The sequence below is a fragment of the Staphylococcus sp. EG-SA-18 genome, assembly GCF_017151825.1.
In the GTDB taxonomy this organism is placed as follows: domain Bacteria; phylum Bacillota; class Bacilli; order Staphylococcales; family Staphylococcaceae; genus Staphylococcus; species Staphylococcus aureus.
In genome coordinates this window covers 1-114,263 of record NZ_JACYVY010000064.1, presented here as the reverse complement: position 1 = coordinate 114,263, position 114,263 = coordinate 1, and the positions used below count along the sequence as shown (strand labels likewise).

Here is a 114,263-nt window from a genome sequence, read left to right as displayed (position 1 = left end):
TTCAGTGTAAAATGTACTTGGGTCATGTAAAAGTCCTCCTGGGTATGTTTTTGTCGTTAAAAACATTGTACCGTAAAAGGACTGTTATATGGCCTTTTTACTTTTACACAATTATACGGACTTTATCCCAACTTGCATTGTCTGTTGAAATTGGTGACCCAATTTCTCTCTGTTGTGGCCCCGCCAACTTGCATTGTTTGTTGGAATTGGTGATCCTATTTCTCTCTGTTGTGGCCCCGCCAACTTGCACATTTTTGTATGCTGACTTTTCGCCAGCTTCTGTGTTGGGCCCCACCCCAACTTGCATTGTCTGTTGAAATTGGTGATCCAATTTCTCTATGTTGGGGCCCCGCCAACTTGCATTGTCTGTTGGAATTGGTGATCCTATTTCTCTCTGTTGTGGCCCCACGAGTATTGAAAAAACTTGTTATAAGCTTATTTTCATTTAGTCAACTACTACCAATATAGCACTAGAACTGGAAATGATAATTTAATATTGTACACTTTTGATTGTTTAAACATGTACATATTTTAAAAAATAGGAGAGCAAAGTAAATAATTGATATAGTTATTTTGAGAGTAATCCTAGGAACTATTGTATTTATATTTGTCTCCCCTACTTTTAAATGTCATTCATTATACATAAGCATTTTGATATAGAATTTATCACATATGCAAATTGAAAACAGGTTAAGACCATTTTTTGTCTCAACCTGTTTTATTTATTATCTATTTATAATTTCATCAATTTCTTTGTATATTTTTTCTAATGCAACTTTAGCATCAGCCATTGATACGAAATCATTTTTCTTAAGTGCCGCTTTAGCTCTATATTCATTCATCATAATCGTACGTTTATAATATGGATTTAAGCTTCCTGCAGCTAATGCATATACATTCGATTTGTTAAGTAAAGTTCTTAATTCTTCTGCTATGCGTTTATCATGAAACTGACTTTCAGTTAAATATTTGTCCAGACTACTTGCATCTGCTTTATTCCCTTCTATAGTTGCTATCCCAGTTGATGATAAAAGTAATGCTAATGTTCCTGTTAATATATATTTTTTAAATTTCATTATAAGCTCTCCTTAAAATTGATACTTACTGAGTATATAGTCAATTTCAGGACAATTACATTAACCTGTCATTAAATAGATTACTTTTTTCATTAACAAAAATTAACATAACATTTAATTAATTATTTCCAGATAACAGCAACGATTGAAGTTTTATTTAACTAATCCTTGTTTTAATACATTATCAATTCGCTCTTGTAAGACCATTTTCTTAACTTTGTATTCAAACGAAACTAAGTTGACTGCCTTTTGTGCTTTTCTGTGTGCACTGACAGTATGTGTTTTTTCAAATTCTCTCACAAGATTTTGAGCTTGAATCAATTTTTGTTCTTTTTTAATAGTTGCATCAGTTTTTGCTGCTGGTTTATTAAATTGTGGACGTGCACCATATTCGAATGTACCATCGTTAAATTCTAAAATATTATAGTCATGTTTGAATTTAATATATTTAGGTGTTGAGTTAAATTTTGGTCTAGATTGATATTTAAAAGTACCATCATTGTACTCTACGATATTGTGATTAATACTCACTGGTTTCTTTTCTCTTGGACCGTATCCTTCGCTCGCATCTGCTGTTGACGCAATTGTAGTTGTAGTAATACCTATTGCCGCTATTGTTAATAAAGATTTTGCTATCAATTTATTTTTCATGTTAATTATCCTCCAAATTATTATCTTACATTTATTAAGTTATCCTATTTATACAACTTTTGAAATTAACTAATTATTAATTAACTATAAACACTTTATAATATAGACAAAATATAGTTATCTATCTTGTGTCTCATCAGCACTTATACACTAGTCAAAAAATTCATGCCTCTACTTTTTCGAATTTCAAAAATAAAACCACACAACAAAAAAGACACCATTTGAATGTTGGTGTCTGATGGTATAATTTCATTGATTTTATTTGTAACTTCTCATTCTATAGTTAAATATTGTGACCCAGCTAATGATTAACGTTGGTAGAATTACTAAATTCAAATTAGACACGTCAAAAAAGACAGATTGAAAATTGTCGATATTAATATCATTAATGTCCATTTTTTCATTTACTGCTTGATAGATCGCAAAGTAAACTAAGAACCATTGAATTAAATGTTCTAAAACGACAACCTCTGTCAAATCGACATTCTTTTTTCTAAAAAGTAATCTAACTATAAATAATTGGAATATACTTGAAATCAAGATTAATATAATACCCATTAAGAAAAAACTACCAAAATCAATTGTGATAAATTGAATAATGCCATAAATAATTACGGCAGATATTGCCAGTGAAATATATCCTATAAAGATAAATACCACACCCATAAAGAGTGTTTTTAAGAACAGAAAAGGCTTCTTTCTATTTGTAACCAAATAGCTCAATATACAAAGTAGTAATAGAATTGTTAAAATTTTAATTATCATCGTTTGACCTCAATATATTTATTTATATCTTTATTATTGACCACGAAAAAATAACAATCACTTAAGTGATTGCCAATAATACTCATTGCCTACTCTATAGTAATCTTGGCACGTGATTTTACACTATTTTATCTATTTAAAAATGTAAGTGTTGAATTATGCTTACTTCGAAAATGCATAATTCAACTAAATAGTATAATTTTTAACTTATATATTAATCATAACATATCAACCATAATTAGAATATATCTCTTATTTCTTTATAAGTAAAATTATACATATTAATTACTTCTCTACTATGTGTCATTTCTTTGTTTTATAAACATTAATTATCAAAAAAGCTATATGTATAACAATTTGGAGTGTTTGTCTACCCAACATTGCAAACAAAATGCAAAGAAATATATATCGTTTTAACAATAAAAATTATCCAATCATAGTTGAGTGACGTTTACTACTATTATTATACTATCAACAAATTCAATAATACCTCAAATAAAAATAATACCATCAAATTCATCATTATTCTTTTTCGATTGCATTAAACCTTATTAATTTGCACTTAATTTTAATTAATGAAGTGTTAACTGGTAAATGCATGAAACCGTTTGTAAAATAGCAGTGTACTCGCATTAGTAAGTACAAATTTATTTTACAGGGAGAACTTATTATGAAAAAAAATATCACAAAAGTAATTATTGCATCTACAGTCATCGCTACAGGTCTTCTAACTCAAACTAATGATGCTAAGGCGTTCTTTAGTTATGAATGGAAAGGTTTAGAAATCGCTAAAAATTTAGCAGACCAAGCTAAAAAGGACGATGAACGTGCTGATAAATTAATAAAAGAAGCCGATGAAAAAAACGAACACTATAAAGGTAAAACTGTTGAAGACTTATATGTAATAGCTAAAAAGATGGGTAAAGGCAATACAATAGCTGTAGTAAAAATCAAAGACGGTGGTAAAAATGGTTATTATACCTTCGATATCACTCGCCCATTAGAAGAACATAGAAAAAATATTCCAGTGGTTAAAAACGGCGAAATCGATTCGATTACTTGGTATTAAAAAACATACTGAATTAAATAGTTGTACGCCAAACGTTAGAAAACAATGCTAACGTTTTGGCGTGCTTTTTTTATTTTAAGTAACTTCTAATTTATTTAGCATCTTTACGACTGTTTAATAAAGCACGTATGATTAACACGGTTGCCACTATATCCGTTACAATTTTTATGATTGTTAATACATTCGATTTCCTTTTCACAATAGCCACCTCGCTTGTTCAAAACATAAACAACTATTGCATTCACTTTTAAGTAATTATTTATATTATTTATCCCAATAAGCTCACCATTCAAATAAACACAATATTATAAAATAATTATACCTTTGGATATAGCAAAAAGCCACACTCTATAGCATGGCTTCTATCAATTATTTTAAAGTATTATATTTTAAAACTAGATCGATTTGTCTTTGTAATTTTTTCTTTTCATAGCTGTGTTGGAAATGAATTAAGTTAACAGCTCTTTGTGCTTTACGGTGTGTTGCAACAGTTCTTGTACGTTTGAACAAGTTTACAGCTTTTTGTGCGTCCACAACTTTTTTATTTACTTGTTTTTTAAAGTTTGTTTGATACTCGTTATATTTTTCAACCTTAGTTTGTGCATGAGATTCACCGGCAAACGTTGATACCGTTAAACTAATAGCAGCTATGCTTAAAATTGATTTCCCAATAAAATTCTTTTTCATAATTAATAACACCTATCCTCAAATATTTATTTTGTATATATTTATAATAATAGACAGATACAAAAAACTACATTAACTATTTATTAACTAAACATTAATATTTGTGTCACTACATTTCTGAATTTCAAGAATTTTGCTACTCCATATTTTAACCATCAAATTATTGATATAATTTATGACTTTAGAAATCCTTTTAAATATGTATACGATTCATGATTTTAACTAAAATTTCAAATTTCCTGACTTCTTGGAATCTTAATTTTATACTTTTTAATAATACACTTTTAACCAAATAATCAACATGATTCAACCTTATAGGGTCATCAACAATCACATTCTCCAAAATTACAATTCTTTTCATAACATAAATGTGTTATTCATTCCAATTATCTTATAAAATTGTCAGAAATACTTTTAAACAAACATTCATGACACGACCTCCTAGTTAAATCAGTCTATAAACTAAAAAAAGCCATAGCTACTTCTATTTAAAAAGTAGTATGACTGATTGTTTCGTGATGTCGATTTTTGAAATTGATGGTGCCATGTAAAGTTTGATCATCAATAATAACTTCAGCATATGTTTCTTCCATTGAACTTCTAGATTGAGATATACTTCCAGGATTAATAACATGAACACCATTAATATACTCATATTTTGCCACATGTGTATGTCCATAAAATGCAAACAAACAACCTAATTCAAGTCCTTTTTCAGCTAATAAATCTCTTGTTCGATTGACTTGATATAAATGTCCATGAGTATAAAATGCTTTCACGTCATTATATTTTGCGACCGCTTCATTTTCAAATTCTGGATAAAAATCACAATTGCCCTTTACTCTATTAAATAAGCTAAGTTCCGTATCATCATACGCGAATTCTGAATCTCCTAAATGTAAATATACATCTGCATCTGGGTGCATTTCATAAATTTGATATAAAACGCCTGATTCAGTATGGTTATCACTCACAATAATCCATTTAGACATTTTTATCACCTTCAAGAAAAGCTTGAAGTAAATTAATCGCATTTCGTCTATGACTAATTTGCCCTTTTTGTTCTTTTGAAAGTTGAGCCATGGTTTTATCTAATTTCGGTACATAAAATATCGGATCATATCCGAAACCATTTTCGCCATATTTTCCATCTGCAATTTCACCTGAAACAGTACCTTTAAATACTTTTGTTTCCATATCAGGGCCACTCATACTTATGACACAAACAAATTGCGCACGACGATCAGTTGTATTACCAAGCTTATTTAATAATTTTTCAATATTTGCTTCATCGCTTTTATTTTCACCAGCATAACGTGCAGAGTATATACCTGGCTCACCATTTAATGCAAAAACTTCTAGTCCACTGTCATCAGCTATGACTGTTTTATTCAATGCTTTTGCAGCAGCTTCTGATTTTAATATAGCATTTTCTTCAAATGTTGATCCTGTTTCTTCCACATCAAAATCTGGTATTAGTTCTGAAATACCTATTACGTGGTAATCTGGAAATATTACTTTAAAGTCATTTATTTTCCCTTGATTATTCGATGCAATAACAATCTCTTTCATTAAAAATCCTCCTAGTCATTCACTGATATACGTTCCACATTGACAGATAAATTTAACCACTCTTTGATAATGTTAGTAATGTGAGTAGGATCACCTGTTGCAAAAAATCGATGATCTGGATGTTCAGTATAACTTGCATGTTCATTACTAAATGTTAGCAATGCACTAACTTCACGAGCCGTTTCTAATCCAGACGAAATCACTGTCTTTTTACCACCAAAATAATCATAGATAGGTTTATAGAGCAATGGATAGTGGGTACATCCTAAAATGACAGTATCAGACTCACTATTACGCCAACGTTTCAGTGTTTGATGAATGACAATGCTTGTAATTGTTGGATCACTATATCTCATTTGTTCTACAAGTGGCACAAAACCTGGACAGGCAACGCCATGTACCTCTACATGTGGATTGATACGTTTAATATGCGTACGATATGCTTCAGATTTAATTGTGCCTTCCGTTCCTAGTACTAATACATTTTGATTTCTAGTAGTCATTATTGCTGTTCTAGCACCTGGTTCAATTACGCCAATCACTGGGATTGATAAGGTCTTTTGTAAATATTCTAAAGCTACAGCAGTTGCTGTATTACAAGCAATCACGAGCATTTTTATATCAAATTCCATTAATTTACGAGCGATTTCAACTGTATATTGTTTTACTTGTTCTCCTGGTCTTGGCCCATATGGACATCGTCCAATATCACCTAAGTAATAAATCGTCTCATTTGGCAACTGACGCATAATTTCTTTAGCTACTGTCAAACCTCCGACACCAGAGTCTATTACACCTATTGGTTTATTCATATTCGGTCATCCTTACTTTTAATTTAATTTTTAGTTTATCATAACTAAGCATTGGATTTTAGTATTATGCACTGTGTTTACCATTTTTGTCATTATAATATTTATTTTAAATCAGCCCACTATCATATTGTCATGTAATCTGCTTATTAAAAAAATCCCTTCCAAGTTATTGTGTATCTCCATTCAATTTAATTTTGAAAGGAACATAACATTTTAACTCAAAAGGGATTAATTTTTATTCTACTTCATGGTCTGAACCAAAGAATGATTTAAACATGTGGAATGTTGTTTCTCTGTTCATTGCTGCAATGGATGTTGTTAATGGAATACCTTTAGGGCAAGCATTAACACAGTTTTGTGAATTACCACACTGCTGTAAGCCACCAGTACCCATTAATGCATTTAAACGTTCATCTTTAGTCATAGATCCTGTTGGGTGCAAATTAAACAAACGAACTTGCGAGATTGCTTGCGCACCAACGAATTTATTATTTTCAGTAACATTAGGACAAACCTCTAAACATACACCACATGTCATACATTTAGATAATTCATAAGCTGTTTGACGTTTTTTCTCTGGCATACGTGGTCCCGGACCTAAATCATACGTTCCATCAATTGGGATCCATGCTTTCATACGTTTTAAGTTATCGAACATTCTAGAACGATCAACTTGTAAGTCACGGATAACTGGGAAAGTATTCATTGGCTCTAAACGAATAGGTTGTTCTAATTGATCAACAATCGCAGAACAAGATTGTCTTGCACGACCATTGATAACCATAGAACATGCTCCACATACTTCTTCTAAGCAGTTCATATCCCAGACAACAGGTGTTGTTTTTTCACCTTTAATATTAACTGGGTTACGTCTAATTTCCATTAAACAAGCAATGACGTTTAAATTTTCACGATATGGAATTTCAAATGTTTCTTCATAAGGCTTAGAATCACTTGTATCTTGTCGTTTAATAATTAATTTTACTGTTTTTTGTTTCGGTTTAGATTGTGTTTCATGTTGTGGAGTGTTTTTCACTGATTGTTCAGTCATTATTTTTTACCCCCTTTAGACTTACTTGTGTAATCACGTTTACGAGGTGGTATTAAACTCACATCGACGTCATCATAAGTAAACTGTGGTTTTTCAAATGCGCCTTGGAATGAGGCCATTGTCGTTTTTAACCACTCTTCATCATTACGCTCTGGGAATTCTGGTTTATAATGGGCACCGCGTGATTCGTTACGGTTATATGCACCAATCGTAATAACACGTGCAAGTACTAACATGTTCCATAGTTGACGGGTAAAGAATACCGCTTGGTTACTCCAAGTTTGAGTATCTTCCATATCAATATCTTCATAACGTTTCATCAATTCAACAATCTTTTTATCTGTTTCTAACAGTTTTTCATTTTCACGAACAACAGTTACATTTGCTGTCATAATTTCACCAAGTTCACGGTGTAATTTATAGGCATTTTCTGTACCGCGCATAGCTAATAATTTATCAAAACGTTCTTGCTCTTCAGCTTTACGTTTTTCAAAAATACTTTCGTCCATATCAGTATATGATCGATCAATATTTGAAATATAATCAATCGCGTTTGGACCTGCTACTGTACCACCATAAATCGCTGATAACAATGAATTGGCACCTAAGCGGTTACCACCATGTTGAGAGAAGTCACATTCTCCAGCTGCAAATAACCCTTTAATATTTGTCATTTGATCATAATCTACATATAGACCACCCATTGAATAGTGAACAGCTGGGAAAATCTTCATTGGTACTTTGCGTGGGTCATCACCAGTGAATTTTTCATAAATCTCAATGATACCACCTAGTTTTACATCTAACTCATGTGGATCTTTATGTGACAAATCAAGATATACCATGTTTTCGCCATTTATACCTAATTTTTGGTTAATACATACATCGAAAATTTCACGCGTTGCGATATCACGAGGTACTAAGTTACCATAATCAGGATATTTCTCTTCTAAGAAGTACCAAGGCTTACCATCTTTATATGTCCAAATTCGTCCACCTTCACCACGTGCTGATTCACTCATTAGTCGCAGTTTATCATCACCAGGGATTGCAGTAGGATGAATTTGAATGAACTCACCATTAGCATAAATAGCGCCTTGTTGGTAAACAATGGAAGCCGCTGATCCTGTATTAATCATTGAGTTTGTTGTTTTACCGAAAATAATACCAGGGCCACCCGTTGCCATAATAACTGCATCTGAACCAAATGTTTCAATCTCAGCAGTTGTCATATTTTGTGCAACGATACCTCTTGCACTATCATCGTCACCTTTAACTATGCCAAGGAATTCCCATCCTTCATACTTCGTAACTAATCCATCTACTTCATATGCACGAACTTGTTCATCCAATGCATATAATAATTGTTGTCCAGTTGTTGCCCCTGCATATGCTGTTCTGTGATGTAATGTACCACCGAAACGTCTAAAATCTAATAGACCTTCATTTGTTCTATTGAACATTACGCCCATACGGTCTAATAAATGAATAATTTTAGGTGCTGCCTCTGTCATCGCTTTAACAGGTGGTTGGTTTGCAAGGAAGTCGCCACCATACACTGTATCATCAAAGTGAATCCAAGGAGAATCGCCTTCCCCTTTAGTATTGACCGCACCATTAATGCCACCTTGGGCACAAACAGAGTGCGAACGCTTTACTGGTACAACTGAGAACAAATCTACATGTGCACCTTTTTCTGCCGCTTTAATTGTTGACATTAAGCCCGCTAGGCCACCTCCGACAACAATAAGATGTTTCTCTGCCATAAAAATTTCACTCCCCTAAATTTTCAATCTATATTTGTTAAATGCGATGTATTACATAAAGGCAATAATTGCAGTAACACCAATATACGAAATAACTAAAAATACGATTAATGAAACCCATGTAAATACTCGTTGTGATTTTGGAGATTGAAGTCCACCCCAAGTAACTAAGAATGACCATAAGCCATTTGCAAAGTGGAACACAACAGCAATAATACAAATAATATAAAATATTGCCCATCCAGGATGTTGCAATGTTTCGTGCATTAAATCGTAATTCACTTCTTTGCCGTAAAATGCTTTTTGTAAACGTGTTTGCCATAAATGGATACCAATAAAGATAAATGTTAAGATACCACTCACTCTTTGGAAGAAGAACATCCAGTTTCTAAAAATCGAGTAATGTCCAACATTTTCTTTTGCTGTAAATGCAATGTGTATACCAAACAAACCGTGATATAACAACGGAATGTATATAAATAAAAATTCTACAATAATTAGAAATGGTAATGATTCCATAAAGTTAGATGCCTTATTAAACGCTTCAGCACCTTGTGTTGCTTGGTGATTCACTAATAAATGAACGACCAAAAATGCACCTATTGGGATAATACCTAATAACGAGTGAATACGTCTTAGATAAAATTCATTTTTTGATTGAGCCAAAAGGAGTCCCCCCTGTGAACGAATATTTAATTTATTGAGCTATTTATATTAAACGTACGCTTAACCCCCTAAAGTGATATCGTTTCTAGCGTTGTCATTATCATTAAGCGAAACATTTTAAAGACAAATACACACTGCACGATCACCAAACTGCATGTCGAACAATGTAACATTTGGATTCGATATCTAAAATTGCTTGTGATGATAAACTTTCTCATTTAGAAAACGCTTCCACGTACATTCAAAAAAATAACTTTGTTAACCATATTGTAACATTATTTCATATATTTTGGGGCATGAGAATGATTCTCACGCCCAGTAATTTATTTATGCAATTGTTCATGTAGGTTCTTTGCGACGTTTTCAGGAATACCTATATTTTTAAAATCTTCAAGTGTAGCTTCCTTCATTTTCTTGATTGAACCGAATGAACGCAATAATAATGTTTTACGTTTGTTACCGATACCATCTATATCATCAAGTATTGATTTCAAGCCTGTCTTTTGACGTGTTTGTCTATGAAATGTGATTGCGAATCTGTGAACCTCATCTTGGATACGGTGCAACAAATAAAATGCCTGGCTATTTTTCTTCAGTGGTACAATTTCTGCACTAGCGCCATATAATAATTCAGATGTTTGGTGTTTATCATTTTTCTGCAAACCTGCAACAGGGATATCAAGACCTAATTCGTTTTGTAGCACATCAATAACCCCGTTCATATGTCCTTTACCACCATCTACTATTATTAAATCAGGTAATGGTAATCCTTCGTTTAAAACGCGAGAATATCGTCGTCTTACTACTTCTCTCATTGATTTGTAATCATCTGGACCTTTAACCGTTTTGATTTTATACTTTCTATAATTTTTCTTATCTGGTTTACCGTCGATAAATGTAACCATTGCTGACACTGGATCCACACCTTGAATATTAGAATTATCGAATGCTTCAATTCTAATTGGTGTTTGAATTCCCATTTGTGTTCCAAGTTCTTCAATAGCTTTAATCGTTCTTGACTCATCACGTGATATTAATTCAAATTTATTATTTAAGGATACTTTAGCGTTATGTGCAGCTAGGTCAACCATATCTTTTTTGGGACCTCGCGCGGGTTGAACGATTTTAGTGTCCACAACAGATTGAATCATTTCTTTATCCAAATTACGTGGTACATGAACTTCCTTAGGTAAAATATGTTGGTTTAAGCTATAAAATTGTCCAATAAATGTATAAAATTCTTCTTCTTCTGTTTGCTGTAATGGAATCATCGTTGTATCTCGCTTTATCATATTACCTTGTCGTATAAAGAAAACTTGGATACACATCCATCCTTTATCAACACTATAACCAAAGACATCACGAATCGTTTTATCTGATGACATAATTTTTTGTTTGTTTGTCAGATTTTGAATATGTTGAATTAAATCTCTATATTCTTTAGCCCGTTCAAAATCAAGTGATTCACTTGCAGTTAACATTCGCTCTTCTAAACTTTTTAAAATTGTTTTGTCTTCCCCATTCAGAAAATCAGTAATTTCCTTCGTCATTTGTGCGTATTTACTCAAATCAACGTCATATACACATGGTCCTAAACATTGTCCAATATGGTAATAAAGACATAATTTATCTGGCATCTTATCACATTTGCGATATGGATATATTCTGTCTAATAACTTTTTAGTTTCTTGAGCAGAATATGCATTCGGATACGGTCCGAAATATTTGCCAGTACCTTGTTTTACAGTTCTCGTCACTAGTAGTCTAGGATATTTCTCCTTCGTAATTTTAATAAATGGATAACTTTTATCATCCTTTAATAATATATTATATCTTGGTTGATATTGTTTAATCAGATTCAATTCAAGTAAAAGTGACTCTGTTTCACTAGACGTGACAATAAACTCAAAGCGACGTATTTCACCAACCAGTCTCGTTGTTTTAGCATCATGAGCACCCGTAAAATATGATCTCAATCGATTTCTTAGCTTTTTAGCTTTGCCAACATATATCACTTGATCATTACGATCTTTCATTAAATAGCAGCCTGGTTCCATAGGTACGACATTTAATTTATTTTTAATTCGTTGCTTATAGTCTTCCAAAAATATCCCCCCTTCTAATTTTAAAATGAATGATGCTACAAAAGTGCTTCAAATTTATCACCACTAATTCTAGTTAATAATCAACATCTTCGAGTATGACTTTTCATGCACATCATGTAATATTGAACATTGTTTTATCAAACCAACTGCTACAAATCTATCTGCATGCTAGATTATCATTTAACGTTCATAGATTTATTAATCCCACCATTCTCAAGTCGTAAACAATATGATGACTTATCATTCAACTTTTTATATTAAAAACACAAACAAAAACTGGAGCAATTCATTAAAGAAATGCCCCAGTCGTCATTGGTTGTAACTTATAAATGTTTATCTAAAACTTCAGCTAAGTTTTCTTTTGGTTGGAAACCAACAACTTTATCAACTGGTTGACCGTCTTTAAAGACGATTAATGTTGGAATACTCATCACTTCATATTTAGCTGCAGTTGATGGATTTTCATCAACATCTAATTTTAAAATGTCAGCTTTACCTTCATAGTCAGCTGCTAATTCTTCTAATACCGGAGCGATCATTTTACATGGACCACACCATGTTGCCCAAAAATCTACTAGTTGTACACCAGATTCTACTTTTGAATCAAAATCTGCATCTGTTACTTTTACGATTGCCATAAATGCCAATCCTCCTTAATTATTATTATGATGTTCAAATTATATCAGATAACATGCTTCATGTATTTCTATTTGCTCAATTTTTATGCTTATTTCAAATAACATGTTTGAAATGTATTCTTGTTGCTTTACATTATTTTAACTGCAGCTATTTAATTTATCAAATTATAATTTATTTTAGTGTTGCAACGGTAACGCCAAATCCACCTTCGCTTGGCATACCACCTCTAAAGTCACTAACACTTCTATGCTTTTTCAAATGTTGTTGTACACCTTTTTGAAGTGCACCTGTACCTTTACCATGAATGATATAAACTTGTTCGTAATTACTTAAAACGGCTTGATCTAAATATTGATCTAGTTCAATTAAAGCATCCTCATAACGATAGCCTCGTAAGTCAAGTTCAGTTTTAATTGTTTGACGATTTTGACGTGTAACCATTTTCGTTGGCTTAACTTTTTCTTTTTGTTTTTTCTCTAAATCTTCAATAGGTAACTTCATTTTAATAATTCCCATTTGAACAATTGCTTCTTCATCATTGACAATTTCTAAAACTTCACCCTTTTGACCGTAAGATAATACTTTTACTTCATCACCAGCAACAATTTTATCGTATTTTTGCTTTTGTACATTTTGCTTTATAGATTTCGCTTCATAATGATCATCTAATCGTTTCTTCTTATCAATCAATTCATGTTCTTTAACATCTGCACCTTTTTGTTCACGCAATTGTCTTAAGTCTTTAATAATATCGTCAGCTTCTTTTGTTGCAGCCTTAATCTTCTGATTTGCTTTTTCTTTCGCTTCCTCTATTAGAGACTTTTCATAATTTTGGAATTGTTGATACTGCTTAGATAAATCATCATGCACTTGCTCCGCTTCTTTTACAAGACGGTCCAGTTCTAACCTCTGTGTCTCTACACGTTTGTAATTACGCTCTAATGATTCAATCATTTCATTTATTTCTTTTTCATCAGTACCAATCATCGTCTTAGCCTTATTAATAATATTCAAACTAAGACCTAACTTTTTAGAAATGTCAAAAGCATTTGAACGACCCGGCACACCCATTAATAACTTATACGTTGGACTCAAAGTATCTACATCAAATTCTACACTCGCATTCATAACGCCTTCTCGATTATAACTATATGCTTTAAGTTCAGGATAGTGCGTCGTTGCCATTACTAGAGAACCAATTTTTCTAACATGATCTAAAATGCTCATTGCTAATGCAGCACCTTCACTCGGATCTGTACCTGCACCTAATTCATCAAATAAAACTAAACTATGTTTGTCTGCATGCTTTAAAATTTCAACTATATTCGTCATATGAGATGAAAAAGTTGATAATGATTGTTCTATTGATTGTTCATCTCCGATATCGCAATATACATTTTTAAATACACTTAACTGACTACCATCAAGTGTGGGAATCAACAATCCTGATTGAGCCATAACAATAATTAAACCTAATGTTTTTAATGTTACAGTTTTACCACCTGTATTCGGTCCTGTAATAATTACCGTTTCAATATCTTCCATAAATTCGATGGTATTAGCTACAACAGTCTCACGATTTAATAATGGATGGTATGCTTTAGGTAAATATACAGTACGGTCCTCTTTAAATATCGGCTTTGTTCCTTTAACACTTCTACTATATCTCGCTTTTGCGATTAAAAAATCTAACTGACCCATGACTTGTTCTGCCACAAGTAGTGCATCTTTGTCCGCAGCCACATAACCAGTTAGTTGCGTTAAAATGCGTTCTTTTTCAATTGCTTCGTCATGACGTAATCGACTAATTTGATTATTCATTTCAACAACTGATGATGGCTCAATATACAATGTTTGTCCTGAAGCAGATTGATCATGTACAATCCCATTAAAATCTTGTCGATATTCAGCTTTGACAGGTATAACGTTTCTTTCATTCCTAACTGTTACAATAGCATCTGATAATTTTTTCTGATTTGCTTGGCTTTTAACAATACGGTCCAAATTTTGTCTAATACGTTGATTCGTGCTAGAAATTTTACTTCTAATCCCTTGCAATTCATAACTCGCATTATCATATAAATCATACGTATCGCATGTTTCATTTATTTGATGAAAAAGATCAGTTAACACAGGTAATTGATTCATCTTGTCATCTAATATTGGGTATTTAACACCTTCATCTTCTTCAACCAATTGATTATAAAATGTCTTGAATTGATTTTGTACTTGAATTAATCTTTTTATCAAGTTAAGCTCTGATACATTTAAAACGCCGCCAATATCAGCGCGATGAATGAATGCTGATACTTTAGATAAGCCACTCAAGCTTGGTAAACGATGCTTATTATAAATTTGAGCAATCTCATCCGTTTCTTCCATTTGAAAAACAACCGTTTCAAAATTAGTAGCTGGCATCATTTGATTGACCTTTTCCAAGCCTAAGTCACTAATAGTTTCATTGGCAACGAGTGATTTTATTTTTTCAAATTCTAAGACGTCTAATGTTTTTTGTCTCATAAAATCCCTCTATTTCTTAAGTTTTGTATTATTTTCAATAAAGTCTTTAAAAGCTTCACGCGATAATGCGTTAATCACTCTATCTTTTGTTACAAATCCTTTTTGCGCAGTTGCTACGCCATAATTCATAAAATCTAAATGATTTGTATGATGCGCATCAGTGTTAATAGTTAATTTCACATTTGGATATTTACGAACGATATCAGCGCTCAGATCCAGTCGATGTGGATTGGCATTAATTTCTAATACTGTATTCGTTTCTTCAGCTAATGCCATTAATTGTTCAATATTCGGTTTATAACCATCTCTTCTACCTATAATACGCCCTGTTGGATGCGCTATATGTCGCACGTATGGATTGCGACATGCATTAGCTAATCGTTCCATAATTTGTTCTTCTGATTGGTTAAAGCTTTGATGAATAGCTCCAATTACATAATCAAGTTGTGCTAAAATTTCATCATCATAATCCAGCGAGCCATCAGGTAATATATCCATTTCTGTACCTGAATAAATATCAATTTCACTATATTCTTTATCTAAAGCCTTAATTTCTTCGTTTTGTCTTAAAAGTCTTTCTACTTGTAAGCCATTAGCAACACGTAAACTTTGTGAATGATCAGTAATTACCATGAATTTATAACCTTTTGCGATATTTGCTTCTACCATGTCTCGAATAGAAAACGCACCATCACTATACGTTGTATGCATATGAATATCACCATTAATATCATCTATTGTAATGATATTACTTAGATCTTTATCAAATTCGCTACCATCTTCTCGCATAGCAGGTGGTATAAAATTCACATTAAAATGTTCATATATCTTGGCTTCACTATCATATTGAATTAATGTACCATCAGCTTGTTCAATTCCATATTCACTTACTTTTTCATCACGTGCTTTAGCAAGTTGTCGAATTCTTATATTATGTTCTTTTGACCCAGTAAAATGCTGCAATGTATGATAAAAAGCACTTGGTTCAATTAATCGAAAATCGACACCAATCGTTTCATCATCATACGCTAATTCTAATGAAACTTTTGTGTTCCCCACTGCAACTTCTTTTACTTTATTGGGAATATTTAATAATTGCTGCTGCACTGCTTTTGGGTTATCGGTACTTATTATGAAATCTAAATCTTTGCTCATTTCTTTAAAACGACGGAAGCTTCCTGCAGATGAATATTGATCGATATAATTTAATGTATCTATATAATCAATGATTTCTTGATTAAGTCTTCTCATTTGATCAATTGGATATCTATCTTTCTTAGCACCAAGTTGTTTCACAGCTTCTAATATGTTTTGTTCCGTTTTCTTAGCAAATCCGCTTAATTCACTAACTTTTCCATTTTCACAAGCAACTTGAAGTGACGCTTTATCAACAATATTCAACTCTTTATATAGCTTAGCAATTTTCTTGCTTCCAAGTCCTTGAATTTTCAAAAGTGGAATAAGACCTTCCGGAACTTCTTCCTGTAATTGCTGTAAATACTGAGATTCACCGGTCTCACGGTAATCATTGATTACTTCTGCAACACCTTTACCAATGCCTTTTAACTCCGTTACATCAGATATTTCATCTAATGGTCGTTCATCTAATTCAAGACTTTGAGCTGCTTTTCGATACGCTGATATTTTAAAAGTATTTTCCCCTTTTAATTCCATATAAGTAGCAATTTGTTCTAATAGTTTGATAACATCTTTTTTTGTCATAATAACACTCCATAAAAAGAAGACCAGGACGTATCATTAATATATACCTTTGTCCTGACCTCTTATGATAATTTATAAATTAATGGTGAAAGCCGATAAATATGGGATGTGAAAAATCAATGAATGACTCACAATAGATATTTTAAGCTGATGTTGTAATGCTTCGTTAGGATATAATGCCAATAGATATAACGTAAAGTGTAAGACAATTATCGTCATAAACACACCAACTATCATTCCCATTGCACGACTGAAAATATGAATGTTTTGATACGCTATTATTTTATCAAAAGTTACGATAATTAGATATAAAATGAACTTACAAAACAATGTAATCATTAAAAAAGCTACAATCGCTTCAAATCGATTTTGTAGATGATTAAAATGAAACGCAAAAGTTGTATTAAATGCTGTTGTTTTAGGATATGGAATAAATACAATTAATCTTTCTACAATAGATTTGTAAAATTGACTGGCAATCCACAATGATACAATCGTTGCACTCAAATGTATCATAGATAACCAAAAACCTCGTCTGAATCCAACCATGACAAAATACACAAAGAAAATGATTATGATAAAATCAATGACCATTTATTGCTCACGCTGCTGCAATTTGTGAATTTGTTGTTTCAAACGTCGATTTTCTTCTTCTAGTAGTACTTTTTCATGCATAATATTCACAGCAGTTAGTATTGCTTTTCTTGAAGTATCTAAACCTGCTGCTTTATACCCTAATTCTTTTATTTTATCATCAACTAAATGTGCTACATATCGTATGTGCTCTGGGTTATCTTCCCCAACAATTGTAAAAAGCTGATCATTAATTGATACATTTACCTTGTTTTTAAACTGTGCCATTTATAATTTCTCCTGATCCTTTTTTTAAAATCTAAATTCACGTTATAAAATATGACTGGATAGTTTGTCTGAATTTGATACTAATATTGTTATATTGCAATTATGATAAAACAACAACACAATCTCTATAGATGACTTAATGTTCTTTTTATAATGAAATAATGTAAAGAATTTTCTATTCAATACTTTATCATGTTTAAATTGTGTCACTATAACATTTTCATAAACATTATACATGACCACTATGTATTTTGTAAGTATCCGCAATTAATTCTTTACAACATACATAAATGTTTCTGACGTTATTATCATTTATGATATGATTATTTTTGCTAAAGATAATGAAATTTTATGAAAGGATTTACACAAATGGCGAATATCGTTTTTAAATTGTCGGATAAAGACATAACGACATTAATGTCACGCATTACTTTTGATACTGAGAATTTACCTCAAGGTATGAAAGCACGTGCAAAGTATCAAAATACAACTGTAAATATTTACCAATCAGGTAAAGTCATGTTTCAAGGTAATCATGCAGAAGCTGTGTCTAAAGAACTTCTACCGCAGCATTCTCAATTGAATACTAATAAAACTAAAAAGAAAAATATGGCTAATTCTTTTCTTGAACAAACTTTAATGTATGATCAATTTAACTGTATTGGTAGTGATGAAGCTGGAAGTGGCGATTACTTTGGTCCATTGACTGTATGTGCTGCTTTCGTTACCAAAGAGCATGTCCCTATTTTAAAAACTTTGGGTGTAGATGATTCAAAAAAATTAACCGATACCAAAATTGTAGAACTTGCTGAGCAATTGGTTACTTTCATCCCACATTCATTATTAACACTACACAATGAAAAATATAATATTCAGCAAGCAAAAGGCTGGACTCAAGTAAAAATGAAAGCTGTTCTTCATAATGAAGCCATCAAAAATGTACTTGAAAAAATTGATTCGTCTCAATTAGACTATATCGTCATTGATCAGTTCGCAAAACGCGAAGTGTATAACCATTACGCATTATCCGATATACCACTTCCAAAGAAAACAAAATTTGAAACAAAAGGAGAATCGAAGTCATTAGCCATTGCAGTGGCAAGCATAATCTCTCGATACGCATTTGTTACATATATGGATCAAATATCAAAAAATATTAATATGACGATTCCTAAAGGTGCCGGTGCTAAAGTCGATGTAATCGCCGCCAAAATTATAAAAAAATACGGTCTTTCACATTTAGATACCATTTCAAAAAAGCATTTTAAAAATCGTGAAAAAGCCCAAAAAATTTTAAAGCCTCTTTGATTTTTAATCATTATAAATTGGATCCTAATAGGAAATCCTATTAGGTAAGTCATACTAATTTGCTTTGCTCATAAGTATGACTTTATATGCAGTTGTGCGAAGCATCATCTGTATTCCACTGTTCCTCTTTGACTTTTTAAACCAATCGAATCCTAATTGGTGAATCCAAAAATAAAACCCCATGTTAGGGATATCAATCTACTTCAGATATCCTTATACATGGGGTTTAAATCATTATCTAATAACAGCACCTTGTTCAATTAATGCTGCTTCAATTTCCGCTTGTACTTTTGAAACGCGCTCATCTGTCAATGTTTCTTCTGTGTCTAAATAATTTAAACGTATTGCAATTGATTTTTTACCTTTTTCTAAATGTTCGCCCTGATATACATCAAAGACAAGTGTATCTTTTAATATATTGCCACCGTGTGCATGAATCGTTGATAATAAATCAGCTGCTGGAATATTTTGATCTACTTCTAATGCAATGTCACGAGACATGCCTGGGAATCTCGGAATTGGCTGGTAATTAATGTAACCTACCGACACAGACATTAATGCATCAAAATTCAACTCAAAAACATACGTACGTTTTAAATCTTTATCAGCTGCTAATGTTGGATGTAATTCACCAATAAAACCAACAACTTTATTTTCTAATAAGATTTCAGCTGTACGACCTGGATGTAATCCATCAATATCGGCACGACGATAACTAAATTCAAGGTTTAACTTTTCAGATACTCGATCCACGACACCTTTTGCTAAATAGAAATCAACCGTTTCTTTCTTACCTTGCCATTGATTGACTACATAATCTCCAGTTAAAATACCACTTAAATATTCAACTTGATCTGGTAGTTCACCTTCTCCATTAGCAAAGAAGACATTGCCGATTTCAAATAATTTTACATCTTTATTTTTGCGTGCCACATTATATGATGCTGCTTCGATTAAATGTGGTAATAAACTTTGACGTAATGACGCATGCGCTTCACTCATTGGCATCAATAAATCAATTGTTTGACGCTGTTGCATCGAAAATGCAGTAGCATCCTCTTTAGAAACTAACGAATACGTAATAGCTTGATCTAATCCAGCACCTTCTAACACTTCTTTAACCATTCTCGTTTTATATTGGCGATCAGTTAGCTGACCACTAGTAACTTTATCGAAGACAGGTAACGTTGATGGAATATCGTCGTATCCATATATACGTGCAACTTCTTCAATTAAATCTTCTTTAATTGTAATATCTTTACGACGTGATGGTACTAGCACTGTAATAACATCATCATTTATTTCTGTATCAAACCCTAGTTGATTAAAAATAGTAACAATATCATTTTGTGACAAATCAAATCCAATAGTGCGATTAATTTTATCAGCAGTGATGTCGATTGGTGTAATAAATGCACCAAGTTCTCCTGAAGACACTCTATCTTTTAGCACTTTTCCGTTTGCATAAGTTTGTAATAAATAACATGCACGGTCGACTGCTTCATCTACAAATTCAGTAGCTATTCCTTTTTCAAAACGACTAGATGATTCACTGCGTAAATTTAAACGTCTTGATGTATGACGAATTGAAACTGGATCAAAAATAGCACCTTCAATCACTATATTTGATGTTTGTTCTTTAACTTCTGAAAAATCGCCACCCATAACACCAGCTAATGCAATTGGAGTTTGTCCATTAGTAATGACAATATCGCTCGTTAATAATTCACGTTCTGTATCATCTAATGTTGTCATTTTTTCGCCTTCATTAGCTTGACGAACAACAATTTGTTGTGAACCAATCGCATCTTGATCAAACATGTGCAATGGTTGACCGTATTCTAATAACACATAATTTGAAATGTCAACAACATTATTAATAGGACGTATACCCGCTTTTATTAAGCGTGCTTGCATCCAAATTGGCGAGGGTTCAATTGTCACGTCGTGAACAACACGTGCACTATAATATGGTACTTTATCTTCATTTTCTATTGTCACAGTCAGTTCATCATTTGCAGATAACTCAAGCTCATTTGATGTTGTGTCTGGCTTAGTCATTTTTGTATTATACAATGCTGCAACTTCATAAGCAGTACCTATCATACTTAAAGCATCTGCACGATTCGGCGTTAAATCAAATTCCATTACTTGATCATCTAAATATAAAGCTTGTAAGGCATCTGTTCCTGGAACTTGGGATTCACTAAATACATAAATGCCTGATTCAAAACTTTTCGGTATATAATTACTTGAAATACCAATTTCTTGTAACGAACAAATCATACCTTCTGAACGTTCACCGCGTAATTTGGCACGCTTAATTTTAATACCACCAGGCAATCTTCCACCTACTTTAGCAACAATGACATATTGTCCTGCATCAACGTTCGGTGCACCACATACTATTTGTACAGGTTCGTCTTCTCCGATATCAACTTGGCAAACATTTAATTTATCTGCATCAGGATGTTTATCTTTTGACTTAACGAAGCCGACAACTAAATTTTTGATATCTTTTGTGTAGTCAATTAAATCATCCACTTCAATACCTGTGCGCGTAATACGTTCTGCCAAATTACTTACAGAATCATCGATTGTTACATATTCTTTCAACCATTCATTTGATATCAACATTACATGTCACCTCTATCTTCTACCGCTTTAAATTGATCTAAAAATCTCACATCATTAGTATAGAAATGACGAATATCTTCTATACCATATTTCAACATTGCAATACGGTCTGGTCCCATACCAAATGCAAATCCAGAGTACTCTGAAGAATCAAAACCAGCCATTTCTAATACATTAGGATGTACCATTCCAGCACCTAAAATTTCAATCCATCCTGTGTGTTTACACACATTACAACCTTTTCCTTTACATTTAAAACATGACACATCAACTTCTACAGAAGGTTCAGTGAATGGGAAGTAACTTGGACGTAAACGAATTTCACGATCAGCACCAAATAATTTCTTAGCTAACAATTCTAAAGTACCTTTCAAATCACTCATTTTAACGTTTTTATCAACAACTAATCCTTCGATTTGTGTAAATTGATGACTATGTGTCGCATCATCAGAGTCACGACGATACACTTTACCAGGGCAAATAATTTTAACTGGACCTTGACCATGACGTGATTCCATCGTACGTGCCTGCACTGGTGATGTATGCGTACGTAATAAAATTTCATCCGTAATATAGAAACTATCTTGCATATCACGTGCAGGGTGTGATTTAGGTAAATTCAGCATTTCGAAGTTATAATGATCTTGTTCAACTTCATATCCATTCACAATTTCATAACCTAAACCTAAGAATAAGTCTTCAATTTCTTCTATTGTACGTGTTAATGGATGCTTTGAACCGATTTCAATATGACGACCTGGTAATGATACATCAATTGTTTCTTCAGCCAATTGCTTATTTAATTTTTCTTTAACTAACATCTGTTGTCTTTCATCTAATTCATTTTGAATTGTTTGACGCAATTCATTCACTTTTTGACCAAATGCAGGTTTCTCTTCATTCGGCAAATCCTTCATCAATTTCATTAGTCCGCTAACTGACCCTTTTTTACCTAAGTATTTCACTTTAACTTCTTGCAGTGCACGTTCATCATTTGCTTCATTAATATCTACAAGCGCTTGTTGTTTTAACTCTGACATTGTTTGTTGTTCAGACATATGTCACTGACCTCCCTATTCGAACTATTCATTTTATATTTATCATATTTGTTGTTTAACTAAAAAAAGACTTTCATCCTCTTAAAAAATAAGGGACGAAAGTCATTTCCGTGGTACCACCCAAATTTATGCCTAAGCATACACTTGTTTAATATTGATAACGGATTGTCTTTCCGACTTAAATCTCTTTAAGTAACCAAAAAGGTGAAAAGACTTTAAATAATTGGAATAACTTGCAGTCACGATTATTCTCCCTAAAACAATTATTTATATAAATGTCCATGCCTTTTTATTGGTTTATATTCAATTGTGTATGCAATCACGTAGAAATGTTCTGTTAAACAATTAATTATAATTATATCGGAAAACTTTCAACACGGTCAACCTTTCAAATGATAAAGTAAAATACTACCTGCAATCGCTACATTTAAACTTTCAGCTTTACCATAAATAGGTATGATTAAATTTTGTGTAGTATGTGCTAATAATTCAGGATTAACACCTTCTCCCTCATTACCTAATAGTAATGCAAAAGAATCACTTGAAGTAACTTCTTTGTATGCCACTGCGTTTTCAAGTGCTGTACCATAAACAGGACCATTAAATTGAGTAATAAACGTATCGAGATCTTGTGTCATAACTGGCAAATGGAAAACACTACCTTGACTCGCTCGCAACACTTTATCTTGATAAGGATCTGTCGTACCCTTCTCCATTATTACAGCATCCATTCCAGCAGCATCCGCAGTTCTAATTAATGTGCCTAAATTTCCAGGATCTTGAACACGATCGATGAGCAATACTTGTTGTGCTTTAGAAATATCATAGTGCGGCTTCTCAATGATTGCGAAAAACCCTTGTGGTGTCACTGTACCTGATAAAGATTCAGCAACTTTCATGTTTATTTCAAAAACTTCTTGCGCGTATGCGATAATTTGCTGATCTAATCTTGCCGGTTCAATTGCAAATAATTGTGTAATTACAATTCCACTTTGATAAGCTTCTTCAATTAAATGCACACCTTCAATTAAAGCTAATCCAGTTTTATCCCTCTCACGTTTCTTTTTTAGCTTGTTCGCTTGTTTAATTCTATTATTTTGTGCAGAAGTAATTTGTTCCATAGATAGCTCCTCGCTTTATTTTTAAAAATAAAAATATTAATCATTAATAAGATGAAAACATTTGATTGTATAGTTAATATTAATTAATCGATTTTATCACTCATATTATTTCAAATTGTATAAATTTCTTTTATCGATACTACTACTATAAATCATACGCCCCAAAATATCATTATTAATTCTTTTCTTCTTCAAAATAAATCAAAATGATATAATTGATGATTATTTTCAAAGCACATTCAAATCAAACTATGTTTTAGCAATTTGTTGTTAGCATGTTTGTGTTCATTAAAAAAACGACCATCATCGGTATCATGTATGGTCGTTACAAAAGTTAACAATACCAATTGTCATAACAAGTACTGCAACCTCTTTAAATTCAATTATTTCATGTAACTATAGCCTATATCATATGTAATTACTTTGTTATTGATAATCGGGCTACTTTCATCTTCATTTTTACTTCTAACATGTTTATGTGCTGCTTTAAAGACATCAGATTTTAACCAATCCGTAAAAGCTTGCTTTGATTTCCAAACTGTTAAAATTTTCACTTCATCAAAATCTTCCTGTTCTAAAGTTTGTGTAACAAACATGCCATCAAAGCCTTCTAATGTTTCAATCCCATGTCTCGTGTAAAATCGTTCTATAATATCTTTTGCTGTTCCTTTTGTTAACGTCAGCCTATTTTCTGCCATAAATTTCATAATTATCCTCTTTTCTGTTTAACTTACCTTAATTATTTTTGCGACAACAACAATTCTTTTCGTTGTTTCACTATATGCATCTTCGCACGTTGATAAAGTCATTATTCTATCTTTTACCGTTACATTAACATCTGAATTAATTACAGATTTACGTTTTGTTTCATCTAAAAATTGTTGATAATCTTGATCATTTTCAAAATCTGTACGTATGTAATTATCTTTAGTAGTAGTTTTATATGCACTAAATACTTGCAATTGATATTTACCATATTTATTGTCAAATTCAATTATCTTGTGTTTTTCATAAAACGATTGCTTTAAATAATCTTCTAACACATCAAACATCGTATTATCACCGACATGGTGCCCGTATAAAATAGTATTATGATTTAAATTCTTCAATTCATTTCTAAAATCCATAAAAATACTACCTTTACGTCGATGTTCTCGCTCAAAATCTAAATTTAAATAATCGTGATTTGTCTTACCTTGTAGTACTGGATAATTTAATGATGTTCCTGATAATTTTATCCATCCAACAATGTCTTTATTTATTTTTTCAAGTGATTCAAATTGTGGTCTCACATGTGCTTGATGTTTGCTCATCAGCATTTGAAATTTTTGTTGTAATTTCTCATAATTTGCGCGTTCTTGCTTGTCTTCAATATATGTTTGAACAATTTTGTAACCAAAAATGATAATAATTACAACCAATAAAATTTGTACAATAGTTAAAAATCGCTTCATTCTCATAAAAATCCTCTTTTATTAACGACGTTTCTTCAGTCATCACTAAACCAGTTGTTGTACCGTTTTAGATTCGATTTCGTTGACTTTGACAAATTAAGTAAATTAGCATTGGACCACCGACAATCATTAAAATAGCATTGGCTGGAATTTCTAGAGGAGGCTGTATCACTCGTCCTAATAAATCAGCCACTAACAATAGCCATGCACCAATAACTGTAGAAAACGGAATAAGTACTCTGTAATTGCCCCCAACTAGCTTTCTAACCACATGTGGCACAATAATACCTAAAAAGGCTAGTTGTCCAACAATCGCAACAGTTGCACTTGCTAAAAATACTGCTAATAAACCTGTTAACCATCTGTAACGATCAATATTAAAACCGATACTTCGCGCTTGTATGTCGTCTAAATTTAGTAAATTCAATTTAGGGGACAATAGTAATGTTAATATTAATCCCAATAATGCTGATACTGCTAATATGTATACGTCGCTCCATATTTTCATTGTTAAGCCTTGAGGAATTTTCATTAAAGGGTTTTGAGTTAAAATTTCTAAAACACCATTTAATAATACGAATAACGCAACACCTACTAATATCATACTTACAGCATTGAATCTAAATTTAGAATGCAACAATATAATTATTAAAAATGGTATTAAACCTCCAATAAAACTTAATAATGGTAAGTAAAAGTACAATTGTGGAATAAACAACATACAAAGTGCTCTTATTATAAGTGCACCTGAGGAAACGCCAATGATATTCGCCTCTGCCAAAGGATTTTGTAGTGCTGCTTGTAATAATGCTCCAGAAACTGCTAACATTGCGCCAACCATCAATGCAATTAATATACGTGGCAATCGCAAATCAATGATTGAATCCACTGCTTCATTGTTACCAGTTGTAAATTTTGTAATTAGGTCATTAAATGACAATTTAATTGTACCGGTTACAAACGAAATATAAGCAGTTGCGATTAAAATGACTAACAAACATAAAAATAGTAGTTTCTTTTTATTTTTTATCATCATATCAACTCACTATTTTTTATCCTTATAAAATAAATCATATAATTGAGTCATTGCCTTATCAGCATCAACATTTGCTGTAATACCGAATGGCACTTCCTCTAAGTCATAAACATGATTATTTTTCACAGCTTTAAAATGTTTCCAAATATCATTCTGTTTAAATTCTTTTTGAAACATTTTCTTAACTTCTTCAGGCATTCCGTGTGGTAATCTTAAAATAATATCTGGATTGATATTCAACAAATTTTCAGTATTAGACGAAATATATTGACGATCTTTCACTTTAATAACATTTTCTCCACCTGCTATTTTAACTAAATCACCAATATATGATTTATCAGTTGCTACTAAATAGCTACCCGGTACACCCATTAATATTAATACTTTGGGATGTTTCTTTTGTTTAGCTGCTTTATTTTCAATTTTTTGCTTTACAGAATTTAAATGGTCATTTAATTCTTTTGCTTGTGCTTTACGATTAAATTGATCACCTAATTGTGTAATCGACTTTTGCATCCCTTTTAAACTATCAAAATCATAAAAGTAGCCTTTCATATTTAATTGTTTGTAAAATGGTTGCATTTCATCTTTAATCGTTGACACACTCAAAACATGTGTTGGTTTTAATTTTTTAACAGCTTCAACATTCGGCTCCATTGGTTGACCAATTTCCGGTACATCTTTATAACGATTAGGCAATGTCTTATATGACGTGGGTTTGCCGACAATTGGTAAATCCAATTTGTCCAATGTCATTGTCAATGCAACAGTTGTTGGTACGATTCTGAATTCGCCGGATTTAGTTGATTCTTGAGAACTGGAAGATTGACAGCTGGTTAAGATAACGACGCTTATCACTAAAATGGTTAAATACTTTATGATTCTCAAACTTGGTTACCTCTCTTTCTGCTGTATAAATGTGCCGAAATAAGTAAAATAGTTGCTAACACAATGCCAGCTGCAAATAAAATATATTGCTTTTTATGATTTGGTTCATCAAGTTCTTTAATATCACTAGATAATTGACTACTATTCTTGCTATCATCATCTCTATTAAAAGCTGGTAACGCTTTTTCTTTTTCAACTACTTTTTTCTTTTCCTTTTTTGATTTTTCATCTTTATGTTTCGGTTGCTCTTTGTGATTATTTTCAACCTTTTTTACTGTTGGAGGGCTATTTTCAACTTTTAATGTACCTGATGCTTTAGGTCGCTCATTTTCAATCTTTTTATTACTGTCTTGTTGCACTTTATCTTTTTGTACAGGAATATCATTTAATCCTTTTTCAGTAAAAAGGCTAGTACGTCTTTCCTTAGTATCTGATTTTTGACTATCTTTTTTGTCATCAATATCTTTTTTAAGCTGATCTTGATTATTTTCTTGATTTTGATGTTTTGAAGGCACTTCTTTTGCATCATCATGTTGTACTTTTTTCTCTTTAAAATGAATAGAATACACCATTTCTTTGTTATCTAGATTTTTCTTTTCAGCCAACGTTTTAACATGCATATTGATTTTATCCATATGCTGTTCAATTAAAATTCTTACTATTGTGTCATCCTTTTCATCTTTTATAACAAAAGGAAATTCTTCATTTTTGTCATTTTGAAAAACAAGTTGTTCTTTATCTATTTGACCTTTTAGCTTTACTTGCAAGTAAATTTTACCAGTCATATCTGAAATCAATTGCGCCTTTTCGTCAACTAGTTGTTGTTCCTCAGTTACATTTTTATTTTCTTGATTAAAAATTAGTAACTCTAACGCTTTATTCTCTTTTATCTTTTCATCAAAAATTGATGTAGTTAATTCTGTTTTATCTTTTGCTTCAGGTTGATTAAATTTGGCTGATGGATATTTTATCTCATCAGCCAACACGCTACCAATCATTGTTGTATATGTAAGTATACCTAAGCTAATAATAGCTATAATAGATTTTGTAGCAATTTGTTTAACATTTCTCATTATTCCACATTGCCTTTAGATTTTTTTCTAACAAACAATGTGATTGCGATTAATAATGCTAAGGATGCAACTGGTATTGCATATATATATGCAGGTGTACCAGCATTTGTTTGTGGATTTTCTACTTTGTCTTTATTCGAACTATTAGATTCACTTTGACCAGTAGTCGTTCCATCAGATCCTTTGTCACTACCTGAAGCAGAATTTTTATCATCTTTACCTGGTGCATTAGCACCTGCTACATCAGTTGGTCCATTAAATTTATATGTAATGTTGTAATGATGGTCATATTTGAATGGCTTTCCATTTACTTTTTCATCGATATAAACGTCAATTTTTCCATCTATTTTACCGTTCAACTTACTTACTTCAAATTCAGAAGTGCGTTCATCTTTGGCAGTGTTTTTACTAATAATATTTTCTTTATGTCCTTCGATACTCATTCCAGTAATCCAATGACTGTGGTTGACAGTTATTTGAACATACAATTTACCATTTTTCTTAATGTACTTTGCCGGTTTATTAAAATAGTCATTAGCAATTGACGTGTCATTGGTATTGTATTTGTAAACCTCATAATTCAAAGTACCGCTATCTGCGGCATTTGCAGAATTACTGAATGTCGCGATGATGATAATTAACGCTAAAATCGTTGTATTAAAAACTTTTAAAATATTTTTCAAAACATAATCCTCCTTTTTATGATTGCTTTTAAGTCTTTAGTAAAATCATAAATAATAATGATTATCATTGTCAATATTTATTTTATAATCAATTTATTATTGTTATACGAAAATAGATGTGCTAGTATAATTGATAACCATTATCAATTGCAATGGTTAATCATCTCATATAACAACACATAATTTGTATCCTTAGGAGGAAAACAACATGACAAAACATTATTTAAACAGTAAGTATCAATCAGAACAACGTTCATCAGCTATGAAAAAGATTACAATGGGTACAGCATCTATCATTTTAGGTTCCCTTGTATACATAGGCGCAGACAGCCAACAAGTCAATGCGGCAACAGAAGCTACGAACGCAACTAATAATCAAAGCACACAAGTTTCTCAAGCAACATCACAACCAATTAATTTCCAAGTGCAAAAAGATGGCTCTTCAGAGAAGTCACACATGGATGACTATATGCAACACCCTGGTAAAGTAATTAAACAAAATAATAAATATTATTTCCAAACCGTGTTAAACAATGCATCATTCTGGAAAGAATACAAATTTTACAATGCAAACAATCAAGAATTAGCAACAACTGTTGTTAACGATAATAAAAAAGCGGATACTAGAACAATCAATGTTGCAGTTGAACCTGGATATAAGAGCTTAACTACTAAAGTACATATTGTCGTGCCACAAATTAATTACAATCATAGATATACTACGCATTTGGAATTTGAAAAGGCAATTCCTACATTAGCTGACGCAGCAAAACCAAACAATGTTAAACCGGTTCAACCAAAACCAGCTCAACCTAAAACACCTACTGAGCAAACTAAACCAGTTCAACCTAAAGTTGAAAAAGTTAAACCTACTGTAACTACAACAAGCAAAGTTGAAGACAATCACTCTACTAAAGTTGTAAGTACTGACACAACAAAAGATCAAACTAAAACACAAACTGCTCATACAGTTAAAACAGCACAAACTGCTCAAGAACAAAATAAAGTTCAAACACCTGTTAAAGATGTTGCAACAGCGAAATCTGAAAGCAACAATCAAGCTGTAAGTGATAATAAATCACAACAAACTAACAAAGTTACAAAACATAACGAAACGCCTAAACAAGCATCTAAAGCTAAAGAATTACCAAAAACTGGTTTAACTTCAGTTGATAACTTTATTAGCACAGTTGCCTTCGCAACACTTGCCCTTTTAGGTTCATTATCTTTATTACTTTTCAAAAGAAAAGAATCTAAATAAATCATCGTCACACTCATAACTTAATATATTTTTTATTTTAAATTTTATTTAACCTATGTCATAGATATTTCATAATCTATAACATAGGTTATTTTTTTATAAAATAACGTTGCAATTAACTACCATTTCAATGTACAATACAAGTAATCAATTGATAATGATTATCAGTTGATAATATACAATTAGGAGTTGTTTTTACAACATGAACAAACAGCAAAAAGAATTTAAATCATTTTATTCAATTAGAAAGTCATCACTAGGCGTTGCATCTGTAGCAATTAGTACACTTTTATTATTAATGTCAAATGGCGAAGCACAAGCAGCAGCTGAAGAAACAGGTGGTACAAATACAGAAGCACAACCAAAAACTGAAGCAGTTGCAAGTCCAACAACAACATCTGAAAAAGCTCCAGAAACTAAACCAGTAGCTAATGCTGTCTCAGTATCTAATAAAGAAGTTGAGGCTCCTACTTCTGAAACAAAAGAAGCTAAAGAAGTTAAAGAAGTTAAAGCCCCTAAGGAAACAAAAGAAGTTAAACCAGCAGCAAAAGCCACTAACAATACATATCCTATTTTGAATCAGGAACTTAGAGAAGCGATTAAAAACCCTGCAATAAAAGACAAAGATCATAGCGCACCAAACTCTCGTCCAATTGATTTTGAAATGAAAAAGAAAGATGGAACTCAACAGTTTTATCATTATGCAAGTTCTGTTAAACCTGCTAGAGTTATTTTCACTGATTCAAAACCAGAAATTGAATTAGGATTACAATCAGGTCAATTTTGGAGAAAATTTGAAGTTTATGAAGGTGACAAAAAGTTGCCAATTAAATTAGTATCATACGATACTGTTAAAGATTATGCTTACATTCGCTTCTCTGTATCAAACGGAACAAAAGCTGTTAAAATTGTTAGTTCAACACACTTCAATAACAAAGAAGAAAAATACGATTACACATTAATGGAATTCGCACAACCAATTTATAACAGTGCAGATAAATTCAAAACTGAAGAAGATTATAAAGCTGAAAAATTATTAGCGCCATATAAAAAAGCGAAAACACTAGAAAGACAAGTTTATGAATTAAATAAAATTCAAGATAAACTTCCTGAAAAATTAAAGGCTGAGTACAAGAAGAAATTAGAGGATACAAAGAAAGCTTTAGATGAGCAAGTGAAATCAGCTATTACTGAATTCCAAAAAGTACAACCAACAAATGAAAAAATGACTGATTTACAAGATACAAAATATGTTGTTTATGAAAGTGTTGAGAATAACGAATCTATGATGGATACTTTTGTTAAACACCCTATTAAAACAGGTATGCTTAACGGCAAAAAATATATGGTCATGGAAACTACTAATGACGATTACTGGAAAGATTTCATGGTTGAAGGTCAACGTGTTAGAACTATAAGCAAAGATGCTAAAAATAATACTAGAACAATTATTTTCCCATATGTTGAAGGTAAAACTCTATATGATGCTATCGTTAAAGTTCACGTAAAAACGATTGATTATGATGGACAATACCATGTCAGAATCGTTGATAAAGAAGCATTTACAAAAGCCAATACCGATAAATCTAACAAAAAAGAACAACAAGATAACTCAGCTAAGAAGGAAGCTACTCCAGCTACGCCTAGCAAACCAACACCATCACCTGTTGAAAAAGAATCACAAAAACAAGACAGCCAAAAAGATGACAATAAACAATTACCAAGTGTTGAAAAAGAAAATGACGCATCTAGTGAGTCAGGTAAAGACAAAACGCCTGCTACAAAACCAACTAAAGGTGAAGTAGAATCAAGTAGTACAACTCCAACTAAGGTAGTATCTACGACTCAAAATGTTGCAAAACCAACAACTGCTTCATCAAAAACAACAAAAGATGTTGTTCAAACTTCAGCAGGTTCTAGCGAAGCAAAAGATAGTGCTCCATTACAAAAAGCAAACATTAAAAACACAAATGATGGACACACTCAAAGCCAAAACAATAAAAATACACAAGAAAATAAAGCAAAATCATTACCACAAACTGGTGAAGAATCAAATAAAGATATGACATTACCATTAATGGCATTATTAGCTTTAAGTAGCATCGTTGCATTCGTATTACCTAGAAAACGTAAAAACTAATAAATCGTCTTTATATTTAATTATTAAATTAACAAATTTTAATTGGCGGATGAGGTATCCAGTTACCTCGTTCGCCAATTATTTTTCGCAATATAAAAAGTCCCACTTAAAACAATCATTTTAAGCGGGACTTTTTATATTGAGTAACTAAAATTATTTAGCTGCTACTTCTTCGCCATTGTAAGAACCACAGTTTTTACATACACGGTGTGATAATTTGTATTCGCCACAGTTTGGGCATTCAGTCATACCTGGTACTGAAATTTTGAAATGCGTACGACGTTTGTTTTTTCTAGTTTTAGAAGTTCTTCTTTTTGGTACTGCCATGATATATCCTCCTTAGATTATAAACGAAAAATACTAAATGTTAGTTTAATTAACAACATTATATCATTAATTAAACTACTTATTGCTCTTTATCATATAATTGTTGTAATTTTTGAAGCCTTGGATCAACTTGTCGTGATTCTGAATCATCTTGTTCTTGCTGTTTAGCAAGCTCATCTAATTGATCCTCATCGATTACTTCCCAACCATTACCTACTGTCAACATTTGGTCACTTTGCTCTGAATAAGCTCTCATTGGTTTCTCAATAATAACTATATCCTCGACAATATCCTGAAGATTAACCATACCATCTTTAATAATGTGATAGTGTTCATCTACATCATCTTGATCATCGTTATACTGATTGTACCCTTCTAAATCAAATACTTCTGTAGTAGTTACATCTAGTGGGACTTTTACTGGTACAAGAGTACGTGCACAAGGCATTGTATACGTTCCAGTAATGTGAATATCCGCAACGACTTCTGTTGACTTAATGGTTAACTGACCTTGGATTGTAATTGGAGATAAATCAATTAAATCTAATGATTCTTTTAAATTGTCAAAACTCACCGTTTGATCAAATTCAAATGGCTTACCTTGATATTTCCTTAATTGCGTAATTGACCATTTCATATGGCTTCACCTCTAACAAGCACAAAATTTATTTTAACTTTCTAAGAACAAGTTGTCAAGATTTTTTCTTAACATATCATGTTCTGTTACAATATTAATAATGAATACCGAAAGGACGAATTGCAAATGAAAAGCGTTGGCTTAATCACAGAATATAATCCCTTTCATAATGGGCATCAATATCATATTAATCAATCTAAAAAACTTACAAATGCTGACGTTACTATTGCAATAATGAGTGGTAACTTTGTCATGCGTGGCGAACCAGCAATCTATAATAAGTTTACTCGTGCAAAAATGGCGTTATCAACAGCTGATTTAGTTATCGAACTACCAGCAACTGCCAGTTTATCATCTGGCGATCATTTTGCCGAACTAGCAGTTAAAGTCGCAGATTATATGAGTGTCGATACAATTGCATTTGGTAGTGAAAATAATGATATCAAAACATTAAAGCAATTAGCACACAGCATTAATGAAATTGAACAATCTGAATCCTTTTCACAAAAAGTAAAAGAAGGTAAAAGCTACCCTCGTATCATTAGCGAATTATTAGAGCATCATGAAGCACTAGCAAGTCCTAACAACATACTTGGTATTAGTTACCTGAAAGCAATTGCTAAAAATGCTAAAAACATCAATGCAATTTCTATCAAACGAGAAAATGCTCAACATCATGATTCATTAATTCAACACCATCAGTTTGCAAGTGGTACATCTATTAGAACATCAATCATTAGTCAAGATGATCATTGGCATCATGTGGTACCTAAAGATATTCAACACTTGTACGTAACACCTCATATAACATTAAATCAAATATTTCCATATTTGAAATATCAAATCATAGCTATGACTACAGATTCATTAAAAAATATTTATACTGTTACTGAAGGTTTTGAAAATCGTTTGAAATCTAACATTTATGAAGCAACTGATTTTCATCATTTTGTAAAATTACTAAAAACAAAGCGTTATACATATACGCATATCCAAAGACTGTTAATGAATGTATTATTAAACATTAAACCTACAGATGTTACGAGTAACATTCACGCAGTTAAAGTATTAGCGATGAACGACCGTGGCAGACAATATTTAAAGCATTTAAAAACAGCGTTCCCAGAAAGACAATATATAACCAATATTAACAAAAGCAATGCACATTACTTCACAAATGAAATCAAAGCAACACACATATACAATGCAATAAGCGGGCAACAACAAACAGATTTCAACACGCCTGTCATACAGCAATATCGTTAACAAATGAAAACAGTATTTTAGGATTGTAAACCATGATAAACCTAAAATACTGTTATTTTTATTACTTAAATTTCTTCTTCAATGCCTTTTCAACATAAGGTGGAACGAATTCAGAAATATCTGCTCGATAAGCTGCAACTTCTTTAACAATACTTGAACTTATAAATGAATAATTAGTACTAGACATCATATATAACGTTTCAATTTCATTGTTCAACTTTTTATTCATTGAAGTTAAGCGTAATTCATATTCAAAATCACTGACTGCTCTTAAACCACGTATGATTGTTTTAGCTCCTACTTGTTCACAATAATCGACTAGTAAACCACTAAATTGATGAACCTTGACATTAGGTAAATGTTTAACAGATTGTTCAATTAAATCCATACGCTCTTCTAAACTAAACGTACCTTCTTTTTTACTATTTTTAAGAACACAGACATGAATTTCATCAAATCTATCTGTACTTCTCTCAATAATGTCTAAATGACCATAAGTAATGGGGTCAAAACTACCCGGAATGACCGCTATTGTATGTTCCATGCTATTCTCCCTTTTCTAATAACAATGTGTCTGTCAACCCATAATGGTAACGTTTAATCATATTAAACGGTTGATAGTCTATTTCTTCATGATTGCTAAATTCACAAACGATGATACCATTTTCTTTCAATAAATTAAACTCTGAAATTAGTTTTAAAGCTTTATCAATGAGACCTTTATTATAAGGTGGATCTAAGAAAATGACATCAAATTGAATATCCCGTTTTGACAATGCTTTTAAAGCTCTATCTGCATTATTTTTATAAACTTCAGATTGTGCCTCTAAATCCAAATTCGCAAGATTTGATTTAATAACTTTTACAGCTTTAAAATTTTGATCAACAAAGATTACCTTATCCATACCTCGAGAGAGTGCTTCTATTCCAAGCGCCCCACTTCCTGCAAATAAATCTAAACCTATACCTGACACATCATATAAACTATTAAAGATACCTTCTTTAACTTTATCCATAGTTGGTCTCGTATTACGGCCTTCCATACTTTCTAAAGCTTTACTTTTATGTTTACCTGCAATGACGCGCATGTTGTTCACACTTCCAATTCATTTAGTTATTTAATATAATTTATTGAGAAAAAGGAGAATGATAAACCAATGAAACAAACATTTATTACACTTGGTGAAGGTCTAACAGATTTGTTCGAATTCATGACGATGATTGAATATAACCATCAACGTATTGATAAAATTATCTATTTTCATTCACCACAAGCTGAAAATAAAAAGTCATCTGTAGCAATCATTATGAACCCTACAACTGGCAATCATTTCCAAGCATTTTATATCATGATTAACGCTATTAAATATCCATATCCAGATTCAAATAAAAAGTTTCAAATGATTAATGATTGTGCTGAAAAATTCGACATACCAATTTTAGGTATCGATGTACAGCCCCCTCAAGCATTTCATGATTTATCGTTATATTATAATTATTTAATTAGTGTGTTAAGGCTCCAAAAATGGATACCAGAACTTCAATAATATTAATTATATATTTCGTGTTTCTCTTTTTCGTAAGTTTTCTTTAAGTATTTATATGGTGAGCCATCAATGTGTCTAACGTATTTAAGTTGCATTAGTTTATGTACAATTTGATCAACATCTTGCTCATTCACATACATAATTACAAATTTACGATCTCTATTTGAATGAACGATATGTCCATATTTTCGGATTTGTCGTTCATGTTTCATATGTTTTAAATAAACTACAATACTAGTTCTTGGGATTAAATTCATTTAAACCTCACTCCATTTATTTTCAGCATTAATCATATCATGTCTTTATTAATTTTAAAATATTAAGCTACCTTAAATATGTCTTGTGTAATTGCTCGATAAATGTATTTAGATTATATTAAACATCATTATATTAATTCAATTCTCAAGAGCATCACTATTTGATTAACCACACATTTCACTGTAGTCAGAACTATGATTTTGTTAAGCTATAAAAGTAAACGAGGAGGAATTTTCTATGAAAAAAGTAAACAGAAACATTTTAAATGCGGTACTAGTCGGTGCTGGATTTGTAAGTAGTCTATTAATGATCAATAAAAATAAAGTGAGTACTAAAAAGCAAACCATCCCTGCTTTTTTCAAAGGCAATGCACCATATATATTTGCGCATCGCGGTGGTATGGCTTTAAGACCAGAGCAAACGCAACTTGCATTTGACTATGCTAAACAATTAGGCGTTGATGGCTTTGAAACGGATGTGAGACTCACAAAAGATCAACAGCTTATCGTTTTTCATGACGCAACTGTTGATAGAACGACGAACGGCTCTGGAAAAGTTAGTGCCCATACATTAGCAGAATTAAAGAAATTAGACGCAGCTTATCACTTCAAAGATATCAATGGACTAACACCATATCGTGGTCATGCACACACAGCTATACTAACCTTCGATGAGTTGCTGAAGCAATATCCTGATATGTATATAAACGTAGACTTAAAAGATGCTCCTGAATCCTATGAAGGCTCAATCGCACCACAAATTATGTTTGATACAATTGCAGAAAATCAAGCATTTGACCGCGTTCTTGTGACAAGTTTTTATAAAGAACAAATCGTTCGTTTTAATAAAATTGCACAAGGATCCGTCGCAATTGGTGCTAGCCAACAGGAAGTTACAGAAGCATTTTTAAAATATCATTTATTAGGTGGTAGATACTACCAACCATTAGCACAAACGTTCCAAATGCCTACTCATTTTAAAGGCATTGATTTGACTTCATCTCGTTTTATCAAATGGTTAAATGATATGAATATCATTCCAGGCTATTATGGCGTAAATAGTATAGATCTGATGAATGATTTATACCAAAAAGGTGCACACACGATTGTGACAGATCGACCAGATTTAGCACAACAATTCAAACAAACAATCCCGAATAAATAAAAACATCGAGTCAGATGCTAGTTAGTGGTTTCAATAACCACCTTTTTCTGACTCGATGTTTTTTATAATGAACAATTACAGGATCCGCCCGTCGCACAACCACTATGTGATGTTTGAAAGAATGGATTACCTGTTTCTATTTTGACATGCTCTGAAACAGCGTACGCAATTTTCGTAACAACTTCATCAATTAAATGTTGAAGTGCCATTTCCCTAGCTTTGTAATGCATCACAACGTCAAGCATCTCATATGCTCTTTTGCGTTGTCTTGTCTCTAACATGACTTTCTTATAATCAGGATGATATTTCCCGAAACGCATTACTTCATCATATTTCTCTTTTGATTTTAAAAATGATTGATAAAGTAAATGTGCTTCGTCATTGTTTTCGAGCGCCTGTTTAGCTTGCTCAAATGATGCATAAATATCTGATGCAACTATCATATCAGCTAGTTCATCAATATCATCTAATATCGCTAGTGAAGCTTCATTAATCATAAATACCCCTCATTGTTATTTTTCTAAGAAAATTAGTGAATAATAATCTCTCATTACATCTCCACCCATCTCATCGTATTTTGAATTTAATAGACGAGATCGATGTATATCTGAATTCATCCAACTATGGATTAATGTTGGTACATCATTAAACGCATAACCAACATTTTGAGCAGTTGTTTTATAAGTAACGTGATTTTTATCTAATTGCCCTCTTAATGCGTCCTCTGTAAATTCAACACTATCAGAACCATTAGAGGTCGCTTCATATAAGTTATTAGATGCAATATGTGCTAAATCGCTATTGATTTTCAATGGTTTTAATCCTTTTAATTTTCTCATTTCATTCGTTACTTCATAAAGAGAAATTAATTGATTTGGATTTTGCTCAACTGGACGCTTATTATGCTCTTCTGACGTAGAATTAGAATTTAATTGATAAGGTTCAATATCTGCTAACATTTCTTTTGTTAAAAATCGTACACTTAGCACCTTTTTCGATTGTTGATCAGAATACACTTGTGCATATATGTCGCCATATTTAATCAGTGTTTGTGTTTTTAAATCTTCATCTGAAAGTTCAAATTCATATTTTTTACCATCAACTTTAAAGGACGGTTCTGGATTAATACTTGTATGATTAAAAATTTCTGCAGAATGTTGTCCTATTTTTAACGGACTAACATTGACTTTCTCACCTGTAGCATACACTGAAACGATTTCTTCACGTTTAGTTGAAACAATGTAATAACTGTTTTTGTCTTTAAACACATAATTTTTGTAACCATCTCTAAAAGGGTAGACACGATCTGCTTGTCCAAATTTAGAAGTAAGCACTTTAATATCTTTACCTACCCATGTACCAACACCTTCTTTAGGCTTTGGATTTTCAGCATGGTTATTTGATTTATTCACCTGTTCAGATCTATTTACTTTATTACCTTTATTCGGGTTCTCTAATACATCAAATTTTAATCTCGGTGAATAAAAAAGATATATTAAAAATCCAACTAAAAATAATACACCGACGACTCTTATAATTAACTTTTTCATCAATCAACCACCTAAAAAGTATTAATACTATTGTAAAAAACAACACATTAATTAGCAAATTTTCAACACTGACATAACTGTGTCGTTTCGATGAAACAAAATCATCTTCAGGCATAATTTTAACGTCATAAAGATTTTCCCTACACTCTATATCATAACCTATCTTTATGTTTTCAGGTTGAATTTCATTATTAGGATTAAAATATGTATAAAAAAATGGACAGTTAAGGTATCAAATGAATACCATCAACTGTCCGACTATTCTTCATCAAAAAACCTGATAAAACAAATTGCCTTATCAGATTAGTATCATTTGTATAAGCATATTAATGACCAAATGTTGCTTTAATCAGTGATGTCGTTTCTCCACCTGGATATAATACATATAATAATAAGTAAACTGCTACACCTGTAATTGCAGTACAGAACCATATAACTGAAGCGAATGGCCCGAATTTGCGGTGTACATTATATTTATCTTTAAATGCAGTAATAATTTGAACTAGGCCTAGAATACCACCAATTGTTGCTAAATTAATGTGGAAAAATAAGAAAATCGTATAATATTTCTTAATTGATGCTGGTCCGCCAAATGCTGTATTACCGATGAAAATCGTTCTACTTGCATAGATTAAGAAAAAAGTTAAAGCAAAAACAGCTGCAGCTAACATAACATTTTTGTGTTTATTTATTTCCCTTTTCCAAATAAGTCTCCAACCAATGGCAATTAAAATTGCACTAATGACAATACATGTCGTACTAATCGTTGGTAAAATTGGAACGCCCATATTTTTCATCCTAACTTAATTAATCTAGATCAAAGTAAGTAATGAAACAATCACAGCTAACACGAAAAAGATCACTAAATAATTTAGTGAATATATAAACATTTGTGTTGCCCATTTTGTTTGATCTGAATTTTTCTTAAATGTTGTTAAACCTAATGCAATCCATCCTAAATTTAATAATGTAGCTAACACTACGAATACGACACCTAAATTTATTAGTAATAAAGGTACTGGCAATAAAATAATCAACCAGATAAACATACTGACACGTGTACGTTTAAAGCCTTTAACTGATGGTAACATTGGAATATTTGCAAGTGCATATTCATCTTTACGTTTAATAGCTAAGGCATAAAAATGAATTGGTTGCCAACAAAATACAACTAAAAACAGCGCAATCGCTGTTAAACTAATTTGTCCTTCAATTGCAACCCATCCAATTAGTGGTGGTACTGCTCCAGGAAAACTCCCAATCACTGTGTTCCATGTTGTATGTCTTTTAGACCATATTGAGTAATAAGACACATAACCTACAATCCCCATAAGACCAAGTACGCCTGATGGTATATTCAATAAAAACAAACAAATTTCTCCAACTAACATCATACCAAAACTTAATAATAATAAATTTTGATCTGTAATTCTATTATTTACAGTTGGTCTATTTTGTTTACTAGGCATAATACGATCAATATCTTGGTCGTAATAATTATTTAACGCACATGCGCCACCCATAATTAAAGTAGATCCTAATAGCATTAATAAAATTTGAGGTATTGATGATAAGAAGGAATGATTTGTCATTACAACTGCTAGCCATGCGCCCGCAAAAGCCGGAATTAAGTTACCTTGAACAAGTCCCATTTTAATTATCTGTTGCAATTCTTTGAAGTTAACTCTGCTAATATTTTGTGACAAAGTATGCTCTTTGCTCATAATCCCCCTCCTTAAATTTGTTCATATAAGATTATGATATCTTAGATTGCATAAAAAGACTAGGTTTAATAAAATTAAATTGTGACAAATTAACGACAAGAGAAAATGTCAATTTTGTGACACAAATAACATTTAATTTATTGCTATAATGTATATGTTAGAAAATTTTAATAAGTAGAATCATGCATCTAAAAGAGATTAATATTTAAGCTTCAAATTTGAGTAAACGTGGATTACATAATTATCCCAATAAAAAAATCATTACGATTAAGTTCTTTTTATGTCGTCCACATACAATACTTGTAAAATTAAATCATATTTCCTGCGTTGGATCCCATCTTTTCATATCCTACAATCAGGTCAATTTATAGTATCATCTCAAATCCGGCTATTAATTCTAATTCTCAGTGATGCGTTTTTTTATGATGGGGTGTATAAATTGTTTGGCAAAAAGAATTTAAAATGGTTAGGTGTCGTAGCAACGTTAATGATGACATTTGTACAACTTGGTGGAGCCTTAGTTACCAAAACCGGATCAGCTGATGGTTGTGGTTCTTCTTGGCCACTATGTCATGGTGCGTTGATTCCAGAATTCTTTCCTATTGATACGATTATTGAGTTAAGTCATAGAGCCGTTTCAGCTTTGTCTTTATTAATGGTCTTATGGTTAGTTATCACTGCATGGAAACATATAGGCTATATTAAAGAAATTAAACCTTTATCAATCATTAGTGTTGGATTCTTATTATTGCAAGCATTAATCGGAGCTGCTGCTGTTATTTGGCAACAAAACGATTACGTTTTAGCATTGCACTTTGGTATATCATTAATCAGTTTCTCATCTGTATTTTTAATAACATTGATTATTTTCTCTATAGATCAAAAATATGAAGCTGACGAATTATATATCAAAAAGCCATTAAGACGTTTAACATGGTTAATGGCAATCATCATTTATTGTGGTGTTTATACTGGTGCACTAGTGAGACATGCGGATGCAAGTTTAGCATATGGTGGTTGGCCATTGCCATTCCACGATCTTGTACCACATTCAGAACAAGATTGGGTTCAACTCACGCATCGTATCATGGCTTTTATAGTGTTTACGATTATTATGATTACTTATATTCACGCTGTTAAAAATTATCCAAATAACCGTACTGTTCATTATGGTTATACAGCTGCATTTATACTTGTTATATTACAAGTTATCACAGGTGCATTATCTATTATGACAAATGTTAACCTGCTAATCGCACTTTTCCATGCATTATTTATCACTTATTTATTTGGTATGACAACATACTTTATCATGCTAATGTTACGATCAGTAAGAAGTGACAAGCAATAACAAAAAAGCAAACCGTAATTTTAATGGCACGCCCATTAAAATTACGGTTTTTTATATCAATATTTAAAATTAAACCTAAGCCATGTAAAAACGAGATTACACGTCAATTGTTGTGTAATCTCGTTTTATTTTAATCATTTTAGTCAGTTGCTTTTTCAATTTCGATTAATAAATCGCCTGTCGCTATTGTGTCACCATTATTTACAGTTACTTGTTTAATCACACCGTCAAATGGTGCTTGAATTGTTGTTTCCATTTTCATAGCTTCAGTAATTAGCAACGGCTGGTTAGCTTTCACAGATTCACCTACACTAACCTTGACTTCAGTTACTGAACCTGGCATTTGCGCACCGATATGACTTGGATTACTCTTATCTGCTTTTGGCTTAACGTTCGCATTTGTATGCACATTCTCATCTTTAATGTAAATACGTCTCGCTTGACCATTCATCGCATAGTAAATCGTTCTATTACCATTTTCATCTGGTTCACTAATCGTTTCTAGTTTAATAATTAATCGTTTACCCTTATCGATTTCGATTTCTACTGTTTCACCATTACGCATTCCAAAGAAGAATGTAGGCGTATCAAGTAACGATAAGTTTCCGTATTGATTTCTAGTTTGAATATATTGTTCATATACTTTTGGATATAATACATAACTAATAATATCTTGCTCCGTAACAGGACCTTGTTGCTCTTCTTCAAGCAACTCACGGACTTTTTCAAAATCAACTGGCTCTAGATATTCACCTGGACGAGCTGTTAGTGCTTCTTGGCCTTTTAAAATAACCGCTTGTAAATCTTTATTAAAACCATTTACAGGTTGTCCTATTTCGCCTTTGAAGAACGACACTACTGATTCTGGGAAATCTAATTTATAGCCATCTGTAATCACGGATTGTTCATCAAGATCATTTTGTACCATATAAAGTGCCATATCACCAACTACTTTAGACGATGGAGTTACTTTTACGATATCACCAAATAAGAAATTCACTCTGCGATACATATCTTTGACTTCATCAAATCTTTCGCCTAAACCTAAACTTTTAGCTTGTTGACTTAAATTCGAATACTGTCCACCAGGCATTTCATGTTGATAAATTTCAGTATTCGGTGATTTGATATCACTTTCAAAGTCTGAATAATAAGTACGTACAGTTGACCAATAATGACTAAGTGACTCCATACCTTCAATATCAGTTCTAAGGTGGCGTGGGAAGCCATTTAATGCATAATATAACGAATTGGCGCTTGGCTGACTTGTTAAACCACTCATTGAAGCAACAGCAGTATCAATGATATCGACACCAGCATCTATTGCTTGTTTGTATGTTAATAAACCATTACCACTTGTATCATGAGTGTGAAGATGAATTGGTAAATCTACAGCTGATTTTAACTCACCAATCAATTCGTAAGCGGCTTTAGGTTTTAATAAGCCTGCCATATCTTTAATCGCTAAAATATGGAAACCTTCACGTTCTAACTCTTTAGCTAGTTTGACATAATACTCTAAAGTATAAATGTTTGATCGCTCAGGATTTAAAATGTCACCTGTATAACAAATAGTACCTTCAGAGATTTTGCCCGCTTCTTGTACTGCTTCATTGGCAACTTTCATTTGATCTACCCAGTTTAAAGAATCGAAAATTCTAAAGACATCTATGCCTGCTTTAGCACTTTCTTGTACGAATTTATGAATAACATTATCAGGATAGTTTTTATAACCAACTGCGTTTGAAGCACGTAACAACATTTGGAATAATACATTTGGAATAGCTTTACGTAGACGTTCAAGTCGTTCCCATGGGTTTTCCTTCAAGAAATTATATGCCACATCAAATGTAGCACCGCCCCACATTTCAAGTGAGAAACCATCTTTAAATACGTCCGCTGTTTTGGATGCGATATTAATCATATCCTTAGTTCTAACTCGTGTAGCTAATAATGATTGGTGTGCATCTCTAAAGGTTGTATCTGTTAGTAAAACATCATCCTGCTTTTTAACCCATTCAGCTACACCTTTTGGACCTACTTCATCAAGCAATTGTTTCGTACCACTAAATGAAGCGATTTTACTTGAAGATACAGTTGGAATTGATGCTAATTCATAGTCTGGTTTCGGACGTTTCTCAACATTTGGGAAACCATTAATTGTTACATTACCTATATATTCTAATGTTTTAGTACCTCTATCTAGAGACGGCTGAATGTCGAAAAGTTCTGGTGTTTCTTCAATAAATTTAGTTGTGTAATCACCACTTGTGAACTTTTTATTCTTCATTACATTAATTAAGAATGGAATATTAGTTTTAACACCACGAATACGCATTTCTCGTAATGAACGTACCATTTTTTCTTCTGCTTGTTTAAATGATATCGCGTGTGTAGATAATTTTACGAGTAATGAATCATAATAAGGTGATATCTCAGCACCTTGGAAACCATCTCCAGCATCGAGACGTACACCAAAGCCACCGCTTGAACGATAAGCAATGATTGTTCCAGTATCCGGCATGAAATCATTTAACGGATCTTCTGTTGTAATACGACATTGGATGGCATAGCCCAATGTTGTAATATCTTTTTGTTGCGGCATATTAATTTCTTCACCAAATAAATCGGCACCTGCTGCAACTAAAATTTGTGTCTTAACAATATCAATTCCTGTTACCATCTCTGTAATTGTATGCTCAACTTGTACACGAGGGTTAACTTCTATAAAGAAGAATTCGTCACCAGATACTAGAAATTCAACAGTACCTGCATTGACATATTTAATATTTTCCATCAATTGAATTGCAGCATCACAAATACGTTGACGTAATGTTGGTGATAATCCAACTGATGGTGCAACTTCTACAACTTTTTGATGACGACGTTGTACTGAACAATCACGTTCAAATAAGTGTACGATATTTCCATATTCGTCACCTATAACTTGTACTTCAATATGCTTTGGATTATCAATGTATCTCTCTATGTAAACTTCACTATTACCAAATGATTTTTCAGCTTCTGATTTTGCTCTATGGAAAGCATCTTCTAATTCACTTTCTTCACGAACGATTCTCATACCTTTACCGCCGCCACCACTTGTGGCCTTAATCATTAGCGGGAAACCAGCTTCTTCTGCAAATTCTTTTGCTAATTCATATGATTTAATTGGACCGTCTGTACCAGGAATAACTGGTAAATCTGCCTTGATAGCCGTTGTACGAGCTTTAACTTTATCTCCAAACATATCTAAATGTTCTAAATGAGGACCAATAAATTTAATTCCTTCTTCTGCACAACGACGCGCAAATTGTTCATTTTCACTTAAAAATCCATAGCCAGGATGAATCGCATCCACATTCGCTTGTTTTGCTACATCAATGATACGCTCAATATTTAAATAACTTTCAGCAGGACCTAAATCACTTCCAACTAAATAGGATTCATCTGCTTTATATCTATGTAATGAACTTTTGTCTTCATTCGAATAAATTGCAACTGTGCTGATGTCTAATTCTGCCGCCGCTCTGAATATACGAATTGCAATTTCTCCACGGTTAGCAACAAGTAACTTTTTTATTTGTTTCAATAGCGATACACTCCTCAAACTATTAGAATTTTCTAACTAATTAGATAATAAAATTTTATCTTAAAGCGCTCTGTTTTGCTATAGTTATGTTTCAAATTTTCAAAATTTAACATTCTTGAGACAATTAAAACCTCCGCTTCAGAAATAATAATTTCAAAAATGACTATGCAACAACAGGTAGTTCACGTTTTTGTTGTGAAACATTTTCGATTTCTACAACTCTAAAAAATTAAAAATAAAATTGCAAAACATCAACATTTATTATCAATAGCGATAACTTTATCTTATCATCATGATTCTAATTTCGCCACCACATTTAGTAATTTTTAGTCATAAAATTTAGTTATAATTATACGTTGTTTTGTTTATAAAATTTGATAATCATGAGTAATCTCGTAATATCAAAACAAAAAGGAAGTTAAGCGTTGTTTGGTTGCCTAACTTCCGTTATTGAACTCATCAGTCCAATTTGACAAAGAGTATATAAATAGCCAATGTTTAGCATTGCTTAATGACAGAAGTCATCTCGTACTAAATATTGGCTAGTATTTTTTTAATTAAATTGTCTTCTTATATCAACTTTTTGTTGTTGTTTCTTTCGTTGCTGGTCTACTTTGATTTGTTTACCTACAATCAGAAGTAATCCCATAGCAATACTTAAACTAATCATTGATGATCCACCAAAGCTGATAAATGGCAATGGCACACCAGTTAATGGAATTGTTGCCGAAATACCGCCAATGTTTACAAACGTTTGACTTCCAAAGTATGTGGCAATCCCAACACACACAAGTTTATAAAAATATGATGATGTTTTATTTGCAAACTGGAAGGCACGATATACAATAAAGAACTCTAAAGTAATAACTAGCAATCCTCCGATTAAACCTAATTCTTCGCAAATAATTGCAAAAATAAAATCTGTATGTGGTTCTGGTAAATAGCCCAATTTCATTGCACTATTTCCTAATCCTTTTCCAAATACGCCACCGTTACCTATCGCAAGCAATGAATTGGAAATATGGTATCCAGTTCCTGATTCGAATTGGAATGGATCTGTTAGCGTACTAAATCTGGCAGTTAAATAACTTGGTAACCAACCAGCCATTAATGCAATGACAAATACTACTAAGAATCCTAGTACTGCTGGTATACCAAATCTTAGGACTTTGTTTACCCCAATTCCTGAATAAAAAATGATCGCAACTAAAATAATTAATATTAGTAATGTTTGCCCTACGTCTTTTTGTAGGAAAACTAAAAACGTACAACCTAATGCTAATACAATAGGACTTAAAATTAATTTTGGTTTACTTAATACTCTAGGCATTTTTTTACTGATCATAAATGGGATATATAATATGATTGCAATTTTTAATAACTCAGATGCCTGTAAGTTCATAAATCCTAAGTTTATCCAACTTTTAGAACCATTAATATCTTTACCTATTACTAACGTCAGTAATAATAGTGAGACGATAGTTATAATCATACCTTTTTGCACTTTAATATTACTCAGTAATTTAACATTCATTAAAAATGCAATAAAAAATACAATTATAAAACTCATTATGACATATGCTAATTGTCGGTTGTAAAAATACGTTCCTGGAACATCGATACCACCAGTCAATGTGCCTTTAGTTGCTGGAACCATACTTGCACTATATACCATCACTAATCCAATTAAACTCAATACAATATATGTAACTAATAACGGATAATCAATAAACTTTGAGGTTTTACCAATATACCGTAAAATACTTCTAAAATTCTTCATATATTCAGTCATCCAATTCTACAATTTATACTTCAAATGATTTCGTTTTATACTTTAATTTTAAAAATCCATGTTACTTATTATATACATGACACAGTCATAATCACAAATATTAACAGGTCTCTTGAGGTAATTTATAGAATATTTGTTTACTTAATATCGTGAATTGCTAAAACCCAATAAAAGTGACTGACATGTCATCAAGAAGACAACATAACAGCCACTTTAATCAGTAATTAAACTATAAATATAAAATCGGCGCAGCTCAATTGTCGATATCTCACGCCATTTTAATATGCTTATATATTAAACCTTAAACAAGTGTAAAAGCTTCATGTAATTTTGAAAGTTCTTTCTCAAGACGTAACATAATTTGTTTGCCATCTTCGCGGTCAACTAAACCTAATTTAACAGCAAAATCAACTTCTTTTTGAAGTCCAAACATTTGTGTATCTAGTACTTCTTCATATAATGGGCATGAAGGTAATGTTAAATTATCTAGTTGAACTTTAATCAGATGCAAGATTTCATCAGCATCTTTAGTCAATTGTTTCAAAGCTGCATTTTTCATTGTTGCTTGTTTCGCCATGACACGCTCCCCCTCTATATAAATTCTCAAGTCTTACTAAAAGTTTATCTTACTAAATATTAAAAAGCAAGTAGATTTAAAATGTGTCGTTAGCAATTTGTGTTAAAATAATGCTATATACATTGATAGGGAGTGGGAAAATGATACAAATTAAAGGAGCCATAAAGTTTCCTATAACATTAGATAGTACGACTTGGATTTTCGATGATAGAAAAGTTAGCATCGAAGATTTAGAAAAAGGTGTATTTGATGGTTCAAAACCAATCGACTTTGAAGATAATCATGAATGGAATCGTGCTATCCTAGAAGGACAAACTAATCCGCCTACTTTAAATTCAGAAATAAAATATAAAAAACGTGCCATGTTAGAAGGTTCATTTGTCATTAATATGACACCTTTTTTCAAACATTCCGAACCACATGACTCTGCAACTACTATTCGATTATCAAATGAGCATGATCATTTAGATATACCGATAGATCTATTACCCTATTTATTTTTCCAATTTGCAAAAGACGGTAAACGACTTTACAGCGATAATGGTGTAGATAGTTTTATTTACAATCAAGAAGATGGTTATTCATATCGAATCAACCATGTAACTCATATTGAGGTGATTTAATTTGAGACAAGTGCAATGCATTATCTGTGATGCAAAAGTATTTATAGATGAGCGCACAACTGAGTCTAAACGACTTAAAAACAATCCTATTCGAACATTTATGTGTGATGATTGTAAAAGTCGATTAGACACACCTAAACAACGTGCGCAACACTATCCGCTCGATTAATATCTGAATAAACAAGTTAGAAATTTGAAAATGTGAAAGTAACAGGAAATAATAGCATTTAAACACTTTTTCAAATATTATATGCCAAAAGAGAAGCTAAGCAACTTTCATCGCTCAGCTTCTCTTTTATTATGTTAAATTATTCGTTTTCTTGCATCATTTGTTTGATACGCTTTGCTTCTTTTTCACGAACATTTTTGTTTAAAATTTTCTTTCTTAAACGTATGCTTTCTGGTGTAACCTCAACAAGTTCATCATCATTAATGAATTGTAACGCTTCTTCCAATGTTAGAATACGCGGTCTATTCATTGTTTGTGTTTGGTCTTTCGTTGCAGAACGTACGTTAGTTTGATGTTTTGTTTTAGTGATGTTAACAGTTAAATCATTTTCACGATTATGTTCACCAACAATCATACCTTCATAAACTTCAGTACCAGGTTCCATGAAGTTTACACCTCTATCTTCAAGTCCCAAAATGGCATAAGTACTTGCAGAACCTTGATCCATTGAAATTAATGCACCATTACGACGACCGCCAATTTGTGCTTTAATACGTGGTCTAAATTCTTCAAATGTATGGTTAATAATACCGTAACCTCTTGTCATTGACATAAATTCAGTCGTATAACCAATCATACCACGAGCCGGTACATTAAAGATTAAACGTGTAAGTCCATTATCAGTTGTAGTCATATCAACCATTTCACCTTTACGTGCACCTAATGATTCAATAACAGCACCTGCATTTTCTTGTGGCACTTCACATTGCACACGTTCAAATGGTTCACACATTACACCATCTATTTCTTTAATAATTACTTGTGGTTTTGAAACTTGTAATTCATAACCTTCACGACGCATATTTTCAATAAGGATTGATAAATGCAATTCACCGCGACCAGCAACTACCCATGTATCTGGAGAATCTGTGTTAGAAACTTTCAAAGATACATCTGTTTCTAATTGTTGATTTAAACGTTCTTGAATTTGACGCGCTGTTACAAAGTCACCTTCACGGCCAGCAAATGGAGAATTGTTAACTTTAAATGTCATTTCAAGAGTAGGCTCATCAATACGTAGAACTGGCAATGCTTCTTGATGGTCATGTGGTGTTACAGTTTCACCAACATTAATGTCTTCCATACCTGAAACAGCAATTAAATCTCCAGCTTGTGCTTCTTCAATTTCTAAACGTTTTAATCCAAAGTAACCAAAGATTTTAGTTACACGGAAGTTTTTCACTGTACCGTCTAATTTAATTAGTGATACATTATCTCCGACACGCATTTTACCTCTGAATACACGACCAATACCAATACGTCCAACATAATCATTGTAGTCCAACAATGCTACTTGGAATTGTAATGGCTCATCACTGTTATCAATTGGAGCTGGTACATAATCAATAATTGTTTCATATAATGATTGTAAATTATCATCTTGTTTTTCAGGATCTAAGCTAGCTGTTCCATTTACTGCTGAAGCATAAACAACAGGGAATTCTAATTGTTCATCGTTTGCTTCTAATTCAATAAATAAATCTAAAACTTCATCTACAACACCCTCTGGACGTGCTGATGGTTTATCAATTTTATTAACAACAACAACAGGTTTCAGGTTTTGTTCTAGCGCTTTTTTAAGTACAAAACGTGTTTGAGGCATTGTACCTTCATACGCATCTACTACTAAGACAACCCCATCAACCATTTTCATAATACGTTCTACTTCTCCACCAAAGTCTGCATGTCCTGGTGTATCCAAAATATTAATACGTGTACCTTTATAATCAACAGCCGTATTTTTGGCTAGAATCGTAATTCCACGCTCTCTTTCGATATCGTTAGAGTCCATTGCACGTTCATCGACATGTTCATTTTCTCTGAATATACCAGATTGTTTTAACAACTCATCTACTAAAGTTGTTTTACCATGGTCAACGTGAGCAATAATTGCTATATTGCGGACATCTTCTCTTTTATTAGTCATATAAATAGTTTCCTTCTTTCTTAAGTAAAATCCCACTTTTAATTACAACTTTTTTATTATATCATATAATTGAGAAAAGATAAGCAAAAGGTGGGGATAGGATGAAACAAAAAAAATCTAAAAATATCTTTTGGGTATTTTCTATATTAGCTGTTGTTTTCTTACTATTATTTAGTTTTGCTGTTGGTGCATCAAATGTACCAATGATGATTTTAACATTTATATTACTCGTTGCAACCTTTGGAATTGGATTTACTACAAAGAAAAAATATCGAGAAAACGATTGGCTATAAGTTATATCGACAATAACACGCGTTGATTTAAGACCACACATGTTCATGATGAACATTTAACTGGTTTTATATTGGCGCGTGTTTTTATTATTTAAGGTATAAAAGCGTAATATGTTACCTAATTGTTAGGACTACATATTACGCTTTTGGTAATTATTTTGATTTTCTTTTAAATCGTTGTTCATGTAATTGTATTAACGCATCATGGTGGGGCTCTAAATAATCATTGCTAATTTCTTGATGGAGACCACGATTTCCAACTAAGATTGAATTTGGACCACTAATTGTTAATGGTTCTCCTAGTAAATTGGAAGCTTGTCCATTTACTTCATATAAAATAACCAATCCGCCAGCAAAATCCCATGGTTGAAGTCTTGGCGTCATATATGCTTCTAAATTACCTGTAGCAACTGAAACGATTTCAAGCGCTGCACTACCATATGCCCTTGCACTTCTAGAATCATTAACAATTTCTTTAAAGATTTCTCCTAAAATTGGTTTAGTTAACCAGTTCGGATTGATCCCAATAATGCTTTGTCTTAGATTAGAATCATTCAATGGTTTCAAGGGTTGGCTACCACGATATGCACCTTCCCCTACTTTAGCATGATATAAGACATCAGCCATAACATCATATACAAAACCTGCATAAGGTTTACCATCGATATAAATACCAATTGAAATTGCGAAATTTTCTTGTTGATGAACAAAATTCAATGTACCGTCTATTGGGTCAACAACCCATACCGTACCTTTGGAAGTATCGATGTCATGACCATGCCCTTCTTCACCTAATACTTGATGATTGGGATATGTTTCTAAAATTGTATCAAAAATAAAATCTTCTGTTGCTTTATCTACATTTGTAACAAGGTCATTCGGATTTGACTTTGTTTCAATTGTTAAATTTTGCTCCATCAATTGTTTAATTCTAATTCCTGCTTCTTGAATAAGTCCTTGGGCAAATCCATAAAGTGCCATAACATCATCTCCTAACATCTTTATTATACATCAACATTTTATAAAAATAACTTCTTATGATAAAAATGAAAATACTAATTTTAATGAGAGCGTCTTAAGCCGCAATTGATAAAACATATGCTACAATATTTTTAAACACTATACAGGAGGTACTCTATGACAAAATATACATTTAAACCTAAAGATTTCAAAGCGTTCAACGTAGAAGGCTTAGACGCACGAATGGAAGCTTTAAACGAATACATACGACCACAACTCCATGAATTAGGAGAATATTTTAGTGACTTCTTTACAAGTCAAACTGGTGAAACATTTTATCCTCACGTAGCAAAGCATGCTAGAAGAAGTGTGAATCCTCCTAAAGATACATGGGTTGCTTTTGCAACAAACAAAAGAGGCTATAAAATGTTACCTCATTTCCAAATTGGTATGTTTGAAGATCAACTGTTTGTTATGTTTGGAATCATGCATGAAGCAAAAGATAAAGCAACACGTGCAAAAGTTTTTGAAAGAAACTTTAAAGCTATTCAACAATTACCTGATGATTATCGTGTTTGCTTAGATCATATGAAACCTGATAAACCATTTATTAAAGATTTAACGGATGATGATTTAAAAGAAGCGATACAAAGAGCCATCAATGTGAAAAAAGGTGAATTCTTTATAGCGCGTGCAATCACACCACAAGATAAAAGATTAAAAAGTGACAAAGCATTTATTGCATTTTTAGAAGAAACCTTCGATCAGTTCTTACCATTTTATTCTGCATAAATAACTTTGTTTAAATAATAGAGCACTTAATCACATCCATGATTTCGTGCTCTTTTTTCTTAATATTAAATCGAACGTTCAACATAATAATTCATACTTTTAAAAAAATTAAAATAAATTTAGGTTGACCTAAACATTTTATTAGGTTATTATATTGTCCATAAGAAGTAGAGGTGAGTCAAAATGAATAATAAACGACATTCAACAAATGAACAATTAAGTTTAGACGAAATAAACAATACAATTAAATTCGATCATCGCAGTTCAAATAAACAGAAATTTTTATCATTTCTTGGGCCTGGGTTATTAGTCGCTGTTGGTTACATGGATCCCGGAAACTGGATAACATCAATGCAAGGTGGCGCGCAATATGGCTATACTTTGCTATTCGTAATTCTTATTTCAAGTTTATCAGCAATGTTACTTCAAAGCATGACAGTGAGATTAGGAATAGCAACAGGTATGGACTTAGCTCAAATGACACGACATTATTTATCAAGACCTATTGCTATAATCTTTTGGATCATTGCAGAACTAGCAATTATCGCTACAGATATTGCTGAGGTTATTGGTAGTGCTATTGCTCTTAATCTCCTATTTAACATACCTTTAATCGTCGGTGCACTAATAACTGTACTTGATGTATTTTTACTACTATTTATAATGAAATATGGTTTTAGAAAAATTGAAGCTATTGTTGGTACATTAATTTTCACAGTGTTATTCATCTTTATATTTGAAGTCTATATTTCATCACCACAGTTGAATGCTGTGTTAAATGGATTTATACCACATAGTGAAATCATTACAAATAACGGCATTCTCTATATTGCATTAGGTATTATTGGCGCTACAATTATGCCTCATAATTTGTACTTACATTCATCAATTGTACAATCTAGAACATACTCAAGACATAACAATGAAGAAAAGGCGCAAGCGATTAAATTTGCTACGATAGATTCGAACATTCAGTTATCAATCGCATTTGTAGTCAATTGCTTATTATTAGTGTTAGGTGCATCACTATTTTTCAACTCAAACGCTGACGATTTAGGTGGTTTCTATGATTTATATCACGCCTTAAAAACTGAACCTGTACTAGGTGCAACAATGGGTGCAATCATGAGTACATTATTTGCAGTTGCATTATTAGCGTCAGGTCAAAATTCAACGATTACTGGTACTTTAGCAGGACAAATTGTAATGGAAGGATTTTTAAGATTACACATACCAAATTGGTTAAGACGTTTAATTACACGTTCCCTTGCTGTCATTCCTGTTATCGTATGCTTAATCATTTTTAAAGGTAATGCAGCTAAAATTGAGCAACTACTTGTATTCTCTCAAGTATTTTTAAGTATTGCTCTGCCATTCTGTTTAATACCATTACAATTGGCTACTAGTAATAAAGACTTGATGGGACCTTTCTATAATAAAACATGGGTTAATATCATTTCATGGACACTTATTATTATTCTAAGTATTTTAAATGTCTATTTAATCGTTCAAACATTCCAAGAACTACAAAGTTAAAAATAAAACCATTAAAATGCTGGTTGTATCTAATAATTAACAACTTAACATTTTAATGGTTTTTCTTTTGCTATGAACATATTAATGATAAATATACTCATCGTCCTTATGTGTAGTTTCTTTTGATTCTTTTTTAGAAATCAACATAATCATCACGATAACCCATAAGACAATTGCAATTAAATTAAGAGCCATCAAACTTACAATTATCGCGATAACAAAAAGTATAATCGATAATTTTCTACGTCCTTTAATACAAATTGTCGCAAATATACCATAAAGTGTTGAAATTAATAAAATAATTGCTAATGCACCCATTGTTGTCTGAAGCATATCTAAAGAAACCTTGCCACCGTTCTGAGATAATTGCTTCGCTAATTCTTCACGTTGTGATGCATTACCACTTTTTAAAGAAAAATAGGATAGCCCCATAACTAATAAATAAATAATACTAATACTATTTGCAATCCAAGCCATGATTAATTCAGGTTTTCTATTCATCTTAAAATCCTTTCTTTGTTTAATATTTTAATAAGTATACTACGAGCCTATAGATATACGCACATTAAATTACTTGTATATTAACATATTTTTCATCTAATTTTTATAATAAACATCTGAATTCAGATTGATGATAATTTAGGTGTATAGTAATGAGAAATCGTCATTTAAAATTATGACACCTAAACACTTTAATTAAACGTTATCGATAATTAACCTCATATAAAAACCCAGATTAATAAGCAAAAGACCTCTGCTTACTAATCTGGGTATCATCAATATTTATTCTTGCTCTTTTTTGTCCTTAACTTCACTTGAATTGCGTTCTTCAGAAATATCATTGTTGTAAATTTGACGTCGCTCTTCAAAATTCATTCGACGTTGACTAACTGCGCTAGGTTGATTTTTCCTACGTTCTTTCATTCGTTGGTTATAAGCTTTACGTTTTTCTTTTTTCTTAGCTTTAATTTCAGCTTTTTCTCGCTTTTGTTGTGCTTTCAATTCTTTTGGATCAACTTCAGGTTCTGCATAATAACCATCATCTTCAATACCTAGTTCTTCAGTACTTTTTTGTTTGTATTTAGCCTGTCTGGATAATACTGATGGTTCTTCCTCAGTGCGCTCATCATGATTATATTCACTTTCAACTGCACGTTTAGGAAATTGATCATATTTATCTCTTTCCTGTTCTTGATCATATACAGTATTTGATTTATCCAATTCTTTTTCATATTTAGGCACATCATAATAATCATCTTTCGGTTGGGGGCGCTCATACACAGGTTCACGATAATCATAAATCGGTCCGTTATACTCTTCATAATATTGTGGCGCAACCATTTCAACTTTATCTTTTCTTATAAATAGCATCATCGCAATAATAAAGAATAATATCGGAATGATTAAAGTAACGATAAGTAAAACTAAAGGAATCGTTACAATTGCTGATATTAAGAATAAGAAACCTGACAAGATTCTTATATTCATAGATATGAGAGCTAAAAATGAAATCAACAAACAAACAATAAAGTAAACGATAATAGCCCATATACCATTTTGTAACCATATTACAAATTGTGTTGTATTATAGCCATTTCCAGCTAATAATTGCTGGATAAATGCATTATTGTTTAATGTATTTTCAAGATTAGCAATCGATGTGTTATTACTGAATGAAACAAGTGCTATAAACATCGTAATGACAGTAAGCACTAATAACATCACCCAACATAACCAACCTAGAACTTTTTCAGTTAATCTACTTACTGGACGTTTAATTTGAGTAAATTGTTCTCCAGTCATTCGTTACAACTCCTTATAGTACTTATCCCGTTATTATAACTAAATATACAGTAAATAACTACTATTTATGATTTTATTTTAATGACATTTTGAAATTCAAAAAGTTTTCATTGTATTCACTTAAAACTTCAGGTCCTAAATCTTTATAAACTTCAAGGCGTTCTTGCTCTTTCTTAGTCGGATAAAAACGATGGTCGTCTTTAATCTCTTTAGGCAACAATTGTCGAGCAGCCTTGTTTGGCGTTGCATAGCCTACGAATTCTGTATTTTGCTTGTTATTTTTAGCATCTAATAAAAAATTCATAAATTTATATGCACCCTCTTTATTTTGTGCCGTTTTTGGAATTACCATATTGTCGAACCATAAATTCGATCCTTCTTTAGGAATAACATAATTATATTTATCCCCTTCTTGCACTAGAGGTGCTGCAACACCACTCCAAACAACCGCTATGTTACCTTCATTTTGTTGAAGCATCATGGTAATTTCATCACCTACGACACCTCTTACTTGTGGTGCTAGTTTGGTTAAATCTCGCTCTGCTTCTTTTAAATGGTGCGAATTACGGTCATTAAGATTATACCCAAGTTTATTCAAACTCATGCCTATAATCTCTCTAGCACCGTCAACTAGTAAAATTTGGTTTTTAAATTTAGGATTATACAATGACTTCCAACTATCAAATGATTCATTTGGATACTTTTCTTTATTATATAAAATACCTACAGTTCCAAAGAAATAAGGTAAAGAATATTTATTGCCTCTATCAAATGACATATTCATATAATCTGAATCTAAATTTTTAATATTAGGTACCTTATTATGATCTATTGGTAACAATAAATGATCTCTTTTCAATTTTTGAACTGTATATTCACTAGGAAAAGCAACATCATAATGTGTACCGCCATTGCGAATTTTGGCTTCCATCGCTTCATTTGAATCGAAAGTTTCATAAACGACTTGAATGCCAGTTTCTTTTTCAAATTTCTTAATTAACTCTGGATCAATATATTCGCCCCAATTGTATACGTAAATTTTTTGATTTGTATGCACTTGTTCTTTAGATTTAAACCAATGACTTAAAGTAAGACAAAGCATACCCACAACTAATGCACCTATAATGAGTTGTAAAAAACGTTTCATTATTTTACACCTCGCTTGATTAGTTTTTTCTTATTTATCACGTATTGAATCAAATAATATCCTAGTATTCCTAATACAATAACAGCAAACAGTAATGTTGAAATCGCATTAATTTCCATACTAATTCCTTTTCTCGCCATAGCATAAACTTCAACTGATAACACACTAAAGCCATTACCAGTAACGAAGAAACTTACTGTGAAATCGTCTAGTGAATAAGTTAAAGCCATAAAGAATCCTCCTATAATAGAAGGTAAAATATTAGGAATAATAATGTTGCTTAATAATTGTGGTTCAGTCGCTCCTAAATCTCTTGCAGCATTTAACATATTATTATTCATTTCATACAGTTGTGGTAAGACGATAATCACAACTATAGGTATGCAAAATGCAATATGAGATATTAGAACTGTCCAAAATCCTAAACCAAGACCAGTAAAATGGCCAATCGTTGTAAACATAATTAAGAATGATGCACCTATGACAACGTCGGATGATACCATCAAGACATTATTCAATGTTAGTAAAGTTACTTTAAACTTTTTATTTCTTAAATAATAAATAGCAATGGCACCAAATGTACCAATAACTGTAGAAATTGAGGCTGCTAAAAGTGCTACAGCTATCGTATTAAAAATGACCGACATTAAATGATCATTTTGAAATAATGATTGATAATGCTCTAATGTAAAATGTTCAAAGTGAATCATATTACCAGCCGAATTGAATGAATAGAACATTAAAAAGAATATTGGGATGTATAAAATCGCTAAAAGTATCCCGATATACAGCTTTCCATACCATTTCATATGATTCACCCTCTCCCATTAGATGATTTTGTAATGATTAAAATGAATGCCATAAATACAATTAAGAATATAGCTATAGTTGATCCCATACCATAATTTTGAATTGTTAAAAATTGTTCCTCTATTGCCGTACCTATATTTATGACTTTATTACCTGCAATTAATCTTGTAATCATAAATAATGAAAGTGATGGAATAAAGGTTACTTGAATCCCAGTCATAACACCTTCTTTTGTTAACGGCATGATTACTTTTCTAAAAGTATAGAAAGGACTGGCACCTAAATCACTTGAGGCCTGCAATAAATTATTAGGAATTGCTTTCATGCTATTAAATATAGGTAAAATCATAAATGGTATATAAATGTAACTTGCCACTACTAAAAACGCACCAGTTGTAAATAACAAATTGAATGATGGTAAATTAAATAAGTGGAAAAATTGATTAATCACGCCATCATGACTTAATAAACCTATAAAAGCATATGTCTTTAACAATAAATTTATCCATGTTGGAATAATCATTATCATTAATAAGATATTTTGAAATTTCGAACGAGTAATATAATAGGCAGCTGGATAACTGATAGTCAAGGTAATAATTGTTATTAAAGCGGCATATAAAATTGAATATGCAAACATTTTCAAATATTTTGTAGTAAAAATTTGTTGATAATTCGTGAAACTAAAATGTCCATTGATATCTAAAAATGAAAAATAAATGAGTAATACAACTGGTACAATAATAAATATAACCATCCATAGTAAATACGGGATTAAGAGAAATTTATTAGTATTACGCATTGTCTACTTCCTCATAGCTTTCAATACGTTTATCAAATTCTTCTTCTGTTTCTCCAGGAACCATAATATGAATGGCTTCAGGATCAAAATAAAGACCAACTTCACTGCCTACTTCAGCTTTTTTAGTCGTTTGTATTACCCATTCATAACCTTTATTGTCTATACAACATATTTCATAGTGGACCCCTCTAAATAACATAGAATCAACAGTTGCTTTAAATAATCCTTCTTCAGCTTTGATTAATGATATATCTTCTGGTCGAATAACGACTTCTACTTTTTTATTTTCAGGAATACCCATATCGACACATTCGAAATCTTGCCCATAAATATTCACGACATAATCTCTAACCATGCGCCCTTCAACAATATTAGATTCTCCAATAAAATCAGCTACAAATCGATTCACTGGTTCGTCATATATATCTGTTGGTGTGCCAAATTGTTGAATTTTCCCATCTTTTAATACAAAAAGAAAGTCACTTAATGCTAACGCTTCTTCTTGATCATGTGTTACAAATATAAATGTAATACCTAATCTAGATTGCAATTCTCGTAATTCATATTGCATTTCAGTACGCAATTTCAAATCTAATGCGGATAAAGATTCATCTAACAATAATATTTCTGGTTCATTTACGATAGCACGTGCAATTGCAACACGTTGCTTTTGTCCGCCACTCATTTCATTAATATTTCTTTTTTCATAACCTGAAAGTTTTACTAATTTTAATGCCTCAGTTACTTTTTGATCAATTTCGGTTTTTGATAATTTTTTTAATTTCAAACCAAAAGCGATATTATCATAGACGTTTAAGTGTGGAAATAATGCATAATCTTGAAAGACTGTATTCACTTTACGTTTATTTGGTGGTAAATTACCAATTGGTTTGTTTTGATAAATCACTTCACCACTGTCAGGATATTCAAACCCTGCAATTAATTTTAAAATTGTTGTTTTACCACAACCTGAAGGACCTAATAATGTATAAAAGTATCCTGATTCAATATCAATATCTATGTCATCTAAGATATTAAGATCATCATAGCTTTTACTAACTGATTTTAATGATAATAACGGTTCCAAATAAGATCCCCCCTATAAATATGAAGCTGTCGCTACAATAAGTATTCGTGTTTCATTGTTTGATTCGTTTGACAAACGATGATTATCTCGTGCTTTAAAATACAAAACGTCTTCTTCTTGTGCTTGATATATCTCTTTGCCTAAATTAAGTGTTATCTGACCTGACATACAATAAATAAACGTATCAGACTCTGATGGATTAAAATTTTTATATGATGCTCCAGGCTTTAAAGTTAATATTAATGGCTCCATATCATATTCATTTGACTTTGAAACTAACCAATTTAATATATAACCTTCATCATACTCATCATAAATAACTTGTTCTTCCTTCTTGTATAATACTTTTTCATTTTCACTGTCTTTAAAAAATTCACTTGGCGTCGTTCCTAACACCTCTATAATATTTAAGAAAGTTTCCATACTTGGTGAGGCATGTTCACTTTCTATTTGTGAAATGTAGCCTTTCGATAAGTCTGTACGTTCAGCAAGTTCTTCTTGCGTTAAATTTTTAATTCTTCTAAGATTTTTAATTTTATTACCTATGTTCATTTATTTTTCCACCTAAAAAAGCTATATTAAGTTTACTTTTATCAAACATTTTGTTTAACACTTGATAAAGGTATCAAAATATAGCTTTATTAGCAATAGTTTTAAAGAAAAATTCCTATTAAATTGTATTAATTTCGAACGAATTATTTTTTAGCTGTTACTCTTTGTTCTTCAGAGTGAGTTTTTACATCTTGAACTGCTTTGTAACTATTATAGCCACTACTTTTTTCGAAAGTATTAAAAATTTGTTTTTCCTCTGCTTTAGCAGGCACAATTTCTTTAAATCTTTTATATGCACCCATAAAGTCGCCTGCCGTCACGCCGGATTCATAATACTTCTCTACATGATTAAAGAAATTTATCACTGAAATCATCTCTTCATTACTCCAGTCTAAATCAATTGGATACTCATATTCCATTGTTGAACCCTCCATTTCAATTCTTTTGTTAGCATCGCTAGTATAACATGCATGTCACATGTTAACGATATCTCAAATCAATTTCCTTACATTACTTTACCTAAAACAAAAAAGCCGTAGCATATGCTACAGCTTTTAATGACTGAATCTTTATAGATAATCAGTTATTACATTGTATGGATTGGGTATCCGATAGCTTTTTCTGCTGCTTCCATAGTCATCTCACCTAATGTTGGATGTGCATGGATTGTTAATGCGATATCTTCAGCATTCATACCAGCTTCAATTGCTAAACCTAATTCAGAGATAATATCTGATGCACCAGTACCAACTACTTGAGCACCGATTAAAGTATCATCTTCTTTAAGTGTAATAAGTTTAACAAATCCGTTAGTATCATCTAATGATAATGCACGACCATTTGCTGCATATGGGAATTTAGAAGCTTTAATTGCTAAACCTTCTTCTTTAGCTTGCGCTTCTGAATAACCAACTGTAGCTAATTCTGGTTCAGTAAAGCATACTGCTGGCATACCAATGTAATCAACTTCAGCAGCTTGACCATCAATTGCTTCAGCAGCAACTTTAGCTTCATAGCTAGCTTTGTGAGCAAGTGGTAAACCTGGAACGATATCACCAATTGCATAGATATTGCTGATAGACGTACGGCTTTGTTTATCAACTTCTAATAATCCACGGTCAGCGAATTTAACACCTAATTCTTCTAGGCCTAATTCGTCTGTGTTTGGACGACGACCTACAGTTACTAATACATAATCAGCTTCGATTGTTTTCTCTTCGCCTTTAGCTTCATAAGTAACTTTAACTCCGTTATCTGTTTCTTCAGCTGATTTAGCCATAGCTTCAGTAACGATTTCAACACCTTTTTCTTTCATACCTTTTTTAACAGGTTGTGTCATTTGTTTTTCGAAGCCACCTAAGATATCTTTAGCACCTTCAAGGATGGTTACTTCTGAACCAAAGTTAGCAAATGCTGTACCTAATTCTGATCCAATGTATCCTCCACCAACTACAACTAATTTACCTGGTACTTCTTGTAAGTTTAAAGCACCTGTTGAGTCGATAACACGTTTACCGAATTTGAAATTAGGAATTTCAATTGGTCTTGAACCTGTTGCAATGATTGCATTTTTAAAGTTGTATGTTTGTGCGCTCTTTTCGTCCATAACACGTAAGCTATTGTTATCTACGAAATATGCTTCACCTTTAACGATGTTAACTTTGTTACCTTTAAGTAAGCCTTCAACACCACCAGTTAATTTATTAACAACTGATGATTTGAATTCTTGAACTTTTTGGAAGTTTAAAGAAACACTTTCAGCAATAACACCTAAGTTTTCAGAATGTTGTGCTTCAACAAAACGGTGAGAAGCATGTAGTAATGCTTTTGAAGGAATACATCCTACGTTTAAGCAAACACCACCAAGATTACCTTTCTCAACGATTGTTACTTTTTGTCCTAATTGAGCTGCACGAATTGCTGCAACGTATCCACCAGGACCTGCTCCGATTACTATAGTATCTGTTTCAATTGGGAAATCTCCAACTACCATGTTTTACCCCTCCATTAATAATAATTCTGGATTATTTAATAAACGTTTAATGTGATTCATTGCATTTTGGCCAGTTGCACCATCAATTTGTCTGTGGTCAAAGCTTAATGATAATGCTAATACTGGTGCTGCAACAATTTCTCCATCTTTAACGATAGGTTTTTGAGCAATACGGCCAATTCCTAAGATTGCTACTTCTGGGTGATTGATAACTGGAGTGAACCATTGTCCACCAGCTGAACCGATATTACTGATTGTGCATGTAGCACCTTTCATTTCATCGGCTGTTAATTTACCATCACGTGCTTTAACAGCTAATTCATTAATTTCATCTGAAATTTGGAAAATAGACTTACGATCAGCATGTTTAACAACAGGTACTAATAATCCTCTATCAGTGTCTGCTGCAATACCGATATTCCAGTAATGTTTATGAACGATTTCACCAGCTTCTTCATTGAATGAAGTGTTAAGTGCTGGGTATTTTTTCAATGCAGAAACAAGTGCTTTAACAACATAAGGTAAGAATGTTAACTTAGTACCTTGTTCAGCTGCGATTTCTTTAAATTTCTTACGGTGATCCCATAATGCTTGAACATCAATTTCATCCATTAATGTTACATGAGGTGCAGTATGCTTAGAGTTAACCATTGCTTTCGCAATTGCTCTACGCATAGCAGGGATTTTTTCAGTTGTTTCTGGGAAGTCGCCTTCTAATGTTACTGCTGCAGGTGCTGCAGGAGTTTCAGCAACTTCTTCACTTGTAGCTGAAGCAGCTGATTCATTTGAAGCTGTTGGTGCACCACCATTTAAGTATGCATCTACATCTTCTTTTGTAATACGACCATTTTTACCAGATCCAGAAACTGCTTTAATGTTAACACCTTTTTCACGTGCGTATTTACGTACTGAAGGCATTGCTTTAACAGTTCTGTTTTCATCTACTTCTTCAGTTTGAGTAGCTACAGGTGCTTGCTCTGCTGGCGCTTCCTCTTTCGCAGGTTCTTCTTTAGATGATGAATCATCATCATGACCTTTAAATTGCATATCTTCTGCATCAGGTGCATCGATTTTAACAATAACGTCACCAACTACAGCTACTGTACCTTCTTCTACCATAACTTCTTCTACAGTACCAGATACTGGTGATGGGATTTCTACTACTGATTTATCGTTTTGTACCTCAGCTAAAACATCGTCTTCTTCAATAGTATCTCCAGCTTTAACAAACCATTTTACAATTTCACCTTCGTGGATACCTTCCCCGATATCGGGTAATCTAAATTCAAATGCCACGTTTTTGCCCTCCTAAGATTTCGTAAATTAAACATTTCATTTTAATCAATGAGACTAAAATACGCTAACTTCGTTAACTTTTAAAATGTATTAAAATTCTAAAGTTTCTTTTGCTTTTTCGATGATGTCATTTTTGTTTGGTAACCAAACATTTTCAGCTTGAGTGAATGGATAAATTGTATCTGCTGCTGCAACTCTTCCAATAGGTGCTTCTAATGAAAGGATTGCACGTTCACTTAATTCAGCTACAACTGCTGCACCAACACCAGCTTGACGTTGTGCTTCTTGAACTACAACTGCACGACCAGTTTTTTCAACTGAAGCTACAATTGTGTCAACATCGATTGGTTGAACAGTACGTAAGTCAATTACTTCAACAGAATAACCATCTTTTTCAAGTTCTTCTGCAGCTTTCATTGATTCTTGAACCATTGCACCGTATGTGATGATTGAAATGTCATTACCTTCTTTTTTCACATTAGCCTTACCAATGTCAATTGTATATTCTTCTTCAGGTACTTCTTCACGGAATGAACGATACAATTTCATATGCTCTAAGTATACGACTGGGTCATTACTTCTAATAGAAGAAATTAATAAACCTTTCGCATCGTATGGGCCTGAAGGAATAACAACCTTTAGACCTGGAGATTGAGCTAAAATACCTTCTAAGTTATCTGCGTGTAATTCTGGTGTGTGTACGCCACCACCAAATGGGCTACGAATTGTTACAGGTGCAGTTTTAGTACCGCCTGAACGGAAACGAGTACGTGCAATTTGTCCAGCAATCGCATCAAATACTTCGAATACGAAACCTAAGAATTGTACTTCCATAACCGGACGGAATCCTTCAACTGCAAGACCCATCGCTAAACCACCAATACCTGATTCAGCTAAAGGTGTATCGAATACTCTATCTTCACCAAATTCTTTTTGTAGTCCTTCAGTAACACGGAAAACACCGCCGTTAACACCAACGTCTTCACCAAAAATTAAAACATCTTGGTCATTTTTAAGTTCAGTTTTAAGCGCATCATTAATCGCTTGAACCATTGTCATTTGTGCCATGGCTTACTTCGACTCCTTCTCTTTGTAAATTTCATATTGTTCTGCTAAGTTTTGAGGCATATCTTCATACATAATTTCCATTAGAGAAGTAACAGTTTGTTTTTCAGTGTTATCAGCCTCTTTAATTGCTGCTTTAATATCAGCTTTTGCACGTTCAATAACTTCATTTTCTTTGTCTTCATTCCATAAACCTTTGTTTTCAAGGAATTTACGGAAACGTACTAATGGGTCTTTTTTCTCCCATTCAGCATCTTCGTCTGAAGTTCTGTAACGAGTTGGATCGTCACCAGCCATTGTATGAGGACCATAACGATATGTCATAGTTTCAATTAATGTTGGACCTTCACCTGCAACTGCGCGGTCACGTGCTTCTTTAGTTGCTTGATATACAGCTAACGCATCCATACCATCAACTTGGATACCAGGAATACCTACAGCAATTGCTTTTTGAGCTAATGTTTCAGCAGCAGTTTGCTTGCTTCTTGGTGTTGAAATTGCATAGTTATTGTTTTGAATAACGAAAATTGCAGGTGCTTTATAAGCTGCTGCAAAGTTAATACCTTCGTAGAAATCACCTTGTGAAGAACCACCGTCACCAGTGTAAGTGATTGCAACTGCATTTTTACCACGTTTTTTAAGTGCAAATGCAACACCAGCAGCTTGAATGTATTGTGCACCGATAATAATTTGTGGGCTTAATGCATTAACGCCTTCAGGGAATTGATTTCCTTTGAAGTGACCTCTTGAGAATAAGAAAGCTTCAGTTAATGGTAAACCATGCCAAATAATTTGAGGAACATCTCTGTATCCCGGTAAAATGTAATCTTCTTTTTCTAAAGCGTATTGTGACGCTAATTGTGATGCTTCTTGACCAGCAGTTGGTGCATAGAAACCTAAACGTCCTTGTCTGTTTAATGAGATAGAACGTTGATCAAGGATACGAGTCCATACCATTCTTTCCATTAATTCCACTAATTGTTCATCCGTAAGATCAGGTACTAAGTCTTCATTTACGACGTTACCATTCTCATCCAAAATTTGAACCATTTCAAATTTCGATTGAGTATCATTTAAAACTTTTACTGCATCGAATTGGGCTTGTAACTTAGGAGCCATTCAATTCACCATACCTTTCCCATAATTGTATAGAAATTCATTTTATCCTTAATAATTGTACCACAAATAAATGGGACTGTTAAACCATTTGAAAAAGTTCTGTTTTAATAAAAAAAGATACAGATAATAGGAACTGTATTAGTTGTTTCCTACCATCTGTATTATATTAATTATTTAAATTGATCAACGTCTTGCTTTTCTTTACCAACCTTATTTAGTACTTTTGTATACTTATCTGATACTTCTTTTAACTTTTTATAGTTCTGTTCTATTGCTTTTGATTTTTCGTTAACACCTTGTTGTGTCGCGTCATTTTGATTTAAATATTTAAATAATGTTTTCTCTGAGTTTACAGCCTTTTTATATGCTTTCGCGTAATCACTGTGTAACTTATATTTTTCTTTTAATACATCATCTAATTGTTTTACTTCTTTACGTTTAACATCATTATCAATGTTATCAACGTGACTTTTTGCTTTCTTAAAGTCTTGTTCAGACTTCTTAATTGCGTCTTCTTCTTTTTCAAATTCCTTTAGACGATCATCGGCATTTTTAATTAAATCCTTTACTGCTTTACCGCGAACTGCTGTATCTTTACTATTGACATCTTCAGTTAATTTTTTCTTTTTCTCATCTAATTCAGCAATTTTCTTACCAACAGTTTTAATTGGTTCTTCATCGTCTTTAATTTTATCCACTTGCTTTAAATATGCCTTAATTTCTTTTTTATCCGTAGTACATCCTGCAAGCAAGACACTAGATGCTAATACTACTGCGATTGTTTTTCCAAATTTCATTACTTGTACCTCCACTTGCTATTTAAATTAAATGATAAATAAAATCTGCTTGGAAATCAATTTTAAACAATTACATTACACATCTTCATTACTAAGTATATCTGTTGACAGTTACGTCATTTATAATATAATTTTTAAAGTCAAGATGATAAATAAATTTCTAAAGTATCATTGCTTGAAACCAACACTTTAATCATTTTTTAAGCAATTAGCATATCTGAAAATTTACATATACTATCTAAAATAAACATTGGCAGTAGTTGGTTAACTTTGTAGATATTTACACATAAAAATGTATGAGTATCTTAACAACCTTTTTACTGTCATTCAACTAAAACAAATTAAAATAAGGAAGGTGCAATATATGTTAACAATGAAAGACATCATTAGAGATGGTCATCCAACTTTGCGTCAAAAAGCAGCTGAGTTAGAATTACCATTAACTAAAGAAGAAAAAGAAACATTAATCGCCATGAGAGAGTTTTTAGTAAATAGTCAAGATGAGGAAATCGCGAAACGATATGGTTTACGTTCAGGCGTTGGTTTGGCTGCACCTCAAATTAATATTTCTAAACGTATGATTGCTGTTTTAATACCAGATGATGGCAGTGGCAAATCTTATGACTATATGCTTGTGAACCCAAAAATTGTAAGTCATAGCGTTCAAGAAGCTTATTTACCAACTGGTGAAGGTTGCCTTAGTGTCGATGATAATGTTGCTGGTCTAGTTCACCGTCATAATAGAATTACAATTAAAGCCAAAGACATCGAAGGTAATGATATACAATTACGTCTAAAAGGATATCCAGCAATTGTTTTCCAACATGAAATTGACCATTTAAATGGTGTAATGTTCTATGATCACATTGACAAAGATCACCCATTACAACCACATACAGATGCTGTAGAAGTTTAAAGCACATTTTTACTAATTATCAAAGCTTAGGATAAATATTATGTCCTAAGCTTTTTCTTGTACAACTTTTTCGAATAAACAACAGTTAAATATATTCACCTTTCTACCAAACTTTTTATCCCCTCATTTAAATTTTACCGTTTCATATAAAATCCTTTAATTCTTTCTTAACATTAATTTATAATCTCTACATTTATTTTAATAAATAGAACTGCACATTTATTCGAAATACTTCGATTTCTAGTGAGATAAACTGCTTTATTTATTATCATTCATCATGTAAAATAAGATTTAACTGAAATTTTAGTGTTATTTCACTAATTTTTTAAAATGAACGACATGATGAACCTAGTTATTAACCAAATCGTTATTAAGTTACATTATAGAGATGATTGGAATGAATTTATCGATATATACTCCAATACGATTTTACTAGGGTTAACAATAAATTAAACAAACATTCTTAGGAGGAATTTTTAACATGGCAGTATTTAAAGTTTTTTATCAACATAACAGAGACGAGGTAATTGTGCGTGAAAATACACAATCACTTTATGTTGAAGCTCAAACAGAAGAACAAGTACGTCGTTACTTGAAAGATCGTAATTTTAATATCGAATTTATCACTAAATTAGAGGGCGCACATTTAGATTACGAAAAAGAAAACTCAGAACACTTTAATGTGGAGATTGCTAAATAATGAAACAATTACATCCAAATGAAGTAGGTGTATATGCACTTGGAGGTCTAGGTGAAATCGGTAAAAATACTTATGCAGTTGAGTATAAAGACGAAATTGTCATTATCGATGCAGGTATCAAATTCCCAGATGATAACTTATTAGGGATTGATTATGTTATACCTGACTACACATATCTAGTTCAAAACCAAGATAAAATTGTTGGCCTATTTATAACACATGGTCACGAAGACCATATAGGCGGTGTGCCCTTCCTATTAAAACAACTTAATATACCTATTTATGGTGGTCCTTTAGCATTAGGTTTAATCCGTAATAAACTTGAAGAACATCATTTATTACGTACTGCTAAACTAAATGAAATCAATGAGGACAGTGTGATTAAATCTAAGCACTTTACGATTTCTTTCTACTTAACTACGCATAGTATTCCTGAAACTTATGGCGTCATCGTAGATACACCTGAAGGAAAAGTAGTTCATACCGGTGACTTTAAATTTGATTTTACACCTGTAGGCAAACCAGCAAACATTGCTAAAATGGCTCAATTAGGCGAAGAAGGCGTTCTATGTTTACTTTCAGACTCAACAAATTCACTTGTGCCTGATTTTACTTTAAGCGAACGTGAAGTTGGTCAAAACGTAGATAAGATCTTCCGTAATTGTAAAGGTCGTATTATATTTGCTACCTTCGCTTCTAATATTTACCGAGTTCAACAAGCAGTTGAAGCTGCTATCAAAAATAACCGTAAAATTGTTACGTTCGGTCGTTCGATGGAAAACAATATTAAAATCGGTATGGAACTTGGTTATATTAAAGCACCACCTGAAACATTTATTGAACCTAATAAAATTAATACCGTACCGAAGCATGAGTTATTGATACTATGTACTGGTTCACAAGGTGAACCAATGGCAGCATTATCTAGAATTGCTAATGGTACTCATAAGCAAATTAAAATTATACCTGAAGATACCGTTGTATTTAGTTCATCACCTATCCCAGGTAATACAAAAAGTATTAACAGAACTATTAATTCCTTGTATAAAGCTGGTGCAGATGTTATCCATAGCAAGATTTCTAACATCCATACTTCAGGGCATGGTTCTCAAGGTGATCAACAATTAATGCTTCGATTAATCAAGCCGAAATATTTCTTACCTATTCATGGTGAATACCGTATGTTAAAAGCACATGGTGAGACTGGTGTTGAATGCGGCGTTGAAGAAGATAATGTCTTCATCTTTGATATTGGAGATGTCTTAGCTTTAACACACGATTCAGCACGTAAAGCTGGTCGCATTCCATCTGGTAATGTACTTGTTGATGGTAGTGGTATCGGTGATATCGGTAATGTTGTAATAAGAGACCGTAAGCTATTATCTGAAGAAGGTTTAGTTATCGTTGTTGTTAGTATTGATTTTAATACAAATAAATTACTTTCTGGTCCAGACATTATTTCTCGAGGATTTGTATATATGAGGGAATCAGGTCAATTAATTTATGATGCACAACGCAAAATCAAAACTGATGTTATTAGTAAGTTAAATCAAAATAAAGATATTCAATGGCATCAGATTAAATCTTCTATCATTGAAACATTACAACCTTATTTATTTGAAAAAACAGCTAGAAAACCAATGATTTTACCAGTCATTATGAAGGTAAACGAACAAAAAGAATCAAACAATAAATAATCAAAAAGCTACTAACTTTGAAGTGAAGTTTTAATTAAACTCACCACCCATTGTTAGTAGCTTTTTCTTTATATATGATGAGCTTGAGACATAAATCAATGTTCAATGCTCTACAAAGTTATATTGGCAGTAGTTGACTGAACGAAAATGCGCTTGTAACAAGCTTTTTTCAATTCTAGTCAGGGGCCCCAACATAGAGAATTTCGAAAAGAAATTCTACAGGCAATGCGAGTTGGGGTGTGGGCCCCAACAAAGAGAAATTGGATTCCCAATTTCTACAGACAATGTAAGTTGGGGTGGGACGACGAAATAAATTTTGAGAAAATATCATTTCTGTCCCACTCCCGATTATCTCGTCGCAATATTTTTTTCAAAGCGATTTAAATCATTATCATGTCCAATCATGATTAAAATATCACCTATTTCTAAATTAATATTTGGATTTGGTGAAATGATGAACTCTTTGCCTCGTTTAATTGCAATAATGTTAATTCCATATTGTGCTCTTATATCTAAATCAATGATAGACTGCCCCGCCATCTTTTCAGTTGCTTTCAATTCTACAATAGAATGCTCGTCTGCCAACTCAAGATAATCAAGTACACTTGCACTCGCAACATTATGCGCAATACGTCTACCCATATCACGCTCAGGGTGCACAACCGTATCTGCTCCAATTTTATTTAAAATCTTTGCATGATAATCATTTTGTGCTTTAGCAGTTACTTTTTTTACACCTAACTCTTTTAAAATTAAAGTCGTCAACGTACTTGATTGAATATTTTCACCAATTGCCACAATGACATGATCAAAGTTACGGATACCTAAACTTTTCATAACTGCTTCATCTGTTGTGTCTGCAACAACCGCATGAGTAGCGATATCACTATATTCATTCACTCTATTTTCATCATGGTCGATGGCCATTACATCCATGTCTAATGCATTCAACTCACGAACGATACTACCTCCAAAACGACCTAGACCGATGACTACATATTCTTTACCCATACTCGCCCTCCATTAAATGATTTTCATCAATTCATTGAAAATATAAATTTAAAATTATTATAAATGAGTACCCCAACTAAATTATCTAAATGCAGTAATGCAAGTAAATGAAAGTTGGGGTATCGTCTCAACTTATGATTTCTTTCCTTCAACATATTCTTTGTCGAAAACAAATAATCTTAATAATAATATTAACGATGGAAGTAATAAAAGTAAACCTAAAATAAAGACAATCACTAATGTCCAGCCCATTTCTGGATTAACATATGCATCTGTAATTTTTACAAACGGATATAAAAGGTATGGCAATTTACTAATTCCATAGCCAAAGAACGCGAACATCATTTGTAAAATAACAAATACAAAAGCCAAACCATGTTTTTTCTTAAAGAATGTTAACAATGAAGCTAATGCAAAGAATAAGAAACTTATAGCAAACATCCACCAATAGTCAAAAACAGCTGAATAAAAATGTTCAGAATTTTGAATGCGTAATGATAGAAATACGAATAAACAAATGATAATCATCGGCGGCCCTAAAAATATGTGCCATTGTCTTGTTAAATTATATGCTGGTTCGTCATTTGCTTTTTTAGCATAATATGTCAAAAATCCTGATGAAATATATAAAACTGAAATAATTGCCAAGAATACTACAGACCAAGCAAATGGGCTTAATAGTAACTGCACCCAATCTAGATCGATAACATTGTTTCGAACATTAATATAGCCACCTTCTGTAATAGTTAAAGCAGTAGATAATGAAGCTGGAATTAATAATCCACTTACCCCATACATGATCATCCATGCTAATTTTGTATCTTGACCATAATTTTCAAATGCATAAAAACTGTTTCTCAACGATATCATAATCAGTGCTATTGAACCTGGTATTAACAATACCGTGCCTAAATATTTGATTGACTCTGGAAAGAAACCTACGAATCCTACGAAGAAGAAAACAAAGAATACATTCGTAACTTCCCAAACTGGGTTTAAATAACGTGAAATTAAGTGATTAATTTTCTTTTCATCACCAGTTAACTTTGAATGCAATGCGAAGAAACCTGCCCCAAAATCTATAGAAGCAATAATGATATAGCAAAATAAAAACAACCATAACACTGTTATACCTATAAATGCATAAATCATTTTTCTATTTCTCCTCCTTGCTTCTTGGCTAAACGATTTACATCTTCATACGCCGGTTTATTTTTAAACATACGAATTAATACGTATGCACATGTATACATTAAAATGATGTACAATATGCCAAATAAAATTGTAACGAAGGTTATTCCGCCTGCTTGTGTTGCTGCTTCTGCCACGCGCATATAACCACGAACAATCCAAGGCTGTCTACCCATCTCTGTTAAGAACCATCCAAATTCTATAGCTAGCATTGAAGCTGGTCCTGTTAATAATATTCCGTAAAGCATCCATTTATGAGTAGAAAACTTTCTAAGCTTTTTAAACATTAAAGTTAAAACATAAACACCTGAAATGACAAAACATAAAATTCCCATCGTTACCATTAAATCAAAGAAATAATGGACAATCATAGGCGGATGTAAACTTTTTGGAAAATCATTTAACCCTTGCACTTTAGTTTTGACACTATTATCTGCTAAGAAACTCAATAGTCCAGGTAATTCAATCGCACCTTTAACTTGCTGAGTCTTTTCATCTAACACACCAAATAATAATAATTTAGCATGGGAAGATGTATCGAAATGCCATTCATAAGCTGCTAATTTTTCAGGTTGGAATTTATGCAAAAATTTTGCAGATAAATCCCCTGCCAACATAGAAAGTAATGTTGAAAAGAATCCAACTATCATAGACATTTTCAAAGCTTTCTTATGGTAGACAGTATCTTTAGGTTGACGATTACGCAATAATTTAAAAGCTGCTATTGATGCAATAACAAATGCCATCGTCATACCGGCTGTAGTAATTACGTGAAATGATCGAACTATAAACGATGGGTTAAACATCGCTTCTATAGGTTGAACATTGACCATCTTTCCATTCTTCAACTCAAAACCTGCAGGCGTATTCATAAATGAATTCACTGAAGTAATGAAGAATGCTGAGAAAGAGCCACCAATAATTACTGGTATACTAATTAAGAAATGTGTCCATTTATTTTTAAAACGATCCCAAGTATATAAATATATACTTAAGAAAATAGCTTCAAAGAAGAACGCAAATGTTTCCATAAATAATGGAAGTGCAATAACGTGTCCACCCATTTCCATAAATGTAGGCCAAATCAATGATAATTGAAGTCCTATAATTGTACCTGTAACAACTCCCACTGCTACAGTAATTGTATAAGCTTTAGCCCATCTTTTGGCCATAGCTATATATTGAAGATCATTTTTGCGAATACCTAAAAATTCTGCAATTGCGAACATTAAAGGCATACCAACACCAATCGTTGCAAAAATGATATGAACTGCTAAAGTCATAGCTGTCAAAAACCGACTGATTTCAACTGTATCCATTTAAAAACATCACCTTTTTCTTTTTTTGATGACAACACAATGAACTTAATTATAATTGCTATAATGTGTATTTTTAAAACATTATGCGCTATGAAATTGTGTATAATTTATGTCAGTTCACAATGTGTTCACAAATTTGAATTTCAATGTATAATTGTGTATATTACATTAGAATAAAACACGAAGGAGCATGATACATGTCAGAAATAATCGTTTATACGCAGAATGATTGCCCACCTTGTACATTTGTAAAAAATTATCTTAATGAGCATCAAATTGATTTTGAAGAGAGAAATATCAACAATCAACAATATCGAAACGAAATGATAGATTTTGATGCTTTTTCAACTCCGTTTATTTTGTTGAATGGTAATCCAATGTACCATGTTGATCTTGATGAAATCAACAAAGTATTAAATATCCAAGATTAATTTTCATCTAAATCAACTTCATCATTTATAGCTATCATAAATTAAATATCGATTTTTAAATTAACTAACATTAATTAAAGAACAACATTTTGTTAATGACACATAGTTGTTTAATTAGTTAGCAACAACATTCCATTGAAATTAACATAAATCATAAAAAAGAACCCGAAGTATTCATAATTACTCACAATGAATACTTCGGGTTTATTTATAATTCTGTCTTTCGAAAGAATTAATTATTTTACGTAGTTGTTAACTAATTCAATAACTTCTTCTTGCGTTGCACAGTCGACTGCACGGTTAGCAAGTTCAGTCATTTCATTTTTACTTAAACCATTAATTTGTCTTCTTGCTTTCAGAATAGACGTTGCACTCATAGAGAACTCATCTAAACCTAAACCAAGCAATAATGGAATAGCTGTTTCATCTCCAGCCATTTCACCACACATACCTGTCCATTTACCTTCTTTATGTGACGCTTCAATAACTTGTTTAACTAAACGTAAGATTGAAGGGTTATATGGTTGGTATAGATATGATACACGCTCTGACATACGGTCAGCAGCTAATGTGTATTGAATTAAATCATTTGTACCGATACTGAAGAAATCTACTTCTTTAGCAAAGACATCAGCTAATGCTGCTGTTGCAGGTATCTCTACCATGATTCCTAATTCTATATCATCCGAAATGTCATGACCTTCATTTTTAAGGTTTTCTTTTTCTTCTAATAATATAGCTTTAGCTTCTCTAAATTCGTTAATTGTTGCAACCATTGGGAACATGATATTTAACTTACCATAAACTGATGCACGTAATAATGCACGTAGCTGTGGTCTGAAAATATCTTGTTGCGCAAGGCATAAACGAATCGCACGGTAACCTAAGAATGGATTCATTTCTTCAGGCAAGTTTAAGTATGATAATTCTTTATCTCCACCTATATCTAAAGTACGTACAACAACACGTTTACCGTCCATTGCTTCTAATACTTCTTTATAAGCTTCAAATTGTTCTTCTTCTGTAGGCATTTGGTCACGACCCATATATAAAAACTCAGTTCTATATAAGCCGATACCTTGTGCACCATTTTCAATAACACCTGGCAAATCATTAGGTGTACCAATATTTGCAGCAAGCTCTGCGTGAACACCATCAACTGTAACAGTATCAGCATCACGTAGTTTTTGTAATTCTTTCTTGTCAGCAAAATAACGCTCACGTTTATCTTGATAAGCGATTAACTCATCTTCAGTTGGATTAACGATTACATCACCATTTAATCCATCTACGATAATCATGTCGCCTTGTTTAACTTCTTGAGTAATTGATTTTGTACCAACAATTGCTGGAATTTCTAAAGAACGACTCATAATTGCAGAGTGACTTGTTCTTCCGCCAATGTTTGTAGCAAAACCTTGTACGAATTCTTTATTTAATTGAGCAGTATCAGATGGCGTTAAGTCATTCCCTACAATAACAACGCTTTCATCAATCATACTCGGATTCGGTAATTCTACACCTAAAATATGTGATAACACACGTTTAGAAACGTCGCGAATATCAGCCGCACGTTCTTTCATGTATTCGTTATCCATAGATTCAAAAATTGTAACAAATTGTGTTGTTACATCCGTTAATGCTGTAGCAGCATTAGCGTTTTCATTTTTAATCTTATCTTGGATTGGTTGAATTAATTCAGGGTCATCTAAAACTAATAAATGTGCATCAAAGATAGCAGCTTTATCAGCACCTAGTTGAACCTCTGCATTATTTCTAATTTTAGTTAACTCAACTTTAGAAGCTTCGATAGCGCTATTGAACTTTGCAACTTCTCCTTCAACATCAGTGACTTTTTCATTTTTGTCGAATGTTAAGTCTGGCTCAACTAATAAATAAGCTTTAGCAATTGCGACACCATCAGATGCGGCAATACCTTTAATTAATTTAGACATGATTATTTAGTCAATCCTTCTTTTGATAAGACGTCACTGATTGCTTGAATGGCGTCAGATTCATCACTACCGTCAGCATAAATTGTAATTTCAGCATCTTTACCAACACCAAGGCTCATAACACCCATGATTGATTTTAAGTTTACTTTCTTACCGTTATATTCTAATTGAATATCAGAATCGAATTTTGAAGCTGTTTGTACTAACATTGTTGCTGGTCTAGCGTGAATACCAGTCTCGTCGATGATTACATATGAATTTTGTTCCATAATTACATTTCTCCTTCGTATAGTTAGAATCTTCAATATTATTACAATACTAACTTAGTTTTATACATTAACTTTACCAAAACCATGCTTTAAATTCAATTCGTTTAAAACCGGTTTCAGTAAAATTTGCAAATTGCAAAACTATTATAGCACCTACATGACATTTTTAATAACATTTTCGCATTTTTGAATGTGATCTTTTCCAATTTTATTCATAAAATAGTAACTAATAGATGCAGACACAGCTTGTCCTACAACAGGAAACCATTTTGTTTGTTTTGCAGCAGTACGTTTAGCTACATCTCTAATAACTATTTTTAAAAATGCACTTGAAATTCTTTTACCAATAAATTGACTACCTTGAATTGCTGCTGCAGACATAATTCTTTCTTTCACATCATCCCCAAGGCTATTAACTTGCTTATGATCTAATCCGTATATTTTATTTACATCTTCGATAATATCTTTCATTAATTTTAAATCAACACCAAAATCTAAACCCGGAATTGGAACAACGCTCATTGTTGATGACATTAAAGATTTTCTCTTTACAATTGCTTCAGCACGTTGTCGTCTTTCTCTCAATTCTTGAATCGTCGTTGGCATTGCACCTTTTCCGTCAACATTTTCTATTTTAAAGACTGAATTACCAATTTTATTTGTTAAATTTGATGTTAAATTGTTTTTGAATCCCATAATATTATCACCCTTCTTTTTCTCAATAAGTTACTATACCCCTTTTTATCAAATTAATGTCTAATATTTACAAAAACAGCTTTTAAATATTTAGATGGCTTATAATGTGGATGCGTTTTAAAATCTTTTGGTAATCCCATAACTTCAGTTAATTCATAATCAACGCCACTCTCTTCAAGCGTCTTTTTAATAGTATTTTTAAATTGCTTTAATGGATATACACTTGCGTTTGTACATAACAATAATGTTCCTTCAGATGATAAGATATTTAAGGCGCCATTAATTAATTTGTCATAATCTTTTTGCACTGAAAATGTACGTTTTTTGTTACGCGCAAAGCTAGGTGGATCAATCACGATCGTGTCATAACTATGTCCATGTCGTGCAGCATATTTATAGAAATCAAAAGTGTCCATGACATAAATATATTGGGATTTAGGATCAATAGCATTTAATCCAAAATTTTCTTCAGTTAAACTACGAGAACGATTAGCCAAATCTACACTTGTTGTTGAAGATGCCTCACTTGCTGCTATTACAGAAAAAGCACCTGTATAACTAAATAAGTTTAAAACATGGCGTTCTTTGGCATATTGATCCCTTAATTTCTTGCGCACTTCTTTTTGATCTAAAAAGATACCTGTCATCAAACCATCTTCAAGGTCTACATTATAAAATGTGAAGTTTTCTTCGATAACAATTGGAAACTCAGGTGCATCTCCTTCAACAAAACCACCACTATATTCGCTGTCTTTAAATCTTACTTTTTCGTAAATAGATTTATAATCAAATACTTTTCTAACCGCTTCAAGAATGGCATATTTAAATTTATAAATACCTTTTGAGTACCATTGAATCAACAAATGACCATCGTAATTGTCGATTGTTAATCCCCCAACACCATCACCTTCAGCATTAAATAATCTAAAAGCATTTGTTCCATCTATATTAAAATAATAATCACGTTCTGCTAATGCAGTATTAAACAATTTCACAAAGAAAGCTGTGTTGATTTCTTGAGCTTTATCGTATGTTAGAACCCAACCTAATCCTTTATGTTGGCGACCAACATAAGCCGTTGCAACATATTGTGATTTATCAGTCACAATTTGAAAAATATCTCCTTCTTTTAAATGATCTTGTGAATAGATATCCTCTTCTTCAATTAAAGGATATCCATTAAAATATTTTGTTTCTTTGCCTTTGTTCAGAGTTGCTATTTTCATCTGACAACTTCCTTTCTGTGTTTCGTTGTAGTTTTATATAGATTAAATTGTTTGCCAAATTTCAATATCATCTACTTCTAATCTTAATGTTGATTTTAACAAATTAGTAATTCGAATGATATATGTTAAATTTCTACAAAGGAAATACTATATATCGTTTCGCAATTTCCAAATGTCGATTCAACTATTTAATAGTTTTCTTGATTTTACAAATGGATAACTTTTCAACTATTTTATTTGCACTAAAACTTTGTATACAATTTTCAATACTTAATTCACATCACCTGAATCAATCAAATCTAGTTACAAAAAAAGTACTATCCATAAACTTCATTGACCTGTATCTAAATAAGTTAGAGATATATCTAACTTATAGCGTACACATCAAAATGTTTAATAGATAGTACTTTTATAATGCTTTTAATTATGGTCGCTCTCGTAATTGTAACGAATAAGAAATGATGATTGCCAATAACATTAATAGTAATGTTGGTGTAATGAACACTGAAAGTAGTAGTCCATGAATCATTATATTTATGAATTCCGTTAACAATTTAAAGAATAAAATGCTCCCCATAAATAGTTGTAAATAATAAAACTTACCTTTCAAGTGGAAAGTTAACGTTGTAGCGATATATGCGATAATAATGAATAACAGAATTAGTAATGTAACCCATTCAATAACATATTGTGTCTGTGATAATTTCCAATCACCAGATACAAATAATGCATTACGATTATTAAATTCTAAAAATGTGAATAAAAAGATGACGACACCACAAAATAGTTCGACATACATTGGTTTAACCCATTTCGGTTTTCTCATCCAATCAGGAATATCGTCTTCTTGAATATCGATAATATCATTAACTTTCTTTTTGAATTTATCTCTTTTAGCTCTAATTTTATCTAAATCGACACTTCTTCTTGTCTTACGTGCATATTCTGTAGTCTTATCTTGGAGTTGTTTCAAGTGAATTTTAGTTTGATTCGTGACATTCCCTTTACTTGTTCTTGATAATTCTGGCTCCTCTTCACCTAATTCTTGCTTTGTTAAAGGTAAAGCTCGGCGCAAGAACAAGAAATTCCAAATAGCCATTTGACCAAGTAACCACATAATTATAAAGAAAGCATTGACACTTAAGATATCAATTGACTCTATTTCATTAGCATCAATTCTGCCATACAATGCAATTTGTGTAATTAAGTAACTTATACCATAACTCACAATTATCCACATGAAATGATTTTTTACATTTTCCTGATTCAATTCATCTTTATAGACGATATATCCTATATGAATTGTAAATGGAATAATGAAAATCACTGCAAAGAATCCATAAACTTGAGTCATTAATATAAGAGTAATAATAAAGTACATGATACCGATAACTAAGAAAAAGATAGAAATATCATAGTCATACTTAATAGTTCTAAGTAATGTATGACCAATCAACATAACTAAAATACCGAATATAATTATCACAATTGCACTAACTATAGGGAAATTACCTATAAATCGACTCATTACTTTAATAATTTCACTGAAAAATGCATTCAGAAATTCCCACACATTATGAACATGTGTATCAACTTTTTTACCACCATTTAATTGTTTAATTAATGGCAAGTTAATTAAAATAATGAGACCAGTGAAGAGTGAAACGATACCGATTAAATAGCTAAAAATAATTTCGGCGTGTTTCCTAAGAAAAGACATTATGTTCACCTCAAAATCATTATATATTAATCTAATGTTGTTGTCTTTAGATAAATGAATAAATAGTGCTATAGACTTAGAAAAGTTTAACGAAAGTACAACCGGGTAAGATTTATATATAAATAATTATCCAATTTGGGAGGAATTAATCATGTCTAATGAAAATCAAAATAAAAAAGCAGCAGAAAAAGCTAAAGAAGTTGAAGAAAAATTAAAAGATAAAAAAGAAGAAAAAACAGAAGATATTAATCAAACAAAACAAGATATCCAAGATACACTAAATTAATTTAAATCCCCTTACAACTTTTAGTTGTTAGGGGATTTTATGCATGTGCTCGGCGCATGTGTCCCTCTTCTTCCTTACAACTTTTAGTTGTTAGGGGCTTTTTTGCATGTGCTCGGCGCATGTATCCCTCTTTTACCCTACAAACTATAATTCGTAAGCCATTATGCACGGGTTCTTCACTGTTGTTAAAGAGGTATGATTGATAAGTATCCCTCTTCATTTATCAGCTCAATCTTATTACATGTCACATATTTTTATATCTTTAATTACTAACATTCCTACTACATCTTCAATTTAAATCCAATGCTAATATTATAAATTTTAAATCGAATTAAACAAAATTTCATGAAGACAACCTATTGACATAAGTTTACAAACGTCTTACAGTATAATTAATTAAATAAATCGCACACACTAGGGGTGTTTTATACTGAGATGAGGCTTGCCCTCAAACCCTTTGAACCTGATCTAGCTTGAACTAGCGTAGGAAAGTGTTACTATACATATGTTTTACTAATATATATTGTGAACGCATAACTTTCCTATGGATGGTTGTGCGTTTTTTTATTAGGAGGATGTAAAAATGTCAAAAGGTTTAAAGCTATCTGAAATACTAGTAACCGTACTTATTTCAGTAGTATTCGCAGTTATTTACAATTTATGGTGGTTTGTTTACAATGGTGTGCAAGCTACAGGCCTTCACCTCGAACAATTAACAAACGGGGTTTGGTTCATGGCAGCGATTGTCTGCTATCTAATTATTCCAAAACCAGGTATTGCTTTACTGGCTGAATTTGCTGCAGGTGCCGGCGAAACTATCATTATGGGTCGTTTCGATATTCCGACAATCGTTTACGCTTTCATACAAGGTTTAGCGTGTGAACTTGTCTTTGCAATTTTTAAATATCAATCTCGTTCAGTTATGGTAGCTATGTTAGCAGGTTTTTGTACAGCAATCGCGGCTTTCCCTATAGATTATTTCTATGGTTATTTAAATGAAGTTGCAGGTTGGAACTTAACATTATTCATCGTATTTAGATTAATTAGTGGTGCAGTAGTCGCCGGCGTCCTATCTTACCTTTTAGTAAAAGCTTTAGATAAGACAGGCGTAACAAAATTATTTAGACCAGCTGCTAAAGAAGATTACGACAACTTATAAGAGGAGCATTCAGAGTGTTAAAAGTAAGTGATTTACGATTAAAATATCCAAGTGGTCAGCGTAAAATTTTCGATCATTTAAATATCACTATTCAAGACAAAGAAAAAGTACTTTTACTCGGTCCTTCTGGTTGCGGTAAAAGTACACTTCTGAATGTATTAAGTGGTATTGTTCCTAATTTAATTGAATTACCTATGAAATATGATGAACTAATCGTTGACCCATTAAGTGGCGTTATTTTCCAAGACCCTGATAGCCAGTTTTGTATGCCAAAAGTATACGAAGAACTTGCATTCGTTTTAGAAAATAGACAAGTACCACGTGAAGACATGGATGCGTTAATTATCAATGCTTTAAATATGGTCAATTTAAATGTTACCCCTGAAACGTATATCAAAGATTTAAGTGGCGGGATGAAACAGAAATTGGCAATTGTTGAAACCATTCTTCAACAATCAAAAACATTGTTTTTAGATGAACCGACAGCAATGTTAGATGTTCAAGCAACAGAAGATTTATGGACTAAACTAATTGAACTTTGGGAAGATCAAACTGTTGTAATCGTTGAACATAAAGTTAAACACATCTGGAATCATGTCGACCGCGTCATTTTGATGGATTATAACGGAAATATCATTGCCGATGAATGTCCTGAAATCATATTACAGAAGTATGTTCATTTACTCAGTGAATATGGTGTGTGGCATCCACGTGCATGGGAATTCGCACCAAGTCGTGTTGACTTTCCAACAACAAACTCACACTTATTACAATTTAAAAATGGACGTATTATTCGCGGTAAATCAACATTGCTCTCATTCTCAGATTTAGAAATTGGTCTAGGTGAGTGGATTACAATTACAGGGGCAAATGGTAGTGGTAAAACAACCTTGCTTGAATCAATTATGCAATTGATTAAATATCAAGGTGATGTTTATTTTGAAAATCAGCGTTTAACAAAAATTAAACATGCAGCAAAACACATGTACCTAGTTTATCAAAACCCAGAATTACAATTTATAACAAATTCGGTTTATGATGAAATTAACATTCATTTTAATCACCTTTCTAAAGATCAAAGTGATGATGAAACGATACAACTTTTAAAACTTTTAGATTTACAAAATGTAAAAGATCAACATCCTTATGAGTTGTCTATTGGTCAAAAACGACGCCTTAGCGTAGCTACCGCACTAAGTTCTAAAGCTGATATTATCTTTTTAGATGAACCGACATTTGGACTTGATAGCCATAATACATTCCAGTTGATCAAACTTTTCCAAAAGCGAATTAATTTGGGACAAAGTATTGTCATGGTTACACATGACGATGAAATAATTGAACGTTATCCATCAAGAAGACTTAAAATTTCAGATGGTGCGTTACTAGATTGTGATGGTGATACGAATGTATGAGCAATGGAAAGTTCGGCAATCATTTGTTGATGATGTCAACATTATAACGAAACTATTTCTTGGAATTATACTATTTTTCTTTATTATATTTGTGCATAATTTCGATTTTATGCTTTATATCACTATCTTAATGTTAGTTTTCTTATTGATGTTTAATGGTACTCAGTTTAAAATTACAGCAATTTTTATAACTATAAGTATTGGCTTTGCATTACTCTCTTCCCTGTTCATGATTTTATACGGGAATGGTAGCCATACAATTTTGAAATTCGGATTTATCCATATTACAACAGAAAGTTTAGTTCGTGGTTTACATGTATCATTAAGAACCATTGCTATTTCATTTTTCGGTATCTTAATCGCACTTACATCTCAGGTTGTCATGATATTTTATAGTTTAATGCAACATTTAAAGGTTAAATCAAAAGTTGCTTATGCATTCATGGCTGCCATTCGTATGATACCTTTAATGATTAGTTCTTTAATACAGCTTCGCAGATCTTTAAAAATGCGCTATCAGATGATAGACGCAGCAAATTATAGAGGGTTAAAGCGATTTAAGCATTTAATTATACCTCTATTAAGCCAAAATATTAGAAAGGCACATCAATTATCAGTTGCGATGGAGTCCAAAGGATTTAGAGATGGTCCTCGTACTTACTATTACAACGTACCTTTCTCATATAAAGATATAATCTTTATTATAGTTTTAATTGCCATTATTACTTTGGCATATTATTGTTCAATCACCTTACCCATCACGGGCATAGATGATGTTCGTCTTGGTCGTGTAGGTTAAATTTTATCCATAATTGTATAGATACTAAATTAGAAATTCATTGTATAGAAAAAGAAAACCATTTATTCCATACTAAACAAAAGAGGTGCCACAAACATGTTATTTTGTTCATCCAAACATGTTGTGGCGCCTCTTTTGTATTACATATGCATAATCACAAATTTGGTACAGAAATCAATGTCCTAGACTCTACAACTAAAAAAGCTATGAAAAAATCTATCGTTATAGATTCGTTCATAGCTAATCTTAGTATTTTAAATTTACTTATTTAAGTTGTAGTGCTTTATTCGCAATGTCATGACGATAGAATAAATGGTCACTTTGTATTTGTGATACTTTTTCGTATGCGTCTCGCTGTGCATCTTGTACATTGTCACCTTTTCCGATGGCAAGTATAACTCTACCACCTGAAGTAACAAAGGTATCACCTTGCTTCTTTAATCCACTAACAAAATAGTTTTCATTTAAATCAAAGCCACTTACTTTATGCCCTTTTTCATATGCATCAGGATATCCTTTTGATGCCAACATGACCCCTACAATAGATTCATTTTTCCATTTGAATTCAGTACGTTTTCCTTCATCTAAATCAATAATATGCTGCATTAAATCACTTTCCATGCGACTTAATAATACTTGAGCTTCAGGATCACCAAAACGGGCATTAAATTCTATTACTTTTGGACCATTTTTAGTTAAAATAGCACCAATGTATAATACACCGAAGAATTGATAACCTTCATTAAGCATTGCCTTTGCAATGGGTTGTGCAATTGTTTCATTTGTAAGTTTTAAAACATCGTCACTAATATGTGGTACTGGACAATAAGCCCCCATACCACCAGTATTTGGTCCTTCATCATGATCAAATGCGCGTTTATGATCTTGTGCAATACAGTCGAAAGGTACTGCTAAATCACCATTAACAAATGTCATTAGCGAGAACTCTTCACCTTCTAAAAACGTTTCAAATACAACAGTACCTTCTTCTTCATCACCATACATAATCTCAATAGCACTTCTGGCTGCTTCAATAGTATCTGCAATAATAACGCCTTTCCCAGCAGCTAACCCATCTTTCTTGACAACAACGGGCAATTCACAGTTTTCAATATATGTTAAAGCATCCTTTTTTCGCTCAACTTCTTTATAATCAGCAGTTGGAATATTATATTTTTCCATTATCTTTTTAGCAAATAATTTTGAGCCTTCGATTTGAGCTGCTTGCTTATTTGGACCAAACACTTTGAAACCATTCGCTCGTAAAATGTCTGCTAATCCATCAATTAGCGGCTGTTCTGGACCTATAACTACCCAATCAACATTTTGCCGTTTAGCAAAATCTAATATCGCTTGATGATCAGATTCTGAAATTTCAGTGTGTACTTCAGCTATAGGTGTCATTGCCTCATTACCTGGAATGGCAAACACTTGTTTAACTAGATTCGATTGATTAAGTTTATATGCAAGTGCATGTTCTCGTCCACCAGCACCAATTACTAATACATTCATTTATGTTACGCCCCTTTAAAATTAGTGTTTAAAATGTCGAGTGCCTGTGACTACCATTGCAATACCATGTTTATTAGCCATATCAATTGAATCTTGATCTTTAATCGAACCACCCGGTTGGATAATTGCCTTTATACCATGTTGTGCTGCAAGTTCAACTGTATCTCCCATAGGGAAAAATCCATCAGATACTAACGCTACATGATCATTGATTTCAATAGCTCTCTCTAACGCAATTTTAGCAGCACCGACACGATTCATTTGTCCAGCACCTATACCTACAGTTTGTTTATTATTACTTAAAATAATTGCATTACTTTTTACTGATGGTACAACTTTCCATCCTAATAACATTGCTTCCCATTGTTCATCAGTAGGTGCTACTTCTGTAACAACTTTCATTTCTTCTTTTGGCACGACATAATTGTCTTTATCTTGAACTAAATATCCGCCAGATACTGAAACAAACTCTTCTTCGTTACTGTCTATAGTCATATCAATTTCTAATAATCTTACATTCTTCTTTTGTTTTAAAATATCTAATGCTTCATCTGTAAATTTTGGTGCAATAATGACTTCCAAAAAGATACTATGCAATTGCTCTGCTAACTCAGGTGTTACAGCTCGGTTTAATGCAACAATTCCACCAAATATTGATTGACTATCCGCTTCATACGCATGTTGAAATGCTTGTTCTATCGTGTCACCGATACCAACACCACATGGATTCATGTGTTTAACCGCAACTGTAGCAGGTGTATCAAACTTTTTAACTAAAGCTAGTGTAGCATCTGCATCTTTAATATTGTTATAGCTTAATTGTTTCCCATGTAATTGTTTAGCGCCTGCAATCGTGTGCTTAGCATTCGAAGTTCTCACAAAATACGCTGATTGTTGTGGATTTTCTCCATATCTTAAAGTTTCTTTATCCCCTTTAAAGAAACGTACAATCGCTTCATCATATTCTGCAGTATGCTCAAAAACTTTAATCATTAATGATTGTCTATATGACTCATCTAACGAATCGTTTCTTAATCGCGTCAATACTTCTTGATAATCTGCCGGATGTACAATTGTTGTTACATGTTTATAGTTTTTAGCTGCAGCACGTAACATTGTTGGACCACCAATATCAATATTTTCAATTGCTTCGTCCATCGTCACATCAGGGTTTGCAACAGTTTGTTGGAATGGATATAAATTAACTACTACCATATCAATTAAATCTATATGTTGTTCTGATAATTCATTTAAATGCTGCGGTTTATTTCGATCAGCTAAAATGCCACCATGAACAGCCGGATGTAATGTTTTAACACGGCCATCCATTATTTCTGGAAAATGTGTTAAGTCTGAAACAGAACGAACTGGTACATTTGCTTCATCTAATATACGTTTAGTACCACCTGTTGAATATAATTCATAATTTAATTGCGTTAACGCTTTAGCAAACTCTACAATACCTGTTTTATTTGATACGCTCAAAATAGCTTTCTTCATCACATACATACTCCTTATTTTACAATTTTAGCAATAACACTTGGATATAACTCATATTCCAATTTTTTTACTTTCTCTTCTAATTGTTCTTTTGAATCGTCCGGTCTAATATCACATTGTCTCTGTTCAATAATTTCTCCCGTATCCATACCACAATCAACATAATGTACTGTCGAACCAGTAATAGTATCGCCACTATGATATGCTTGGCCTATTGCGTCAATCCCCTTATATTTCGGCAATAGAGATGGATGTATATTCAATATTTTACCTTCAAATGAAGCTAATAAATCTGGACCAATTAGACGCATGTAGCCAGCTAAAATAATCCACTCTACCTTATCTTCATTTAATAGTGATACTAAATGTTGTTCATACGCTGCTTTTGAATCAAATTGTTTTGGTTCATTAATATAAACAGGAATATCGTGCTTTTTTGCTCTATCTATACAAAACGCATTTTGATGATCCGTATATAGCGCCGTAACTTCAATATTTTCAAGTTTTCCTGATTCAACATGCTCAACTATATTTTCAAAGTTACTTCCTGAACCTGATGCAAAAATCGCAATTTTAACCATTGTTATACCCCCAACAATTCAATTGCAGTTGACTCATTTTTCATAATATGACCAATTTGATAGGCTTCCACATTTTGTTCTGCTAAAATCTTCAAAGCGCGTGATGCATCTTTTTCATCAACGATAACCGTATAGCCAATACCCATGTTAAAAATGTTATACATTTCATTTGTGTCTATATTGCCTTGTTGTTGTAACCAATCAAATATTTTTGGCGTTGGAAATGATGTAGTATCAATTCTAGCAGCATATCCGGCTGGCAATGCACGTGGAATATTTTCATAAAAACCTCCACCAGTAATATGATTCATTGCCTTAATAGAAACTTCTTTTTTCAAAGCAAGTACAGGTTTGACATATAATTTAGTTGGTTCTAAAAAGACATCTATAAATGGACGATTATCGAAGTTTGATGCCAAATCAATGCCTGATTCATTAATTAATTTGCGCACTAAACTATATCCATTTGAATGAATGCCACTTGACGCAAGCCCTATAACAACTTGTCCCTCTTTCACTTCTGAACTATCTACATAGTCATCCTTTTCAACTGCTCCAACTGCAAATCCGGCTACATCATATTCACCTTCGTGATACATTTCACCCATTTCAGCAGTCTCTCCACCGATAAGTGCAGTATTCGTTTCAACGCATGCATCACTAATACCTTTAACAATTTGTTCAATAACTTCAGGAACAACTTTATTTGTAGCGATGTAATCTAAAAAATACAATGGTTCTGCACCTGTCGTTAAAATATCATTAACACACATTGCGACTGCATCGATACCTATCGAATCATGTTTCCCATAGTCGATAGCTAGTTTTAATTTCGTACCTACTCCGTCTGTTCCAGAAACTAAAACTGGCGCTGTCATATTTAATTGTGATAAATCAAATGTAGCACCGAATCCACCTAAACCACCGATAACTTCTTTACGCATCGTACGTTTAACATGACTAGACATTCTTTCTACAGCTTCATAACCAGCATGAATATTTACACCAGATTGTTCATATGCTTTAGACATTTAAATTTCCCTCGCTATCAAAAAAGTGTTTGTTTTTAGAAATATATTGCTTTTGTCGATGACTTAAATGTGCTTTATAATTTGCTTCATAATCATATAACCCTGCAGGATAATCTCCAGTGAAACTTTCTACACATAAGCCACTATATGGCGCGTCATAATCTAAACCAATTGATTCAATTAACCCATCTACAGATAGATATGCTAATGAATCAGCGCCAATATAATCTTTAATTTCTTCAGGTGATTTGCTTGCAGAAATTAATTCTGCCGTAGTTGAAACATCGATTCCATAAAAACTTGGGAACATAAATTCCGGTGATGCTATACGCACATGCACTTTATTTGCACCAGAATCTTTTAACATTTTCACAATGCGTCGAATTGTCGTACCGCGAACAATGGAATCATCAACAAGAATGATATTTTTCCCATCTACTATATCTTTTACCGCAGATAACTTCACTCTCACACCTTGCTCACGTAATTCTTGAGTTGGTTGAATAAATGTTCTTGCAACATATTGATTTTTAACTAGTCCCATTTCATATGGCAAACCTATTTCTTCAGCATAACCACTCGCAGCTGATAGCGATGAATTGGGTACACCGATGACCATATCAGCATTTACAGGGCTTTCTTGGGCTAATTTTTTACCAGAAGCTTTACGTACTGCATGGACATTTTTACCAGCTATTGTTGAGTCTGGTCTAGCAAAATAAATATATTCCATCGCAGAAATTGCAGTTGTCGTATGATGTGTATAAGATTTAACTGTAATACCTTTATCGTTAATCACGACATATTCACCTGCATGAATATCTTGAACAAATTCTGCACCTAACACATCTATTGCACATGTTTCACTTGCAAGGATGTATGTCCCATCTTTCATTTTACCTACAACAAGTGGTCTGATAGCATTTGGATCTACTGCGCCATATAACGCATCTTTAGTTAAAATCGCAAATGTAAAACCGCCTTTAACTTTTCGCAAACTTTCTTTCAACGCTTCCTCAAAAGTAGGAGCTTTACTTCGACGTATCAAATGCATAATGACTTCAGTATCAGAAGACGAATGGAAGATAGCACCTTGTTTTTCTAAATTCTGACGCAATGATTTAGCATTAATGAGGTTACCATTATGACAAATACCTACACTCATATCATAAAAGTGATACAGAAACGGTTGAATATTTTCAATACCTTTATTACCTGAAGTAGCATAACGGACGTGACCAATTGCATGTTGATATCCTTTTAATCGTTCCATTTGATCATCTTTAATCGCTTCAGTTAGTAAGCCTAATCCTCGCTCGCCTTTTAATTCATTTTGATCAGAAACAACTATACCTGCACCTTCTTGACCACGATGTTGCAAACTATGAAGTCCCATATATGTTAGTTGCGCTGCTTCAGGATGATTCCAAATACCAAACACGCCACATTCTTCGTTTAATCCTGAGTAGTTAAACATTGAGCAATTGCCCCTTCCCATATTTGTTTAATATCTGAAACATTTTCACTAATCTCTGTATATGGTGTTGTTACCTTGAAATTATCACTATCTGTTAAAAGTCCAATTTCTATTGCATTATCAATATTTAAAGTTTTACCTGATTTAACAGAAACAACATATCGGCCTTGCGTCTCACTAAACAATTGTGCATTTGTTATATCTATTGAAGATTTTAATCCTAAACCGTAATGCGCACTTAGTTTAGCTAAGGTAATCAGTAAGCCACCTTTACCAACTGTTTGAACATGTGATAATAGTCCTTCACGAATAGCGGTCTTGATTGATTCACCTTTTTCAACTTCTGAACTCAAATCTAATGACTCAAATTCATGATTAACTTTGCCATAAATTAACTTTTCAAGTTGACTACCACCAAAGTCGTCCTTAGTATCACCGATTAAATATAATTTATCTCCAACTTGAGGTTCAAAATCATTTAAATAATTTACATTTTCAATCAAACCTACCATTCCAACAACTGGTGTTGGGAAAATAGAAGTACCTTTCGTTTCGTTATATAAAGATACATTACCAGAAACTACTGGTGTCTTAAGAATGTCGCATGCTTCTGCCATACCTTTCGTTGAATCTATCAACTGTTGATAGATTTCTTTCTTTTCAGGAGAACCATAATTTAAACAATCTGTCATTGCTAATGGTGTTGCACCCACGGCAATTAAATTTCGATAAGCTTCAGCTACTACCATCTTTCCACCTTCATATGGATTGTTATATACATAACGCGCTTCACCATCAATTGTTGAAGCAATTGCCTTATTTGTGCCTTCCACACGTACTACCGATGCTTGAAGTCCTGGCTTAATTATCGTATTGGCACCAACTTGTTGGTCGTATTGATCATATAAATAGTGTTTAGATGCTATAGTCGGATGCTTAAGTAATTTAAAGAAAGTATCTTTAACATCGATGTGTGTATAATCATTTTTAGAAGTATTATAATCTTTTTCTTCTCCTTCTAAAATATATACAGGTGCTTCATCAGCTAGTGGTTCAACTGGAATGTCAGCATAAACTTCGTCATCATATGTTAAAACAAAACGATTTGTATCTGTAACTTCACCTATAACAGCACTATCCAATTCGTGCTTATCAAATAAATCTAAGAATTTTTGTTCAGTACCTTTTTCAACAACTAGTAACATACGTTCTTGAGTTTCTGAAAGCATCATTTCATAAGGAGAAATACCTGGCTCACGTGTTGGCACTTGTTCTAATCTCAAATGTAACCCACTACCACCTTTTGCCGCCATTTCAGACGATGAAGATGTTAAACCAGCAGCACCCATATCTTGAATACCAACTAATTCATCAAATGTAATTGCTTCAAGTATTGCTTCCATTAATTTTTTACCTACAAATGGATCACCGATTTGTACAGAAGGTCGTTTACTTTCGCTTTCTTCCGTCAATTCTTCAGATGCAAAAGTAGCACCATGAATACCATCTCGACCAGTTTTCAAACCAACATAAATGACCGAATTACCTACACCTTTTGCTGTGCCTTTTTGAATCATGTCGTGATTGATAACACCAACACACATTGCATTAACAAGTGGATTGCCATCATAACGTTCATCAAATTCGATTTCACCAGCAGTTGTTGGAATACCAATGCAGTTACCATAACCTCCGATACCCTTTACAACACCTTTAAGTAATCTTTGGTTTTGTTTATTATCTAATTCTCCAAATCTAAGACTGTTTAACAAATTAATAGGTCTAGCCCCAATAGAGACAATGTCACGAATGATTCCACCAACGCCTGTAGCAGCCCCTTGATATGGTTCAATTGCTGATGGATGATTGTGAGACTCTACTTTAAATACTACGGCTTGATTATCACCTATATCGACTACCCCTGCACCTTCACCAGGCCCCATAAGCACATGGTCACCTGACGTAGGAAATTGCTTTAAAAACGGTTTAGAATGTTTATAAGAGCAATGTTCACTCCACATAACAGAAAAGATACCTGTTTCTGTAAAGTTAGGTTGTCTGCCTAAAATATCGCAAACTTTTTCATATTCTTGATCACTTAATCCCATATCTTGATATACTTTTTCAAGTTTAATTTCTTCAACGCTTGGTTCGATAAATTTAGACATGTTGTTCCCTCCAACTTTTTACCATCGCTTCAAATAATTTCACACCACTATCAGTACCTAACAACGTTTCTAAAGCTCTTTCAGGATGTGGCATCATGCCACATACATTGCCTTTTTTGTTAACAATTCCTGCAATATCATCATATGAACCGTTCGGATTATTCACATATTTCAGAATAATTTGATTGTTAGCTTTTAATTGTTGATATATTTCATCAGTACAATAATAATGACCTTCACCGTGAGCTACAGGATATATAACTTTTTCACCTTGTTCATAAAGATTTGTAAATGCCGTTTGATTATTCACTATTTCTAACTCTTCATTTCTACTAATAAATAAATGTGAATCGTTATGCAATAATGCACCAGGTAATAAGCCTATTTCAGTTAAAATTTGAAACCCATTACAAACACCTAATACTGGCTTACCTTCAGCTGCAAGACGTTTAACTTCCGAAATAATCGGCGCTACACTAGCCATTGCCCCAGATCTTAAGTAATCCCCGAATGAAAATCCACCAGGAATAAGTACGCCATCAAATCCACTTAGTGATGTTTCTCTATAATCTACATATTCCGCTTCAACACCACTTTTAATAGCAGCATTAAACATGTCTCTATCACAATTCGAACCTGGAAAAACAAGAACCGCAAATTTCATTTTATGCATTCTCCTTTTCATCATCTAACACTTTATAGCTATATTCTTCAATCACTGTATTTGCAAACAATTTTTCACTTAGAGTTGTAATAATGTTGTGTACCTTTTCATCACTAACCTCATCCACTGTCATATATAATACTTTTCCTACACGAATATCATTCACTTGTGCATAACCTAAGTCATGTACAGCTCGAGTAAGCGTTTGTCCTTGCGTATCTAATACTTGTGGTTGTAATGTGATATGTAGTTCAATTGTTTTCATTATTTTAAATCCTCCAATTTGTTTAAAAATATTTGATATGTTTCAATCAGTGATCCAGTGTTATTTCTATATACATCTTTATCAAAGTTTGCATTGGTAGCTTTATCCCAAATTCGACATGTATCTGGAGATATTTCATCCGCTAACAAAATTTGACCAGTCTCAGTCTTTCCAAATTCGATTTTAAAATCTACTAATTTTAAATTCATAGCATCCATTAATTGTTTCAACACATTATTAATCTTTAATGCTTTGGATTTTAGTATTTCAATATCTTCATCTGATGCTATATTGAGCAATTTAACATGGTCATCCGTTATCAACGGATCATTTAACGCATCATTTTTATAGAAAAATTCTACAAGTGGTTCTCTAAAAACTTCACCATTTTCAAAACCTAAACGCTTTGTAATAGATCCACTAGCAATATTACGAACAACTACTTCTAATGGAATTATTTTCACAGGCTTAACTAATTGTTCTGTTTCAGATAATTGTTTAATAAAGTGACTTTCTATTCCATTTTCTTGTAAATATTTAAATATAATAGAAGTAATTTGATTATTTAATCGCCCCTTACCTGCCATTGTGTCTTTCTTAGCCCCGTTTCCAGCAGTAACTTCATCTTTATATTCAACTCTTAATTCATTTTCTTGATTTGTTGAGAAAATGCGCTTCGCTTTTCCTTCATATAATAATGTCATGCTTTAATTACTCCCCTCAAATTTAGCGTACATATCTTGTTCAGTTTGGTTTACATCATTCGTTAGTACAGTCATATGCCCCATTTTTCTGCTATCTTTACGCTCAGACTTACCATAAATATGTAAGTGCCACTCTGGATGTTCATTAAATTCATTTTCCAATAAATCTAAATCTTTACCTAGTAAGTTCATCATGACTGCTGGCTTTAATAATTCAATTGAATTTGGTAATGATTGTCCGGTAACTGCTAAAATATGAGTATCAAATTGTGAATAATCACATGCTTCAATTGAATAATGTCCGGAATTGTGAGGCCTTGGTGCTATCTCGTTCACATACAATTGGTTGTTACTATCTATAAAAAATTCAACTGTAAATGTTCCAATGAAATGAATCGATTGGATAATTATATTAACTTGCTCTTTCGCCTCAGCTGTTTTATCTATTCTCGCTGGAACAATTGTTTTGAAAAGTATTTGATTTCTATGCTCATTTTCTTGTAATGGGAAAAAAGTGATTTGATTGTTGTTTCCTCTTGTAACAGTAAGAGATACTTCTTTCTTGATATTCAAATATTTTTCAGCTACGCATTCACTAGTTTCAATTAATTTAAAACCTTCTTGTAAGTCTTTTTCGTTGTTAATTAAAACTTGACCTTTGCCATCGTAGCCACCAAATCTAGTTTTTACAATAAAAGGATATCCTAATGTTTCAATTGCTTTGTCAATATCTGTAGATTCTTTTACTGAAATGAACGGGACAACTTTGGTACCAGCACTTTTTAATGTTTCTTTTTCAGTTAAGCGGTCTTGTAATAACTGTATAGCTTGGTAACCTTGCGGAATATTGTACTTTTCACATAATAGTTTTAATTGTTGGGCTGAAATGTTTTCAAATTCATAAGTAATCACATCACATTTTTGTCCTAATTGATTGAGTGCCTTTTCATCGTCATACTTGGCTTGTATAAATTCGTGTGCAACGTATCTACATGGACAATCTTCAGAAGGATCCAATACAACCACTTTATAACCCATTTTTTGAGCTGATTGTGCCATCATCTTTCCAAGCTGACCACCACCAATAATGCCAATAGTCGCACCAAACTTTAATTTATTGAAGCTCATTTTGCATGTCCTCCACTTTTTGAATTAACGAAGATTCATACTGATTTAGTTTTTCAACTAAAGAAGGATTTTGAATACTTAACATTCTTGCTGCAAGTATACCTGCGTTTTTAGCACCTGCTGCACCAATTGCAGTCGTTGCAACCGGAATACCTCCTGGCATTTGAACAATTGATAATAAAGAATCTATACCCTTTAAACTTTTTGTTTCAATCGGCACACCAATAACTGGTAGCGTCGTTAATGATGCAACCATACCTGGTAAATGTGCCGCACCGCCAGCGCCTGCAATGATAATGTTTATACCTCTTTCTCTCGCTTCAGAAGCAAATTGAACCATCATTTTTGGCGTACGATGTGCGGATACTACTTGTTTTTCGTACGGAATTTCAAAATAATCCAACATGTTACAACTCTCTTGCATAATTTTCCAATCGGAAGAACTGCCCATAATGACTGCTACTTTCACTTTGTACACCCTTTCAAAAGTTTGAATTGTGAATTACTTTAGTTGTATATTATAGATATAGCATAACAAGCAATTTCTGCTTTTTCAATCAAAAATCGAACTTTATTTTGATTTTTTGTTTGAATTTACGTCTTTTGCTATGTAAATTAGTTTTATGAACTAACAAAGTTAGGATATTGACAATAGGAGGAGAAGTTTTTATGGTTGCTAAAATTTTAGATGGTAAACAAATTGCCAAAGACTACAGACAGGGGTTACAAGATCAAGTTGAAGCGCTAAAAGAAAAGGGTTTTACACCTAAATTATCCGTTATATTAGTTGGTAATGATGGCGCTAGTCAAAGTTATGTTAGATCAAAAAAGAAAGCAGCTGAAAAAATTGGTATGATTTCAGAAATCGTACATTTGGAAGAAACAGCTACTGAAGAAGAAGTATTAAACGAACTAAATAGACTAAATAATGATGATTCTGTAAGTGGTATTTTGGTACAAGTACCATTACCAAAACAAGTTAGCGAACAGAAAATATTAGAAGCAATCAATCCTGAAAAAGATGTGGACGGATTTCATCCAATAAATATAGGGAAATTATATATCGATGAACAAACTTTTGTACCTTGCACACCGCTCGGCATCATGGAAATATTAAAACATGCAGATATTGATTTAGAAGGTAAAAATGCAGTTGTAATTGGACGAAGTCATATTGTCGGACAACCAGTTTCTAAGTTACTACTTCAAAAAAATGCATCAGTAACAATCTTACATTCTCGTTCAAAAGATATGGCATCATATTTAAAAGATGCTGATGTCATTGTCAGTGCAGTTGGTAAGCCTGGTTTAGTAACAAAAGATGTGGTCAAAGAAGGAGCAGTAATTATCGATGTTGGCAATACGCCAGATGAAAATGGCAAATTAAAAGGTGACGTTGATTATGATGCGGTTAAAGAAATTGCTGGAGCTATTACACCAGTTCCTGGTGGCGTTGGTCCATTAACAATTACTATGGTATTAAATAATACTTTGCTTGCAGAAAAAATGCGTCGAGGTATTGATTCGTAAATTTACATTAGTTATGTATTGAGAATTAATAACTGAGTTTTAATGAAGTCTTTTAACCCACATTTAATATTATTTCGCAATTGAAATGAATAACAAGAAAAATCTGGGACATTAATCGATCAAATGCTCCCTTCAAAGTAGACATTGAATAAATGAAGGCTTTGAAGGGAGCATTTCACTTTGTTCTTGGCTCAACAATTTTATATAGACAGTAGTTAATTGAATGAAAATAAGCTTGTAACAAGTTTTCAATTCTAGTCAGGGGCCCCAACACAGAGAATTTCGAAAAGAAATTCTACAGGCAATGTGAGTTGGGGTGTGGGCCCCAACAAAGAAGCTGACGAAAAGTCAGCTTACAATAATGTGCAAGTTGGGGAGGGGTCCCAACACAGAGAATTTCGAAAAGAAATTCTACAGGCAATGCGAGTTGGGGTGGGGGCCCCATCACAGAAGCTGTGACTATGATAAAGTACTACTACATAGTTAATCATTAGTGGTTCTTTATCATTTTCGCCTCCCTTTTCTTATTGTTTTGAAACACAAAAATTTAAGTTCAAACTGTCGAATAAAGTTATATTTGATTTCAAATTATCCCTAAATTATTAATTTTACAATTGTGGCAGATTTTCAAAATAATAATTATTTCCTCATTATTTATAAATTTATATTTAAATTTCATTCTTTATAGGGTAAGATTAGGACTATAGTATGATGTGTAAATAATATAAATTAAGGTATAGTAAAGCTAACTCAGAAATGACTTATCATTCGGAGGTTACATTATGAATAAACTATTACAGTCATTATCAGCCCTCGGTGTTTCTGCTACACTAGTAACACCAAATTTAAATGCAGATGCAACGACGAATACTACACCACAAATTAAAGGCGCTAATGATATCGTTATTAAGAAAGGTCAAGATTATAACCTTCTAAACGGCATAAGTGCATTTGATAAAGAAGATGGAGATTTAACCGATAAAATTAAAGTCGATGGCCAAATTGATACATCTAAATCTGGTAAATATCAAATTAAATATCATGTCACTGATTCAGATGGTGCAATTAAAATTTCCACTAGGTATATTGAGGTTAAATAGCCCTCATCACTATACTGCAAATAAAATGGTAGCAAACGAACATGTTTTGCTACCATTTTATTTGTTATTCTAACTTCATCTGCAACTTTAACCCAAATATTGTATTTTTTCTGTATACCAAAGGACTACCTATCAAATTATTAAAACTTAACTGCTCTTTTTAAAAAAATGTTTTGATTTTGAACAAACAAATTTCCACTTTTCATTGTTTAACGATAAATTACTTTTGGCAAATTCCTTATTAAAATGTTTGCGCTTCCTTTCAATCAACTAGCCATCATTTTCAATTTATTAGACAATTTCAAACTTTTTTTATTTTCATTCAATTAACCTTTAATTGAAAGCTATTCTCAACTTTCCTTTTAAATATGAAGCAATTTTTTCAAAAACGCTATTAGTCACAAAATGTACACATAATTTTAACAAATGTGTGAACCCACGTCACACCTTGATTTATCAACATTTTTGATACAATTTTATTAATTTTTTTCCCATAAGCCCTTGTAAATATTGTGTAATAACTTAAAATTAATGTTAAGCCCTACATTTGTAGTATTAGGAGGTCAAAAAAGTGTCAAAATTTAAGTCTTTGCTTCTATTATTTGGCACACTAATTTTACTTAGTGGTTGTTCAAATATAGAAATTTTCAACGCAAAAGGGCCAGTAGCAAGTAGTCAGAAGTTCTTGATTCTTTATTCAATCGTCTTCATGCTTGTTATTTGTTTCGTTGTACTTGGCATGTTCGCCATTTTTATTTACAAGTATAGTTATAATAAGAATGCCGAATCTGGTAAGATGCACCATAATGCCATCATTGAAACAATATGGTTTGTAATACCTATCATAATCGTTGCTGCTTTAGCTATTCCTACAGTTAAAACTTTATACGATTACGAAAAACCACCGAAGAGTGAGAAAGATCCAATGGTTGTATATGCAGTAAGTGCAGGATACAAATGGTTCTTTGCTTATCCAGATGAACATATAGAGACTGTTAACACATTAACAATCCCTAAAGATCGTCCTGTTGTATTTAAGCTTCAAGCTATGGATACAATGACAAGTTTCTGGATTCCACAATTAGGTGGTCAAAAATATGCCATGACTGGCATGACAATGAATTGGACGTTAGAAGCATCTCAAACTGGTACGTTCAGAGGTCGTAACTCTAACTTCAATGGTGAAGGATTCTCACGTCAAACATTTAAAGTAAATGCCGTTAGTCAAAAAGACTACGACAAATGGGTGAAAGAAGTTAAAGGTAAGAAAACGTTAGATCAAGATACATTTGATAAACAATTATTACCAAGCACACCTAATAAAGCTTTAGAATTTAATGGTACACATATGGCGTTTGTTGATCCAGCAGCCGATCCAGAATACATCTTCTATGCATATAAACGTTTCAATTTCGAATTGAAAGATCCAAACTTCACTAGTGAAGAAAATATGTTTAAAGATGTATCAGACAAACCATTAATACCTGCTCGTAAAGCTCAAATTACAAATGCGAACTATAAACGACATGGTATGAAGTTGATGATTCTTGGAAATGACGAACCATATAACAATGAGTTCAAGAAAGATGAATCGAAAAATGCGAAAGAAATGAAGAAAATTTCAAAAGATGCGCAAGATCAAGACAATGATGATCATGGAGGTGGACATTAATGAATTTTCCATGGGATCAATTACTAGTTAAAGGTAACTGGATGATTACAATGGCACAAATTGGTGCCCCATTCTTAGTTATTGGTTTAATCGCAGTAATTACTTACTTTAAATTATGGAAATATCTTTACAAAGAATGGTTCACATCTGTAGACCATAAGAAAATCGGTATTATGTATTTAATCTGTGCCGTATTAATGTTCGTCCGTGGTGGTATTGATGCGTTACTTATTCGTGCGCAATTAACAGTACCTGATAACAAATTTTTAGAATCTAACCACTATAACGAAATTTTTAGTACACATGGTGTAATCATGATTATCTTCATGGCAATGCCATTTATCTTTGGTTTATGGAATATCGTTGTTCCATTACAAATTGGAGCACGTGATGTTGCATTCCCAGTATTAAACAACGTAAGTTTCTGGCTATTCTTTGCAGGTATGATTTTATTCAACCTGTCATTTATTATTGGTGGTTCACCAGCAGCTGGTTGGACAAACTATGCGCCACTAGCAGGTGAATTCAGTCCTGGTCCGGGTGTTAACTATTACTTAATAGCTATACAAATTTCAGGGCTTGGTACCTTAGCTACAGGTATCAACTTCTTTGTAACAATTTTAAGATGTAAAACACCAACTATGAAGTTTATGCAAATGCCAATGTTTACAGTAACAACATTTATTACTACATTAATTGTTATTCTTGCTTTCCCTCCTTTAACAGTAGCGTTAGCATTAATGACAACTGATAGAATATTTGACACAGCATTCTTCACAGTTGCACATGGCGGTATGCCAATGCTTTGGGCTAACTTCTTCTGGGTATGGGGGCACCCTGAAGTTTATATCGTTATCCTTCCAGCATTTGGTATTTACTCAGAAATTATCCCGACATTCGCTCGTAAGCGTTTATTCGGACATCAAAGTATGGTATGGGCAACTGCCGGTATCGCGTTCCTTAGTTTCTTAGTTTGGGTTCACCATTTCTTCACAATGGGTAATGGTGCGTTAATCAACTCATTCTTCTCAATTTCAACAATGCTGATTGGTATTCCAACTGGTGTGAAATTGTTTAACTGGTTATTAACATTATATAAAGGACGTATTACATTTGAGTCACCAATGCTATTCTCATTAGCATTTATCCCTAACTTCCTTTTAGGTGGTGTTACGGGTGTAATGTTAGCAATGGCATCAGCTGACTATCAATATCACAATACGTACTTCTTAGTAGCTCACTTCCACTATACATTGGTTACTGGTGTTGTATTTGCCTGCTTAGCTGGTTTAATCTTCTGGTATCCAAAGATGATGGGTTACAAATTAAACGAAACATTAAACAAATGGTGCTTCTGGTTCTTCATGATCGGATTTAACGTTTGTTTCTTACCACAATTCATTCTTGGATTAGATGGTATGCCACGTCGTTTATACACTTATATGCCATCAGATGGTTGGTTCTTATTAAACTTAATTTCAACTATCGGTGCATTATTAATGGCAATCGGATTCTTATTCCTTGTTGTTAGTATCGTATACAGTCACTTCAAATCTCCACGTGAAGCAACTGGAGATAACTGGGATGGCCTTGGTCGTACTCTAGAGTGGACTACTGCATCAGCAATTCCACCTAAATACAACTTTGCCATTACACCAGATTGGAATGACTACGACACATTTGTTGATATGAAAGAACATGGTCGTCATTACTTAGACAACCATAATTACAAAGACATTCATATGCCAAACAATACTCCTGTTGGATTCTGGATTGGTATCTTTATGACTATCGGCGGTTTCTTCTTAATTTTCGAAACTGTAATTCCAGCATTAATTTGTTTATTCGGTATTTTTGGTACTATGATTTATCGCAGTTTCCAAATCGATCACGGATATCATATCCCTGCTGCTGAAGTTGCTGAAACTGAAGCTAGATTAAGAGAAGCGCGTATTAAAGAAAGGGAGGCTGTAAGTCATGAGTCATGATACAAACACTATTGATTCACGCACACATGAAGGCGAATTAAATAAGCTTGGCTTTTGGATTTTCATTACAGCCGAATTTGCGTTATTCGGTACCCTATTTGCGACACTATTAACTTTGCAACATGGTGGCGATTATGCAGGTAAAATGACTACTGAGTTATTTGAATTGCCTCTTGTTTTAATAATGACGTTTGCATTATTATTCAGTTCTTACACATGTGGTATTGCTATTTACTACATGCGCCAAGAAAAACAAAAGTTAATGATGTTTTGGATGATCATTACGTTACTTTTAGGTTTAGTCTTTGTTGGATTCGAAATTTATGAATTCGCACACTATGCATCAGAAGGCGTTAACCCAACAATTGGTTCTTACTGGTCTAGTTTCTTTATCCTATTAGGAACGCATGGTTGTCACGTATCGCTAGGTATCGTTTGGGCCATTTGTTTATTAATCCAAATCCAACGACGCGGATTAGACAAATATAATGCGCCAAAATTATTTATAGTAAGTTTATACTGGCACTTCTTAGATGTTGTTTGGGTTTTCATCTTTACTGCCGTATATATGATAGGGATGGTGTATAGCGGATGAGTACAATAATGAAACATACTGTAGGATTTATCGCATCTATCGTATTAACGCTTTTAGCAGTATACGTAACACTATACACGTCATTAACATTCCACGCGAAGTTGACAATTATCTTTGGCTTTGCATTCGTCCAAGCAGGACTTCAATTATTAATGTTCATGCATTTAACTGAAGGTAAAGATGGACGTTTACAAACATTCAAAGTTATCTTTGCTCTTGTAATTACACTTTGTTTCGTTGTCGGAACATATTGGGTTATGCAAGGCGGTCACTCTTCACACTTATAAACAACATTTTAATAATGTAAAGTTTAACCAGCTAACACTTTTGTTAGCTGGTTTTTATTTTCCTTCAATTTTTAAATGGTTAAGTCCCCTTCTATATCTTATAAGACAATCATTATAATCAATTCAATTAATACATTAACAACCACAACTAATAAATATAGTAACTTCAAAATCCATATTTATGTCTAAAGATAATCTCAATGTTGTTCACGTCAATAAAATTATCCCTAGGTTTTTAAAAATTGTACATGTTTAAACAATCAAAAGTGTACATTATTAAATTATCATTTCCAGTTAGATTTAGAAAACATTCACACCACGCATGGACCAACGTATTCGTCTTCATTCATTTTAGTCTGATGCCAACTCACCAAATGATTTCCCCTTTTATCAGTTAACACATATTTTTAAACTCATCCTTCTTCAACCTTATACTTTAAACTTTTTACCACTATAAAAAAGAAGATATAACTCGTATACTGGTCAGATAAGGTCGATGCCTTAATGCCATATACATGTTATATCTTCTATATTAATTATTGAACAATAACACCCTTCGTATTGTAAGGTTTATTTTGTTTTAAAATATCATTATAAATATGTTTGATTCGAACTTCATTGTTTCCTTTTACATTTAATGCAAGTACAACTACATACTTATCATTATAGTAAACAGTAAAGACTTGTCCAAAGAATCCCCCGTTAAGTCTATTCAATGTTGGCTTAGCATAGAAACCATATCGATATTCATCTGGATACTGTTTCGTACCAAACTCATGTAATAATGGATTGGTTATTTTAGGACTGAATAATTTATATTGTTGTATTTGAGTAATTAATTTACCCATATCTGTTGGTGTCATATATAAATTACCTGCACCATAGTATTGGTCCAAAATATTAGGTCTTAAGAATGAAAGTCCTGTACTATTATAAGCATAACCTTTTGCTAGATATTTTTTAAAAGGTTGTTCATCATAAAATGCTGTGTGCTGAAGTTTTAAAGGATCTCCTATTTTTGTATAATAATTCTCAGCATAAGATTTACCTGTAACTTCTTCAATTACTTTCGCAAGTACTAAATAATTCCCATCGTTATACATATGCTTTTTGTATTTCTTAGGATCAATACCACGTTTTTGAATCGCTTTAACTGCTTGATCTAAATTTTTATAATCTTTTGAGGATTTATATTTATATAATCCACTTTGATGCAACATTAAATCTTTCAATGGGATAGGCTTAGATGTTTTAAACCATGGAAGGTATTTACTTACTGGATCATTGATATTTATTTTATGTTCTTCTTCTAACTGTTTTAACAGTAACCCTGTTGAAAATTTTTGAGCTGAACCTATTAAAAACATCGTATTCGGTGTGTTTTTAATACCTTTTTCAAAATCTTGATATCCATAACCTTTACTCATTTTCAATTTGCCATTTTCATATATAGCTACTGAACCGTTAAATAATGAACTTTGTAAATACTTGTCAATTTTCTTATATTTAGGATCCTTGCTATTATATACCTCTTTTAGTTTAGACGGCGCAACCTTTTCCTTATTACGATCCACTAAATATTTTTCATTGTCTGATAATTTTGTTTCCTTATGTATTGGGTCTATAGAATGTGTCTTCGTCTGTAATCGATGAAAAATTAACGCTATAGAAATAATGATAAATAATAGTACACACGCATGTATAACTAGTTTTACTTTATTAAATTTCATTTGATAATTGCCTCACAATGTATTCATTTTATATATTTAAATCGTTAAAAATTTGAACCTAGATGCCTAATAATACAACTTACAAAAATTAACTTATCATTCATTTATGCTTTACGCTACATAGTAATAAGTTTTTCTAATATGTTATCTATACAACAAAATTAATTATACCTTATCACTTTGTATAAATCACTCGAATTTATATTACGCCTTTAAATTTTTTAAGACATCATACTAAAGTCGCATTATATTTTTAAAAATGCTTTTTGATTTTAACAAAACATTCAAATTACAAGGAACTTTGACATAACATTTGTATTTTTTACTATAAAGTACTACAATTTAAGGCTATAATGTATTAGTAATGAAGTTGTATAAATATCGTTCAACTAATTATATTTTAAAATTATGATTATGATTTAACAAAAATTTAATATAGGAGCATCAATCATGAATAAATTTTTAAAATACTTTTTGATCCTTCTAGCATTGGTTCTCATTGTTGTTCCAATAGTCTTCGCTACGTTACTTTTTAAAACGTCCCAAGATGCATTCGAATCTTCTCAAGACAGCAAAAATGCTAATCGTCAATCCAACTTAAGAGATAATAAAGTCAATCCCGAAGAACAACCTATCTCTATTCTTTTCTTAGGTATCGATGATAACGATGGAAGAAGAAAAAAAGGACAGGATGCTGAACACTCTAGATCAGACGCTATGATTTTAACTACTTTTAATCAATCAAAACATCAAATTAGAATGCTTAGTATTCCACGTGATACTATCAGCTACATTCCTAAAGTTGGCTATTACGATAAGATTACCCATGCACATGCATATGGTGGTCCAATTGCCGCAATGGATTCGGTAGAAGCTACCATGAATGTACCTGTTGATTATTATGTGAGAGTCAATATGAAAGCATTTGTCGAGGCTGTAAATGAGCTTGGTGGCATATACTATGATGTGCCATACGACTTAAATGAACCTAACACAGATGATACTGGTAAGATTAAAATTAAAAAAGGGTACCAAAAATTAAATGGTGATGAGGCTTTAGCAGTTGCTAGAACTAGACATCATGATTCAGACTTAAAACGTGGACAACGTCAAATGGAATTAATTAAGATTTTATTCCAAAAAGCACAGGAAGTTGATTCTATTGATAAACTTGATAACGTGATTCAAATTGTAGGTAAAAATGCAAAGCATAATTTAACTAACTCTGAAATTAAAGCTTTAGCAAAAATGTACTTAACAAATGATGTTGAAATTAAAACTGCGCAATTAAAAGGTAAAGATGATATGTTAAATGGTATTTACTATTATCATCCAAGTGTTGAAAGCATTCAAAAATATGCAAACTTACTTCGTAAAGACTTAGAATTATCACCTATTAATGATAAAAATGATTTCTTAGATCAACGTGTCATTAATCATTATGGTTCATTAATACCATTAACGCCTTTAGATAGTAGTTTATTGAGAAAAGAACAAAATGATACGACAGATAAAGATAAGACATCTAACGAGAACAATGATTCAACTAATAACAGTGATTCCAGCAATCAACAACAACCTGCTACAGATCAAAACTTAAATCAAAATCAAGGTGGCACACAACAAGCGCCACAAGCTTCAAATAACCAAAATGGTGTTGTAAATTAATATTATATGACGATTAACATTTACTATTTATGAAAGGAGCATCATACATGAGTAGAAAAACATACGAAAAGATTGCAAATATAAATGGCATGTTTAATATGTTAGAACAACAAATCATTCATAGCCAAGATATGGCTCATTTTAGAAGTGAATTTTTTTACGTCAATCATGAGCATCGAGAAAACTATGAAGCACTCCTAATTTATTACAAAAATAGTATCGACAATCCTATTGTAGATGGTGCATGTTATATTTTAGCCCTACCTGAAATTTTCAATAGTGTTGATGTTTTCGAATCAGAGTTACCATTTTCATGGGTATATGATGAAAATGGCATTACCGAAACAATGAAATCACTTAGCATTCCATTACAATATTTAGTTGCAGCAGCTTTAGAAGTAACTGATGTGAATATATTTAAGCCTTCAGGATTTACAATGGGAATGAATAATTGGAATATTGCTCAAATGCGAATCTTTTGGCAATATACAGCAATTATTAGAAAAGAAGCACTATAACATTAATAATTAATTAGCTATAAAGATGATTCACAACAATCATCTTTATAGCTTTTTTATGTCTAATTATTTTTGAGGAAAATAACAATCGTTATTCTATGTTATTATTAGTAAATTAAATGTAAATGATTTTGTTAGGATGTGGAGGAATTTTATGTTTTCAAAAGTAAACAATCAAAAGATGTTAGAAGATTGCTTCTATATAAGAAAGAAAGTGTTTGTAGAAGAACAAGGCGTCCCTGAGGAAAGTGAAATTGATGAATATGAATCTGAATCTATTCACCTCATTGGATATGATAATGGACAGCCAGTTGCCACTGCTCGAATACGCCCTATTAATGAAACAACTGTCAAAATAGAACGAGTAGCTGTGATGAAATCACATCGTGGACAAGGAATGGGTAGAATGCTTATGCAAGCTGTAGAATCATTAGCTAAAGATGAAGGTTTTTACGTAGCTACTATGAATGCCCAATGTCATGCTATCCCATTTTATGAAAGTTTAAACTTTAAAATGAGAGGTAATATATTTCTTGAGGAAGGCATCGAGCATATTGAAATGACAAAAAAGTTAACCTCGCTTAATTAAAAAAAGTTGTATCTATTTTAGAAACATTTGTAATAAACCAATTCTTAAATTGACATCAATTCTATTTGATTTGTCACGTCACCATTGAGATTCAAAATTTTTTTCATTTTTTTACAGTGAAAATGTAAATTAAGAGTATATTACAAATTGGTTAAATACGCACAGGTATATAAAACAGGTACTATAATGTTAGTAATAATTAATAAATGTTAGGAGTAATAAATAGAATGGCGAAAAAATTCAATTACAAACTACCATCAATGGTTGCATTAACGCTTGTAGGTTCAGCAGTCACTGCACATCAAGTTCAAGCAGCTGAGACGACACAAGATCAAACTACTAATAAAAACGTTTTAGATAGTAATAAAGTTAAAGCAACTACTGAACAAGCAAAAGCTGAGGTAAAAAATCCAACGCAAAACATTTCTGGCACTCAAGTATATCAAGACCCTGCTATTGTCCAACCAAAAACAGCAAATAACAAAACAGGCAATGCTCAAGTAAGTCAAAAAGTTGATACTGCACAAGTAAATGGTGACACTCGTGCTAATCAATCAGCGACTACAAATAATACGCAGCCTGTTGCAAAGTCAACAAGCACTACAGCACCTAAAACTAACACTAATGTTACAAATGCTGGTTATAGTTTAGTTGATGATGAAGATGATAATTCAGAAAATCAAATTAATCCAGAATTAATTAAATCAGCTGCTAAACCTGCAGCTCTTGAAACGCAATATAAAGCCGCAGCACCTAAAGCTGCAACTACATCAGCACCTAAAGCTAAAACTGAAGCGACACCTAAAGTAACTACTTTTAGCGCTTCAGCACAACCAAGATCAGTTGCTGCAACACCAAAAACGAGTTTGCCAAAATATAAACCACAAGTAAACTCTTCAATTAACGATTACATTCGTAAAAATAACTTAAAAGCACCTAAAATTGAAGAAGATTATACATCTTACTTCCCTAAATACGCATACCGTAACGGCGTAGGTCGTCCTGAAGGTATCGTAGTTCATGATACAGCTAATGATCGTTCGACGATAAATGGTGAAATTAGTTATATGAAAAATAACTATCAAAACGCATTCGTACATGCATTTGTTGATGGGGATCGTATAATCGAAACAGCACCAACGGATTACTTATCTTGGGGTGTCGGTGCAGTCGGTAACCCTAGATTCATCAATGTTGAAATCGTACACACACACGACTATGCTTCATTTGCACGTTCAATGAATAACTATGCTGACTATGCAGCTACACAATTACAATATTATGGTTTAAAACCAGACAGTGCTGAGTATGATGGAAATGGTACAGTATGGACTCACTACGCTGTAAGTAAATATTTAGGTGGTACTGACCATGCCGATCCACATGGATATTTAAGAAGTCATAATTATAGTTATGATCAATTATATGACTTAATTAATGAAAAATATTTAATAAAAATGGGTAAAGTGGCGCCATGGGGTACGCAATCTACAACTACCCCTACTACACCATCAAAACCAACAACACCGTCGAAACCATCAACTGGTAAATTAACAGTTGCTGCAAACAATGGTGTCGCACAAATCAAACCAACAAATAGTGGTTTATATACTACTGTATACGACAAAACTGGTAAAGCAACTAATGAAGTTCAAAAAACATTTGCTGTATCTAAAACAGCTACATTAGGTAATCAAAAATTCTATCTTGTTCAAGATTACAATTCTGGTAATAAATTTGGTTGGGTTAAAGAAGGCGATGTGGTTTACAACACAGCTAAATCACCTGTAAATGTAAATCAATCATATTCAATCAAACCTGGTACGAAACTTTATACAGTACCTTGGGGTACATCTAAACAAGTTGCTGGTAGTGTGTCTGGCTCTGGAAACCAAACATTTAAGGCTTCAAAGCAACAACAAATTGATAAATCAATTTATTTATATGGCTCTGTGAATGGTAAATCTGGTTGGGTAAGTAAAGCATATTTAGTTGATACTGCTAAACCTACGCCTACACCAACACCTAAGCCATCAACACCTACAACAAATAATAAATTAACAGTTTCATCATTAAACGGTGTTGCTCAAATTAATGCTAAAAACAATGGCTTATTCACTACAGTTTATGACAAAACTGGTAAGCCAACGAAAGAAGTTCAAAAAACATTTGCTGTAACAAAAGAAGCAAGTTTAGGTGGAAACAAATTCTACTTAGTTAAAGATTACAATAGTCCAACTTTAATTGGTTGGGTTAAACAAGGTGACGTTATTTATAACAATGCAAAATCACCTGTAAATGTAATGCAAACATATACAGTAAAACCAGGCACTAAATTATATTCAGTACCTTGGGGCACTTATAAACAAGAAGCTGGTGCAGTTTCTGGTACAGGTAACCAAACTTTTAAAGCGACTAAGCAACAACAAATTGATAAATCTATCTATTTATTTGGAACTGTAAATGGTAAATCTGGTTGGGTAAGTAAAGCATATTTAGCTGTACCTGCTGCACCTAAAAAAGCAGTAGCACAACCAAAAACAGCTGTAAAAGCTTATACTGTTACTAAACCACAAACGACTCAAACAGTTAGCAAGATTGCTCAAGTTAAACCAAACAACACTGGTATTCGTGCTTCTGTTTATGAAAAAACAGCGAAAAACGGTGCGAAATATGCAGACCGTACGTTCTATGTAACAAAAGAGCGTGCTCATGGTAATGAAACGTATGTATTATTAAACAATACAAGCCATAACATCCCATTAGGTTGGTTCAATGTAAAAGACTTAAATGTTCAAAACTTAGGCAAAGAAGTTAAAACGACTCAAAAATATACTGTTAATAAATCAAATAACGGCTTATCAATGGTTCCTTGGGGTACTAAAAACCAAGTCATTTTAACAGGCAATAACATTGCTCAAGGTACATTTAATGCAACGAAACAAGTATCTGTAGGCAAAGATGTTTATTTATACGGTACTATTAATAACCGCACTGGTTGGGTAAATGCAAAAGATTTAACTGCACCAACTGCTGTTAAACCAACTACATCAGCTGCCAAAGATTATAACTACACTTATGTAATTAAAAATGGTAATGGTTATTACTATGTAACACCAAATTCTGATACAGCTAAATACTCATTAAAAGCATTTAATGAACAACCATTCGCAGTTGTTAAAGAACAAGTCATTAATGGACAAACTTGGTACTATGGTAAATTATCTAACGGTAAATTAGCATGGATTAAATCAACTGATTTAGCTAAAGAATTAATTAAGTATAATCAAACAGGTATGACATTAAACCAAGTTGCTCAAATACAAGCTGGTTTACAATATAAACCACAAGTACAACGTGTACCAGGTAAGTGGACAGATGCTAACTTTAATGATGTTAAGCATGCAATGGATACGAAGCGTTTAGCTCAAGATCCAGCATTAAAATATCAATTCTTACGCTTAGACCAACCACAAAATATTTCTATTGATAAAATCAATCAATTCTTAAAAGGTAAAGGTGTATTAGAAAACCAAGGTGCTGCATTTAACAAAGCTGCTCAAATGTATGGCATTAATGAAGTTTATCTTATCTCACATGCCCTATTAGAAACAGGTAACGGTACTTCTCAATTAGCGAAAGGTGCAGATGTAGTGAACAACAAAGTTGTAACTAACTCAAACACGAAATACCATAACGTATTTGGTATTGCTGCATATGATAACGATCCTTTACGTGAAGGTATTAAATATGCTAAACAAGCTGGTTGGGACACAGTATCAAAAGCAATCGTTGGTGGTGCTAAATTCATCGGCAACTCATATGTAAAAGCTGGTCAAAATACACTTTACAAAATGAGATGGAATCCTGCACATCCAGGAACACACCAATATGCTACAGATATAGATTGGGCTAACATCAATGCTAAAATCATCAAAGGCTACTATGATAAAATTGGCGAAGTCGGCAAATACTTCGACATCCCACAATATAAATAAGCAACATGAACATAGGATCAAAAGTCATCCCCCACTATCAATCATGGGGGATGACCTTTGATCCCTTTTTTATACATACACAAGCAAAAATAGCGGTGATTGTTTACCATCAATTTTAACAATCACCGCTACTTTTGCTTGTAATTCATGATTCAATTTTTGTTGTGTGCACAACGACACTAAATTATGTGTTTGCTATTGTCGTGTTACAACGATATGCGTCGTTGATTTAACTTATCAAGTAATTGATTTAAATTGTCTAATTCGACTTCCGATAAACATTGACATCTTGCTTCAATCAATTCGCAACGTGCATTATTTATTTGTGAAATTAATGTACGTGCTTGATCAGTCAAAATTAATTCTTTACATCTTAAATCTTCGCTAGATTGTTGACTTGTGATGTACCCTTTCAAAACTAATTTCTTAATCCACCTTGAAACTATAGATTGTTCCCTGCTAATCTTCATCGTCAAATCATACTGTGATAAGCGATCGTAATTAAATAAAATACGGAGAAGTTCTAGCTGTTCAGATGTGATATCCGTGCGTTGTCCAAATCTTCTATTCACTAAGTTTAAGTCATTGTTAGTCAGTGTAATAAGTTTTTCAAGTTGTTTATACATGTTGTTCTACTCCACTACATATTATTTATAATATTATATGCTTTTTTTATAATTTTTACAATACTATTCGACACAATAGACAAATTTGTTGCATAACTAATACAAAATATAATAAATTAGTAAGAGTCTTATGGACATAAAGGAGATAAAATATGACTTCATTAAAAGAGAGAGATTATTTTTTTGACAACGCAAGAGCAATTTTAATATTATTAGTCGTATTTGGACATATGTTACAACCCTACACTAGTGGCGATAAATATTTATCAGCATTATACCTAGTTATTTATAGTTTCCATATGCCAACATTTTTGTTTATATCTGGTTATTTCGCGAAAAATATTGATAAACCATACTATTTAGAAAAAATTTCAAAACGTTTGATAGTACCTTATATGATATTTTTTGCATTCTTTTCAATTTATTATTTCTTAACAGGTAAAAGTGACGAATTACAACTTGATCCTTTTAACCCAGTATTTGCGTTATGGTTTTTGATCACGCTATTTTTCTTTCATGTCATTTTAGTAATAGTTAGAAGATTTAATCCATATAAAGTGCTATCAGTTTCAATTATTATATCTATTGGAGCAGGTTTTTCAGATAACATCGATAGCTACTTAAGCATTTCAAGGACAATCGTATTTTTCCCAATATTTTATCTAGGTTACATTTTCACCAAAAAACATACGGCTATTTTTAAAAATAAAAAACTAATACCAGTATCTATCATTACCTTTATTTTGTTTTTTATCGTTTACGTGATTCATCCTATCAATGCAGATTGGTTATTGGGAAGTTCACCATATACTTCACTTGAAAATGAAGGACAGAGTATATTCAGTCCTTTTAAACGACTTATATTATATGGAATTATATTAATCGCAATGACTGCGTTTCTAAATTTAATGTCAACAAAGAAAAAATTATATACTTATATTGGTAGTCGTACGCTATACGTATATTTATTACATGGTTTAATTATTGGCATTGTTAGAGGATTTGAATGGTACCCATTCGATAATCCTATATCATTAATGACTTATCTTTATTTAATAAGTATATCTGTAATCATCGTATATGTATTATCTACAAACTTTGTTTGTAAATGGACAAATCCAATAATTAATTTACAAAGACCATCACAGTTTAAAGATTCATAATTTTATACTGTCTAAGTACATTAACTGTAACCACTTTATTCATTTTGAAAAGTAGTTACTACAGTGTATTTAGACATTTTTCGTTTTTCAAATAAAGCTTAAGTAATTTACCCTTTTTTGCTTTAAAAGTATGTTATGATATTATTAATTTCTAAATTTTTAGACAATATTTGATTTATATTTGAGGTGTCACAAATGAAACTTTCTTTAAATTCTAATTCTAAATATTTAAGAGCACCAAGTATTCGCCAATTTTCAAATCGTATGAATAATTTGGATGATTGTGTTAATTTAACTATTGGCCAACCAGACTTCCCGATGCCTGATGTTGTGAAAAAGGCATATATTGATGCTATTAACAATGACAAGACATCATACTCTCACAATAAAGGGTTATTAGAAACTCGCGAAGCAATTAGTCAATACTTCAAAAATCGTTATCATTTTTCCTATGATCCTGAAGAAATTATTGTGACAAATGGAGCAAGTGAAGCAATAGACACAACGTTACGTTCTATCATAGAGCCTGGAGATGAAATTATAATACCGGGACCAATTTATGCAGGCTACATACCACTCATCGAAGTACTAGGTGGTAAACCAATTTATATTGATACAACAGCAACACAATTTAAAATTACACCTGATGCATTAGAAAGTCATATTTCTCCAAAGACAAAAGCTGTCTTGTTAAATTATCCGACTAATCCAACTGGCGTAGTTTTAAAAAGAAATGAAGTTTTAAATATCGTAAATGTATTAAAAAAATATCCGATATTTATTATTAGCGATGAGATTTATGCTGAAAATACATTTAGTGGTAAACATGTATCCTTCGCTGAATTTGAAGACATTCGTGATCAATTAATATTAATTGGTGGTTTAAGTAAATCACACTCAGCAACCGGAATAAGAATTGGTTTTCTATTAGGACCTCAATATTTGATTGATAAATTAACATTTATGCACGCCTATAATTGTATTTGTGCCAATGTTCCAGCTCAAATAGCATGTATAACAGCACTTAACGAAGGATTAGAAGCTCCTAAATATATGAACGAAGCTTATGTAGAACGAAGAAATTATTTAGTATCTGAATTAACTAAATTAGGTTTTGAGATTACCGCTCAACCTGAAGGCGCGTTTTATATTTTCCCAAGTATTAAACATATCACCGATGACGATTTCGAATTTTGTGTCGATTTACTTGAATCAACACATTTAGCAATCGTTCCAGGCTCATCCTTTACAGAATTCGGTAAAGGATTTGTAAGGATTTCCTATGCTTATGAAATGGATGTTTTAAAAGAAGGTATGAAGAGACTTGCTAAATATTTAAATACTAAATAAAAATGATATGTTGAACTGGACGTCGTGAACTAAATTCATAGTACGTTCAGTTTTTTATATTCTATAAGTTTTAAATAATACTCTATAGAGACTGTAAATACTACCGAGTTATATTCCTCTCCTTTAAACACCTCACTCAAAATGATTCTATCAAAAGGTTTTAATATGCTAACTTATAATTGTTCTTCGAAACTTAAGCACTCAAATAATATATCACCATTCATATTAATCTACCTTTGGCCAAACAATTATTATTCAAAAGTTAGATAAAGTCCGTATAATTGTGTAAAAGTAAAAAGGCCATATAACAGTCCTTTTACGGTACAATGTTTTTAACGACAAAAACATACCCAGGAGGACTTTTACATGACCCAAGTACATTTTACACTGAA

The 114,263-nt window shown here is 32.4% G+C and carries 112 protein-coding genes, 1 pseudogene and 1 riboswitch; of the genes and pseudogenes, 36 read left to right on the top strand and 77 right to left on the bottom strand.

All coding sequences use genetic code 11. The features are described 5' to 3' along the window. Positions 1-725: 725 nt before the first annotated feature. The 3 genes from scb to IDG66_RS12565 form a co-directional block, all read right to left on the bottom strand. The gene (gene scb / locus IDG66_RS12575; protein ID WP_000669537.1) at positions 726-1,076 is read right to left on the bottom strand and encodes a complement inhibitor SCIN-B; all 351 of its coding nucleotides are present in this window, start codon (positions 1,074-1,076) and stop codon (positions 726-728) included. A 153-nt stretch (positions 1,077-1,229) separates the two neighbouring features. After that, positions 1,230-1,727: a complement convertase inhibitor Efb gene (gene efb / locus IDG66_RS12570; protein WP_000791580.1), complete on the bottom strand. Its 498-nt coding sequence runs from the start codon at positions 1,725-1,727 to the stop codon at positions 1,230-1,232. Between the two features lie 258 nt (positions 1,728-1,985). Then, positions 1,986-2,492, bottom strand: coding sequence for an SA1002 family membrane protein (locus IDG66_RS12565; RefSeq protein ID WP_000584398.1), 507 nt, complete (start codon positions 2,490-2,492; stop codon positions 1,986-1,988). A gap of 670 nt (positions 2,493-3,162) precedes the next feature. Here IDG66_RS12565 and IDG66_RS12560 point away from each other — a divergent pair. Together IDG66_RS12560 and IDG66_RS12555 are read left to right on the top strand one after the other, a co-directional pair. Next, positions 3,163-3,561, top strand: a complete 399-nt coding sequence (locus IDG66_RS12560) for an FPRL1 inhibitory protein FLIPr (protein WP_000739582.1) — start codon at positions 3,163-3,165, stop codon at positions 3,559-3,561. Further along, positions 3,542-3,613: a hypothetical protein gene (locus tag IDG66_RS12555; RefSeq protein ID WP_031775077.1), complete on the top strand. Its 72-nt coding sequence runs from the start codon at positions 3,542-3,544 to the stop codon at positions 3,611-3,613. Before IDG66_RS12560 ends, IDG66_RS12555 begins: the two co-directional genes overlap by 20 nt. Before the next feature lie 317 nt (positions 3,614-3,930). Here IDG66_RS12555 and IDG66_RS12550 read toward each other — a convergent pair whose 3' ends face one another. From IDG66_RS12550 to uvrC, 9 genes are all read right to left on the bottom strand, one after another. After that, positions 3,931-4,248: a fibrinogen-binding protein gene (locus IDG66_RS12550; protein ID WP_000739212.1), complete on the bottom strand. Its 318-nt coding sequence runs from the start codon at positions 4,246-4,248 to the stop codon at positions 3,931-3,933. 193 nt (positions 4,249-4,441) lie between these two features. Further along, positions 4,442-4,609 (bottom strand): hypothetical protein, encoded by a 168-nt coding sequence (locus tag IDG66_RS12545; protein WP_001793543.1) that lies wholly within the window; start codon positions 4,607-4,609, stop codon positions 4,442-4,444. 127 nt (positions 4,610-4,736) lie between these two features. Then, a complete protein-coding gene (locus IDG66_RS12540; protein ID WP_000049484.1) occupies positions 4,737-5,240 on the bottom strand; it encodes a YfcE family phosphodiesterase in 504 nt (167 codons plus the stop codon). Then, positions 5,233-5,820, bottom strand: coding sequence for an XTP/dITP diphosphatase (locus IDG66_RS12535; protein WP_000659317.1), 588 nt, complete (start codon positions 5,818-5,820; stop codon positions 5,233-5,235). Before IDG66_RS12535 ends, IDG66_RS12540 begins: the two co-directional genes overlap by 8 nt. Before the next feature lie 11 nt (positions 5,821-5,831). Further along, positions 5,832-6,632, bottom strand: a complete 801-nt coding sequence (gene racE / locus IDG66_RS12530) for a glutamate racemase (RefSeq protein WP_001039659.1) — start codon at positions 6,630-6,632, stop codon at positions 5,832-5,834. 235 nt (positions 6,633-6,867) lie between these two features. After that, positions 6,868-7,683 carry a succinate dehydrogenase iron-sulfur subunit gene (sdhB, locus tag IDG66_RS12525; RefSeq protein WP_000139712.1) on the bottom strand — a complete coding sequence of 272 codons (816 nt, stop codon included), beginning with the start codon at positions 7,681-7,683 and terminating at the stop codon, positions 6,868-6,870. Further along, positions 7,683-9,449: a succinate dehydrogenase flavoprotein subunit gene (gene sdhA / locus IDG66_RS12520; RefSeq protein WP_000818278.1), complete on the bottom strand. Its 1,767-nt coding sequence runs from the start codon at positions 9,447-9,449 to the stop codon at positions 7,683-7,685. The genes sdhB and sdhA overlap by 1 nt, the downstream gene beginning before the upstream one ends. A gap of 51 nt (positions 9,450-9,500) precedes the next feature. After that, positions 9,501-10,115: a succinate dehydrogenase cytochrome b558 subunit gene (locus IDG66_RS12515; protein ID WP_000079317.1), complete on the bottom strand. Its 615-nt coding sequence runs from the start codon at positions 10,113-10,115 to the stop codon at positions 9,501-9,503. Positions 10,116-10,438: 323 nt separating this feature from the next. Continuing rightward, positions 10,439-12,220, bottom strand: a complete 1,782-nt coding sequence (uvrC, locus tag IDG66_RS12510) for an excinuclease ABC subunit UvrC (RefSeq protein ID WP_000390525.1) — start codon at positions 12,218-12,220, stop codon at positions 10,439-10,441. A 165-nt stretch (positions 12,221-12,385) separates the two neighbouring features. On the opposite strand from uvrC, the gene IDG66_RS12505 reads away from it, so the two are divergent. Then, a complete protein-coding gene (locus IDG66_RS12505) occupies positions 12,386-12,481 on the top strand; it encodes a hypothetical protein (RefSeq protein WP_001788625.1) in 96 nt (31 codons plus the stop codon). A gap of 62 nt (positions 12,482-12,543) precedes the next feature. On the opposite strand, the gene trxA is transcribed toward IDG66_RS12505, so the two are convergent. The 5 genes and pseudogenes from trxA to zapA form a co-directional block, all read right to left on the bottom strand. After that, on the bottom strand, positions 12,544-12,858 hold the full coding sequence (gene trxA, locus IDG66_RS12500; RefSeq protein WP_001018928.1) for a thioredoxin: 315 nt from the start codon (positions 12,856-12,858) through the stop codon (positions 12,544-12,546). 172 nt (positions 12,859-13,030) lie between these two features. Continuing rightward, positions 13,031-15,379, bottom strand: coding sequence for an endonuclease MutS2 (locus IDG66_RS12495; protein ID WP_206172205.1), 2,349 nt, complete (start codon positions 15,377-15,379; stop codon positions 13,031-13,033). A 9-nt stretch (positions 15,380-15,388) separates the two neighbouring features. Beyond that, positions 15,389-17,101, bottom strand: a complete 1,713-nt coding sequence (polX, locus tag IDG66_RS12490; protein ID WP_000161942.1) for a DNA polymerase/3'-5' exonuclease PolX — start codon at positions 17,099-17,101, stop codon at positions 15,389-15,391. A gap of 72 nt (positions 17,102-17,173) precedes the next feature. After that, a complete protein-coding gene (locus IDG66_RS12485) occupies positions 17,174-17,695 on the bottom strand; it encodes a CvpA family protein (RefSeq protein WP_000234074.1) in 522 nt (173 codons plus the stop codon). Positions 17,696-17,702: 7 nt separating this feature from the next. Beyond that, a pseudogene (zapA, locus tag IDG66_RS12480) lies at positions 17,703-17,962 on the bottom strand (cell division protein ZapA). Positions 17,963-18,331: 369 nt separating this feature from the next. On the opposite strand from zapA, the gene rnhC reads away from it, so the two are divergent. Next, a complete protein-coding gene (rnhC, locus tag IDG66_RS12475) occupies positions 18,332-19,270 on the top strand; it encodes a ribonuclease HIII (RefSeq protein WP_001284280.1) in 939 nt (312 codons plus the stop codon). Positions 19,271-19,504: 234 nt separating this feature from the next. Here rnhC and pheT read toward each other — a convergent pair whose 3' ends face one another. The 10 genes from pheT to isdC form a co-directional block, all read right to left on the bottom strand. Further along, positions 19,505-21,907, bottom strand: coding sequence for a phenylalanine--tRNA ligase subunit beta (gene pheT / locus IDG66_RS12470; RefSeq protein ID WP_103143739.1), 2,403 nt, complete (start codon positions 21,905-21,907; stop codon positions 19,505-19,507). Then, positions 21,907-22,965 (bottom strand): phenylalanine--tRNA ligase subunit alpha, encoded by a 1,059-nt coding sequence (pheS, locus tag IDG66_RS12465; RefSeq protein WP_000003566.1) that lies wholly within the window; start codon positions 22,963-22,965, stop codon positions 21,907-21,909. The genes pheT and pheS overlap by 1 nt, the downstream gene beginning before the upstream one ends. 380 nt (positions 22,966-23,345) lie before the next feature. Further along, a complete protein-coding gene (locus IDG66_RS12460) occupies positions 23,346-24,086 on the bottom strand; it encodes a TrmH family RNA methyltransferase (RefSeq protein ID WP_000435374.1) in 741 nt (246 codons plus the stop codon). A 239-nt stretch (positions 24,087-24,325) separates the two neighbouring features. Continuing rightward, the gene (locus IDG66_RS12455; protein ID WP_010956638.1) at positions 24,326-24,433 is read right to left on the bottom strand and encodes a hypothetical protein; all 108 of its coding nucleotides are present in this window, start codon (positions 24,431-24,433) and stop codon (positions 24,326-24,328) included. Positions 24,434-24,469: 36 nt separating this feature from the next. Beyond that, on the bottom strand, positions 24,470-24,793 hold the full coding sequence (isdG, locus tag IDG66_RS12450) for a staphylobilin-forming heme oxygenase IsdG (RefSeq protein ID WP_000670950.1): 324 nt from the start codon (positions 24,791-24,793) through the stop codon (positions 24,470-24,472). An 18-nt stretch (positions 24,794-24,811) separates the two neighbouring features. After that, complete coding sequence (gene srtB, locus IDG66_RS12445) at positions 24,812-25,546, bottom strand: class B sortase (RefSeq protein WP_001242420.1); 735 nt, start codon at positions 25,544-25,546, stop codon at positions 24,812-24,814. Between the two features lie 61 nt (positions 25,547-25,607). After that, positions 25,608-26,573, bottom strand: coding sequence for a hemin ABC transporter permease protein IsdF (gene isdF / locus IDG66_RS12440; RefSeq protein WP_180371543.1), 966 nt, complete (start codon positions 26,571-26,573; stop codon positions 25,608-25,610). A gap of 12 nt (positions 26,574-26,585) precedes the next feature. Further along, positions 26,586-27,464 carry a heme ABC transporter substrate-binding protein IsdE gene (isdE, locus tag IDG66_RS12435; RefSeq protein WP_001220199.1) on the bottom strand — a complete coding sequence of 293 codons (879 nt, stop codon included), beginning with the start codon at positions 27,462-27,464 and terminating at the stop codon, positions 26,586-26,588. Next, positions 27,461-28,537, bottom strand: coding sequence for an iron-regulated surface determinant protein IsdD (gene isdD / locus IDG66_RS12430; protein WP_001246701.1), 1,077 nt, complete (start codon positions 28,535-28,537; stop codon positions 27,461-27,463). Before isdD ends, isdE begins: the two co-directional genes overlap by 4 nt. Then, a complete protein-coding gene (gene isdC, locus IDG66_RS12425; protein ID WP_000789821.1) occupies positions 28,537-29,220 on the bottom strand; it encodes a heme uptake protein IsdC in 684 nt (227 codons plus the stop codon). Before isdC ends, isdD begins: the two co-directional genes overlap by 1 nt. A 208-nt stretch (positions 29,221-29,428) precedes the next feature. Between isdC and isdA the strand changes: the two genes are divergently transcribed. Both isdA and isdB read left to right on the top strand, forming a co-directional pair. Then, entirely contained in the window at positions 29,429-30,481 is a 1,053-nt protein-coding gene (gene isdA / locus IDG66_RS12420) for an LPXTG-anchored heme-scavenging protein IsdA (protein ID WP_000160859.1), read from the top strand. 202 nt (positions 30,482-30,683) lie between these two features. Then, positions 30,684-32,621 (top strand): heme uptake protein IsdB, encoded by a 1,938-nt coding sequence (gene isdB, locus IDG66_RS12415; protein ID WP_001041585.1) that lies wholly within the window; start codon positions 30,684-30,686, stop codon positions 32,619-32,621. 153 nt (positions 32,622-32,774) lie between these two features. Here the strand turns inward: isdB and rpmF are convergent, their stop codons facing one another. Both rpmF and IDG66_RS12405 read right to left on the bottom strand, forming a co-directional pair. Further along, complete coding sequence (gene rpmF, locus IDG66_RS12410; protein ID WP_000290472.1) at positions 32,775-32,948, bottom strand: 50S ribosomal protein L32; 174 nt, start codon at positions 32,946-32,948, stop codon at positions 32,775-32,777. A gap of 79 nt (positions 32,949-33,027) precedes the next feature. Continuing rightward, complete coding sequence (locus tag IDG66_RS12405) at positions 33,028-33,585, bottom strand: YceD family protein (RefSeq protein WP_000872158.1); 558 nt, start codon at positions 33,583-33,585, stop codon at positions 33,028-33,030. A gap of 126 nt (positions 33,586-33,711) precedes the next feature. Between IDG66_RS12405 and IDG66_RS12400 the strand changes: the two genes are divergently transcribed. Continuing rightward, a complete protein-coding gene (locus tag IDG66_RS12400; RefSeq protein ID WP_000843611.1) occupies positions 33,712-34,851 on the top strand; it encodes a nucleotidyltransferase in 1,140 nt (379 codons plus the stop codon). A 61-nt stretch (positions 34,852-34,912) separates the two neighbouring features. Here IDG66_RS12400 and coaD read toward each other — a convergent pair whose 3' ends face one another. Continuing rightward, positions 34,913-35,395 (bottom strand): pantetheine-phosphate adenylyltransferase, encoded by a 483-nt coding sequence (gene coaD, locus IDG66_RS12395; protein WP_000401377.1) that lies wholly within the window; start codon positions 35,393-35,395, stop codon positions 34,913-34,915. Position 35,396: 1 nt separating this feature from the next. Continuing rightward, complete coding sequence (gene rsmD / locus IDG66_RS12390) at positions 35,397-35,939, bottom strand: 16S rRNA (guanine(966)-N(2))-methyltransferase RsmD (protein ID WP_001263796.1); 543 nt, start codon at positions 35,937-35,939, stop codon at positions 35,397-35,399. Positions 35,940-36,008: 69 nt separating this feature from the next. Between rsmD and IDG66_RS12385 the strand changes: the two genes are divergently transcribed. After that, on the top strand, positions 36,009-36,398 hold the full coding sequence (locus IDG66_RS12385) for a DUF7147 family protein (RefSeq protein WP_000814565.1): 390 nt from the start codon (positions 36,009-36,011) through the stop codon (positions 36,396-36,398). Between the two features lie 2 nt (positions 36,399-36,400). Here the strand turns inward: IDG66_RS12385 and IDG66_RS12380 are convergent, their stop codons facing one another. Next, on the bottom strand, positions 36,401-36,655 hold the full coding sequence (locus IDG66_RS12380; RefSeq protein WP_001049150.1) for a YlbG family protein: 255 nt from the start codon (positions 36,653-36,655) through the stop codon (positions 36,401-36,403). 238 nt (positions 36,656-36,893) lie between these two features. Between IDG66_RS12380 and IDG66_RS12375 the strand changes: the two genes are divergently transcribed. Then, the gene (locus tag IDG66_RS12375; RefSeq protein ID WP_000757597.1) at positions 36,894-37,820 is read left to right on the top strand and encodes a glycerophosphodiester phosphodiesterase; all 927 of its coding nucleotides are present in this window, start codon (positions 36,894-36,896) and stop codon (positions 37,818-37,820) included. 62 nt (positions 37,821-37,882) lie between these two features. On the opposite strand, the gene IDG66_RS12370 is transcribed toward IDG66_RS12375, so the two are convergent. The 4 genes from IDG66_RS12370 to cyoE form a co-directional block, all read right to left on the bottom strand. After that, entirely contained in the window at positions 37,883-38,317 is a 435-nt protein-coding gene (locus IDG66_RS12370) for a YlbF/YmcA family competence regulator (RefSeq protein ID WP_000606480.1), read from the bottom strand. Between the two features lie 15 nt (positions 38,318-38,332). Continuing rightward, positions 38,333-39,370: a CAP-associated domain-containing protein gene (locus IDG66_RS12365; RefSeq protein WP_000733409.1), complete on the bottom strand. Its 1,038-nt coding sequence runs from the start codon at positions 39,368-39,370 to the stop codon at positions 38,333-38,335. 326 nt (positions 39,371-39,696) lie between these two features. Further along, positions 39,697-40,158, bottom strand: a complete 462-nt coding sequence (locus IDG66_RS12360) for a DUF420 domain-containing protein (RefSeq protein ID WP_000538766.1) — start codon at positions 40,156-40,158, stop codon at positions 39,697-39,699. Positions 40,159-40,182: 24 nt separating this feature from the next. Next, on the bottom strand, positions 40,183-41,094 hold the full coding sequence (gene cyoE, locus IDG66_RS12355) for a heme o synthase (protein ID WP_000031403.1): 912 nt from the start codon (positions 41,092-41,094) through the stop codon (positions 40,183-40,185). A 439-nt stretch (positions 41,095-41,533) separates the two neighbouring features. Here cyoE and IDG66_RS12350 point away from each other — a divergent pair, with 439 nt between their 5' ends. Next, positions 41,534-42,445: a COX15/CtaA family protein gene (locus IDG66_RS12350; RefSeq protein WP_000467124.1), complete on the top strand. Its 912-nt coding sequence runs from the start codon at positions 41,534-41,536 to the stop codon at positions 42,443-42,445. Positions 42,446-42,584: 139 nt separating this feature from the next. Here IDG66_RS12350 and IDG66_RS12345 read toward each other — a convergent pair whose 3' ends face one another. The 3 genes from IDG66_RS12345 to IDG66_RS12335 all read right to left on the bottom strand — a co-directional run bounded on the left by IDG66_RS12345 (position 42,585) and on the right by IDG66_RS12335 (position 48,406). Continuing rightward, positions 42,585-46,037: a pyruvate carboxylase gene (locus IDG66_RS12345; protein WP_000809529.1), complete on the bottom strand. Its 3,453-nt coding sequence runs from the start codon at positions 46,035-46,037 to the stop codon at positions 42,585-42,587. A 553-nt stretch (positions 46,038-46,590) separates the two neighbouring features. Then, on the bottom strand, positions 46,591-47,817 hold the full coding sequence (ftsW, locus tag IDG66_RS12340; protein WP_000787940.1) for a cell division peptidoglycan polymerase FtsW: 1,227 nt from the start codon (positions 47,815-47,817) through the stop codon (positions 46,591-46,593). A gap of 313 nt (positions 47,818-48,130) precedes the next feature. Further along, positions 48,131-48,406: an Fpa/YlaN family protein gene (locus tag IDG66_RS12335; RefSeq protein WP_001118417.1), complete on the bottom strand. Its 276-nt coding sequence runs from the start codon at positions 48,404-48,406 to the stop codon at positions 48,131-48,133. 140 nt (positions 48,407-48,546) lie between these two features. Here IDG66_RS12335 and IDG66_RS12330 point away from each other — a divergent pair, with 140 nt between their 5' ends. Continuing rightward, positions 48,547-49,029, top strand: a complete 483-nt coding sequence (locus tag IDG66_RS12330; RefSeq protein ID WP_183139263.1) for a hypothetical protein — start codon at positions 48,547-48,549, stop codon at positions 49,027-49,029. 1 nt (position 49,030) lies between these two features. Continuing rightward, entirely contained in the window at positions 49,031-49,198 is a 168-nt protein-coding gene (locus IDG66_RS12325; RefSeq protein ID WP_001250275.1) for a YlaI family protein, read from the top strand. Positions 49,199-49,337: 139 nt separating this feature from the next. Here IDG66_RS12325 and typA read toward each other — a convergent pair whose 3' ends face one another. Beyond that, the gene (gene typA / locus IDG66_RS12320; protein WP_000182654.1) at positions 49,338-51,185 is read right to left on the bottom strand and encodes a translational GTPase TypA; all 1,848 of its coding nucleotides are present in this window, start codon (positions 51,183-51,185) and stop codon (positions 49,338-49,340) included. 101 nt (positions 51,186-51,286) lie between these two features. Between typA and IDG66_RS12315 the strand changes: the two genes are divergently transcribed. Further along, the gene (locus tag IDG66_RS12315) at positions 51,287-51,478 is read left to right on the top strand and encodes a DUF5325 family protein (protein ID WP_206172204.1); all 192 of its coding nucleotides are present in this window, start codon (positions 51,287-51,289) and stop codon (positions 51,476-51,478) included. Positions 51,479-51,631: 153 nt separating this feature from the next. Here IDG66_RS12315 and IDG66_RS12310 read toward each other — a convergent pair whose 3' ends face one another. Continuing rightward, the gene (locus IDG66_RS12310) at positions 51,632-52,459 is read right to left on the bottom strand and encodes an inositol monophosphatase family protein (RefSeq protein ID WP_001240316.1); all 828 of its coding nucleotides are present in this window, start codon (positions 52,457-52,459) and stop codon (positions 51,632-51,634) included. Positions 52,460-52,615: 156 nt separating this feature from the next. On the opposite strand from IDG66_RS12310, the gene IDG66_RS12305 reads away from it, so the two are divergent. Beyond that, positions 52,616-53,230 carry a YktB family protein gene (locus tag IDG66_RS12305; protein WP_000170601.1) on the top strand — a complete coding sequence of 205 codons (615 nt, stop codon included), beginning with the start codon at positions 52,616-52,618 and terminating at the stop codon, positions 53,228-53,230. A 183-nt stretch (positions 53,231-53,413) separates the two neighbouring features. After that, positions 53,414-54,766, top strand: a complete 1,353-nt coding sequence (locus IDG66_RS12300; RefSeq protein ID WP_001060842.1) for an Nramp family divalent metal transporter — start codon at positions 53,414-53,416, stop codon at positions 54,764-54,766. Between the two features lie 81 nt (positions 54,767-54,847). On the opposite strand, the gene IDG66_RS12295 is transcribed toward IDG66_RS12300, so the two are convergent. The 13 genes from IDG66_RS12295 to IDG66_RS12235 form a co-directional block, all read right to left on the bottom strand. Then, on the bottom strand, positions 54,848-55,267 hold the full coding sequence (locus IDG66_RS12295) for a DUF4064 domain-containing protein (protein ID WP_001080462.1): 420 nt from the start codon (positions 55,265-55,267) through the stop codon (positions 54,848-54,850). Between the two features lie 282 nt (positions 55,268-55,549). Beyond that, positions 55,550-56,569 carry a lipoteichoic acid stability factor AuxB gene (auxB, locus tag IDG66_RS12290; protein ID WP_000145499.1) on the bottom strand — a complete coding sequence of 340 codons (1,020 nt, stop codon included), beginning with the start codon at positions 56,567-56,569 and terminating at the stop codon, positions 55,550-55,552. A 73-nt stretch (positions 56,570-56,642) separates the two neighbouring features. Continuing rightward, complete coding sequence (locus tag IDG66_RS12285; RefSeq protein WP_000819690.1) at positions 56,643-57,716, bottom strand: ABC transporter substrate-binding protein; 1,074 nt, start codon at positions 57,714-57,716, stop codon at positions 56,643-56,645. Further along, positions 57,716-58,525 carry an ABC transporter permease gene (locus IDG66_RS12280; protein WP_000872390.1) on the bottom strand — a complete coding sequence of 270 codons (810 nt, stop codon included), beginning with the start codon at positions 58,523-58,525 and terminating at the stop codon, positions 57,716-57,718. The genes IDG66_RS12285 and IDG66_RS12280 overlap by 1 nt, the downstream gene beginning before the upstream one ends. Positions 58,526-58,530: 5 nt before the next feature. Beyond that, complete coding sequence (locus tag IDG66_RS12275) at positions 58,531-59,328, bottom strand: ABC transporter permease (protein WP_001246559.1); 798 nt, start codon at positions 59,326-59,328, stop codon at positions 58,531-58,533. After that, positions 59,321-60,415: an ABC transporter ATP-binding protein gene (locus IDG66_RS12270; RefSeq protein WP_000433551.1), complete on the bottom strand. Its 1,095-nt coding sequence runs from the start codon at positions 60,413-60,415 to the stop codon at positions 59,321-59,323. The genes IDG66_RS12275 and IDG66_RS12270 overlap by 8 nt, the downstream gene beginning before the upstream one ends. 12 nt (positions 60,416-60,427) lie before the next feature. After that, positions 60,428-60,967 (bottom strand): helix-turn-helix domain-containing protein, encoded by a 540-nt coding sequence (locus IDG66_RS12265; protein WP_001020625.1) that lies wholly within the window; start codon positions 60,965-60,967, stop codon positions 60,428-60,430. A gap of 143 nt (positions 60,968-61,110) precedes the next feature. Beyond that, a complete protein-coding gene (locus tag IDG66_RS12260; protein ID WP_000455597.1) occupies positions 61,111-61,386 on the bottom strand; it encodes a UPF0223 family protein in 276 nt (91 codons plus the stop codon). 167 nt (positions 61,387-61,553) lie between these two features. Next, complete coding sequence (lpdA, locus tag IDG66_RS12255; protein WP_000260117.1) at positions 61,554-62,960, bottom strand: dihydrolipoyl dehydrogenase; 1,407 nt, start codon at positions 62,958-62,960, stop codon at positions 61,554-61,556. A 3-nt stretch (positions 62,961-62,963) separates the two neighbouring features. Next, positions 62,964-64,256, bottom strand: coding sequence for a dihydrolipoamide acetyltransferase family protein (locus tag IDG66_RS12250; RefSeq protein WP_000863440.1), 1,293 nt, complete (start codon positions 64,254-64,256; stop codon positions 62,964-62,966). 90 nt (positions 64,257-64,346) lie between these two features. Next, positions 64,347-65,324 carry an alpha-ketoacid dehydrogenase subunit beta gene (locus IDG66_RS12245; protein ID WP_000068176.1) on the bottom strand — a complete coding sequence of 326 codons (978 nt, stop codon included), beginning with the start codon at positions 65,322-65,324 and terminating at the stop codon, positions 64,347-64,349. A gap of 3 nt (positions 65,325-65,327) precedes the next feature. Next, the gene (pdhA, locus tag IDG66_RS12240) at positions 65,328-66,440 is read right to left on the bottom strand and encodes a pyruvate dehydrogenase (acetyl-transferring) E1 component subunit alpha (protein ID WP_000035320.1); all 1,113 of its coding nucleotides are present in this window, start codon (positions 66,438-66,440) and stop codon (positions 65,328-65,330) included. Positions 66,441-66,610: 170 nt separating this feature from the next. After that, the gene (locus IDG66_RS12235; protein ID WP_000668339.1) at positions 66,611-67,237 is read right to left on the bottom strand and encodes a YkyA family protein; all 627 of its coding nucleotides are present in this window, start codon (positions 67,235-67,237) and stop codon (positions 66,611-66,613) included. 364 nt (positions 67,238-67,601) lie between these two features. Here IDG66_RS12235 and def point away from each other — a divergent pair, with 364 nt between their 5' ends. The 4 genes from def to rnjA all read left to right on the top strand — a co-directional run bounded on the left by def (position 67,602) and on the right by rnjA (position 70,550). Further along, entirely contained in the window at positions 67,602-68,153 is a 552-nt protein-coding gene (gene def / locus IDG66_RS12230) for a peptide deformylase (RefSeq protein ID WP_000957036.1), read from the top strand. A gap of 330 nt (positions 68,154-68,483) precedes the next feature. Continuing rightward, positions 68,484-68,606 carry a hypothetical protein gene (locus IDG66_RS12225; RefSeq protein WP_001788599.1) on the top strand — a complete coding sequence of 41 codons (123 nt, stop codon included), beginning with the start codon at positions 68,484-68,486 and terminating at the stop codon, positions 68,604-68,606. Positions 68,607-68,634: 28 nt separating this feature from the next. After that, positions 68,635-68,853 carry a DNA-dependent RNA polymerase subunit epsilon gene (locus IDG66_RS12220; protein ID WP_000257888.1) on the top strand — a complete coding sequence of 73 codons (219 nt, stop codon included), beginning with the start codon at positions 68,635-68,637 and terminating at the stop codon, positions 68,851-68,853. Next, a complete protein-coding gene (gene rnjA, locus IDG66_RS12215) occupies positions 68,853-70,550 on the top strand; it encodes a ribonuclease J1 (protein ID WP_000811375.1) in 1,698 nt (565 codons plus the stop codon). The genes IDG66_RS12220 and rnjA overlap by 1 nt, the downstream gene beginning before the upstream one ends. Before the next feature lie 348 nt (positions 70,551-70,898). On the opposite strand, the gene IDG66_RS12210 is transcribed toward rnjA, so the two are convergent. The 3 genes from IDG66_RS12210 to IDG66_RS12200 all read right to left on the bottom strand — a co-directional run bounded on the left by IDG66_RS12210 (position 70,899) and on the right by IDG66_RS12200 (position 74,071). Beyond that, complete coding sequence (locus IDG66_RS12210) at positions 70,899-71,561, bottom strand: potassium channel family protein (protein ID WP_000514290.1); 663 nt, start codon at positions 71,559-71,561, stop codon at positions 70,899-70,901. A gap of 132 nt (positions 71,562-71,693) precedes the next feature. Then, a complete protein-coding gene (locus tag IDG66_RS12205) occupies positions 71,694-72,713 on the bottom strand; it encodes a cytochrome d ubiquinol oxidase subunit II (RefSeq protein ID WP_000638453.1) in 1,020 nt (339 codons plus the stop codon). Continuing rightward, positions 72,710-74,071, bottom strand: coding sequence for a cytochrome ubiquinol oxidase subunit I (locus IDG66_RS12200; RefSeq protein ID WP_000381849.1), 1,362 nt, complete (start codon positions 74,069-74,071; stop codon positions 72,710-72,712). Before IDG66_RS12200 ends, IDG66_RS12205 begins: the two co-directional genes overlap by 4 nt. Before the next feature lie 197 nt (positions 74,072-74,268). On the opposite strand from IDG66_RS12200, the gene nrdH reads away from it, so the two are divergent. Further along, complete coding sequence (gene nrdH, locus IDG66_RS12195) at positions 74,269-74,502, top strand: glutaredoxin-like protein NrdH (protein WP_001289618.1); 234 nt, start codon at positions 74,269-74,271, stop codon at positions 74,500-74,502. Positions 74,503-74,738: 236 nt separating this feature from the next. Here the strand turns inward: nrdH and ptsP are convergent, their stop codons facing one another. The 5 genes from ptsP to auxA form a co-directional block, all read right to left on the bottom strand. Beyond that, a complete protein-coding gene (gene ptsP, locus IDG66_RS12190) occupies positions 74,739-76,457 on the bottom strand; it encodes a phosphoenolpyruvate--protein phosphotransferase (protein WP_000040052.1) in 1,719 nt (572 codons plus the stop codon). A gap of 2 nt (positions 76,458-76,459) precedes the next feature. Continuing rightward, positions 76,460-76,726, bottom strand: a complete 267-nt coding sequence (locus tag IDG66_RS12185; protein ID WP_000437472.1) for a phosphocarrier protein HPr — start codon at positions 76,724-76,726, stop codon at positions 76,460-76,462. 153 nt (positions 76,727-76,879) lie between these two features. Further along, complete coding sequence (locus tag IDG66_RS12180) at positions 76,880-77,422, bottom strand: hypothetical protein (RefSeq protein ID WP_000505966.1); 543 nt, start codon at positions 77,420-77,422, stop codon at positions 76,880-76,882. Between the two features lie 53 nt (positions 77,423-77,475). Then, the gene (locus IDG66_RS12175; RefSeq protein ID WP_000685063.1) at positions 77,476-78,648 is read right to left on the bottom strand and encodes a class I SAM-dependent rRNA methyltransferase; all 1,173 of its coding nucleotides are present in this window, start codon (positions 78,646-78,648) and stop codon (positions 77,476-77,478) included. 424 nt (positions 78,649-79,072) lie between these two features. Continuing rightward, positions 79,073-80,368, bottom strand: a complete 1,296-nt coding sequence (auxA, locus tag IDG66_RS12170; RefSeq protein ID WP_000009069.1) for a lipoteichoic acid stability factor AuxA — start codon at positions 80,366-80,368, stop codon at positions 79,073-79,075. 151 nt (positions 80,369-80,519) lie between these two features. Between auxA and graF the strand changes: the two genes are divergently transcribed. The 4 genes from graF (at position 80,520) to IDG66_RS12150 (ending at position 84,027) form a co-directional block, all read left to right on the top strand. Then, on the top strand, positions 80,520-80,654 hold the full coding sequence (graF, locus tag IDG66_RS12165; protein ID WP_000064214.1) for a glycopeptide resistance-associated protein GraF: 135 nt from the start codon (positions 80,520-80,522) through the stop codon (positions 80,652-80,654). Positions 80,655-81,060: 406 nt separating this feature from the next. Then, a riboswitch (TPP riboswitch) is annotated at positions 81,061-81,161 on the top strand. Positions 81,162-81,237: 76 nt separating this feature from the next. Next, positions 81,238-81,813 (top strand): ECF transporter S component, encoded by a 576-nt coding sequence (locus IDG66_RS12160; protein ID WP_000033477.1) that lies wholly within the window; start codon positions 81,238-81,240, stop codon positions 81,811-81,813. A 14-nt stretch (positions 81,814-81,827) separates the two neighbouring features. Further along, entirely contained in the window at positions 81,828-83,228 is a 1,401-nt protein-coding gene (locus IDG66_RS12155) for an ABC transporter ATP-binding protein (protein WP_000921973.1), read from the top strand. Beyond that, positions 83,221-84,027, top strand: coding sequence for an energy-coupling factor transporter transmembrane component T family protein (locus tag IDG66_RS12150; RefSeq protein ID WP_000273252.1), 807 nt, complete (start codon positions 83,221-83,223; stop codon positions 84,025-84,027). Before IDG66_RS12155 ends, IDG66_RS12150 begins: the two co-directional genes overlap by 8 nt. Positions 84,028-84,291: 264 nt before the next feature. Here IDG66_RS12150 and purD read toward each other — a convergent pair whose 3' ends face one another. Genes purD through purE form a run of 11 tightly spaced genes read right to left on the bottom strand, consistent with a single transcriptional unit; the run spans position 84,292 to position 95,526 of the window. Beyond that, positions 84,292-85,539: a phosphoribosylamine--glycine ligase gene (gene purD / locus IDG66_RS12145; RefSeq protein ID WP_001101902.1), complete on the bottom strand. Its 1,248-nt coding sequence runs from the start codon at positions 85,537-85,539 to the stop codon at positions 84,292-84,294. A 21-nt stretch (positions 85,540-85,560) separates the two neighbouring features. Further along, positions 85,561-87,039: a bifunctional phosphoribosylaminoimidazolecarboxamide formyltransferase/IMP cyclohydrolase gene (purH, locus tag IDG66_RS12140; protein WP_000709290.1), complete on the bottom strand. Its 1,479-nt coding sequence runs from the start codon at positions 87,037-87,039 to the stop codon at positions 85,561-85,563. 14 nt (positions 87,040-87,053) lie between these two features. Further along, positions 87,054-87,620 (bottom strand): phosphoribosylglycinamide formyltransferase, encoded by a 567-nt coding sequence (gene purN, locus IDG66_RS12135; RefSeq protein ID WP_000238663.1) that lies wholly within the window; start codon positions 87,618-87,620, stop codon positions 87,054-87,056. 2 nt (positions 87,621-87,622) lie between these two features. After that, positions 87,623-88,651, bottom strand: a complete 1,029-nt coding sequence (purM, locus tag IDG66_RS12130) for a phosphoribosylformylglycinamidine cyclo-ligase (RefSeq protein ID WP_000030823.1) — start codon at positions 88,649-88,651, stop codon at positions 87,623-87,625. Continuing rightward, positions 88,644-90,128, bottom strand: a complete 1,485-nt coding sequence (purF, locus tag IDG66_RS12125) for an amidophosphoribosyltransferase (RefSeq protein ID WP_000483713.1) — start codon at positions 90,126-90,128, stop codon at positions 88,644-88,646. Before purF ends, purM begins: the two co-directional genes overlap by 8 nt. Further along, positions 90,107-92,296, bottom strand: a complete 2,190-nt coding sequence (purL, locus tag IDG66_RS12120) for a phosphoribosylformylglycinamidine synthase subunit PurL (RefSeq protein ID WP_032099323.1) — start codon at positions 92,294-92,296, stop codon at positions 90,107-90,109. The genes purF and purL overlap by 22 nt, the downstream gene beginning before the upstream one ends. Then, positions 92,289-92,960 carry a phosphoribosylformylglycinamidine synthase I gene (gene purQ / locus IDG66_RS12115; RefSeq protein WP_000666801.1) on the bottom strand — a complete coding sequence of 224 codons (672 nt, stop codon included), beginning with the start codon at positions 92,958-92,960 and terminating at the stop codon, positions 92,289-92,291. The genes purL and purQ overlap by 8 nt, the downstream gene beginning before the upstream one ends. A 1-nt stretch (position 92,961) precedes the next feature. Next, the gene (gene purS / locus IDG66_RS12110) at positions 92,962-93,225 is read right to left on the bottom strand and encodes a phosphoribosylformylglycinamidine synthase subunit PurS (protein WP_000848350.1); all 264 of its coding nucleotides are present in this window, start codon (positions 93,223-93,225) and stop codon (positions 92,962-92,964) included. Next, positions 93,225-93,929, bottom strand: coding sequence for a phosphoribosylaminoimidazolesuccinocarboxamide synthase (gene purC, locus IDG66_RS12105; protein WP_000174053.1), 705 nt, complete (start codon positions 93,927-93,929; stop codon positions 93,225-93,227). The genes purS and purC overlap by 1 nt, the downstream gene beginning before the upstream one ends. 3 nt (positions 93,930-93,932) lie before the next feature. Continuing rightward, on the bottom strand, positions 93,933-95,057 hold the full coding sequence (gene purK / locus IDG66_RS12100; RefSeq protein WP_103143731.1) for a 5-(carboxyamino)imidazole ribonucleotide synthase: 1,125 nt from the start codon (positions 95,055-95,057) through the stop codon (positions 93,933-93,935). Further along, positions 95,044-95,526: a 5-(carboxyamino)imidazole ribonucleotide mutase gene (gene purE / locus IDG66_RS12095; RefSeq protein WP_000861572.1), complete on the bottom strand. Its 483-nt coding sequence runs from the start codon at positions 95,524-95,526 to the stop codon at positions 95,044-95,046. Before purE ends, purK begins: the two co-directional genes overlap by 14 nt. A gap of 200 nt (positions 95,527-95,726) precedes the next feature. On the opposite strand from purE, the gene folD reads away from it, so the two are divergent. Continuing rightward, on the top strand, positions 95,727-96,587 hold the full coding sequence (gene folD / locus IDG66_RS12090) for a bifunctional methylenetetrahydrofolate dehydrogenase/methenyltetrahydrofolate cyclohydrolase FolD (RefSeq protein ID WP_000225837.1): 861 nt from the start codon (positions 95,727-95,729) through the stop codon (positions 96,585-96,587). Between the two features lie 782 nt (positions 96,588-97,369). Further along, positions 97,370-97,687, top strand: a complete 318-nt coding sequence (locus tag IDG66_RS12085) for a DUF5011 domain-containing protein (RefSeq protein WP_001037831.1) — start codon at positions 97,370-97,372, stop codon at positions 97,685-97,687. A 147-nt stretch (positions 97,688-97,834) separates the two neighbouring features. Here the strand turns inward: IDG66_RS12085 and IDG66_RS12080 are convergent, their stop codons facing one another. Continuing rightward, a complete protein-coding gene (locus tag IDG66_RS12080) occupies positions 97,835-97,957 on the bottom strand; it encodes a hypothetical protein (RefSeq protein WP_001790624.1) in 123 nt (40 codons plus the stop codon). Between the two features lie 301 nt (positions 97,958-98,258). Here IDG66_RS12080 and qoxA point away from each other — a divergent pair, with 301 nt between their 5' ends. From qoxA to qoxD, 4 genes are read left to right on the top strand one after another with little or no spacing between them, the layout of a single operon-like run. Then, positions 98,259-99,359: a cytochrome aa3 quinol oxidase subunit II gene (qoxA, locus tag IDG66_RS12075; protein ID WP_000032836.1), complete on the top strand. Its 1,101-nt coding sequence runs from the start codon at positions 98,259-98,261 to the stop codon at positions 99,357-99,359. Next, on the top strand, positions 99,359-101,347 hold the full coding sequence (gene qoxB / locus IDG66_RS12070) for a cytochrome aa3 quinol oxidase subunit I (protein ID WP_001010762.1): 1,989 nt from the start codon (positions 99,359-99,361) through the stop codon (positions 101,345-101,347). Before qoxA ends, qoxB begins: the two co-directional genes overlap by 1 nt. Next, a complete protein-coding gene (gene qoxC / locus IDG66_RS12065) occupies positions 101,337-101,942 on the top strand; it encodes a cytochrome aa3 quinol oxidase subunit III (protein ID WP_000017736.1) in 606 nt (201 codons plus the stop codon). Before qoxB ends, qoxC begins: the two co-directional genes overlap by 11 nt. Before the next feature lie 8 nt (positions 101,943-101,950). After that, entirely contained in the window at positions 101,951-102,229 is a 279-nt protein-coding gene (gene qoxD, locus IDG66_RS12060) for a cytochrome aa3 quinol oxidase subunit IV (protein ID WP_001797236.1), read from the top strand. 536 nt (positions 102,230-102,765) lie between these two features. Here qoxD and fmtA read toward each other — a convergent pair. Next, entirely contained in the window at positions 102,766-103,959 is a 1,194-nt protein-coding gene (fmtA, locus tag IDG66_RS12055) for a teichoic acid D-Ala esterase FmtA (protein ID WP_000671245.1), read from the bottom strand. Positions 103,960-104,409: 450 nt separating this feature from the next. Between fmtA and IDG66_RS12050 the strand changes: the two genes are divergently transcribed. The 4 genes from IDG66_RS12050 to atl all read left to right on the top strand — a co-directional run bounded on the left by IDG66_RS12050 (position 104,410) and on the right by atl (position 110,732). Then, positions 104,410-105,627, top strand: coding sequence for a polyisoprenyl-teichoic acid--peptidoglycan teichoic acid transferase (locus tag IDG66_RS12050; protein ID WP_001031978.1), 1,218 nt, complete (start codon positions 104,410-104,412; stop codon positions 105,625-105,627). Positions 105,628-105,674: 47 nt separating this feature from the next. Next, complete coding sequence (locus IDG66_RS12045; RefSeq protein WP_000088431.1) at positions 105,675-106,145, top strand: osmotic stress response protein; 471 nt, start codon at positions 105,675-105,677, stop codon at positions 106,143-106,145. Between the two features lie 154 nt (positions 106,146-106,299). Beyond that, positions 106,300-106,734, top strand: coding sequence for a GNAT family N-acetyltransferase (locus tag IDG66_RS12040; protein ID WP_000491986.1), 435 nt, complete (start codon positions 106,300-106,302; stop codon positions 106,732-106,734). Between the two features lie 227 nt (positions 106,735-106,961). After that, entirely contained in the window at positions 106,962-110,732 is a 3,771-nt protein-coding gene (gene atl, locus IDG66_RS12035; protein WP_001074542.1) for a bifunctional autolysin, read from the top strand. Between the two features lie 69 nt (positions 110,733-110,801). On the opposite strand, the gene IDG66_RS12030 is transcribed toward atl, so the two are convergent. After that, positions 110,802-110,912 carry a hypothetical protein gene (locus IDG66_RS12030; RefSeq protein WP_001788579.1) on the bottom strand — a complete coding sequence of 37 codons (111 nt, stop codon included), beginning with the start codon at positions 110,910-110,912 and terminating at the stop codon, positions 110,802-110,804. 26 nt (positions 110,913-110,938) lie between these two features. Beyond that, positions 110,939-111,358, bottom strand: coding sequence for a MarR family transcriptional regulator (locus tag IDG66_RS12025; RefSeq protein WP_000278015.1), 420 nt, complete (start codon positions 111,356-111,358; stop codon positions 110,939-110,941). Between the two features lie 152 nt (positions 111,359-111,510). On the opposite strand from IDG66_RS12025, the gene IDG66_RS12020 reads away from it, so the two are divergent. Continuing rightward, positions 111,511-112,521: an acyltransferase family protein gene (locus IDG66_RS12020; protein WP_000202439.1), complete on the top strand. Its 1,011-nt coding sequence runs from the start codon at positions 111,511-111,513 to the stop codon at positions 112,519-112,521. A gap of 195 nt (positions 112,522-112,716) precedes the next feature. Then, positions 112,717-113,871, top strand: a complete 1,155-nt coding sequence (locus IDG66_RS12015; protein WP_000777577.1) for an aminotransferase class I/II-fold pyridoxal phosphate-dependent enzyme — start codon at positions 112,717-112,719, stop codon at positions 113,869-113,871. The last annotated feature ends 392 nt before the right edge of the window (positions 113,872-114,263 follow it).

Excerpts from the sequence above, each read along its gene's own strand:
- scb (WP_000669537.1), bottom strand. The coding sequence starts at position 1,076 with ATGAAATTTAAAAAATATATATTAACAGGAACATTAGCATTACTTTTA.
- efb (WP_000791580.1), bottom strand. The coding sequence starts at position 1,727 with ATGAAAAATAAATTGATAGCAAAATCTTTATTAACAATAGCGGCAATA.
- IDG66_RS12565 (WP_000584398.1), bottom strand. The coding sequence starts at position 2,492 with ATGATAATTAAAATTTTAACAATTCTATTACTACTTTGTATATTGAGC.
- IDG66_RS12560 (WP_000739582.1), top strand. The coding sequence starts at position 3,163 with ATGAAAAAAAATATCACAAAAGTAATTATTGCATCTACAGTCATCGCT.
- IDG66_RS12550 (WP_000739212.1), bottom strand. The coding sequence starts at position 4,248 with ATGAAAAAGAATTTTATTGGGAAATCAATTTTAAGCATAGCTGCTATT.
- IDG66_RS12545 (WP_001793543.1), bottom strand. The coding sequence starts at position 4,609 with ATGAAAAGAATTGTAATTTTGGAGAATGTGATTGTTGATGACCCTATA.
- IDG66_RS12540 (WP_000049484.1), bottom strand. The coding sequence starts at position 5,240 with ATGTCTAAATGGATTATTGTGAGTGATAACCATACTGAATCAGGCGTT.
- IDG66_RS12535 (WP_000659317.1), bottom strand. The coding sequence starts at position 5,820 with ATGAAAGAGATTGTTATTGCATCGAATAATCAAGGGAAAATAAATGAC.
- racE (WP_001039659.1), bottom strand. The coding sequence starts at position 6,632 with ATGAATAAACCAATAGGTGTAATAGACTCTGGTGTCGGAGGTTTGACA.
- sdhB (WP_000139712.1), bottom strand. The coding sequence starts at position 7,683 with ATGACTGAACAATCAGTGAAAAACACTCCACAACATGAAACACAATCT.
- sdhA (WP_000818278.1), bottom strand. The coding sequence starts at position 9,449 with ATGGCAGAGAAACATCTTATTGTTGTCGGAGGTGGCCTAGCGGGCTTA.
- IDG66_RS12505 (WP_001788625.1), top strand. The coding sequence starts at position 12,386 with ATGCTAGATTATCATTTAACGTTCATAGATTTATTAATCCCACCATTC.
- trxA (WP_001018928.1), bottom strand. The coding sequence starts at position 12,858 with ATGGCAATCGTAAAAGTAACAGATGCAGATTTTGATTCAAAAGTAGAA.
- IDG66_RS12495 (WP_206172205.1), bottom strand. The coding sequence starts at position 15,379 with ATGAGACAAAAAACATTAGACGTCTTAGAATTTGAAAAAATAAAATCA.
- polX (WP_000161942.1), bottom strand. The coding sequence starts at position 17,101 with ATGACAAAAAAAGATGTTATCAAACTATTAGAACAAATTGCTACTTAT.
- IDG66_RS12485 (WP_000234074.1), bottom strand. The coding sequence starts at position 17,695 with ATGGTCATTGATTTTATCATAATCATTTTCTTTGTGTATTTTGTCATG.
- rnhC (WP_001284280.1), top strand. The coding sequence starts at position 18,332 with ATGGCGAATATCGTTTTTAAATTGTCGGATAAAGACATAACGACATTA.
- pheT (WP_103143739.1), bottom strand. The coding sequence starts at position 21,907 with ATGTTGATATCAAATGAATGGTTGAAAGAATATGTAACAATCGATGAT.
- pheS (WP_000003566.1), bottom strand. The coding sequence starts at position 22,965 with ATGTCTGAACAACAAACAATGTCAGAGTTAAAACAACAAGCGCTTGTA.
- IDG66_RS12460 (WP_000435374.1), bottom strand. The coding sequence starts at position 24,086 with ATGGAACAAATTACTTCTGCACAAAATAATAGAATTAAACAAGCGAAC.
- isdG (WP_000670950.1), bottom strand. The coding sequence starts at position 24,793 with ATGAAATTTATGGCAGAAAATAGGCTGACGTTAACAAAAGGAACAGCA.
- srtB (WP_001242420.1), bottom strand. The coding sequence starts at position 25,546 with ATGAGAATGAAGCGATTTTTAACTATTGTACAAATTTTATTGGTTGTA.
- isdF (WP_180371543.1), bottom strand. The coding sequence starts at position 26,573 with ATGATAAAAAATAAAAAGAAACTACTATTTTTATGTTTGTTAGTCATT.
- isdD (WP_001246701.1), bottom strand. The coding sequence starts at position 28,537 with ATGAGAAATGTTAAACAAATTGCTACAAAATCTATTATAGCTATTATT.
- isdA (WP_000160859.1), top strand. The coding sequence starts at position 29,429 with ATGACAAAACATTATTTAAACAGTAAGTATCAATCAGAACAACGTTCA.
- isdB (WP_001041585.1), top strand. The coding sequence starts at position 30,684 with ATGAACAAACAGCAAAAAGAATTTAAATCATTTTATTCAATTAGAAAG.
- rpmF (WP_000290472.1), bottom strand. The coding sequence starts at position 32,948 with ATGGCAGTACCAAAAAGAAGAACTTCTAAAACTAGAAAAAACAAACGT.
- IDG66_RS12405 (WP_000872158.1), bottom strand. The coding sequence starts at position 33,585 with ATGAAATGGTCAATTACGCAATTAAGGAAATATCAAGGTAAGCCATTT.
- IDG66_RS12400 (WP_000843611.1), top strand. The coding sequence starts at position 33,712 with ATGAAAAGCGTTGGCTTAATCACAGAATATAATCCCTTTCATAATGGG.
- coaD (WP_000401377.1), bottom strand. The coding sequence starts at position 35,395 with ATGGAACATACAATAGCGGTCATTCCGGGTAGTTTTGACCCCATTACT.
- rsmD (WP_001263796.1), bottom strand. The coding sequence starts at position 35,939 with ATGCGCGTCATTGCAGGTAAACATAAAAGTAAAGCTTTAGAAAGTATG.
- IDG66_RS12385 (WP_000814565.1), top strand. The coding sequence starts at position 36,009 with ATGAAACAAACATTTATTACACTTGGTGAAGGTCTAACAGATTTGTTC.
- IDG66_RS12380 (WP_001049150.1), bottom strand. The coding sequence starts at position 36,655 with ATGAATTTAATCCCAAGAACTAGTATTGTAGTTTATTTAAAACATATG.
- IDG66_RS12375 (WP_000757597.1), top strand. The coding sequence starts at position 36,894 with ATGAAAAAAGTAAACAGAAACATTTTAAATGCGGTACTAGTCGGTGCT.
- IDG66_RS12370 (WP_000606480.1), bottom strand. The coding sequence starts at position 38,317 with ATGATTAATGAAGCTTCACTAGCGATATTAGATGATATTGATGAACTA.
- IDG66_RS12365 (WP_000733409.1), bottom strand. The coding sequence starts at position 39,370 with ATGAAAAAGTTAATTATAAGAGTCGTCGGTGTATTATTTTTAGTTGGA.
- IDG66_RS12360 (WP_000538766.1), bottom strand. The coding sequence starts at position 40,158 with ATGGGCGTTCCAATTTTACCAACGATTAGTACGACATGTATTGTCATT.
- cyoE (WP_000031403.1), bottom strand. The coding sequence starts at position 41,094 with ATGAGCAAAGAGCATACTTTGTCACAAAATATTAGCAGAGTTAACTTC.
- ftsW (WP_000787940.1), bottom strand. The coding sequence starts at position 47,817 with ATGAAGAATTTTAGAAGTATTTTACGGTATATTGGTAAAACCTCAAAG.
- IDG66_RS12335 (WP_001118417.1), bottom strand. The coding sequence starts at position 48,406 with ATGGCGAAACAAGCAACAATGAAAAATGCAGCTTTGAAACAATTGACT.
- IDG66_RS12330 (WP_183139263.1), top strand. The coding sequence starts at position 48,547 with ATGATACAAATTAAAGGAGCCATAAAGTTTCCTATAACATTAGATAGT.
- typA (WP_000182654.1), bottom strand. The coding sequence starts at position 51,185 with ATGACTAATAAAAGAGAAGATGTCCGCAATATAGCAATTATTGCTCAC.
- IDG66_RS12315 (WP_206172204.1), top strand. The coding sequence starts at position 51,287 with ATGAAACAAAAAAAATCTAAAAATATCTTTTGGGTATTTTCTATATTA.
- IDG66_RS12310 (WP_001240316.1), bottom strand. The coding sequence starts at position 52,459 with ATGGCACTTTATGGATTTGCCCAAGGACTTATTCAAGAAGCAGGAATT.
- IDG66_RS12305 (WP_000170601.1), top strand. The coding sequence starts at position 52,616 with ATGACAAAATATACATTTAAACCTAAAGATTTCAAAGCGTTCAACGTA.
- IDG66_RS12300 (WP_001060842.1), top strand. The coding sequence starts at position 53,414 with ATGAATAATAAACGACATTCAACAAATGAACAATTAAGTTTAGACGAA.
- IDG66_RS12295 (WP_001080462.1), bottom strand. The coding sequence starts at position 55,267 with ATGAATAGAAAACCTGAATTAATCATGGCTTGGATTGCAAATAGTATT.
- auxB (WP_000145499.1), bottom strand. The coding sequence starts at position 56,569 with ATGACTGGAGAACAATTTACTCAAATTAAACGTCCAGTAAGTAGATTA.
- IDG66_RS12285 (WP_000819690.1), bottom strand. The coding sequence starts at position 57,716 with ATGAAACGTTTTTTACAACTCATTATAGGTGCATTAGTTGTGGGTATG.
- IDG66_RS12280 (WP_000872390.1), bottom strand. The coding sequence starts at position 58,525 with ATGAAATGGTATGGAAAGCTGTATATCGGGATACTTTTAGCGATTTTA.
- IDG66_RS12275 (WP_001246559.1), bottom strand. The coding sequence starts at position 59,328 with ATGCGTAATACTAATAAATTTCTCTTAATCCCGTATTTACTATGGATG.
- IDG66_RS12265 (WP_001020625.1), bottom strand. The coding sequence starts at position 60,967 with ATGAACATAGGTAATAAAATTAAAAATCTTAGAAGAATTAAAAATTTA.
- IDG66_RS12260 (WP_000455597.1), bottom strand. The coding sequence starts at position 61,386 with ATGGAATATGAGTATCCAATTGATTTAGACTGGAGTAATGAAGAGATG.
- lpdA (WP_000260117.1), bottom strand. The coding sequence starts at position 62,960 with ATGGTAGTTGGAGATTTCCCAATTGAAACAGATACTATAGTAATCGGA.
- IDG66_RS12245 (WP_000068176.1), bottom strand. The coding sequence starts at position 65,324 with ATGGCACAAATGACAATGGTTCAAGCGATTAATGATGCGCTTAAAACT.
- pdhA (WP_000035320.1), bottom strand. The coding sequence starts at position 66,440 with ATGGCTCCTAAGTTACAAGCCCAATTCGATGCAGTAAAAGTTTTAAAT.
- IDG66_RS12235 (WP_000668339.1), bottom strand. The coding sequence starts at position 67,237 with ATGAAATTTGGAAAAACAATCGCAGTAGTATTAGCATCTAGTGTCTTG.
- def (WP_000957036.1), top strand. The coding sequence starts at position 67,602 with ATGTTAACAATGAAAGACATCATTAGAGATGGTCATCCAACTTTGCGT.
- IDG66_RS12225 (WP_001788599.1), top strand. The coding sequence starts at position 68,484 with ATGAACGACATGATGAACCTAGTTATTAACCAAATCGTTATTAAGTTA.
- IDG66_RS12220 (WP_000257888.1), top strand. The coding sequence starts at position 68,635 with ATGGCAGTATTTAAAGTTTTTTATCAACATAACAGAGACGAGGTAATT.
- rnjA (WP_000811375.1), top strand. The coding sequence starts at position 68,853 with ATGAAACAATTACATCCAAATGAAGTAGGTGTATATGCACTTGGAGGT.
- IDG66_RS12210 (WP_000514290.1), bottom strand. The coding sequence starts at position 71,561 with ATGGGTAAAGAATATGTAGTCATCGGTCTAGGTCGTTTTGGAGGTAGT.
- IDG66_RS12205 (WP_000638453.1), bottom strand. The coding sequence starts at position 72,713 with ATGATTTATGCATTTATAGGTATAACAGTGTTATGGTTGTTTTTATTT.
- IDG66_RS12200 (WP_000381849.1), bottom strand. The coding sequence starts at position 74,071 with ATGGATACAGTTGAAATCAGTCGGTTTTTGACAGCTATGACTTTAGCA.
- nrdH (WP_001289618.1), top strand. The coding sequence starts at position 74,269 with ATGTCAGAAATAATCGTTTATACGCAGAATGATTGCCCACCTTGTACA.
- ptsP (WP_000040052.1), bottom strand. The coding sequence starts at position 76,457 with ATGTCTAAATTAATTAAAGGTATTGCCGCATCTGATGGTGTCGCAATT.
- IDG66_RS12185 (WP_000437472.1), bottom strand. The coding sequence starts at position 76,726 with ATGGAACAAAATTCATATGTAATCATCGACGAGACTGGTATTCACGCT.
- IDG66_RS12180 (WP_000505966.1), bottom strand. The coding sequence starts at position 77,422 with ATGGGATTCAAAAACAATTTAACATCAAATTTAACAAATAAAATTGGT.
- IDG66_RS12175 (WP_000685063.1), bottom strand. The coding sequence starts at position 78,648 with ATGAAAATAGCAACTCTGAACAAAGGCAAAGAAACAAAATATTTTAAT.
- auxA (WP_000009069.1), bottom strand. The coding sequence starts at position 80,368 with ATGTCTTTTCTTAGGAAACACGCCGAAATTATTTTTAGCTATTTAATC.
- graF (WP_000064214.1), top strand. The coding sequence starts at position 80,520 with ATGTCTAATGAAAATCAAAATAAAAAAGCAGCAGAAAAAGCTAAAGAA.
- IDG66_RS12160 (WP_000033477.1), top strand. The coding sequence starts at position 81,238 with ATGTCAAAAGGTTTAAAGCTATCTGAAATACTAGTAACCGTACTTATT.
- IDG66_RS12150 (WP_000273252.1), top strand. The coding sequence starts at position 83,221 with ATGTATGAGCAATGGAAAGTTCGGCAATCATTTGTTGATGATGTCAAC.
- purD (WP_001101902.1), bottom strand. The coding sequence starts at position 85,539 with ATGAATGTATTAGTAATTGGTGCTGGTGGACGAGAACATGCACTTGCA.
- purH (WP_000709290.1), bottom strand. The coding sequence starts at position 87,039 with ATGAAGAAAGCTATTTTGAGCGTATCAAATAAAACAGGTATTGTAGAG.
- purN (WP_000238663.1), bottom strand. The coding sequence starts at position 87,620 with ATGGTTAAAATTGCGATTTTTGCATCAGGTTCAGGAAGTAACTTTGAA.
- purM (WP_000030823.1), bottom strand. The coding sequence starts at position 88,651 with ATGTCTAAAGCATATGAACAATCTGGTGTAAATATTCATGCTGGTTAT.
- purF (WP_000483713.1), bottom strand. The coding sequence starts at position 90,128 with ATGTTTAACTACTCAGGATTAAACGAAGAATGTGGCGTGTTTGGTATT.
- purL (WP_032099323.1), bottom strand. The coding sequence starts at position 92,296 with ATGTCTAAATTTATCGAACCAAGCGTTGAAGAAATTAAACTTGAAAAA.
- purQ (WP_000666801.1), bottom strand. The coding sequence starts at position 92,960 with ATGAAATTTGCGGTTCTTGTTTTTCCAGGTTCGAATTGTGATAGAGAC.
- purS (WP_000848350.1), bottom strand. The coding sequence starts at position 93,225 with ATGAAAACAATTGAACTACATATCACATTACAACCACAAGTATTAGAT.
- purC (WP_000174053.1), bottom strand. The coding sequence starts at position 93,929 with ATGACATTATTATATGAAGGAAAAGCGAAGCGCATTTTCTCAACAAAT.
- purK (WP_103143731.1), bottom strand. The coding sequence starts at position 95,057 with ATGAGCTTCAATAAATTAAAGTTTGGTGCGACTATTGGCATTATTGGT.
- folD (WP_000225837.1), top strand. The coding sequence starts at position 95,727 with ATGGTTGCTAAAATTTTAGATGGTAAACAAATTGCCAAAGACTACAGA.
- IDG66_RS12085 (WP_001037831.1), top strand. The coding sequence starts at position 97,370 with ATGAATAAACTATTACAGTCATTATCAGCCCTCGGTGTTTCTGCTACA.
- qoxB (WP_001010762.1), top strand. The coding sequence starts at position 99,359 with ATGAATTTTCCATGGGATCAATTACTAGTTAAAGGTAACTGGATGATT.
- qoxC (WP_000017736.1), top strand. The coding sequence starts at position 101,337 with ATGAGTCATGATACAAACACTATTGATTCACGCACACATGAAGGCGAA.
- qoxD (WP_001797236.1), top strand. The coding sequence starts at position 101,951 with ATGAAACATACTGTAGGATTTATCGCATCTATCGTATTAACGCTTTTA.
- fmtA (WP_000671245.1), bottom strand. The coding sequence starts at position 103,959 with ATGAAATTTAATAAAGTAAAACTAGTTATACATGCGTGTGTACTATTA.
- IDG66_RS12050 (WP_001031978.1), top strand. The coding sequence starts at position 104,410 with ATGAATAAATTTTTAAAATACTTTTTGATCCTTCTAGCATTGGTTCTC.
- IDG66_RS12045 (WP_000088431.1), top strand. The coding sequence starts at position 105,675 with ATGAGTAGAAAAACATACGAAAAGATTGCAAATATAAATGGCATGTTT.
- IDG66_RS12040 (WP_000491986.1), top strand. The coding sequence starts at position 106,300 with ATGTTTTCAAAAGTAAACAATCAAAAGATGTTAGAAGATTGCTTCTAT.
- atl (WP_001074542.1), top strand. The coding sequence starts at position 106,962 with ATGGCGAAAAAATTCAATTACAAACTACCATCAATGGTTGCATTAACG.
- IDG66_RS12025 (WP_000278015.1), bottom strand. The coding sequence starts at position 111,358 with ATGTATAAACAACTTGAAAAACTTATTACACTGACTAACAATGACTTA.
- IDG66_RS12020 (WP_000202439.1), top strand. The coding sequence starts at position 111,511 with ATGACTTCATTAAAAGAGAGAGATTATTTTTTTGACAACGCAAGAGCA.
- IDG66_RS12015 (WP_000777577.1), top strand. The coding sequence starts at position 112,717 with ATGAAACTTTCTTTAAATTCTAATTCTAAATATTTAAGAGCACCAAGT.